The organism is Mesorhizobium sp. WSM4989, from assembly GCF_029625795.1.
Lineage (GTDB): Bacteria > Pseudomonadota > Alphaproteobacteria > Rhizobiales > Rhizobiaceae > Mesorhizobium.
Map to the genome: position 1 here is coordinate 1,536,854 of NZ_JARTVN010000001.1, position 113,682 is coordinate 1,650,535.

The following is a 113,682-nucleotide window of genomic DNA, read 5'->3' on the forward strand; positions in this document are numbered from 1 at the left end:
CGCTCCTCGCAGATCGACATGGCGCCGGTCTGGGTGTCCATGCGGACATAGCCGTTGGCGGACTTTTCGAGCCGATAGCGGTCCGTCTCCTCGGAATAGGCCGATGCGGCGACCAGCGAGCAAAGCGCCGCCGGGATTAGAATGTGCTGCAGACGCATGTTATCCTCCATGAGCCGTTGTGCGAACAATATCACAGGTTTGCGCCTGAAATGGGGAAGAGTTCGCAAGCACCCTTTCCCCCATGGATCGTTCGGACTATAGCGCGCCAATGTCTCAGTTTATCTACAAGATCGCGCCTGAAGCCATGTGGCGCGAAGCGGAACGGAACGGCCGCTTCACCGGGGCGCCGATCGACATCGCCGACGGCTTCATCCACTTTTCCACCGCAACTCAAGTGCGCGAGACGGCGGCCAAGCATTTCGCCGGCCAGGCGGACCTGCTTCTCATCGCTGTCGACGCGGCAAAGCTGGGCGACGCGCTGAAATACGAGGTGTCGCGCGGCGGCGCCCTGTTCCCGCATCTCTACGCCGCGCTCGCCCTCGACGCCGTTCTCTGGGTGAAGCCGTTGCCGCTCGGCGCCGACGGCCACGAATTCCCTCCGCTGGAGGACGAATGAGCGTGCTCGACCGGATCGGCCAAAAGCTGCTTTTCTCGTTCGACCCGGAAACGGCGCATGGCCTGTCGATCGCGGCCTTGCGCTGCGGCCTGCCGGCCGCCTCGCCTCCCCCGCGCGACGCGCGGCTCGAGGTCAGCGTCTGCGGGCTCGATTTTCCGAACCCTCTCGGCATGGCGGCCGGCTATGACAAGAACGCCGAAGTGCCGGACGCGCTGCTCAAACTCGGCTTCGGCTTCGCCGAGGTCGGCACCATCACGCCGCTGCCGCAACCCGGCAATCCGAGGCCGCGCATCTTCCGGCTGACCGCCGACGAAGCGGTGATCAATAGGCTGGGCTTCAACAATGAAGGGCATGCGGCCGCCGAAAGACGGGTTGCCGCGCGCAAAGGGCGGCCGGGTATTGTCGGCGTCAACATCGGCGCCAACAAGGACAGCGCCGACCGCATTGCCGACTATGAGCGCGGCGTCGCCCGCTTCGCGGCCCATGCCAGTTATCTGACGGTCAACATCTCCTCGCCCAACACGCCGGGCCTGCGCAACATGCAGGCGCGCGAGCAACTGGGCGAACTCCTGTCGCGCGTGGTGGCGGCGCGCGCGGCTGCGTCGGTTCAGCCGCCCATCTTCCTCAAGATCGCGCCGGACCTCGTTGAAGCGGAACTGGAAGACATCGCCGCCGAAGTCATTGAGAAAAAGATCGACGGGGTTGTCGTCTCCAACACGACGCTTGCCCGGGTCGGGCTGCGCAGCGCAAGTCTGGCCGGCGAAGTCGGCGGGCTGTCAGGCAAGCCGCTTTTCGAGCGCTCGACGGCGGTACTCGCCCGGATGCGCAAGCTGCTCGGCCCACAAGTGACGATCGTCGGGGTCGGCGGCGTCGACTCGGCGGAAACCGCGCTGGAGAAGATCCGCGCCGGCGCCGATCTCGTCCAGCTCTATACCGGCATGATCTATGCCGGCCCGGCGCTGCCCGGCCGCATCGTTGCCGGCATGGCGCGGTTTGTGGAGCGCGAGCGGCTTGGCTCGATCCAGGATTTGCGCGACTCGGCTTGCGAGCGCTGGGCTTCAAAGCCGATCAGCTGAACGCCGTGCGCATCCTGAGCCTCAGCACCGCAAGCAGGCTGAAACCCCGCACCAGCAAAAAGACGTGCAGCGCGGCCCATAGGCCGTTGTTGCCGAAGGCGGGCGCCAGCGTGATCAGCGCCGCGGCGAAGGCCAGGAAGGACAGGAGCATCATGTTGCGCATGTCGCGCGACCAGGTGGCGCCGATGAAGACGCCGTCCATCTGGAAGGCGAGCACGCCGCTCAGCGCGGTGAAGGCGGCCCAGGGCAGATAAATGTCGGCGACCGCGCGGACCTCCGGAGCGGTTGTCACCATCGCCACCAGCTGTGCGCCGGCCGTCAGCAGGATAAGACTGGCGACCGCCGCCAGGCCAACGCCCCAGATCAGCGTCAGCCGGACGGCTTGCCGGAAAGGAGCGGCCGCATGCGCGCCGATGGCGCGGCCTGCCAATTGCTCGGCTGCGGTGGCAAAGCCGTCCAGGAAATAGCCGGCGACGAGGAAGAAGTTCATCAGCACGGCATTGGCGGCGAGCGTCACGGTGCCAAACTGCGCGCCCTGCCTGGTGAACAGCGCGAAGGCGGCAAGCAGCGAGAAGGAACGGATCATGATATCGCGGTTGAGCGACAGCATGCGCCGATAAGCCGGCAGGTCGAGGATGCGCCGGCGCGACGGCCGCTCCAGCTTGCGGAACCGCCTCAGCACGATGGCAAGGCCGAGCAGCATGGCCAGGAACTCGCCGGTGACGGTCGCCCAGGCAACCGCCCGCCACGCCCCAGCCGAGCTCGAGGCCGAGCAGGAAGCAGAGCAGGATGTTGATGCCGTTGAGCACGGCCTGCAACATCAGCCCTATCCCGCCCTCGCCACGCCCCAGAACGTAGCCCAAAATGGCGTAGTTGATGAGCGAGAAGGGCGCGGCAATGAGCCTGATGCGGATATAGACCGACATCGCCGCGCTGACACGCGGCTCGGCGCCCATGAACCACTGGCCGCCTATCGCAAACAGCGGCGCAAGTGCTGCAAGCACCACGCCGGCGACGACCGCGATCAGCACGGCCCGCCAGAGCACCGCCTGCTCCTCCAGCGGATCGCCGCGTCCGAAAGCCTGAGCGACGAGGCCGGTGGTGCCGGAGCGCAGGAAGTTGAAGGTGGTGAAGACGACGTCGAAGACCAGCGCGCCTGCCGCCAGTCCGCCGAGAAGAGCCGCATCGCCGAACTGCCCGATCACCGCGGTGTCGACGATGCCGAGCAGCGGCGTCGTCAGATAGGCAAGGGTCATCGGCACAGCGATCGCCAGCACCGACCGGTTGGTGACGATGAAGGTCCCGGCGTTGATGTGGGTCGCACCCTTGTCCAAGGATTGCTGCCTTGCTCATTGCGGCTTGCTAGAACGGCCGATGTGCCCCAGTTTGCCGCTGCCGCGCAATCGCCATCGGGTGACGGCCAACCGAATTCCAGCTCTGGCGCAGGCCGCCCCATCATGCCTTTGCAGATCGTCCACCATCCCGACTACGACGCCGGCTTTGCCGTCAATCACCGCTTTCCGATGAGCAAATATCCGTTGCTGATGGAGGCTTTGCACAGCCGCGGGCTGGCAGCAGCGGGAGCGCTTTCGATGCCGGAACGGGCGCCGGCGGCGTGGCTCAAGCTCGCGCACGAGGCCGGCTATGTCGACGAGGTGCTCGCTTGCGAGGTGCCTGAAAAGATCGAGCGCGAGATCGGCTTCCCGGTCAGCCAGCGCGTGTCATTGAGAGCGCAGCTAGCAACGGCAGGCACGGTGCTGGCGGCGCGGCTGGCGCTGAAACACGGCATAGCCTGCAACGCCGCCGGCGGTAGCCACCATGCCAGGCGTGCCCAAGGCGCGGGCTTCTGCACCTTCAACGACGTGGCCGTGGCTTCCCTGGTCCTGCTTGCGGAGGGCGCCGTCGAAAACATCCTGGTCGTCGATCTCGACGTGCATCAGGGCGACGGCACGGCGGACATTTTGAAGGATGAGCCGCGCGCCTTCACCTTTTCCATGCATGGCGAACGCAATTATCCGGCGCGCAAGATCGCCTCCGATGTCGATATCGCGCTGCCGGACGGCACCGGCGACGCTGCCTATCTCGACCGGCTCGGCGCCATTCTTCCAGAGCTTTGCGCAAGGCGGCGCTGGGACATCGTGTTCTACAATGCCGGCGTGGATGTCCATGCCAAGGACCGGCTTGGCCGGCTGACATTGACCGACAACGGCCTGCGCAGCCGCGAGGAGCTGGTCATCAGCTATTTCCGCAAGGCCGGCATCCCGCTATGCGGCGTCATCGGCGGCGGCTATTCGAGCGACGTGCCGGCGCTTGCCGCGCGCCACGCCATTCTGTTCGAGGTCGCGGCCGCGTATGCTGACGCTCGCCAGGCTACTTCCTGTAGCTCGCAATCCTGAGCAGGATAAAGGCGGGCACGACGATCGCGGCGCCGAGCAGGATATAGCCCAGGAAGCGGTCGAGAGTATGGAAGCCGAGGTTCCACAGGTCGATGAAGAACTGGCGGATGCCGTAGAGCACGTCCATCGGCGACCAGCCGAAAGCGTGCATGACGAGGCCGACGAGAAAGGAAACCACCAGCAGCTTCACAAGCACCCTGAGTGGCGTATCGCCGAGAAAGCGTGTCAGTGTGGACAAGGCCGTTCTCCGGTTCGAGCTGCCCGATTCGGGGGGCGACCTCAGAAATACGCACTCGGATACCCGGCATCAAGCCGAAGGCCGCGCGCGAAGCCATCGTGCTGGCAGCCCTGATAGCCCGATCCGGCCGGCACACGCGGCTCGCACGGTCAGATCCGCCATCGGAAGATGCGGGCCCAAAGCGGCCGGTCGCGGTAGACTTCCCTGGAGCGCCACAGCCTGTTGTAGCGGTTGCCGCCGCCGATACCGAGGTGCGATATCGGCTTGCCGCCCCGCTTGCGCTTGATCGCGACCGGCTCGCCATCATGGCTGAGGCAATGGCCGAAATCCGCGGACGCCTGAAGAGGCGCGGCAGACGGCACCGACCTGAGGGCTTCGCCGACGATGAGGTCTTCCGGTTCGCAGGTCAGCGCGACGGCCTTGCCGAACAAGGTCGGGCCTGTGGGGCAGAGCGCAGTCGGCCCGTAATATTCCCGTTTCACATTGGCGCAGACAAGCTCGATCGCCTTGGCGAGCGCCTTGTGGCGAGGCGGCGCGGCAACAACGCCGATGCTGGTGTCCCAAGGGGTCGAGCTGAGGAAATCGCGAAAGATCGACAATTTTCCATCGGCGCGCGGCACTCCGCGCAGGAAGAAATAGGAGAGATCGGCATAAAGGCCGCCTTGCTCATGGAGAAGGCAATATTTGGCGAGGTCCGCCTTGTATGAATAAGGTCGCAGCGTCCTGAAAGCCGAAAGCACCTCTGCTCCGAAATGCGTCGAAATGAACTCCGCCAACGCCGCTTCCCGGAACAGGCGGTGCTCTTCGCCCGGATGAGCAGCCGTGAGCGAGTGGATGTTTTCGGCAACGAGCCCGGAAAGGTGCTCGCTGCCGTCGTCGGTGATCAGAATGCTGAAGAGAGGCATCCGGCTTCCGTCTCGATCAAGGTGCCTTGGTGAGCCTTCAACTTGCCCCAGTCGCGCCACTGGTGGGGACTGGCCTTCAGATAGGCCAGGTGCCGATCGGCGAAGTCTTGCGCGGCGCTCTGGATCAGTTCGGCCTTGTCCTGGCTGCGATCAAGATCGATCGGATTTTCCACAGTCACCCGTATCTTGCCTGTGCTGTCGTCACGAACGACGAAGACCGGCAGCAGGGGAGCGCCGGCGATCCTGGCCAACCGGGGCGCGCCGCCCGCAAATTCAATGGCCGACTGGCCGATTCGCGCACGCACGAGCAACTCACCCTCCCAGGCGCCAGCGGTGATGGACGCAAACTTGCCCTGGCGAAGCAACCGCCTGGCCTCGTTCATGCTGGCGGCGGGATTCGCGCGGTCGATCACGATACGGCCCGCGGCATGTCTGAGCTCGACGCCGGTTCTAATCGGGTTGAGGAACCGGATGCCGAAGCGCGATTTCGAGAAACCGTGCTCGGGCCTGCTGACATGGAAGACATCGAAGCCGGCTTTGGCGAAAACCATCTTCGCCGCAAGCGCATTGAAGGCGAAATGCGCAATCCACAGGACGGCGCCACGGCCCTGTTCGCGCGCCGCATCGAGATGCTCGGCGCCGAGGAGTTCGATCTCGGGTCGCCAGCCGACGAGCCACTCGCGGACGATCTGGATGTTGTGTTCGCTGCGCATCGCGTCGACCCGGAGCCGGTCCTCGCGGCCGGCTATGCCAAAGGCGGCAAGATCCGGTTGGTCACCAACGTCGCGCCGAGACTCAGGCGCCCGTTTCAGCCGCTCCAGCCAAAGGCAGACACTGCGCCATCTCTTCTCAGGCACGAAAAGAGATACGAATACAAAAACAGGAAGCCTCAGCAGGAATCCGAGATCTTCCACAGCAAAGGCTTTTCCGGAGCGAGAGGCTCGCTTCCTCTTCCGAACATTGATTTCCAAGCTGGGTCCCCACCCTTAACCCCTGAGCCATTACCATGTTGTGGCGCGGCGTCAAAGCGCCGGTGGATGGCTCTCGGCTTTCAATGCATCGCCGATTGCTAGATGCGGGGCCATCATGGTAACGAGGCTGTTGCGCGGGTATGATGTAATGGTAGCCTGTCAGCTTCCCAAGCTGAACGCGCGGGTTCGATTCCCGCTACCCGCTCCATCCCTCGCTACAGTGCCGCGCGGTCGCAGCGATCCGGCAGAGCGTCCTCAGGCGGCCGATGGCGAATGCGATCGTTGCCGCTTGCCGGTCAGGCCAGCACGCCGCAGAGGGGAAGATGCTTTGCGGCCTCGGCGGCTTCCATCCGCACGATGGTGCGCGACAGGCCGCCGCGTTCCTCGATCCACAGGCGAACCCAGTCGGGATATTGCGAGATCAGGTACCCGGCGGCGATTGCGTTCTCATGGGCGCCGACGCCGTAAGGCAGATGGAAGCCGAAGGATGCACGCGGCGTGATGCAAAGCTGCTCGGCGGGCAAAGACAGATAGAGCGTGCAGGCGCTGTCGCAGGCACCGTCAAATTCCACAGGCTCGTTCGCGGCGCGCAGCTCGGCGACGTGCAAAGCGAAGATCACGATCTGACCGCCGGGATTTTCCTGCACCGTTTCGGCATCTGCGGGCAGCGTTGTCAGGGCGGCGGCGAGGAACGCTAGCGCCTTGGCTATCAGCCTCCGCTTAACCCGCGCGCGCGGCAGATCGGCGTGCATATTGGTGACCTCGCTCATCCGGCGAGACCAAGGCTAACATTGCGATGGTTAACAACAGGCAGCTTTGAAAACATCGAACATCCAGATCGCCCAACTGCCCGCATCCTCTCAACAGCAGGGGGACTGGAAAATCAACGTACTTTTTGACCGCACTCCGAAGGGAGCCACCTCGTTCGGCGAAAGCGCGCAAACGAAAGAGCCGCTCGAAAGGCGAGGGGCTTGGGCCCTAGAAGAGGATCGCCGCGCGATCTATGGCGAAAAAGAAGCCAGCCACGTTGCGGCGGCCGGCTCTGGACCGGTTGAGCAATCCGGGACCACGTCTCGGTCCGGAATTCCGTAAAAACAGTTCTTTACTGCGGGTGAGCGGCTCTTATCCAAAGCTGAACCGCTATGGACCCCTAAAGCCAAAAGCCAATCCAAACACGTTCGCGCCAGCAGCGGCGACGCCAGCGGCCACGACGCCAGTAGCGGCGGCAAACACGTCTCCAAACGCGGCGCCGTCTGCGGCGGCGACGGCCGTGATGCCAATGACGATGGTAAACCTGCTCCACTTCAGCACGTTCGTCTCCATCCTCGAAGACGGCGGTATCGGGCTTATCGAGTTCATCGAGAATTCCGTTGCCGCTTGGAATTCCGGCAACCGCCCTACTGGGGCCAGCCAGGGTTGCAATTGCCGCTGCCCCCGCAACGCCAAGCATTCCAGTTAGAAACAAGCGACGTTCCATCAAAGACCTCCCGATAGTTCAGCATCGGCAGGTGGTTCCCTCACCCAAACGGGCTCCAGCGAACTGCCGATCTGTTTGAACGCACAGGTAGCATTCTCGTTCCATTACCCCACTTCGCGCAGGATGAAGTCGTGCAGCATCTTGGCGGCGGGCGAGAGCGCCCGGTTCCTGACCGTGATCAGGCTGTAGGGCCGGACCTCGATGTCGAACTCGGTCTGAACGACATCGATCGCTCCGGACAGCCCGTCGCCGCTCTGGATGAACTTGGCCACCTGCACCGAAACGGGGGCGATGGCGTCAGATTGCGCCACCATTACCAGCGTCAAGAGCAGCGACGAGGTGTTGAGGATGCGGTCGGGAAGCGGGATGTTGCGGTTCAAGAAATTGCTTTCCATCGCCTGGCGCAGGGGCGAGCCGCCGGACTGGAAGACCCAATCATAGGCAGCCGTCTCCTCCAGGCCGACCATCCCGCCGCCGGCAAGCGGATGGCCGCGGCGCACGATCAGGCAGGCCTTCTCGATGCCGATGACGCGCGATTCGAACAGCCGCGGATTGAGGTCATCGGGGATGCGGGCGATGATGAAGTCGTGGCGGGAGGCGATCAGCTCGCGAGCGAGCACGTTCGAGGTCTCGACCTGCATGGTGATCTCGATGCGCGGATAGATGCGGCGGATCTCGCGAATCGCCGGCACCGCCAGTTCGATCGCCGGCGCAGTCACGGCGCCGAGAAACACCGAGCCGCCCTTGCCTGCCTTGAGTTCCGAAATCTCGCGGTCGGCTTCGCGCATTTCGAGCAGGATCGAGCGGGCGCGCCTGGCGAGCGCCTGACCGTAAGGGGTCAGCGTCACGCCGCGCGGCAGCCGCTCGCACAATTTCACGTCGAGCACCGCCTCCATCTCGGCGATCATGCGCGAGGCCGCCGGCTGGGAAATATTCATCACCTGGGCGGCGGCGCTCACCCGTCCGTGATCGTCGAGCGCGGCGATCATTCGCATATGGCGCAGGCTCAGGCCGCTGCGCAGGAGCGTTTCGCCGTCCCCCGGAAGCTTCTCGTAACTCCCTGAAATCGCATCAGGATCGCGCAGCGCCGCCATGATTTCCCAGCCTCTCCGGCAGTTCTCTGCTCTACGCTAAATCATACCAGTTTCGGTATAGCAACCAGCAAAGATCGCATTTGACAGTTATGTCAAAGGGACACACCCTTCGCGCGTTCCGAGACGCAGCGATCGGCAACGAGCAAAATCGTATCGATTGAAACTGCGTCGCGGGGCCGATTGGGAGGATACCGGAGATCGATAAAGCCGACAGAGGCGCGACTGCGCTCCTGTTCGACTGCGCGGCCCGCGAAGCCCCGAGGTGTCGCGTCCATCAACCAGGGAGAGTAAATGTGAAGATCATCAAGACGCTGGCCGCCGTCGCGGCCCTTGGCATTGCCGCCACGACCTATTCGGCGCACGCCGCCGACAAGGGTCTCGTCGGCGTGCTGATGCCGACCAAGACCTCGCAGCGCTGGATCAACGACGGCGACGCCGTCAAGTCCCAGCTCGAAGCGCTGGGCTACACGGTCGACCTGCAATACGCGCAGGACGACATCCCGAACCAGCTCAGCCAGCTGGAAAACGAGATCACGAAAGGCCCGAAAGCGCTGATCATCGCTTCGATCGACGGCACCACCATGGCCGATGCGCTGCAGAAGGCCAATGACGCAGGCGTCGTCACCATCGCCTATGACCGGCTGATCAAGAAGACCCCGAATGTCGACTACTACACCACCTTCGACAATTTCGGCGTCGGGGTGATCCAGGCGAATTCCCTGGTCAAGGGCCTCAAGGAGCGCTTCCCGAACACCAAGCCGTGGAACGTCGAGCTGTTCGGCGGCTCGCCCGACGACAACAACGCCTTCTTCTTCTACAACGGCGCGATGTCGGTCCTGCAGCCGCTGATCGACGACGGCTCGATCAAGATCAAGTCCGGCCAGATGGGCATGGACAAGGTCGGCACGCTGCGCTGGCTCGCCGCCACCGCCCAGGCCCGCATGGACAACCTGCTCTCGGCCAACTACTCGGACGGCAGCCGCGTCGATGGCGTTCTTTCGCCCTATGACGGCCTGTCGCGCGGCATCACCGCCTCGCTGCGCGCTGTCGGCTACGGCACGGATGCTCAGCCCTGGCCGATCGTGACCGGTCAGGACGCCGAGACCGCCTCGGTCAAGCTGATCATTTCGGGCGAGCAGTATTCGACCGTGTTCAAGGACACCCGCGAGCTGGCCAAGGCCACCGTGCAGCTGGTCGACAAGGTGCTCTCCGGCGGCAAGCCCGACGGCCTCGACACCAAGACCTACAACAACGACGTCAAGGTCGTTCCCTCGATCCTCTTGACGCCGCACGAGGTCGACAAGTCGAACTACAAGGCGCTGGTCGTCGACTCCGGCTACATCAAGGCCGAAGAGCTGAAGTAATCCAGCCTTTAAGGGAGGGGTCCTGCGTGACGCAGGGCCCCTTTTCGTTCAGAAGCGACCCCGATATTGTTTTTGCCGGCTTCTGCAGCGCCATGCGCCATCGCGGCGCGAGCCAGACTGCAGTATGTTGATTTCGCGCATAACGTTTTCCGGAAACGGAAGGCCTGCGCCAGGGAGCGGAATTCCTGATGAGCTCGACGATTTTGGAGATGCGCGACATCACCAAGACGTTCCCCGGCGTGAAGGCGCTGTCGAACGTGAACCTCAGCGTCGAGGAAGGAGAGATCCACGCCATCGTCGGCGAGAACGGCGCCGGCAAATCGACCCTGATGAAGGTGCTGTCGGGCGTCTACCCGACCGGTACCTATGAAGGCGAGATCGTCTTTCGCGGCCAGGAATGCCACTTCAAGGGTATTCATGATAGCGAGCATATCGGCATCGTCATCATCCACCAGGAACTTGCCCTGGTGCCGATGCTGTCGATCGCGGAAAACATCTTCCTCGGCAACGAGCACGCCAGCTACGGCGTCATCGACTGGAACGCCAACGAGAAGCGCACCAAGGCCCTGCTCGACAAAGTCGGCTTGAAGGAAGATCCCAAGACGCTGATCACCAATATCGGCGTCGGCAAGCAGCAACTGGTCGAGATCGCCAAGGCGCTCAGCAAGGAAGTGAAGCTGCTGATCCTTGACGAGCCGACCGCCTCGCTCAGCGAAAAGGACAGCCAGGCGCTGCTCGATCTTCTGCTCGAGTTCAAGCGCCAGGGCATGACCTCGATCCTGATCTCGCACAAGCTCAACGAGGTGAACCGCGTCGCCGACAAGGTTACGGTGATCCGCGACGGGCGCACCATCGAGACCCTGCCCAGGAAGGACATCAGCGAGGACCGGATCATCACTTCGATGGTCGGCCGCTCGCTCGACGACCGCTACCCGCCGCGCGAGCCGCAGATCGGCGAGGTTATTTTCGAAGTGAAGAACTGGTCGGTGTACCATCCGATCCACGCCGAGCGGCAGGTGATCAAGAACGTCAACCTCAATGTGCGCAAGGGCGAGGTGGTCGGCATTGCCGGGCTGATGGGCGCCGGCCGCACCGAATTCGCGATGAGCCTGTTCGGCCGTTCCTATGGCCGGCATATCAGCGGCGAGGTCCTGCTCAGGGGTAAGCCTCTCGATCTTTCGACGGTGAGCAAGGCGGTGGAGAACCGGATCGCCTATGTCACCGAGGACCGCAAGACCTTTGGCCTCAACCTTATCGACCACATCAAGCACAACGTGACGCTGGCCAATTTGGGAGGCGTCTCCAGCCGCGGCGTCATCGACGACATGCGCGAGATGAGCGTCGCCAACGACTATCGCAAGAAGACCAACATCCGCGCATCCAGCGTCTATCAGCTGACCGGCAATCTTTCGGGCGGCAACCAGCAGAAGGTGGTGTTGTCGAAATGGCTGTTCGCCGACCCGGAAGTGCTGATCCTCGACGAACCGACGCGCGGCATTGACGTCGGCGCCAAGTACGAAATCTACACGATCATCGCCCGCCTCGCCGCAGAGGGAAAGGCAATCGTCGTCATCTCGTCGGAAATGCCGGAATTGCTCGGCATCACCGACCGCATCTATGTCATGAACGAAGGGCGTATCGTCGGCGAAATGGCGGCAAGCGACGCCAGCCAGGAAAAGATCATGCGCGCCATCGTTCGGGGAGAAGGAAAAAAAGCCTCATGAGCACAGAAAGCGCTCCCGCGCCGCAGAGCGGCGTCGCCGAAGACGTCAAGCATGGTCCGCGTGTCGCCGTTTCGGCGCTGACGACGAACCTGCGCGAATACGGACTGATCATCGCGCTGATCGTCATCATGCTGTTCTTCCAGTACACGACGTCCGGCACGCTGTTCAAACCGGTCAACCTCAGCAACCTGGTGCAGCAGAACTCGTTCATCATCGTGATGGCGCTTGGCATGCTGCTGGTGATCGTCGCCGGCTATATCGACCTCAGCGTGGGATCGGTCGCCGGCTTCATCGGCGCGCTTGCCGCAATGATGATGGTCATCTGGCCGCTCGGTATATTCAGCAATCCACTGGTGGTCTCGATCGTTTGCCTGATCGTCGGTGCGCTTATCGGCGCGGCGCAAGGCTATTGGATCGCCTATCACCGAATACCGAGCTTCATCGTGACGCTGGCGGGCATGCTGATCTTCCGCGGCATCTGCCAGGCACTGCTTGGCGGCGGCTCCTCGGTCGGCCCGCTTCCCGACAGCTTCAAGGCGTTGAGCTCCGGCTTCATCCCCGACGTCATCGGCCCGCTGACGCTCATTCCGCCGACGGTGAATGCCGCCGGCAAGACCATCGTCGGCAGCGGCCTTACGCTGCACATGACGACGATCGTGCTCGGTCTGGTCGCGGTGCTCGCCTATGCCTATTTCGGCTTCAGAACACGGCGTAAGCGCGAACGGCATGGCTATGAGGCCGAGCCCTTCCCGCTGTTCGTCGTCAAGACGCTGGTCGGCAGCGCGCTGGCGCTGTTCCTGGTCTTCCAGTTCGCCAGCTACAGGGGCCTGCCGGTGGTGCTTCTGGTGATGGGCGTGCTGATCTCGCTGTTCGTCTTCGTCACCAAGCGCATGACCATCGGCCGCCGCATCTATGCGATGGGCGGTAACGCCAAGGCGGCGCAGCTGTCGGGCATCAACACCGAAAGGCTGACGCTGCTCGTCTTCATCAACATGGGCGTGCTGTCGGCGCTCGGCGGCCTGATCATCGCCGCTCGCCTCGGCCAGGCCGTCCCGGCCGCAGGTCTGGGCAGCGAACTCGACGTGATCGCCGCCGTCTTCATCGGCGGCGCCTCGGCGATGGGCGGCGTCGGACAGGTCATCGGCGCCGTGGTCGGCGGCTTCATCATGGGCGTGATGAACAACGGCATGTCGATCATGGGCGTCAATGTCGACTGGCAGCAGGTGGTCAAAGGCCTGGTGCTGCTCGGTGCCGTCATCTTCGACGTCTACAACAAGAACAAGGCGTAGAGGCCGGAGGCAAGGACTAAGGAGGCATACGGGTTCTAGATCGCGAAGCTGCCGGCAACCCGTCGGCGCGAAGAAGTCCTGGAAGGACCAGGCTCGCGAGTGCAATCCGGACGAAGAGTTTCAACCGTGGCGCGGATCGGTTCCGGGCCGCGCCGGTCAGGGCTTGCCAATCGGCAGCCGGGCCAAGGCAAAAGAGAGAGGGTTCATCATGCTGATTTCCCAGATCCTCGATGACGCCGAGACGATCCGCGTCGTTGCCCGCAGCGGCGGCAAGACCCGGATCATCAACGGCGCGCGCAGCGTCTATTCGCTGGCGATGGAGGCAGCCCGCACCGGGACCGGGCTCGAGGCGCTGATCGAGCGCAAGGGCTATGGCGAAACGGTAGACCTCGACGCTGTCTACAAGAAGGGACGCCTGGTATCGCCAATCAACCATCCCGACCCCGCGCATCTCCATCTTACCGGCACCGGGCTCACACATCTCGGCTCCGCCGCGACGCGCGATTCCATGCACAAGAAGCTCAGCGACGGCGAGGAGCAACTCACCGATTCCATGAAGATGTTCCGCATGGGGCTGGAGGGCGGCAAGCCGGCAAAGGGCCAGATCGGCGTGCAGCCGGAATGGTTCTACAAGGGCAACGGCACCATGGCGGTGGCGCCGGGTGCCGCGCTGATGTCGCCGGCCTTCGCGCAGGACGCCGGCGAGGAGCCGGAGATCGCCGGCATATACGTGATCGGCGACGACGGCGCGCCGTTCCGAGTCGGCTTCACGCTGTCCAACGAGTTTTCCGACCATGTGACAGAGCGCGTGAACTATCTGTTCCTCGCCCATTCCAAGCTGCGCAACGCCTCGTTCGGACCGGAAATCCTGATCGGCGAGCTGCCCGCCGACATCAGGGGCTCTTCACGAATCTGGCGCGACGGCAAAGTGCTTTGGGAAAAGCCGTTCCTGTCCGGCGAGGCGAACATGTCGCACACCATCGCCAATCTCGAGCATCACCACTTCAAATATTCGGCCTTCCGCCAGCCGGGCGACGTGCATGTGCACATGTTCGGCACCGCCACACTCTCGTTCGCAGACGGCGTCAGGACCGAAGAAGGCGACACGTTCGAGATCGAGGCCAAGGATTTCGGCCTGCCGCTGCGCAACCCGCTCGAGATCGAGAAGCCAGTGAAGGTGGCGGTGAAGGCGCTGTGAGGTTAGAGCGTGATCTCCCCCACGAGGGGAGAGATTGGCAGCTTCAACCTCAATAAATATCGAAATCGAAATACTTCGACTGGATCTTCCTGTAGGTGCCGTCGGCAACAATGGCGTCGATTGCCGCGTTGAGGCGGTCGCGCAGGGCGGTGTCCTCCAGGCGCACGGCGATGCCGGCCTCGGTCTCGGTGCCCCTGACGTCGCCCACCAGCTTGCAGCAGCCGTCGCTCGCCTTCTTCATCCAGTCGACCAGCACGAACTTGTCGGAGATGACGGCGTCGAGCCGGCCGTTGAGCAGATCGGTGACCGCCTCTTCCTGGGTCGGGTAGAGCTTCGCCTCGGCGCCGGCCTTGGCGTAGACGTCCTGGGCGTAGTTGGCCTGGGTGGTCGAGGCCTGGGCACCGACCGTCTTGCCGGCAAGCGAGGCCGGCTCGGTCGAGGCGATGTCGGCGTCCTTCAGGGCGACCAGCGCAAGCGGCGTGGTGTAGTATTTGTGGGTGAAGGCGACCTGCTTCTTGCGTTCCTCGGTGATGCTCATCGAGGCGATGATGGCGTCGAATTTCTTGGCCTGCAGGGCCGGAATGATGCCATCCCAATCCTGAGTGACGATCTCGCATTCGACCTTCATCTGCGCGCAGAGCGCATTGGCGATGTCGATGTCGAAGCCTTCGACCTTGCCGTCCGGCGTGATGGTGTTGAAGGGCGGATAGGCGCCCTCGGTGCCGATCTTGATCTTTTCGGCCGCGTCTACCGAACCGACGCCGAGCGCCAGCATGGCGGCGGCCGCGGCCGACAGGATCCATCTGGATGTCTGCATTTTCATCCCCTTGCGTTCAGTTGCTACATTGTCGGACGCAGCCAAGCACGGCACGCGAGGCCGGGCAAGCACAGCCTGGCGATCAGCGCGCGGCGCGAAAATGCTTGGAGAGCTTCAGTCCCTGCGCCTGATAGTTGGAGCCCAACTCGCTGCCATAGAGTGCCTGCGGGCGCTTCAGCATATGCTCGTAGACGAGGCGGCCGACGATCTGGCCGTGGTCGAGAATGAACGGCACCTCGTGGCTGCGCACTTCAAGCACCGCGCGGCTGCCGCTGCCGCCGGCGGCGGAGTGGCCGAAGCCCGGGTCGAAAAAGCCGGCATAGTGGACGCGGAACTCGCCGACCAGCGGATCGAATGGCGTCATCTCGGCGGCATAGAGCGGCGGCACGTGCACGGCTTCGCGAGAGACCAGGATGTAGAACTCGTCCGGGTCGAGCACGAGCTCGCCGGCCCCGCTCTTGTAGAGCGGTTCCCAGAAGTCGACCACATCCTGAGCGGCGCGCTTGTCTACGTCGACGAGGCCGGTGTGGTGCTTGCCGCGATAGCCGACCAGGCCATCCTTGTCGCCGTCGAGATCGATAGAGAGCGCAATGCCGCCGCCGGAGATGTTGGGCGGCTCGGTCGCAACCAGCATCTCGGCGTGATGGAGGTCACGCAACTCATTCTCCGACAGCACGGCGTTGCCGGTGCGGAAGCGGATCTGCGACAGGCGCGAGCCGGCGCGCACGACGATCGGGAAGGTGCGCGGGCTGACCTCGAGGTAGAGCGGGCCATGATAGCCGGCGACGATCTTATCGAATTCATGGCCGCGGTCGGTCATGACACGCGTGAAAATGTCGAGCCGTCCGGTCGAGCTCTTCGGGTTGGCCGAAGCCGAGACTTCCGCTGGCAGCGCCAGGCTTTCCTGCAGCGGCACGATGTAGACGCAGCCCGTCTCCAGCACCGCACCCTCGGCGAGGTTGATCTCATGCAGCTTCAGCCGGTCCAGCTTGTCGGCCACCAGATGATCGGGACCGGGCAGAAAGGAGGCGCGCACGCGAAAGGCCTTGTCGCCCAGTCTGAGATCGAGGCTGGCCGGCTGGATCTGGTTGGTGTCGAGCGCGCGCGGCGACTTCAGCGCGCCCGACTGGAAGAGCGCCGCGATGTCCTGATCCGGAAGAATGCCTGTCTGCCGCAATGTCTGGCTCCGGGCGAAGTCATTGTCGTCGCAGTTTCCTGTCGCAAAACCGCGGGACACTTTTGCGGAGGCTGCCTGGTACAACCCTCTTAATCAAGCCGGCAATTGACGCAAGCGCGGGCGAGGTCTAAAGGGTCGTTATCCCGTGGTGATTTGGCCGGTCGGCTTGCAGCCACGTTAAACAAGTCGCTAAAGGACCGTCGGGCCGCAAGGCCGTATGGACCGGTTGCGACGTCGCGGCCGGTTTTTTTGTGTTTGGAAGCAGGGCGATGACCAAGACGCGTAACTGGAAACCTCAGACGGCACTCGTGCATGGCGGGACGCTGCGTTCCGGCTTCGGCGAAACCGCCGAGGCGATGTATCTCACCCAGGGCTATGTCTACGAGACGGCCCAGGCAGCGGAGGCCCGCTTCAAGGGCGAGGAACCCGGCTTCATCTATTCGCGCTACGCCAACCCGACCGTCGATATGTTCGAGAAGCGCATGTGCGCGCTGGAAGGCGCGGAAGACGCACGTGCCACCGCTTCCGGCATGGCCGCCGTGTCCGCCGCCCTGCTCTGCAGCGTCAAGGCCGGCGATCACATCGTTGCGGCGCGAGCCCTGTTCGGTTCCTGCCGCTGGGTGGTCGAGACGCTGGCGCCGCGCTATGGCATCGAGGCGACGCTGATCGACGGCACCGACATTGCCAATTGGGAAAAAGCGGTCAGGCCGAACACCAAGCTGTTCTTCCTGGAAAGCCCGACCAACCCGACGCTGGAAGTGGTCGATATCGCCGCTGTCGCCGCTTTAGCCAATTCGATCGGCGCACGCGTGATCGTCGACAACGTCTTTGCCACGCCGCTGCAGCAGAAGCCGCTGCAGCTCGGCGCCCATATCGTGGTCTACTCGGCGACCAAGCATATCGACGGACAAGGCCGCTGCCTCGGCGGCGTCATCCTGTCGGACAAGAAGTGGATCGACGAGAACTTGCACGACTATTTCCGGCACACCGGCCCGAGCCTGTCGCCATTCAACGCATGGACGCTGCTGAAGGGCCTCGAGACGCTGCCGCTGCGCGTGCGCCAGCAGACCGAAAGCGCCGGCAAGATCGCGGACTTCCTGGCTGGCCGGCCGGAGATCGCCCGCGTCATCTATCCGGGCCGGGCCGACCATCCCCAGGCGGATATCGTCAGGAAGCAGATGTCGGGCGGCTCGACGCTGATCTGCCTTGACGTCAAGGGCGGCAAGCAGGCGGCCTTCGCCTTGCAGAACGCGCTCGACATCGTGCTGATCTCGAACAACCTCGGCGACGCAAAGAGCCTGATCACGCATCCGGCGACGACGACGCACAAAAACCTCAGCGACGAGGCGCGCGCCGAGCTCGGCATCGGACCAGGCACGCTCAGGCTCTCCGTCGGGCTGGAGGATACCGACGACCTGCTCGCCGACATCGAACAGGCGCTCAAGGCGGCGAAGGAATGAACCGCCACGGCTGCAAAGAGCGCGCTTGAGCCGCAGCCGGCTCAAGCAATCTCTTCGAGTTCAGTCATCCCGCTGTTGCGGATGGTCATTGCGTTGCCACGCCATTCGACGGCTCCGCCAAGCCAGCCGCGCGCCCAGATGGCGGGAAGCATCACGTCGCGCACAATCATCGCGGTGACGCTGCGCGGCGACAGATACCAGCCCTTGGACCAGGCGAGCATGCATTCGGGCACATAGGCGATCGCCAGCACGCAGAGCGCGGTCGCGGGCAGGCTGACACCGGCGCTTGCCGCCGCGATCAGCGCCAGAAGCAGCGGCGCGACCACACCGGTCAGGATTTCGGGCGCGAAGAACAATGGGAAGGTGACGCGGCGCAGCCGCGCCCAGCGCGCCTGGCGCGACCAGATTTCGGCGAGCGTGCGCTGGCCGAGCGGCTGCTCGAAGGGCGCGGCCACGAGATTGACCGAAGGCCAAGGCTGTTGACCAGCTTGGTCGCCGCCGCGTCCTCGGCGATTTCGGCGGCCAAAGCCTGGATGCCGCCATTTGCATCCAGCATCGGCTTGTTCCACAGCATGCTCTTGCCCTGGGCGAAGCCAAGGCCGAGCGCTTCGCCGGCATATTGCCAGCGCGCCTGCAGCGTGTTGAGGAAGACGCATTCGACTTCGGCCCAGAAACCGTCCGGCCGCGAGCCGATCGGCGTCGAGCAGACGAGGCCGGTGTCCGGTCCCCAGGCCGCCATCAGATGCTGGACATAGTCCTTGGGCATCAGCACGTTGGAATCGGCGAGGATCACCCAGTCGTGCCGCGCCGCCTGCCAGCCCTTGATGCAGTTGTTGAGCTTGGGATTGGCGCTGATCCTGTCATCGCCGACGAGGAGCCGCGCCGGAACATTCGGAAATCGCGCGATGGCGGCGTTGATCAGCTTGACCACGGGATCTTCGGCGTGCGCGACGCAGAAGATCATTTCGTAGCGCGGCCAATCGAGCGAGAAGGCGCGGTCGAGCGTCTCCTGCGTGAACGGCTCCACGCCGCGCGACGGCACGACGATCGAGACAGGCGGCTGTTTGCTGGAAGGCGGAGGAATGACCCGCCTGGGCTTCAGCCGCGACGACGCGAGCACGATGCTGGCAAGGTTGGAAAAAAGAAGGGCCGAGGAGGCAAAGGCGGCTGCGAGGGTCAGTTCCATCGAGATCTGGTCACTCCGGAAAGGCCGCCCGAGGCCGTTTCATCACTCGACAAAGCGCCCGAGTCGCCCGCACGGTTTGTGCACACCAACATTGTCATGTGTCACTTAAATGACATTGTTTGTCGGCACTTGCGGTGGAAAAGCCGGCAGGCTGGCGACGCCGCGGAGGTAGAACCGCGAAGCGCGGTAAAATGTTCCCTGCGGCACCGGAGTGGCTCATGTATCGCGCCGTGACGCGCAACATCGAAGTGCAGGTCAGGCCGTTTTATCTGGAGGACCGTTCCGATCCGTCCGAAAGCCGCTATGTCTGGGGCTACCAGGTGACGATCGACAACCGGTCGGACGAGTTCGTGCAGCTTCTGTCGCGCTACTGGCACATCACCGACGGGCGTGGCCGAGTCGAAGAGGTGCGCGGCGAGGGCGTGGTCGGCGACCAGCCGGAGCTCAACCCCGGCGACAGCTATCAGTACACGTCGGGATGCCCGCTCTCGACGCCATCCGGCATCATGGTCGGCCGCTACACGATGCGCAACGGCCGCGGCGAAACGTTCGACGTCGCCATTCCGGCTTTCTCGCTCGATATGCCGGGGACGAAGAGGACGGTGAACTAAAGAACTCGAGTTCCCCGCCTCCGCAAAGCGGGGGCGAGGAACCGGAGCTTTCTCACTCCGCCGCAAACTCCGCCGGATCGAAGTCGTACTGCGTCGAGCAGAACTCGCAGGCGACATGGATGCCGCCGTCCTCGGTCGAGTCCTTGATCTCCTCGGCCGAGAAGCCTTCGAGAATGCCTCGGATTTTGTCGCGCGAGCAGGAGCACTGGTCGGCAACCGGCACACCGCGGAAGACGCGCACGCCGTGCTCGTGGAACAGGCGGTAGAGCAGCCGCTCGGCGCCCACCGTCGGATCGATGAGCTCGGTCGGCTCGATGGTGCCGAGCAGCGCCAAGAGTTCCCGCCAGGAATTGTCGGCCGGTTCGTGCGCCACGTCTCGCGGATCGCCATCACCGCCCGAAATGTCGGGCACGCGCATGCGTTCGGGCGCCTGCGGCAGGAACTGCGCCAGGATGCCGCCGGCGCGCCATTGCTCGCGAGCCCCGCCCGGGCCCGGGGTCACCAGCTTCGCAACCGACATCCTCAGATCGGTCGGGATCTGCTCCGACTGGCGGAAATAGGTGCGCGCGGCTTCTTCCAGCGATGTGCCGTCGAGTTGGACGATGCCCTGATAGCGCTGCGTGTGCGCGCCCTGATCGATGGTCAGGGCCAGGACGCCGGTGCCGAGCAGCTTCTCCTGCGAGATCTCGCCCGAGGCAATCAGTGCCTGCAGCCGGTCGGCGTCGAAGCGCGCATAGGCGCGCAACGAATGCGGCGTGGTGAAGTCCGCCACCAGCATGTCGACCGGTCCGTCGGTGCGGGTCTGCAGGATGAACTTGCCCTCGAATTTCAGCGACGTGCCGAGCAGCACGGTGAGCACGCAGGCCTCCGCCAGCAGGCGCGCGACCGGCTCGGGATAATCGTGACGGCTGAGAATGGCGTCGAGCATCGGCCCGAGCTGCACGGTGCGGCCGCGCACATCCAGGGGCGCTACTTCGTAAGGCACGACATGGTCGTCGCCGGCGAAGCCGAATTCGCCGAGTTTGGGTTGATGCTCAGCCAAGGAAAGCGTTTCCAGCATGACAAAACTCCGGGGCGCATCCATCCCGCTTTCCAGGCGGCATGGGTCGAAGCGCGTTCGATTTCAGTGATGGCCCGCAAATAGGCATCACACATCCCGGGATCAAGTTGGCGCGGATCAAGTCGACCCCGGTCAAGCGCCCAGGCACCAGGCCAGCACCGCCTTCTGGGCGTGCAGCCGGTTCTCGGCCTCGTCGAAGACCACCGAATGCGGTCCGTCGATCACCTCGTCGGTGACCTCCTCGCCGCGATGCGCAGGCAGGCAGTGCATGAAAAGCGCGTCGGACTTCGCCCTCGCCATCAGCGCGGCGTTGACCTGGTAGGGCAGGAAGACGTTATGGCCGCGGGCGCGATGCTCCTGGCCCATCGACACCCAGCTGTCGGTGACGACGCAATCGGCCTGGTCGACGGCCTCTTCGGCCGAGCCGGCAAACCTCACCTTGCCGCCATTGGCCTTCGCCCAGTCGACATATTTCTCGAACGGCTCGCTGCCCTCCGGCACGGCGACATTGAGGTTGAAGCGGAACCGCGCCGAGGCTTCTAGAAGCGAGTGCAGCACATTGTTGCCGTCACCTGTCCAGGCGAAGGTCTTGCCGGCCACCGGACCGCGATGCTCCTCATAGGTCATGATGTCGGCCATCAGCTGGCAGGGATGGGTATCGTCGGTCAGCCCATTGATCACCGGCACGGTCGCGTTTTCGGTGAGTTCCAGCAACCGGTCATGCGAGGTGGTGCGGATCATGATGGCATCGACATAGCGCGACAGCACCTTGGCGGTGTCGGCGATGGTTTCAGAACGGCCGAGCTGCATCTCGGTGCCGGTCAGCATGATGGTCTCGCCGCCGAGTTGGCGCATGCCGACGTCGAAGGAAACGCGCGTGCGCGTCGAAGGCTTGTCGAAGATCATCGCCAGCACCTTGCCCTCGAGCGGCTTCGAACGCTCGCCGGCCTTGAGCCTGGTCTTTCGCGCCATCGCATCGTCCAGCATGACGCGCAGATCGCCTGCGGAAACGGCGGACAGGTCGGTGAAGTGACGAACGCTCATCGGCAGATTCCAGAACTACTTCGCGGCTTCGGCCGTAATCGCGTCGGTCAGGCCCTTGGCGCCCGACCGAATGCGTTTCAGCGCCTCGCCGATCTCCTCGTCGGTGACGGTGAGCGGCGGCAAAAGCCGGATGACGTTGTCGCCCGCCGGCACCGCAAGCAAGTGCTGGTCGCGCAGCGCCATGTTAACCTTGGCGTTGGGCATGGCGCATTTTAGCCCTAGCATCAGCCCGCTTCCCCGGATGCCTTCGATGACCTCGGGAAATTCGTCGGCGACCGCCGCCAGTCCTTGCTTCAGCAGCAATGCCTTGCGCTGAACGTCCTCGAGGAAGCCGTCGGCCAGCACGACGTCGAGCACGGCATTGCCCACCGCCATCGCCAGCGGATTGCCGCCAAAAGTGGTGCCGTGCACGCCGGCCGTCATGCCGGCCGCCGCTTCGTCGGTCGCGAGGCAGGCACCCATCGGAAACCCGCCGCCGATGCCCTTGGCGATCGCCATCAGGTCAGGCGTGACGCCCGCCCACTCATGCGCGAACAGCTTGCCGGTGCGCCCGATGCCGCACTGGACCTCGTCGAAGATCAGAAGCAGGCCGTGCCGGTCACAGAGCTGCCGAAGCCGCTTCAACGACTGCGTCGGCACCGGGCGGATGCCGCCCTCGCCCTGCACCGGTTCGATCAGGATAGCCGCGGTTTCCGGTGTGATCGCCTTCTCGGCGGCATCGATATCGTCGAACGCGACCTGGTCGAAGCCCTCGACCTTCGGACCGAAACCCTCGAGATATTTGTACTGACCGCCGGCGGCGATCGTCGCCAGCGTGCGGCCGTGGAAGGCGCCCTCGAAAGTGATGATGCGGAAACGCTCCGGATGGCCTTTGACGAACTGATAGCGCCTGGCCGACTTGATGGCGCATTCCAGAGCCTCGGCGCCCGAATTGGTGAAGAACACCTTGTCGGCGAAGGTTGCATCGACCAGCCTTTCGCCCAGCCGGCGCTGCTCCGGGATCTCGTAGAGATTGGAGACGTGCCACAGCTTGGCCGCCTGCCCGGTGAGCGCCGCGACCAGATGCGGATGGCTGTGGCCCAGCGAGTTCACGGCGATGCCGCCGGCGAAGTCGAGATATCGCTCGCCCTTGTCGGTGACCAGCCAGGTCCCCTCCCCGCGGTCGAAGGCCAGGGGTGCGCGAGCAAAAGTCTCGTAAAGCGCCGAACCGCTCATTATATGCGTCTCCGGAACCGGAAATCAAAAAAGCCGCCAATGCGGCGGCCTTCGCGGCTTATCATGTTTTTCGGCCATGAAGTCAACGAAAAGGTCGCGCAGAAGCGCGCGGCAAGGCTCCAGCGCCACGCCGGCCCATCAGCGGTTGGGCAAGTTGGGGAAAACCGTAAAAACCGAATCGGTGTTGCCCTGGGGACTCTTGTCACCGAGTCAGCGCATAAGGTAATTGTAGTCGAGAAATAACTAGATTTCGTGCGGCGGATCTAATCACCCGGTACATGTGGTGTCGTTTGCCCGGCGAGAGCCGGCTCGGGAAAGGATTCTGACCGCCGCACCCCTCAGCAGGAGCGCGGTCTCATGAACTGGACTGACGAGCGAGTCGAACTTCTCAGGAAATTGTGGTCGGAGGGTCTCAGCGCCAGCCAGATCGCCGCGCAGCTCGGCGGTGTGAGCCGCAATGCCGTTATCGGCAAGGTGCATCGCCTGAAACTGTCGGGCCGCGGCCGCGCGACCGCGGCGCCGGCACGGCAGAAGAAGGCCACGCAGGGCGCCTCGATGCAGAAGTCCGTGGCTCGTGCCGCCAGCGCAGCCCGTCATGTGACGGCCTCCATCGGCGCGACCGCTCTGCAGGTGCAGTTCGAGGCGGAGCCGGTGGCGCGCCACTATATCCGCCCGGTCGAGAACGTTGTCGTGCCAATCTCGCGCAACCTGCAGCTCGTCGAGCTGACCGAGCGCACCTGCAAATGGCCCAACGGCGATCCGCTGTCGGAAGACTTCAGCTTCTGCGGCAACGACGCTGGCGAAACCGGGCCGTACTGCAAATACCATGCAAGGGTGGCGTTCCAGCCGGCGGCGGAAAGGCGCAGAAGCCGCTAAGCGAATAGCGAATAGCGAATAGCGAATAGCGAACGAAATAGGAATAACATCGGTATTCGAGTCCGGCACAAGCTTCTTTATCGCTATTCGCTATTTCACAGCCATCCATTCTTCCTGAACCGCCAATACAGAAACGCGCAGATCAGCGCGATGGCGGCCAGGACTGTCGGGTAGCCGTATTCCATCTTCAGTTCAGGCATGTCGTCGAAATTCATGCCGTAAATGCCGGCGAAGGCCGTGGGCACCGCCAGGATGGCCGCCCATGAGGCCAGCTTCTTGGAGATCGCCGTTTCCTGGCTCTGTCCGACCAGAAGGCTTGCCTCGAAGGCGAAGGCGAGCACCTCGCGCAGGCTGTCGATCTTTTCCTGCACGGTGCGGATGTGGTCCGTCACGTCGCGGAACAGCGGATGCATGGCGGCATGGATCTGCGGCAGCTCGGCGCTGGTCAGCCGCCGGCAGACCTCGACCAGCGGCAGCGCCGCGTTGCGCAGCCTGAGCAGATCGCGGCGCAGCATGTAGAGCCGCTCGATGTCGCCACCGCTCATCGGCTTCAGCAGCACCTTGTCCTCGATCTGCTCGACCTCGTCCTCGATCTGCTCGAGCACAGGCATGTAGTTGTCGACGATGAAGTCGAGAATTGCATAGAGGACGAAATCCTCGCCCTTGGCGAGCGAGGACGGGCAGCTTTCCCAGTGCTGGCGCACCGCGGCGTAAGAGGTCGACGGGCCGTGCCTGACGCTGACGATATAGCCGGTGCCGACGAAGAGATGCGTCTCGCCGAAGGTGACGCGGCCATCGATCAGTTGCGCTGTGCGGGCGACGATGAACAAGGCATCGCCATACTGTTCGATTTTCGGCCGCTGATGCGGGTGTTCTGCGTCTTCGATCGCCAGATCATGCAGATGGAACTGCGCCTGCACCCTAAGCAGCAGGTTGCGGTCCGGCTCGAGCAGGCCGATCCAGACGACATGGCCGGGCTTTGCCGCCCATATGCCGGCCTCTTCGATCGTAATGTCGGCGACGCGCTTGCCGGCGGAATAGACGCTGGACGCAACAATGCCGGATGTCGGCTGCGGGGCCGCGGTCAGGTTTCGAACTTGCTCCATCGCAAAACCTCCGAGACGGCGACTGACAAAACTGCTGCACCTGGAATAGCTTAGCCTAAATTGGAAAGCCGTTCGAGTGGCCGCCCCTTCACTTGGCCGATCTTGGGTCGCCGATACCGCGTCACCCGGCCGATACTGGGCCAGGCAACACCACCTGGTCGGTCTTGTCGCCCTTCGGCCGCTCGGCCGGCATCTGGTCGCCGGTGACGATGTAATAGATGGTTTCGGCGATGTTGGTGGCGTGGTCGCCGATCCGCTCGATGTTCTTGGCGCAGAACAGCAAGTGGGTGCAGGGGGTGATGTTGCGCGGATCTTCCATCATATAGGTCAGAAGTTCACGGAACAGCGAAGTGTACATGGCGTCGATCTGGTCGTCGCGGTCGCGCACGAAGCCGATCTTCTCGACCGAGCGCGAGGCATAGACGTCGAGCACTTCCTTAAGCTGCGTCAACGCCAGATCGGCTAGCGCCTTGAGGCCGCGGAAGAGGCTGCTCGGCTGGCGGCCGTCAATGACCGCCGCGACGCGCTTGGCGACGTTCTTGCCGAGATCGCCGACGCGCTCGATGTCGGCCGAGATGCGGATGGCGCCGACGATCTCGCGCAGGTCCGTCGCCATCGGCTGGCGCCTGGCGATGATGACGATCGCCTTGTCGTCGATCTCGCGCTGTCCCTCGTCGAGAACGAGATCGTCCTGGATGACTTTCTGTGCCAAACCCGGATCGGCGTTCACGAGGGCCGCGATAGCCTGCTCGACCATGCGCTCGGCATGCCCGCCCATGGCGGCGATGCGCTTCGACAGGAATTTCAGTTCTTCGTCATAGGCACTGACAATGTGGACGGACTGCATCGATATGCCTTCTCGGTTCCTGCCGGCTGGTGCGTTCCCTCAATCTGCCGCTGATACGCGAGCCGGATGACAGAAAAAAGAAAATGCCGGTTGCCAACCAATATAGGATCATTGAGCCGGCAAATGAACCGTGAACGCCGCGCCCTTGCCGACTTCCGACTTGATCGACAGCCTTGCGTTATGACGTGTCAATATATGCTTGACGATCGAAAGGCCAAGGCCGGTGCCTTTCTGAGTCCGGCTGTTTTCCACGTCGACGCGGTAGAAGCGCTCCGTGATGCGGGGGATGTGTTCCTCGGCAATGCCTGGACCATAGTCCCTTATGGTCACGTCGATGCCTGGGTCGTGGCCGTCCTCGGCGTGTGCTATCGACACGGTGACGCGTCCGCCCGACTGGCCGTATTTGCAGGCATTCTCCAGCAGGTTCTCGAAAACCTGGAAGAGCTCGTCGCGGTCGCCCGGCACGGAAATCGGCCCATCGATGAAGTCCCGCTCGATGGCGATGCCGTTCTCGTTGGCCAGCGGCGCAAGCGAGTCGATGACGCTGTCGATGGTCTGTCGAAGGTCGACTTCGGTCCCCGGCCGCAGATAGGGCTTCATCTCCAGCCGCGACAGCGACAACAGGTCGTCGATCAGGCGCGCCATGCGGCCCGTCTGGTTCTGCATTATCTGCAGGAACTGGTCGCGCGCCGCCGCGTCGTTGCGGGCAGGCCCGCGCAACGTCTCGATGAAGCCGGCGATCGAGGCGAGCGGGGTGCGCAGCTCATGGCTGGCATTGGCGATGAAGTCGGCGCGCATGCGGTCGATGCGGCGCGCCTCGCTCTGATCCTTGAACACCAGCACGTAAAGATCGGTGCCATGGCCGACCGAGGACGCGCTCACCCGGTATGTGCGCTCGACCGGCAGCTTTTCCGTGTAGTCGACGACATCTGACGCCATAGTTCCCGAGACGATCCCGTCAAGCAAAGCCTGCATTTCCGGCGCGCGGAATTTGAGCGACAGCGACATGCCGGGGGCCAGCCCACCGAAGGCGGCAAAGGCGGCCGCGTTGGCGTGGACGATAGTGGCGGTCCGGTCGAAGATGATCAGCGGATCGGCAACGGCGGCGGCCAGATATTCGCCGGACAGCCGCTGCAACCCGCCGACTTCGATGGCGGCAGTCCCGCCGGCTGACTGGCGCTCGGCGGCGGTCGGCAGCATTGCGGCCGCGACCAGCAACGCCACGGCCAGCAGAGGCACAAAGATCGAAAGGCCGCCGAAACAATAGACGCCGAGGACCGCGACCAGGGCCGCGGCCAGCAACCAGCGGCTGCGCCGCAGCTGGGCTATGGCTGCCCGCGTTGCGCCTTTCTGGTCTGCGCCCTTATCGACCATGCGCTGCCTCGTATCTCACGTCGGTGAAAGGTCAGCCGACTCGACCTGCGCATGACCCCCAAAAATCGGAATCGATTTTCTGGAGTGTTCATGCGCAAAATCAAAGTGCTACCGCGCGTCCGGTCGGACGCAACGCCTCAGAGGCTCCCATAGCACGAGTCCGCAAGCTGAAAAGGTTCGTCCCGATGAAAAAAGCCGAGGGAAATGCCGACGCGGCGCCTGCCGCAGGACCGATCAAGATGAGGATAGGCGGTAAGGAACGCGAGTTCGACATCGACAACCCGGTGCTGCCGGACTGGATCGAGGACAACAAGCTGACCGCCGGCGGCTATCCCTACGACAAGAAGATGAAGGGTGAAGAGTACGACGAGGAACTCGAGCGGCTGCAGATCGAATTGGTCAAGGCGCAGGCCTGGCTGCAGGCGACCGGCAAACGGGTGTTGGCGCTGTTCGAGGGGCGCGACGCGGCCGGCAAGGGCGGCACGATCTTCGTCCTGCGGCAGTACATGAACCCGCGCACGGCGCGCAACGTGGCGCTGACCAAGCCGACGCCGACGGAGCATGGCCAATGGTACTATCAGCGCTATGTCGACCATTTCCCGACCTCCGGCGAGTTCGTCACCTTCGACCGCTCCTGGTATAACCGCGCCGGCGTCGAGCCGGTCATGGGATTCTGCACCCCGGAGCAGCACGCGACATTCCTCGACGAGACGCCGCATTTCGAGCGCATGATCTGCAACGAGGGCATACACTTGTTCAAATTCTGGCTGAACATCGGCCACGAGACCCAGCTCGAACGGTTCCATGACCGCCGCTGGTCGCCATTGAAGAACTGGAAATTCTCGCCGATCGACATCGCCGGCATCAGCAAATGGGACGACTACACCAAGGCGCGCGACCTGATGTTCGAGCGCACTCACAAGGAGTTCGCGCCCTGGATCATCGTGCGCGCCAACGACAAGCGCCGTGCGCGGCTTGCGGTGATCCAGCGTATCCTTCTGTCCTTGCCTTATGACGGCCGCGACCTCGACGCCGTCGGCAAGCCCGACAAGAAGATCATCGGGGAAGGCCCGTCGTTCCTGGAGAAATAGCTTGCACCGTGCCCGCGGCCGGCGGCCAACATTACAGCGCCGCGCACCTTCGCGGGTACGCGGCGCTGAGACTTTCCACCAAGGTGTCACGCCGCGAGGCGGGCGATCCGCTGCAAACGCTTCAGCGTGGCATCGTCCTGCAGCGCTTGCTGGAACAGCGATATCTCATGGTCGATGCGGTCGCACAGAACGTCCGTATCCCCCTTGAGCAGGCCGCGGGTCTGCAACAGCGCGGCAACCGGCTTCTTGGCGAGCTGCCTTGCCCGCGCCAAGGCTATTTCCTCGGCGCTGCCTTCCACGATCTCACCGACAAGGCCAAGCGCCTTGGCGTCGTCGACGCCCAGTGTGTCGCCCAGGCAAAAGAAGCGGAAGGCGCCGGCATAGCCGAGCTTCTGGGGTGCCAGGATGCTGGTCGCCGCGTCCGGTACCAGGCCGAAATCGACGAACGGCACCCTGAACGTGCTGCCCCTGGAGGCGATCACCATGTCGCAGTGGAACAAGATGGTGCAGCCGACGCCGACGGCGTCCCCGTCCACGCAGGCAAGGACCGGCTTGGGAAAGGTCGCAAGCCTGCGAAACATATCGGTGACGGCGGCAATCAGCTGCTGGTGCTTGGCGGCGTCGAGGAACTCCGAGAAATCGCCGCCGAGGCAAAAGCAGCCGGCGAGGCCGCGCAGCACGACCACGCGAATCTCGTCGTTGACGGCGGCCTCGTGGAAGGTCCTGGCGAGGCTCGCATAGGCGTGCCTGTCCAGCACCGGCCGGCCGTCATGCGAGGATACGGTGACGACCAGCGTGTGGCCACGCAGCTCAGGTTCGGGGTGGAAGCTCATGACAACCTCCTCACGAAGCCTGTCTGAGGCCGAGCTGGCCGGGATAGCCTCTCATCAGCACCGGCGGGAAGTGGTTGCGGCGCTGGCGCACCACCTCCAGCGTATGCTCGGAAAAGGTGAGCAGCGTCGCCACCACCTGCTGGTTGCCATAGGTGCGCTGGTAACCGAGCGGCGTCGCCAGGAAGTGCAACTGCAGCGCGCGCAGCACCCACATCGGTTCGAACTCGATGATAACCTGGTTGACGTTGCGCTTGAGGCCCCATTCGACGAAACCTGCGATCAGCTCGGTGCCGACCGTCGAGACGCCGCGCTTGCCATCACGGAAGCCCGGCGCCACCGCATAGCGGGTCAGCTCCCAGACTCGCGGCCCCGAGGGCGGCGTCCCCTCATAGAGGTCCGTCAGCACATCAGTCAGTAGATGCGGCCGCGTCGTCGGCAGCATGCGCTGATAGCCGGCTAGCTCGCCGTTGCGGATGACGAGGTGATGCTCGGCCTCGTCATGATCGAATTGGTCAATCTCGAGGCCGTCCGGGCGGTCGAGATCGGTCCAGCCCATCTCCTCGACGAAGATCTTGTAGCGCAGGCGGTGAACCGCTTCCCACAGATCGGGGCGCTCCATCAATTCCTGAGTTGTGAGGGAAAAAAGCATTAGCCGTCTCCTGGGCTTGAGAGGAAGATACGGCCGGGCTCTCCGGAAAATATTACGCGATCGCGTAGGCAAGAATTTTTAGGTCGGCACCGACCGACCCCGCCAATATAGCCGCGCCTAACTGCCTCCGCGACCGCCTGCACGCGGTTGGCGACGCCCAGTTTGCTTTGGCGTTAAGAAAGTATTAGCCCTCTCTTAAGACAAGGACACCGCTCGCCCTTGCTTAAAATATTACGCGAATGCGCATGGGACCGTTTCTGGGCCAGCACGGCCGATTTAGCTAATATAGCCACGCCTGATCGCCTCGGCGACTGCCTGCACACGGTTAGCGGCGCCCAGTTTGCTCTTCGCGTTGAGAAGGTGTTTCTCGGAGGTATGCTCCGAAATGCCGAGAATCTGCGAAATTTCCCACTCGGACTTTCCGACAGCTGCCCATTGCAGGCATTCGCGCTCACGCGGTGTGAGTTCGATGTGGTCGACGACCTTGCCGGCCATCGTGTGAAGCTGCATGGCGCGGCCGATGGCGTAGGTGGACACCAGCGAGACCATTCCGAATTCGACGTCCGACAGTTCAACGGACTCGCCACCCAGCGAGACCATGACGATCTGGCCGTCGAGCGTGACCAGCGGGAAGGCGAGGCCGTCGCGCAGCTTGAACTCGCGGGCGTCGCCCATGACCTCGTCGCTGCTCTTGTCGATGACGATGGCCTGGGAAGCCTCCCGCCACTGGAACGGGGCCTGCAATTGCTTCATGTGGCTGACGACCGGATCATGGTCGACATAGTTGCGCGCCACATAGCGCTCCAGCCACTCGCCCGGCCAGTCGCAGAGCAGCACATGGTCCTTCTGCTGGCCGCGCGGCGTGCCGGGTTGCGGGACCGTTCCGGCCATCAGCGCCGTCAGCCCGAAACTCGAGGTGACGCCGAGCAGCCGCTCGCACACTGCCGCAGCAGTGTTGGCGTGCTGTAATTGGTCGATGTATTCCAGAGTTCTATCGAACATGCTCATCGCAACATCTACCCCATGTTGCTTCTGCTTTTCGTACCGATAGTAGATGCCCGAACCACCCTTCGCCATCAACCCCGGACCACAAGTTTCTTCGCGACACCTGCCCCTGTTGCGGGCGCGCGCTGAAACTTGCAAACGCACTAAACCATACGCCGAATTCGCCCGTTTGAAATCAAAAACATTGTGCCTGCACTGTTTTCGTACGAAAAGCCAAGGACATGATTGGGCGGAGCGTTATCGTGCCATTCCGATGGATATTTCTGGCCCTCCTGTCGGCGCTGATCGGAGCGTTGCCATTTGCCGACGCGACTCGCGCGGCGGAGCCGCAGGTTCCGGTGCTGTGGGATGCCAAGGAGCGGCTGCCGAAGCCTGATCTTTCGGCGTTGCCGAGGCTGAGGTTCCTCACCACCACCGATTTTCCGCCTTTCAACTTCCTCGACGGCTCCGGCCGGCTGTCGGGTTTCCACATCGACCTGGCGCGGGCGATCTGCGCCGAACTCGGCATCGTCGAGAAATGTCAGATCCAGGCGCTGCCCTGGAACGATCTCGACGACGCGCTGCGGAAAGGCGAAGGCGAGGCGATCATCGCCGGCATCGCGGCGACGCCGGAAAGCCGCGAGAAATACGCCTTCTCGCGTTCCTATCTGCAGTTCCCGGCGCGCTTCATCATGCCGAAGGCCAAGGCGTTTACCGAGCCGATCCTCGACAAGCTGCGCAGCAAGCGCGTGGGCGTCATCGCCGGCTCGGCGCATGAGAAGATGCTGCGCGACTATTTCAGCACGGTGCAGGTCGTGCCCTTCGACAAGCCCGAGGACCTCTACGCGGACCTCAAGGCCGGCAGGATCGACGCCGCCTTCGGCGACGGCATGCGCTTCGCCTTCTGGCTCGGCGGCTCGGAAGCCGCCGGCTGCTGCCGCTTCGCCGGCGGCCCTTATCTGGCGCCCGAATATCTGGGCTCAGGCATGGCGATCGCCACCAGGGCGGGCGACCCGGCGCTGGCCGCCGCCTTCGACTACGCGCTGCAGGAAATCTCGATCAAGGGAACCTTCGCCGAGTTCTACCTGCGCTATTTTCCGGTGAGCTTTTTCTAAGTCAGTGTGCGCAGGCGGGCCTTCGCCGCACGGGCGATCGCCGCCACGGTGAGCGTGTCGAGATCGAGCTTCCGTCGGATGAGCTGCAGCACCCTCAACTCCTCCATGCGCATTTCGAGATCGACTGCCGCGACCTCGAAAGCGGCGGCATAGGCGGTGTCACGCAACCGCTCCGGCAGCGCATCGGCGACGCGCGCGAGGACGCCTTCCAGCCCGTCCTTGTCGTGCAGAGCCTGCTGGCACGCTTGAGCCACGCCGACCAGGCTGTCGCTGTTGAAATCGACAAACACGGGCCAAGAACGGACGACGTCCCCGATCCGCGCCAGTTCGACATCGGTCATGTCGCGGTCGGATGCCGAAGTGATGACCATGAGATAGATCAGGGCTTCGTGCGGCGTCAAAGGCATTCAAAACTCCTTGATGGTGAGGCTTCAACGTAGGATTGGCAGTGAGGCGCCGCAAGGAAAAGCGCCGCAAATCGTTGACGCTCCGGCCCGTCGCGCCTAGAGACCGGGTGAAAATCTTTGCGCGCCCAAGCCGACACATCTGGCCGGCAGATTACCCTGGAAAGTGACATGACGGGATCAAACATCATCGATCTCAATGCCGAGATGCTTGCGGCCGCCGCCGAAAGCAAGGCATGGCCGTTCGAAGAAGCCAAGAAGATCATTGCCCGCTACAAGAACAAGGACTTTCCCGATACCGTCCTGTTCGAGACCGGCTACGGCCCGTCCGGCCTGCCGCATATCGGCACCTTCGGCGAGGTGGCGCGCACCACGATGGTGCGGCACGCCTTCCGCGTGCTGACGCGGGACAAGGTCAAGACCAAGCTTTTGTGCTTCTCCGACGATATGGACGGCATGCGCAAGATTCCCGACAACGTGCCGGATCGCGCGGCGCTCGAGCCCTACCTGCACAAGCCGCTCACATCGGTGCCCAATCCGTTCGGCGGCGACTATGCGAGCTTCGCCGATCATAACAACGCAATGCTCTGCCGCTTCCTCGACACGTTCGGCTTCGACTATGAGTTCGCCAGCGCGACCCAATACTACAAGTCCGGGCGCTTCGACGAAGTGCTGCTGCGCGCCGCCGAGCGCTATGACGAGATCATGGCGGTGATGCTGCCGACGCTCGGCGAAGAGCGCCAGGCGACCTACAGCCCATTCCTGCCGATCTCGCCGAAAAGCGGCCGCGTGCTCTACGTGCCGATGAAGCATGTCGACGCCAAGGCCGGCACCATCACCTTCGACGATGAAGGCAGCGAGACCACGCTGCCGGTCACCGGCGGCCATGTGAAGCTGCAGTGGAAGCCGGATTTCGGCATGCGCTGGGCAGCGCTCGGCGTCGATTTCGAAATGTTCGGCAAGGACCACCAGACCAACGCGGCGATCTACGACCGCATCTGCAACATCCTCGGCGGCCGCGCGCCGGAACATTTCGTCTACGAGCTGTTCCTCGACGAGAACGGCCAGAAGATCTCGAAGTCGAAGGGCAATGGGCTCACCATCGACGAATGGCTGACCTATGCGCCCACCGAGAGCCTCGGCCTCTACATGTACCAGCGGCCGCGGCAGGCCAAGAAGCTCTATTTCGACGTTATCCCGAAGGCGGTCGACGAATATTACGCCTTCCTGTCCGCCTATCCGCGCCAGGAGTGGAAGGAGCGGCTCGGCAACCCGGTCTGGCACATGCATGACGGCAATCCGCCGGCCATCGACCTGCCGGTCCCCTTCGCGCTGCTGCTCAATCTGGTCAGCGCCTCAAACGCGCATGACAAGGCGGTGCTGTGGGGTTTCATCTCGCGCCATGCGTCCGGGGTGACGCCGCAGACGCACCCCGAGCTCGACCGGCTGACCGGGTATGCCATCCGCTATTTCGACGACTTCGTGAAGCCGACCAAGGTCTATCGCGCCGCCGATGAGGTGGAGCGCGAGGCGCTGGCGAAGCTTTCGGAAGCGCTCGGCGCGCTGCCGCACGGCGCGGACAGCGAGGCGATCCAGAACGCGGCGCTCAACGTCGCACGGCGGATCGAGCGGTATCAGGACCATTCCAAGCAGAGCCCGGAAGGCGGACCCGGCGTGTCGGTAGCCTTCTTCCAGATGATCTATCAGGTGCTGATCGGACAGGAACGGGGGCCGCGTTTCGGCTCTTTCGCGGCGCTCTACGGCATTACGGAGACGCGCGCGCTCATTGAGCGGGCCCTGGCTGGTCAGTTGGCTGCGTAACGTCGCCATCTGCCGCCGGCAGGATGGAACTCGGCGCGGCGGGCGCCGGGCCGGTGGCGGCCGGCAATGCCGGCAGGCCGCCGAGGTTCGGAGCGGCGCCGAAAATGCCTTTCCTCGCCGCGCGCGCCTTGTCGCCCGCCTCGACATAGGGGCCGCGTGGCGCCGCGCGGGCCCAGCCGTTTTCCACCAGCCACAGACCGACATCCTTGTTGCCGACCCAGCACTTGACCGCTATGGCCTTCTGCCCGTCTTGCGGCGGCACTGAGCAGACCAGGGTCCGGCCACGCAGGAAAGCGCGGAATGCCGTCCTGGCGCGAACCCCGCAGTCCCATGACTTGCCTTCGTCGCTGCAGGTCTCGTCCTCTTTGACGATGTCGATGCCCGACACGGCGATGGAATAATCCTTGGCCTTGATCAGGCCGGCGGCGGTGGCGACGGGCTGGAGCAACTTGGTGCCCTCCTCGCCATCCGGCAGTTTCGTTTTCCGCGGCCTGGGCGGACCGGCCAGCGCCAGATCGCTGAGCGGCGCGCGCGGCTCGACCCGTTCCAGTTCCTCGGCAGGCACTTCGGGTGGCGCCACCACGTCGGGATCGATCGCCCGCGAATGCGCCACCGGCTTCGGCGGCTGCGGCGCGGCAGGCGCCAGAATGGCGGACGTCGCCGGTTCCGCAGTTATCGGTTCCCGAGGCGCCACATCGGCGTCTTGCCCCGGAAGTGCACTGGCCGGATCGATCTGATCGACCGCGACGACGCTTTCGCTGCCCTTCAGCGAGTGGCCTCCGGCGACGACCAGCGCCGCCATTGCCGGAACCGCCACAAGCGCCAGGGCAAGATGGAGGACCCGCACCAGCCCGGACCTACTGGCTTGCCCAGACGATCCGCGCCACCCACTCGACCTCGCTCATCGGGATATCGCGGTCCGGGTGAGCGGGGTTGAGCGAGACCAGCACGACCGACTTCGCGGTCTGCCGGTCGAGCACCTTGGCCATCACTTCGCCGGCGGTGGTCTTGAGGACGACGCGGTCGCCCTTGCGCGTCGGCGCGCCCGGCTCGACGATCAGCACGTCGCCATTGCGGTAGAGCGGCAGCATGGAATCGCCCTGGACCTTCAGCGCATAGGAGGTTTCCGCCGCCCGCGCCGGAAGCTCGACCAGATCCCAGCCCTGCCCTGAGGGATAGCCGGCATCGTCGAAGAAACCGCCGGCACCGGCCTGGGCGAAGCCAAGCAGCGGCACGGCCATACGCGGCGGCGGCGCGGCGGAGGCACCGTGACCCTCAACCAGCACGGTGAATTCTTCCAGCGAGGCGCCGGTGGCCTCGATGATCTTGGCCAGCGATTCGGTCGAAGGCCAGCGCGGCCGGCCGTCGGAGGACAGGCGCTTGGATTTGTTGAAGGCGGTCGAATCGAGGCCCGCGCGGCGGGCGAGACCGGAAGCCGAGAGCGAATAGCGTTCGGCAAGAGCATCGATTGCGGCCCAGACGCGATCGTGTGAGAGCAAGTCCGCTCTCCTTCGAAAAACAGGAAAAAATGCCTCACTGCTGTCTAACGCGCGACCATTCAATTGTCCACCGGCGCGAACAGCGGATTGCAGAGAAAGTCGCCGCTTCCGCAAGATTGACGGGCTCGATCCTGAGCCGGGCGCCGGCACCGACCATGTCGCCGCGTGCGCGATGCAACGTTCGACCCCGGCCGAAACGTCTCGGTGCGCAAGCTTGGTAGGGTGCGGTCCTCGAATTACGAAGGACTGCTCATGTTGCCGAACCACCAATCCATCGCCCCATCCGTTCTGTATTTTGGGACGCCTGTCGTCCTGATGGTTACCCGAAACGATGACGGCCGCGTGGGCCTTGGGTTCATGCGTGGTCCTCGGCTTGAGTTCGGCGACCCAGGGCGCCATCAATCTTCTGCGGGATGGCGAATGCACCCTCAATTTTCCCGCGGCCAGCCTCTGGGCGAATGTCGAACGGATCGCGCGCACCACGGGTGCGAATCCGTTCCACCCCATAAGGCCGAATTGGGGTTCGTTCATGAGGCCGACAAGTTCGCTTTAGGCGGTTTTGCGATCCAGCCCAGCGAATTGATCCTGACGCCGCGCATCGCAGAATGTCCCCTGCAGTTCGAAACACGCCTGCTGACCTGCCATCGCAGCGCGAAGCAGCAAGGCGCATCCTCGACGCACCTCATCATGGAGGTAGACGTGCAGCGAGTACATGCGCACAGCAGCATCGTCTTGCCGGGAACGAACCACATCGACACTGCGCGATGGAATCCGCTGTTCTATGTGTTCCGGCACTATTTTGGCGACGCGGTCGATCTGGGCAAAACCTTCCGGGCCGAACATTGAACGCTTGCTCGATCAGGCCCGCTTGGCCTCTTCGCGCAGGTTCCGGTGCGAGATCATGAATGCCCGCTCGGGCTCGGTCGGCGGGCGCGGTTCCGCCGAATGGCCGAGCGCCGCGACGACCTCCTCAATTTCGAGAAAGCGGCCACCGCGCCGGTCATAGACGCCGCCGGTGGTCAGGATCAGCGCCGCCGTCTCCCCATTGTCGAGGACGAAGCGGTGCTTGCCGATCACCGAAGTGCCTTCCCAGGTCTCGATCGACGACACCACCTCGAAGCGGCTCCACAGCCTGATCTCGCGCACATAGGCCGATTGCAGCCCGCCGATCATCGGCGCCCAGCCGTTCCGCCGCGCGAGCGCGACAAGACCGACGCGAAGAAAAACATCGATACGGCCAAGATCGGCCAGCATCATGTAACGGGCATTGTTGAGATGGCTGTTGAAATCGATGTCGGTCGGCAGGCAGCGAAAGGCCAGCCGGCTCTGATCGCCGATTTGATAAGGGCCACGGCTACGCGCCGTGGCCATCATGCGCGCGAGGCGCCCCCAGACATACATCGGAGTTCGTCAGGCGGCCTTCTTGACCTCGCCCTTCTGGTAAGGGTCGAAGCGCTGGTAGAAAGTCTCGCCCTTCTCGGCCATGTCGAGCAAAAGCTTGGGCGCCTTGAACTCGGCCCCGTATTTCTTCTGCAGGCCCTTGGCGATCTTGACGAAACGCTTGGCGCTGATGCCGTCGATGTAGGAGAGCGCGCCGCCGGTGAACGGCGCGAAGCCGAAGGCGAGGATCGAGCCGACGTCCGCCTCGCGCGGATCGGTGACGATGCCCTCCTCCATGACGCGCACTGCCTCCAGGGCGATGGTGACCAGCAGGCGCTCTTTGAGCTCCTCGTAGTCGACCTTCTCGGGCTTCAGCTGCGGATAGAGATCCTTGAGACCCGGCCACAGCTTCTTCTTCGCCGGCTTGGCAGGATAGTCGTAGAAGCCCTTGCCGTTCTTGCGGCCGAAGCGGCCATGCGTGTCGACCATGGTGTTGATCAGCGCCATCTGCTTCGGGTCGACGGCTTTCTCGCCTAGATCCTTGATGGTCTGCTTCATGATCTTCTGGGCAAGGTCGATCGCCGTCTCGTCGGTCAGCGCCAGCGGGCCGACCGGCATGCCGGCGGCCTTGGCGGCGTTCTCGATCATCGCCGCAGGGACGCCTTCGATAAGCATCTTGTAGGCTTCCGACATATAGCGCAGCACGCAGCGATTGACGTAGAAGCCGCGCGTGTCGTTAACGACGATCGGCGTCTTCTTTATGGCGCGTACGAAGTCGATCGCGACCGCGAGCGCCTTGTCGCCGGTCTTCTTGCCGAGGATGATCTCGACCAGCATCATCTTGTCGACGGGCGAGAAGAAGTGGATGCCGATGAAGTTTTTCGGCCGCGCCGAGTTCTTCGCCAGCGAGGTGATCGGAATGGTGGAAGTGTTCGAGGCAAAGATCGCCGAGGACTTCAGCGCCGCTTCCGCTTTCTCGGTGGCGAGCTTCTTCACGCCTGAATCCTCGAACACCGCCTCGACGACAAGGTCGCAGCCGGCAAGATCGGCATAGTCGGCCGTCGGCGTGATCAGCGACAGCAACCTGTCTTTCTCTTCGGGCTTGGCGCGGCCCTTCTTCACCTGGTCCGAAATCAGGCTGTCGGAATGCGCCTTGCCCTTCTCGGCCGACTCCATGTCGCGGTCGAGCAGCACGACCGGAATGCCGGCCCTGGCCGTGACATAGGCAATGCCGGCGCCCATGAAGCCGGCGCCGAGTATGCCGATCTTCTTGAACTTGCTGTCCGGCACGCCGGTCGGGCGGCGCGCGCCCTTGTTCAGTTCCTGCAGCGACACGAAAAGCGAGCGGATCATCGCCGCCGCTTCCTTGGTCTGCATGATCTCGGTGAAGTAGCGCTGCTCGATCCGGAGCCCGGTGTCGAAGGGCACCAGCAGGCCCTCATAGACGCATTTGAGGATCGCGGCGGCCGCCGGATAGTTGCCATAGGTCTCGCGGCGCAGGATGGCGATGGCCGGCGGCCAGAGATTGGCGCCGGCTGCCGAATAGATCGGACCGCCGGGCAGCTTGAAACCCTTTTCGTCCCATGGCGCCACCGGCTTCAGGCCGTTTTTGATCATCGCCTTGGCGGTCTCGAGAAGCTTCTTCGGCTCGGCGATCTCGTGGATCAAGCCCATCGACTTCGCCTTTTGCGGCGTCAGATTCTGGCCGGTCGTCAGCATCTGCAGCGCCTGCTGCTGATCCGTCAGCCGCGGCACGCGCTGGGTGCCGCCGGCGCCCGGGAAGATGCCGATCTTCACCTCGGGGAGCGCCATCTTCACCTTGTCGGAATCGGCCGCGACGCGGCCATGGCAGGCGAGCGACATCTCGAAGGCGCCGCCCATGCAGGTGCCGTTGATCGCCGATACCCACGGCTTGCCGCAGGTCTCGATCTTGCGGAACAGGCCGGTCATATAGCCGGCATTGTCGAACAGCGCCTTGGTCGCCTTTTCGAGGTCCTTCTCCTTTTCGACGGCGAAGGTGGCGAGCATCTTCTGCAGCATGGTGATGTCGGCACCGCCGGAGAAGCTGTCCTTGCCGGAGGTGATGACCGCGCCTTTGATGGCGGCGTCGTCGGCCACACGATCGACGATGGCGTTGAGCTCGCGCATCGCCTCTTCGGTGAAGACGTTCATCGAGCGGCCCGGCATGTCCCAGGTGACCAGCGCGATCCCGTCGGCGTCCACGTCGAGGGTGAAATTGGTGTAGCTCATCTTTTCTCTCCCCGTCAGACGCGTTCGATGATGGTGGCGGTGCCCATGCCGGCGCCGATGCAGAGCGTGACCAGCGCGGTGTTCAGGTCCCGGCGCTCCAGCTCGTCCAGCACCGTGCCGAAGATCATCGCGCCGGTGGCGCCGAGCGGATGGCCCATGGCGATCGCGCCGCCATTGACGTTGATCTGGTCATGCGGGATGTCGAAGGCCTGCATATAGCGCAGCACAACGGAAGCGAAGGCCTCGTTGAGCTCGAACAGGTCGATGTCCGACAGCTTCATCTTGGCACGCTTCAAGAGCTTTTCGGTGACGTCGACCGGGCCGGTCAGCATCAGCACCGGCTCGGAACCGATATTGGCGAACGAGCGGATGCGCGCGCGGGGCTTCAAGCCCATGGCCTTGCCGGCCTTCTTGGAGCCGAGCAGTACAGCAGCGGCGCCGTCGACGATGCCGGATGAGTTGCCGGCATGGTGGACGTGGTTCACTTCCTCGACTTCCGGATGCTTCTGCACGGCCACCGCATCGAAGCCGCCCATCTCGCCCGGCATGACGAAGGACGGATTGAGCGAGGCGAGCGACTGCATGTCGGTCGAAGGCCGCATGTGCTCGTCACGGTCGAGGATGGTGAGGCCGTTCTGGTCCTTGATCGGGACCACCGAATTCTTGAAGCGGCCGTCCTCCCACGCCTTGGCGGCGCGCTTCTGGCTCTCGACGGCGTAAGCGTCGACGTCGTCGCGGCTGAACCCGTATTTTGTCGCGATCAGGTCGGCCGAGATGCCCTGCGGCACGAACCAGCCGGGAAGGCCGACGGAGGGGTCCATGAACCAGGCGCCGCCGGACATGCCCATGCCGACACGCGACATGGATTCTACGCCCCCGGCAATGACGATCTCGTCCGCGCCTTGCGCGATCTTGGCGGCGCCGAAATTGATGGCATCGAGTCCGGAAGCGCAGAAGCGCGATATCTGCATGCCGGGCGCCTTGGTGTCGTAGCCGGCCTCGAAGGCGGCGGCGCGCGGAATGACCGAGCCCGCTTCGCCGACCGGATCGACGCAGCCGAAGATGATGTCGTCGACAGTGCCGGTGTCGAGCGCGTTGCGGTCACGCAGCGCCTCAAGCGTCTTTGCTGCGAGCCGCACCGCCGGCACCTCGTGCAGCGAGCCATCCTTCTTGCCTCTGCCGCGCGGCGTGCGCACGGCGTCATAGACGTAAGCTTCGGCCATTTTCGTGCTCCTTGGATTTTCCGGTCGCTGCGCTCAGAGAGAGCGCCCGATCAGCAATTTCATGATCTCGTTGGTGCCGCCGTAGATGCGCTGGACGCGGGCGTCGCGGAACATGCGGGCGATCGGATATTCGTTCATGTAGCCATAGCCGCCATGCAGTTGAAGGCATTCGTCGACGACTTTGCCCTGCAGGTCGGACAGCCAGTATTTGGCCATAGAGGCGGTGACCGGGTCGAGGCCGCCGTCGATGTGGCGGGCGACGCAGTCGTTGTAGAAGACGCGGCCGATCGTGGCCTCGGTCTTCAGCTCGGCCAGCTTGAACTGGGTGTTCTGGAAATCGATGATCGCCTTGCCGAAGGCCTTGCGCTCCTTGACGTAGTCGATGGTCAGCGCCAGCGCCCGCTCGATCATGGCGATCGCGCCGGTGCCGATCTGCAGCCGCTCCTGCGGCAATTGCTGCATCAGCTGGACGAAGCCCTTGCCTTCCTCATGGCCGAGCAGGTTGGAGGTCGGCACGCGCACGTCGTTGAAGAACAGCTCGGAGGTGTCGTTGGCCTTGAGCCCTATTTTGTCGAGGTTGCGACCGCGTTCGAAGCCCTCGACCTCGTCGGTCTCGATGACGATCAGCGAGGTGCCCTTGGCGCCCTTGTCCGGATCGGTCTTGGTGACGACGATGATAAGGTTGGCAAGCTGGCCGTTGGTGATGAAGGTCTTGGAGCCGTTGAGCTTGTAGTGATTGCCGTCCTTCTCGGCACGGGTCTTGACACCCTGAAGGTCGGAGCCGGCGCCCGGCTCGGTCATGGCGATGGCGCCGATCAGCTCCCCGGTCGCCAGTTTCGGCAGCCATTTTTCTTTCTGCTCCTCGGAGCCGTAATGCAGGATGTATGGCGCGACGATCGAGTTGTGCAGGCCGATGCCGAAGCCGTCGACCCCGACATGGCCGATAGCCTCGATGATCGCGCTCTCATGCGCGAAGGTGCCGCCGGAGCCGCCGTATTTCTCCGGCATAGAGGCGCAGAGCAGGCCGCCGGCGCCCGCCTTCAGCCAGCTCTCGCGGTCGAAAATCTCGTTCTTCTCGAACTCTTCGTAGCGCGGCGCGATCTCCTCCGACATGAAGCGGCTCGCCATGTCGTAGAGCATGCCGACTTCGTCCGCCGCCCAGGCGGGCTTCGGCAGGCCAAGAACTTCGGCTGGATTTGTCATGCTGTTTCCTCCACTGCGCCGGCGTGCCCCTCCCCCTTGAAGGGAGGGTGGCCGCGAAGCGGCCGGGAGGGGTCGCCGATGAGGTGCTCGGCCTTGTCCTTAACAAACTGCGCCACATGCCATGCACTGTTAATGACATCAGGCTCATCAATCCTGACAACGACATACCCGAGTGACGGCAAATAGGCGTCGCGGTTCACATCATGACGTCTGCCAGCTTCGGTTTCGTGCAGGTCGCCGTCGACCTCGACGATCAGTTTGACCTTCGGGCAGACGAAATCGACAATGTACGGGCCGATCGGCGATTGCCGCCTGAACTTCAGGCCATCAGCCGTCAGCTCGCGCAATTCGTACCACAGCAGGGACTCGGCCTTCGCCGTGTGCAGACGAAGCGAGCACGCTTTCTGTCGCATCTCGAAACTGACCCGCGTGCGGGGCATTGTGTTAGTCCTTCTCCCAGGGTGCGTCGCCAGAATTGGCGTCGAGTTCGTCGCGGGCGACCCTCCCGGCCCTTCGGGCCACCCTCCCCTCAAGGGGAGGGGGACGCCGAGCATTTCTAGAACGCTTCCGCCGGCAGCGCCATTAGCGTATCCGCGCCACTGGAAATGCGGGCGAGGCGCGTCGCGCTCTCCGGCATGATCCGCTCCATGAAGAAGCGCGCCGTCACCAGCTTGTTGTCGTAGAACGACGCGGCCCCATTGGCACCTTCGGCGAGCTTCGTTTGGGCGGCCTTGGCCATCTGGCCCCACATGTAGCCCAATGCCACCAGGCCGAAGAGATGCATGTAGTCGGTCGAGGCGGCGCCCGCATTGTTGGGCTTGGCCATGGCATTCTGCACCAGCCACATGGTCGCCGCCTGCAGGTCGTTGAGGCCCTTCTTCAGCGCCTTGGTGAAGGGCGCCATCTTGTCGTCAGCGCGGTTTTCCTCGCAGAATTCGCCGACCTCCTTGAAGAAGGCCTGCACGGCGCGGCCGCCATTCTGCGCCAGCTTGCGGCCGACCAGATCAAGCGCCTGAATGCCGTTGGCGCCTTCATAGATCATGGCGATGCGGGCATCGCGGACGAACTGGCTCATGCCGTGTTCTTCGATGTAGCCGTGGCCGCCGAACACCTGCTGCGCCATCACGGCGTGATCGAAGCCCTTGTCAGTCAGCACGCCCTTGACCACCGGCGTCAGCAGACCGGTGTAGTCGTCGGCCGACTGGCGGTCCCTTTCGTCACCGGAGCGGTGCGCGACGTCCGACTTGATCGCCGTCCACAGCGCCAGCGCTCGGCCGCCCTCGTTGAACGCCTTCATGGTCATCAGCGAGCGGCGGATATCGGGATGGACGATGATCGGGTCGGCCTTCTTGTCCGGTGCCTTGATGCCCGACAGCGAGCGCCCCTGGAGGCGGTCCTTGGCGTAAGACACCGCGTTCTGATAGGCGATCTCCGAGACCGAGAGCCCTTGCAGACCAACGCCCAGGCGGGCCTCGTTCATCATCGTGAACATGGCCTTCAGGCCACCGTTCAACTCGCCGAGCAAAGTGCCTTCGGCCTCGTCATAGTTCATGACGCAGGTCGAGTTGCCGTGGATGCCCATCTTCTCCTCGATCGAGCCGCAGGAGAGCGCGTTGCGCGCGCTGACATTGCCCGAGTCGTCGAGCTTGAACTTCGGCACGATGAACAGCGAGATGCCTTTGACGCCTTCCGGCGCCCCTTCGACGCGGGCCAGCACCAGATGGACGATGTTGTCGGCCATGTCGTGCTCGCCGGCGGAGATGAATATCTTCTGGCCGGAAATCCTGTAGGTGCCGTCGCCATTGGGCACCGCCTTGGTGCGCAGCAGGCCGAGATCGGTGCCGCAATGCGGCTCGGTGAGATTCATGGTGCCGGTCCAGGCGCCCTCGATCAGCCTGGGCAACCAGGTGGCCTTCTGCTCGTCCGTGCCATGGGTGACAATGGCCGCGATCGCGCCCTGCGTGAGGCCGGGATACATCATCAGCGCCATATTGGCGGACACCATGTATTCGGAGACCGCGGTGTGGACTGTATAGGGCAGACCCTGGCCACCGAACTCGGCCGGTGCCGCTAGGCCCATCCAGCCGCCCTCGCGATACTGGCTGAAAGCGTCCTTGAATCCCTTGGGCGTGGTCACGCTACCGTCTTCATGGCGCACGCAGCCTTCCATATCGCCGACCCGGTTCAGCGGATGCATAACGTTTTCGGCTAGCTTGGCGCCTTCGGCAAGGATCGCCTCGACGACGTCCGGCGTAGCGTCCGAGAAGCCCGGAAGATTAGAATAGCGCTGGTAGCCGAGCACGTCGTTGAGCACGAACAGCGTGTCCTGGACGGGCGCCCTGTAGATCGTCATGCCTTCCTCCACCCTTGCGGTCCCGGCCGGCCAGCAAGTTTCCGATCCGGATGTGGATGGGAGGCCGAGCCAATGTCGATGCCCCCGATAGCAAATATTGACGTTTGCGTAAACGTCAACTTCGTCGCAGCCCGAAATTTTTGATTAGCGCTCGCTCCAAGGCAACAAAAAAGCCGCGCGGCTGCAGCCACGCGGCTTTCTCTATCCTAGGCTATGCCGTTAGCGTGAGATCAGCCGGCGGCGCTTGCCTGCGGCGCGGCCCGCTCGGCCAGCATCTGGCGAACGATCGCCATCGAATTGCTCAGGTCGCTGATAGCCTCATCGATCAGCGCGCGCTGCTTCTGCAAGCGGGCAAGCTGCTTCTCGGACTTGTCGAGCGCCAGCCGCAACTGCTTGGTGTTGGATCCGGTCGGATCGTAAAGATCCATCATCTGCTTGACGTCCCGCAGCGAGAAACCGACCTTGCGGCCGAGCAGGATCAGCTTCAGCCGGGCCTTGTCGCGGCGCGTGTAGAGACGGGTCGAGCCGTCGCGCTTCGGATTGAGCAGGCCCTTGTCCTCGTAGAATCGCAGCGTGCGCAAGGTCACGCCGTACTTCTTGGCCATCTCGCCGATACGGACGAATTCTTCGTCGGTCTCGACCGATATGTGATTGCTATTGGCCGCGGCTTCGCCGGGCGAAACAAGTTTCATGGTCACTGGCTTTCCCCTGATGGCGTCGCGGTCACGGACCAAAACGTCGCCTGAGTGGAAGCGGGGGCGTGCTTCCAATCGTGGTTTCGACAATTCAATCGCAAGAGGCACGGCTTCGCACCTTTTACGTTTACGTCAATTCTATACCGACAGCCGGCACCTGACGCAAGGGCGTTGTCGGAAACAGAGCTTTATGCCGCACTCGGATGCCACCGGGCGGGGCAGGATTATGCGCCACTTCTTAAGCTTGGTTAACGCCTTGTTTACCACGTTGGGCGAAATGTGCGCATGTCGGTCACCCGTGTTTATCCTGTAGCGAATTTTTCACGGTTTTCGAAGCGTGGGTGAGAAACCCGGGAAGCCCGTCTTCCTCCGCAGCAAAACCGCGCGGACGCCTTCGTTCCCGGCAGACTCTGGGAAACCGGTCTCAGCCGGTCATTCTGAACACGGGCGCATCGATGAACAGCAAGCGGTCCTATCTCGATACACTCAACGCCGGTAGGCAGCGCCGGTCGCAGACCTCGCTGGAGGATCTGAGCCGCTCGCTCGAAACGCTGGAGCAGCGGCTGGAGCGGACGCGCAGCGACACGCCCGAGCGCCCCGATCCGCGGCGGCCGGCTCCCGAGCCGCGCTATGCGGCCGCGCAGCCTTATGGTTCGCCCCGCTGGTACGAGGAACCCTACACCACGCAGAGGGACCAAAATCGCGGACCGCAAAACCGCGGGCCGCAGAACCCGGCGGCCGCAGCTTCCGACTTCGGCCCCAATTATCAGGCCATTGCCCGCGACATCGACCGGGTGCGCGGACAGGAAGACGGCGTCGCGATGGTTGGCAAGATCGCGGTCGAATTGCGCGGACTCCGCGAGGAGTTGCGCCATCAGATGACCGCCGGCCTGCAGCGCGAATTCGACGCGCTGCGTCAGGATATCGATCGCGCCATGCAGGCGGCGAGCCAGCATGGTGCCCCCGCCGACAAGAACAGCGCCGAGCTCGGCCTCGAGTTCGAACGGCTTTCCGGCGCCATCCACACGCTTGCCGAAAAAAGCGACGATCGCAGCGTCAACCTGCTGCGGCTGGAGTTGGAGCAGGTCAAGGCGGCGCTCGACACGCTGGCGCGCGAGGAAAGCGTGCGGGCCGTCGACCAAAGCGTGCAGGCCGTCGACCGCCGCTGGGACGATTTCGATCGCCGCTGGAGCGCCTTCGAGGATCGCGTCGACGCCGACCAGCGCCAGCGCGCCGAGGGTCCCAACCTTTCGGCGCTGACCGACCGCCTCGAACAGATCAGCAGCGCGGTCAACAACCTGCCGCAATCGCTGTCGCTCGCCTCGCTGGAGGAAAAGGTGCGCACCCTCGCCGGAGCGGTCGACCGTTTCGCCAGCCAGCAAACGATGCGCGGCGGCGAGACGCTTGCCATGATCGACGAGCGGCTGGACGAGATCTCGCGCGCCATCGTCGCCTCGACGGTGGCCGCGCAGGCCAATGCCTTCGATCCGGAAACCTTCGGGCGAATCGAGAAACGGATCGCCTCGCTGGCGGAGCAGATCGAGGAGGTCGCGCAGTCGCGTCCCGGCGCCGAGGTCATCGACCGCCTCAACCTTCTGTCCAGCCGTGTGGACGAGCTCGCCGGGCGCGCCCATCTGCCGGAGCAGGCGATGGAGCGTCTCGGCAAGCAGATTGCTTTGATCACCGACAAGATAGACCGCGCGCCGGCGATGCCCGACGCCGACCACATCTTCCAGGGCCTGGAGCAGCGCTTCGACGCGCTGTCCACGCTCCTCGAGCGCCGCCAGGGTGATGCCATCGAGCAGAGCAACCTGCTGTTCCGCGAACTCGAGCGGCGGCTGGACGAAGTCGCCGACAGGCTCGACCAGCGCATGCGGCAGGACGACGGCGCTGGCATCATGGAGGCGATCGACGCCCGCTTCACCGCGCTTGCCAAGCGCATCGAGACGCGCGCGCCCGATCCCGCCAACGAGATGGCGATCCGTGGCCTGGAAAGCCGGCTCGAGGACATCTCCAGCCGGCTGGAATCCTCCGCCGCGCAGGTCGCCGGCATTGATCCGGCACTGATCCGCAGCCTTGAGTCGCAGGTGACCGCCCTTTCGGCGCATCTTTCGAAGCCGAGCGCACCGCTTCCCGATTTCGAGGACATCAGCCCTCGCCTCGACGAGATCGAGAAGTCGCTGGCCGGCACGCGCGATTCCATCCTCACCGTCGCGCGCGAGGCTGCGGAGAACGCCGTGCGGTCGCTGGGCGAATCGAGTTCCGGCACGGCTGCTTCCAACGCAGCCGCCGTGAGCGGGCTCGCGCAGGACCTGAAGACGCTCGAAGCGCTCACCCGCCGTTCCGACGAGCGCAATTCGCGCACGTTCGAGGCGATCCACGACACGCTGCTCAAGATCGTCGACCGGCTCGGCTCGCTGGAGGCCGAAGGTCCCAGTGAAGCGGTCAGCGAACTGATCGACCCGCAGCCGGGCGGCAAGCGGGCCGCCCGCACCGGCAAGATCGCCGTCCAGGACGCGCCGTCGATGGATATCGACCAGCCGCTGCCACTGACCGGAGACATCGCCGATCTCGATGCGCGCGCCGCCTCCATCCTGCGCCACGATCCGGTTTCGCGAAACGAGCCGGCTGCACCGGGCGAACCTGTTACGCGTAGCGAACCTGTTACCCGTGGCGAATCTGTTACGCGTGGCGAACCTGTAATGCGCGGCGAAGCTGCCGCTCGCACGCCCGCCGAGGCCGCGGCCGCCGCCGCAATGGCTGCGCTCGGATCGGACGAAATTGGCGAGAAGGCTGAGACCACCGGCCGCAAGAAGTCGATGTTCAGCGGACTGGCGCGTGCCTTCAAGGGCAAGAAGAACGAGGACACGCCGCCGCTTGCCGGCTCGGCACCGGCCGGCGACGTTCCGACCGTCGACATCGACGAACCGCTCGATCCGAGAGCCGCCAACCGGCCGCTCGAACCTGGTTCCGGCGCGCCGGACCTCAACGCCATCATGAAGCGCGTGCGCGACGAGCGCGGCGGTCAGCCGGCCAAGCGCAGCGAGACAGATGCCGCCAAATCCGATTTCATCGCGGCCGCCCGCCGCGCGGCGCAGGCCGCCGCCGCGGAAGCCGACGCGCTGAAGCGGCAGTCGACGATGACCGGCCCGGTGAAGGCGCTCAGAATCGGCGATCTGCTCAAGGCGCGGCGGAAGCCCATCCTGATGGCGGCGGCCGCGATCATGATGGCACTGGCCGGCCTGCAGCTCGGCAAGGCCTTCTTCTCCGACCCCGCGCCGGTCGCCAGCAACGACGTCGCGCCGATGGTCTCCACCCAATCGGTCGAAACCGCCTCGCTCGATGTCAGCACACCCAAGCCCGACACGGGCACTGCGAAGCCCGAGAGCGCGCCGACGCGTGCCGTCAGGCAGGCCGAGCCGTCGAAGGACGATCCAACGCCACAGGCCGCCTTTCAGCCATCCGCACCCGAAATACCCGCGGCCGCGGCGCCAGCCGAACCGGCGCCTGCTCCGGCGACTCCGTCCGCGCCAGCCCGGCCCGCGCCGATGGCTTCGGCGACACCGTCGGAGCCAGTCTCTCCGGCTGCGAACGGGCCTGCCATGGACACGGACGGCGACGCGCAACCCACCATCGGCCCGCCGCCGGCGAGCACAGCAATGCCCGGTGCCGCCGCAGCCGGTGCTTCCTCGGCCGGCACGCCGTCAACCACGTCCGCCGATACCACGGGCACCGTCTCGCCGGGCGGCGGCCAGACGGCAAGTTCGGCCACCAAGATCGATGTCCCGGCCGATATCGGTCCGGTGGCGCTGCACGACGCGGCCGCCGGCGGTGACGCCAAGGCGCTGTTCGAGATCGGCTCGCGCTACGCGGAATCGCGCGGCGTCAAGGAAGACATGGCGGCGGCCGCCAAATGGTATGAGAAATCCGCCGAACTGGGCTTCGCACCGGCCGAATACCGCATCGGCAATTTTTACGAGAAGGGCATCGGCGTCGCGCGCGACATCAAGAAAGCCAAGACCTATTACCAACTCGCGGCGGAACAGGGCAACGCCAGCGCCATGCACAATCTGGCGGTTCTGTTCGCGATGGCGGCGGACGGCGTGACCGACAATGAGTCGGCGGCGCACTGGTTCCAGGAGGCGGCCGACCTCGGCGTCAAGGACAGCCAGTTCAATCTCGGCATCCTTTCGGCCAAGGGCGTCGGCATGAAGCAGAACCTGGAGGAATCCTACAAATGGTTCGCTCTCGTCGCCAAGACCGGCGACAAGGACGCTGCGGCCAAACGCGACGAGATCGCCAATGCGCTCAGGCCCGAGCAGCTCGAGCGGGCGCGCGCCGCCACGGACCTGTGGAAGGCCAAGCCGCTCAACGCGGCCAGCAACTCGGCCGACATTCCGGAATCCTGGCAGGACAGCACGCCGCAGACCACCGCCGGCATCGACATGAAGAAGGCGGTGAAGAACATCCAGCTGATCCTCAATAAGAACGGCTATGATGCCGGCGGCGCCGACGGCGTTATGGGCGACAAGACCAAGAACGCGATCATGGCCTTTCAGACCGACAACAAGATGAAGCCGACCGGCGAGATCGACGCGCCGCTCGTCAAGGCGCTGCTTGCGCACAAATAACGGCAGGCGCGTCGCTTCCGCGACGGCTTGCCACAGATTTGCCTGTTAACTGATTGAGACGGTTTTCGTTTCGGCGCGGCGCCGGGGTTTGACCCCGGCGCCGCGCCGCGCAAGAAAAAATTGGCTTTTCGGTGCGAAACTGCCGGGGACGGCGGCATTCGCCGACAGGCAAACTGATCGAGACAGACGGGTGGGCATCTATCTCCCGATCGCGGAAATTTCCGTCAACGTGTTCGTGCTGCTCGCGATGGGCGCGGCGGTGGGTTTCCTGTCGGGCATGTTCGGGGTCGGCGGCGGCTTCCTGATCACGCCGCTCCTGATCTTCTACAACATCCCGCCGGCGATCGCGGTGGCCACGGGGGCCAACCAGGTCATAGCCTCCTCCTTCTCCGGCGCGCTGTCGCACTTCAAGCGCGGCACGCTCGACTTCAAGCTCGGCGGAGTGCTTCTGGCCGGCGGCATTGTCGGCTCGACCGCCGGCATCTATGTCTTTGCGCTGCTGCGCCGGCTCGGCCAATTGGACCTCTTCATTTCGCTGCTCTACGTCGCGCTGCTCGGCACCGTTGGCGGGCTGATGCTGGTCGAGAGCGTCAACGCGCTGCGCGCCTCGCGCAGCGGCGCGGCGCCGGTGCTGAAGAAATCCGGCCAGCACAACTGGATCCACCGGCTGCCGTTCAAGATGCGCTTCCGCGCCTCGAAGCTGTTCGTCAGCATCGTCCCGGTGCTCGGCCTCGGCGCGGCAATCGGCTTCCTGTCGTCGATCATGGGCGTCGGCGGCGGCTTCATCATGGTGCCGGCGCTGATCTACCTGCTCAAGGTGCCGACCAACGTCGTTATCGGCACCTCGCTGTTCCAGATCATCTTCACCTCGGCCTACACCACGCTGGTGCATGCCACGACGAACCAGACGGTCGACGTGATCCTGGCCTTCCTGCTGATGGCGGGCGGCGTTGCCGGCGCGCAATATGGCGCCAAAGCGGGCCAGCGGCTGCGGGGCGAGCAGTTGCGGGCGCTTCTGGCGCTGTTGGTTCTGGCCGTCGCCATCCGTCTGGCCATCGACCTCTTCGTGACGCCTCCCAATCGCTATTCGCTCGCGGGCCTGACCTGATGGGGCCGTTGAGAGCGTTCGCAGCCGCCATCCTGTCGCTCGCTGCCGCAGCACTGCCGGCGGCGGCACAGACGCCGGCGACGGAAAGCATCCAGATCGGCCTGTCGACCGACGCCATTTCGATTACCGCCGGGTTTTCCGGCGCTGACCTCACCATTTTCGGCTCGCTCGAAAATCCCGATCCGCTGATCGCGCGCCAGGGACGCTACGATGTCATCGTCGTGCTGGAGGGTCCCGCCCGCCCTGTCGTCGTGCGCCGCAAGGACAGGGTGCTCGGCGTCTGGATCAATCTGGAATCGGAGACTTTCGAGAACGTGCCGGTATCCTACTCGGTGGCGACGACCCGCCCGCTGCAGGACATCACCGAGCCGAACAGCTACAAGCAGCTGTCGCTCGGCGCTTCGAACCTCTACATGCAACCGGCCGAGCCCAGCGACAGCCCGATCACGATCGAGGAATTCACCTCGGCACTTCGCGAGCGCAAGACGGCGACCGGCCTTTACAGCGAGAATGTCGGGGGCGTCCAGTTCCTGTCGCAGAACCTGTTCCGCGCCACCGTCCGGCTCGCGCCCAACATCCCGGTCGGCACCCATAAGGCACGCGCCTTCCTGTTCAAGAGCGGCATGTTCGTGAAGGAGAGCTCGGCCCAGCTCGAAATCCGCAAGTCCGGTTTCGAACAGTCGATCTTCCGCGTCGCGCACGACTATTCCTTCCTCTACGGCGTGTTCGCCGTGTCCCTTGCCATGCTCACCGGCTGGCTCGGACGCATCGTTTTCCGCAAGGATTGACGTTTTTCGCGCGAATGAGGGTTCCCCTGTTCCCGGATTTGGGATAAGTCGCCGCCTCCCAACTCGGGGACAAGCACACATTCAATTCGGCAGAGCGGTCCGGCGACCGGGTGACGGCGCGTTTTTCGACGCCGGCGATGCGCTGCGACGAAACCAATGACAGGAGGCTGCTATGCATCCAGCATTCGGCGGCATCGATTTCGGCACGTCCAATTCCACAGTGGGCGTGATCCGCAACGGCCGGGCGCAACTGGTGGCGCTGGAGGGCGAACAGCCCACTTTGCCGAGCGCCGTCTTCTTCAACTTCGAGGACGGCCACACCTATTTCGGCCGCCGCGCAATCGCCGACTACACCGACAGCGTGGAGGGCCGGCTGATGCGCTCGCTGAAAAGCGTTCTCGGCAGCTCGCTCGCCAACGAGAAGACGCGCATCAAGGCGCGCCTGATCGGCTTCACCGACATCATCGGTTTATTCATCAGCCATTTGAAGAAGCGGCTGGAAGAGGATGCCGGCGGCCCGGTCGAACGCGTCGTGCTCGGCCGCCCCGTGCAGTTCGTCGATGACGATGCCGACGCCGACGCTAAAGCGCAAAGCGAGCTTGAAAAGGCAGCGCGCGCGCAGGGCTTCAAGCACATCGCCTTCCAGTTCGAGCCGATCGCGGCCGCACTCGACTACGAACAGAATGTCGCCCGCGAAGAGCTGGCGCTGATCGTCGACATGGGCGGCGGCACCTCCGACTTCTCGATCGTGCGCGTCTCGCCGGAGCGCGCCCGCTCGGACGACCGCAAGGGCGACATATTGGCCAATCGCGGCATCCATATCGGCGGCACGGATTTCGACCGGCTGCTTAGCATCGCCCATATCATGCCCGAGCTCGGCTATCTGACCCCGACCAAGGACGGCAAGCGCAATCTGCCGGCAAGTTATTTCATCGACCTCGCCACCTGGCAGCGCATCAATCTCATTTACACCGCGAAGGCGATGTCGGATTTGAAGCAGATCCGCTTCGAAGCCGAGCGCGCCGATCTCGTCGACCGCTTCATCCACATTGTCGAGCATCGTTACGGCCATGCGATGGCCGGCCTGGTCGAACGGGCCAAGATCGCGCTGACAGAACATTCCTGGGCCGAGGTGAAGGTGTCGCTGCCCGGCGTACGCTTCGCGGCCGGGATCACGCGCGCCGGCCTGGAAGAGACGATCGGCGGCGATATCGAACGGGTGGCCGCGACGGTCAGGCAAACGATTGCCGACGCAGGCGTTCCCGCTTCGGCCATCACCGCTGTGTTCCTCACCGGCGGTTCGACGGCGATCCCGCTGGCAAAGCGGCGGATCCTTTCGCTGGTGCCGCAGGCCTCGGTTATCGAAGGCGATATGTTCGGCTCGGTCGGGCTTGGGCTCGCGCTTGATGCGCGGCGCAAATTCGCCTGACGCTTCCTTGCTCTAGCCCCTCCCCGTTGACGACGCGTTCTGCTTGCCGGTGAGATGCGCCTTGAGCGCCATTTGCGCGAGGCTCGCCTGCCGGTCGCGATGGGTAATCATGGCGAAATCGCGTTTCGGCAGAATGACCGGCACGGATCGCAAGCTGCCTTCCGCCAGCGAACGCGCAATGACGAGCTCGGAAATTATAGTCGCGCCGGCACCAGCCTCCACCGCCTGACGCACAGCCTCGTTGCTGGGCAGAACAAGAAAGATCTGCAACTCCGCCGGCGGAACCCCTTCACTGCGCGCAAAATCCTCCAGCGCCTCGCGCGTGCCCGACCCGCCCTCCCTGATGATCCAGCGCAACGACCTGATGTCGAGGTTTCCAGCCGGCGTCGTCGGAAGCTCGGGATGTGAGCCCGCCACGACCAGCATGGGGCGATCCTCATCGACCGTGGCGCGCCGCAATATGTCGGACTCGGTGCGGCCCTCGACCAGCCCGAAATCGGCCCGGCCGTCCAGCACATTGGTCTCGACCTGCCGCGTGTTGCCGATGGTGACGCTCAGGCGCACCGCCGGATAGGCTTCGTGGAAGGATGCCAGGCGCCTCGGCAGCCAGTAGCTGGCGATGGTCTGGCTGGCCGATATCGACAGGCTGCCGGTGATGGTCTGGGAAACATGCTCCAGCACGTCGTGGGCAGCCGCTGCCCGTTCCAGAACAGCCTTGGCTTCGGGCAGGAAGCGGTGGCCGGTCTGCGCGAGCTCGATGTTGCGGCCGACCCGGTTGAACAGCCGCACGCCATGATGGCTTTCGAGCGCGCGGATGGCGGCAGAGGCGGCCGATTGCGAGATGCCGAGCAGGTCGGCCGCCTTGGTCATGTGGCCATGCTCGGCGACGGCGACGAAGATGCGAAGCTGATCGAGGGTCATGGCCAACTAAGAAGGAAAATCGATCGGAATTACAAGAGCGGCTTGTTAGACAGATCAATCGCTTTGTTCTAACTTTTTACCCGAGCTTGGAAAAAATTGGCCGTTCTGCCGCCAAGGTTGGAAATGATCGGGCGCTTCAAATCCCTTTTCGCGCATTGGAGCCGCCAGCTGAAGCGGCAGCTCGCCGGCGACCGCTACCATCCTGAGCTGCATTATATGCGCGGGCCCGGTCCGAAGACGAAGGCCAAGATGGCAAGCGGCAAGAGCGTTCGCGGATCATGAGCCTAGCTGAACCACGCGGCGCAAACTCCGCGCCCTCGCAGCGGCCGCTGGCCGACAGCCAGGCGCCTGACGAAGGCGACGGCGTCGAGACCTCGCCGAGCGTGTCCGACCGCATCGCCAAAACCACCTGCTACATGTGCGCCTGCCGCTGCGGCATCGACGTCCACATCAAGGACGGCAAGGTGCGCTACATCAACGGCAACAAAGACCACCCGGTGAACCGGGGTGTGATCTGCGGCAAGGGCAGCGCCGGCATCATGCAGCATTACAGCCCGGCGCGGCTGAGGAAGCCGCTGCTGCGCACAGGGCCTCGTGGCTCCGGCGAGTTTCGCGAGATCGAATGGGACGAAGCGCTCACCATCGCCACCGAGCGGCTGTCGGCGGTCCGCCGCACCGATCCGAGAAAGCTTGCCTTTTTCACCGGGCGCGACCAGTCGCAGTCGCTGACCGGCTGGTGGGCGAGCCAGTTCGGTACGCCCAACTTCGCCGCCCATGGCGGCTTCTGCTCGGTCAACATGGCGGCCGGTGGGCTCTACACGATCGGCGGCTCGTTCTGGGAGTTCGGCGAGCCCGACTGGGACAACACAAAATACTTCATGCTGTTCGGCGTCGCCGAGGATCATGATTCCAATCCGATCAAGATCGGCCTCGGCAAGCTCAAGGCGCGCGGCGCCAAGGTGCTGTCGATCAACCCTTGCCGCACCGGCTACAACGCGATTGCCGATGACTGGATCGGCATACGACCCGGCACGGACGGACTGTTCGTGCTGGCGCTCGTCCATGAGTTGCTCAAGGCCGGCCGCATAGATCTCGACTATCTGCTGCGCTACACCAACGCGCCGATGCTTGTCGTACAGGAGCCCGGTTCCGCCGATGACGGATTGTTCATGCGCGATGATGACGGCAACCTGTTGGCTTGGGACAGGGTGGCGAAGGCGCCCGTCAATGCCGCCGATCCGGATGCCAAACCAGCACTGACCGGCAGCTACACGGTCAATGGCCGCCGCTGCGCGCCGGTATTTCAGCTGATCGCCGACCGATACCTGGACGAAAGCCATTCGCCGGAGGCGGTAGCGGAGCGCTGCGGGGTCGGCGCCGACACCATCCGACGGATCGCGGCGGAGCTGGCGCATATCGCCTTCGAGCAGGCGATCGAGCTGCCGGTCGCCTGGACCGATTGGGCCGGCCGCCGGCACGAGACGATGAAGGGCCGGCCGGTCTCAATGCATGCCATGCGCGGCATCTCGGCCCATTCCAACGGCTTTCATACTTGCCGCGCCATCCACCTGCTGCAGGTTCTGCTCGGCACGGTGGACGTGCCCGGGGGCTTCCGCTTCAAGCCGCCCTATCCGCGTTCCGCGCCGCCGGGGCCAAAGCCCGCAGGCAAGAACGTCCGCCCGATGACGCCGCTGGAGGGTATGCCGCTCGGCTTCGTCTCAGGGCCCGACGATCTGCTCGTCGACGAGGTCGGCACACCGATCCGCATCGACAAGGCCTATTCCTGGGAAGCGCCCTTGGCCGCCCACGGCCTGATGCACAGCGTCATCCGCAATGCCTGGGCCGGCGACCCTTATCCGATCGACACGCTGATGATGTACATGTCGAACATGGCCTGGAACTCCTCGATGAATACCGTCGAGACGGTTCGTATGCTCACCGACAGGGACGAGGCAGGCGACTACAAGATCCCCTTCATCATTTATTCCGACGCCTATTATTCCGAGACGGTGCCGTTCGCCGACCTGGTGCTGCCCGACACGACCTATCTCGAGCGGCACGACTGCATCAGCCTGCTCGACCGGCCGATCAGCCATGCCGACGGGCCGGGCGATGCCATCCGTCACCCGGTGGTGCAGCCGGACCGGGATGTCCGGCCGTTCCAGTCGGTGCTGATCGAGCTCGGTGCGCGGCTCGGCCTGCCTGGTTTCGCCAACGAAGACGGTTCGGCGAAATACCGCGACTATGCCGACTACATCGTCAACCACGAGCGCACGCCCGGCATCGGCCCGCTTGCCGGCTGGCGCGGTAAGAACGGCGACGCGATCGGCAAGGGCGAGGTGAACCCGGACCAGTTGCAGCGCTACATCGACAATGGCGGTTTCTGGCACCACGGGTTCGCCGACGACCAGCGCTATTACAAGATGGGCAACCGCGCCTATCTCGACTTTGCCGTGCAGATGGGATTCATCTCCAAGGCCGATCCGATCATCTTTCAGCTCTATTCGGAGCCGATGCAGCGCTTTCGCCTCGCCGCGCGCGGTCATGGCAAGGTGCAGCCGCCGGAGGCCGAGCGCGACCGGATCGAAGCCTATATGGACCCGCTGCCGTTCTGGTACGCGCCCTTCGAGGACGACGCCGTCGATCTCCAGAAATATCCGCTGCATGCGCTGACGCAGCGGCCGATGCACATGTACCATTCCTGGGGCTCGCAGAATGCGTGGCTGAGACAAATCACCAGCCAGAACCGGCTGTTCGTGCACCGGGAGACCGCAGCGAGGCTTGGGCTGGCCGACGACGACTGGGTGTGGATCGAAAGCATCAACGGCCGCGTGAAGGGGCAGATCAAGCTGATCGACGGCGTCAACCCGGACACGGTCTGGACCTGGAACGCAATCGGCAAGCGGCGCGGCAGCTGGGGCCTGAAGGACGACGCCGCAGAGAGCAATCGCGGCTTCCTGCTCAATCACATCATCGGCGACCAGACCGCAGCCACCGTCAAGGGCAAGCGCTATTCGAACTCCGACCCCGTCACCGGACAGGCGGCATGGTTCGACGTGCGCGTGCGTATCGCCAAATGCGCCGCGGAAGAGGCCGGCTTCACCGAGCCGCAATTCGAGCGCTTGCGGCAGCCGCCAAATTTCGAGCCGTCACCGGATGTGCTTCGCTTCGGCGATGGATTCCGCATAAAAAGGGAAGCCGCCGAATGACCTGCCTTCCCGCCCAAACCGAGAAGAAGCTCGGCCTCGTCATCGACCTCGACACCTGCGTCGGCTGCCAGGCCTGCGTTACCGCTTGCAAGGAATGGAACACCGGCGGACACATGGCGCCGCTGACCGACATCGAGCCGTATGGCGGGCGTGTCGACGGCGTCTGGTTCAACCGCGTGCACAGCTATGAGCACACGACCGAACATGGCGGCCGCACGGTGAACTTCCCGCGCTCCTGCCTGCATTGCGAGCAGCCAGCCTGCGTCACCGTCTGTCCGACCGGCGCCTCCTACAAGCGCGCCTCCGACGGCATCGTGCTGGTCGACGAGGACAAGTGCATCGGCTGCAAGCTGTGCAGCTGGGCCTGTCCCTATGGCGCGCGCGAATTCGATACGGATGTCGGCGTGATGAAGAAATGCACGCTGTGCGTCGACCGCATCTACAACGACAATCTGACGGCAGAGGACCGCGTGCCAGCCTGCGTCGCCGCCTGCCCGACCAGCGCCCGGCATTTCGGCGATCTGGGCGATCCCGCCTCGGCAATCTCGCACCTGGTAGACGAGCGTGGCGGCGTCGAGCTGATGCCCGAGCTTGGCTACAAGCCGACCAACAAATACCTGCCACCGCGTGCCCGCACCGAGCGCGCGGCGAAGGTCGACGCGCCGGCGCTGGAACCGATCCGGGCCGACGGAGGCTTCCTCGGCTGGATCGACCGCATGCTTTCGAACTGAATTCGCGCAGCCATGCATCCCGCCTATTCCGTCGTTTTCTTCACCACCGCCACCGGGGCCGGTTACGGCCTGCTGGCGCTGCTCGGCGTTCTTGGCGGGCTGGGATTCATCGCGCCCGATTTCTGGCTCGGGCTGGTCGGCATGGCGCTTTCGCTTGGCTTGATCGCGGCCGGCCTGCTCTCCTCGACCGGCCATCTCGGCCGTCCTGAACGCGCCTGGCGCGCCTTCTCGCAATGGCGAAGCTCCTGGCTGTCGCGCGAAGGGGTCGCCTCGGTCGCGACCTTCATCCCGGCCGGGCTGTTCGGCATTGGCTGGGTGCTGATGGGCAAAAGCGGCGGTTGGGTCGCCATCGTTGGTCTGCTGGCTGCCGCCGGCGCCGTCGTGACAGTCTGTACGACCGGAATGATCTATGCCTCGCTGAAACCGATCGCGCAGTGGCACAGCCGTTATACTTTGCCGGCTTATCTTATCTTCTCGGTAATGACGGGTGGCTTGCTGCTCAACGGCCTGCTGCGAAGCTTCGGCACCGGATCAACCGTGGTTCTGGTCGGCGCGCTGCTTGCCACGCTCGCAGGGTGGGGCTGGAAGCTTGCGACCTGGCACTACAACGACCGGCTGGAAATCCCGACCACGGCCAACACGGCGACCGGCCTGGCCGGCGGCACGGTGCGGTCCATCGAATGGCCGCACACCGAAGAAAACTACCTGCTCAAGGAGATGGGTTTTCGCATTGCGCGAAAACATAGGGCGAAGCTGAGGCGCATCACGCAGGTGCTGGCCTTCGCCGTGCCGGCCATCTTGCTCGTGATCGCCTTCGCCTTGCCACGGCCTTTCGCAGCAGCCGCATCACTGCTTGCAGCGTTCTTTCAGTTCGCGGGCATGCTGGTCGAACGCTGGCTGTTCTTCGCCGAGGCAAAGCACACCGTCACGCTCTATTACGGCAGATGAAGCCGCTTCAGCCCGGCCGCAGCATCGAGCCGGAAATGGCAAAGATGCGCTCCGCACCCAGCATGTAGGCAACAAGCGTTTCCAGGCGGAACAGTCCGGCATAGGCGCGGTCGAGCACGTTGAGCGAGCCGGTATAGGCGCCGAAGGCCGGCATGATCATGCGGCCGCCGTCACCGGCGAAACAGCGCCGCCTGACCGAGCGCCCGCGCTGGACGATGCGGGCGCAGGGATGCAGATGGCCGGCGATCTCGCCCTCCACCCGCAGCTTGGATGGCTCATGGCGGAAGACAAGCGAACCGATGGCGAGTTCCCTCACCGTCTCGCCAGGCAGGTCGGCGGGAGCATCCGGATCATGGTTGCCGGCAACCCAGAACCAGTCGCGGCCGGCCATCATCGCCTCCAGCCGCTCGCGGAAGCTTAGATGCATGCGCTCGGCGCCGCCGCCGTCGTGGAAGGAGTCGCCAAGGCTGACAACGATCCGCGGACCGTAGTCGGCGATCACGGCCTGCAGCCGCAGCAAGGTCGCACCTGTGTCATAAGGCGGGATCAGCGCGCCGCGCCTGGCGAAAGACGAGCCCTTTTCGAGATGCAGGTCGGAGACCGCAAGCAGCCGCAGATCGGGGAAATAGAGCACGCCGCGCCGGTCGCAAACCGCGCGTTCGCCGGCGATGCCGACGAAGTCGGCCTCGGCGACCAGCGTTGCACGCGACAGCGAAAAATTCATCCCCTCTTGCCTTCTCTCAGTCGGCCATCTTCGGCCCCATGGCCTCTTCAACGAGGGTGGCGGCATCCATCAACAGCGTTTCATCCGCCTCGCCATGCACCGGCATCTTGCCGATTTCGAGCATGATCGGCACGGCTAGCGGCGATATCTGTTCCAGGTCCTTATGCACGATTCGACCGAGGATGCGCGAGAGCATCTCGGCAAGTCTGCTGACATCGAGCAATCCGGTCGCTGCATCGGCACGCGTCGCCTGGAGCAGGATGTGGTCGGGCTCGTGGCTGCGCAGCACATCATAAATCAGGTCTGTCGAGACGGTGACCTGGCGGCCGCTTTTCTCCTTGCCGGGATGACGTTTCTCGATCAGTCCGGAAATCAGCGCGCAGTTGCGGAAGGTGCGCTTGAGCAGCCAGCTGTCGGCAAACCATGCCTCGAGATCGTCACCGAGCATGTCCTGATCGAAGAGCGCAGCCAGCGATGGTTTTTTGTTTTTGAACATCCAGCCCATGTCGGCCAGCGACCAAATAGCCAACGCATAGTCGGTGGCAACGAAGCCGACCGGTTTGGCGCCCGCTCGATCCAGGCGGCGCGTCAGCAGCATGCCCAGCGTCTGATGCGCGAGCCTGCCTTCGAACGGATAGGCTACGAGATAGTGCCGGTTTCCGCGTGGAAAGGTCTCGATCAGCAGATCGTCCCGTTTCGGCAGGACGGATTTATCCGCCTGAAACCGCAGCCAATCGGCCACCTGCTCGGGCAGCTTCTTCCAGCGCTGCGGATCGTCGAGCATGGCGCGCACCTGCTCGGCGAGATAGGTCGAAAGCGGGAATTTGCCGCCGCCATAGTAGGGCACCTTTGCTTCGCTTCCGGGAGCATTCGACACGAAGCACTCATTGTCGCGGATACCCTCGAAGCGCAGAACCCTTCCGGCGAACATGAAAGTGTCGCCATAGGTCAAGGTCTCGAGAAACGCTTCCTCGATCTTTCCCAAGACTCTGCCGCCGCGCGAGGCCGCGCCCTTGCTTCCAGCCTGGACGTAACGAACGTTGAGGGCCGGCACTTCGATGATGGTCCCGACATTGAGCCGGTACTGTTGCGCCACGCGGGGATTGGATACTCGCCACAAGCCTTCCTTGGTTTGGCGGATACGGGCGTAGCGCTCGTAGTTTCTCAGCGCGTATCCGCCGGTGGCGACGAAGTCGATGACCCGGTCGAATGTCGGGCGGTCTAGGCTGACATAGGGCGCAGCCGATCTCACCTCGTCAAACAGCGCGTCGGCGTGGAACGGGGCACCGCAGGCGCAGCCGAGCACATGCTGCGCCAGCACGTCGAGCCCGCCATTGACCAAAGGCGGCGTGTCCTGCGCGCCGAGATAGTTGGCGTCGAGCGCGGCACGGCATTCAAGCACCTCAAACCGGTTGGCCGGGATCAGGATCGCCTTCGATGGCTCATCCATGCGGTGGTTGGCGCGGCCGATGCGCTGCGCCAGGCGGCTGGCCCCCTTCGGCGCGCCGACATGCACGACCAGATCGACATCGCCCCAGTCGATGCCCAGGTCCAATGTCGAGGTGGCGACGATAGCGCGCAAGGCGTTTTCGCCCATCGCCTTCTCGACCCGCCGCCGCTGGGCGACGTCGAGCGAGCCGTGATGCAAGGCGATCGGCAACGTGTCGTCGTTGACGCGCCACAGCTCCTGAAACAGCAGCTCGGCCTGGCTGCGCGTGTTGACAAAGAGCAGCGTCGTCTTGTGCCGCTTGACCTCGCGATAGATCTCCGGAGTGGCGTAGCGGGCGGAATGGCCAGCCCATGGCACCCGCTCTTCGGAATCGAGAATGGAGATGTCGGGCTTGGCGCCGCCTGTCACGACGATTAACTCGGACATGGCCTCAGGGGAAGCCTGGCTGACCAGCCAGCGCCGCAATTCATCCGGCTCGGCGACCGTAGCCGACAGGCCGATGGTCTGCAGCTCAGGGACAAACGCGCGCAGCCGCGCCAGGCCTAGCGCCAAAAGATGCCCGCGCTTCGAGGTGACGAGCGAATGCAATTCGTCGAGGACGACATAACGCAAATCCTCGAAGAAGCGCCTGGCGTCGGCCGAGGCAATCAGAAGAGCGAGCTGTTCGGGGGTGGTGAGCAGAATGTCGGGCGGCGCAAGCTTCTGGCGCTGGCGCTTGTGCGAGGGCGTGTCGCCGGTGCGGGTTTCGATGGTGACCGGCAGTCCGATCTCCTCGACCGGCTTGCCGAGGTTGCGCTCGATGTCGACGGCCAGCGCCTTGAGCGGCGAGATGTAGAGCGTGTGGATGCCACGATGCGCAGCACCGGGCTTGCGGCGCGGACGTCTGGCGAGCTCGGTAAGCGAGGGCAGGAATCCGGCCAGCGTCTTGCCGGCGCCGGTCGGCGCGATCAGCAGCGCCGATTGGCCGGCTCGAGCCTTCGCCAGCAGTTCGAGCTGGTGGGCGCGCGGCGACCAGCCTTTTGCAGCGAACCATTTTACGAACGGCTCGGGGAGAAGGACGGCGACATTCTGTTCGGCGAGGCGCGGCTGCTCTGTCACGCGCAAAGAGGTAGCGCGCTGGCAAGCGATCGCCAAGGAAAATCGGAACAAAAGGGGATCATTCTTCCCCTCTCCCCGTGTGGGAGAAGGTGGCCCGGCGCGCAGCGCCGAGCCTAATGAGGGTGATCCAGCTTGGCCTACTTACCCCTCACCCGGATTGCCAACTGATTTGCGAAGAGCAAATCGGGGCAATCCAACCTCTCCCCCTGGAGGAGAGGTAAGGGCGCTAAGGCCTGCGGAACCCGGTCGGGCCGCCATAGAGATAGCCGATCCGCTCGACGGCATCCTTCAGCCCTTCGCGCGAGACCAGCATCGTGTGGCCATTGGCGTGGATCATGTCCTTCGCGTCGGTCATGATCGCGACGTGGCCCTTCCAGAAGACGAGGTCGCCGCGCTGCAGCCCGGAATACTCAGGGCCTGGCTCGAGCGGCGTCCCGATCGATGCCGCCTGCATGTCGGAGTCGCGCAGCACATCCTTGCCGGCCATGCGCATCGACAGTTGCACGAGGCCGGAGCAGTCGATGCCGAAGCCGGAGACGCCGCCCCAGAGGTATGGCGTGCCGAGGAAGCTTTCGGCGACCGTCACAAAGTCGTCTGCAACCTCGGCGAGCGGCCGCAGATGGCGGGCAATGACGGCCTGGCCGGATGGCAGCAGCGCGTAGTGCGTGCCGCGCGTTTCGGCGGAACCCGTCACCGTCACCGCGGAGCCCATCGACAGTTGCCCGCCGATCGGGAAGCGCAGGTCCGGTCCGGGATAGAGGAAGGTGCGCGGCACGGAGACGATGTGGGTGGGCGCATGCTCACGTGCGCCGAGTACATTGTCGGCGGCATAGCCGACATAGCCGTCGCGCTCGGCCTGCACCCAGGCCCAGCCTTCCGCAACCTCGAAGACCAGCACGTCGTCGCCGAACAGCGCCTGCGTGTTGATGCCGGCATCGGGGCGCGGCGCCTTGCGCAGGTCGGCGACGGCGGTGGTGATCCGCGCCGGGCGGCCGGCGACAAAGCGATCGGCGGCGACTTCCCCCTTCAGCCTGGCATCGGCGAGATCGGAACGAAAGGCGTGAAGGCGGGCATCCCTGGCGGTCAAATCGGTAGTCCAGTCAAATGAGTTTATCGGTCAGACAGACGAGTTGTCGGTCAGATGGGCAGCTCATGCGCCTTTGCGACGATACCATCGCCGAAGCGCTCGACAAAGAGCGCGCCCTCCACCGTGCGCCGGATCAGCACATTGCGCTTGTCGAGCTCGTCGCGGTGGCGCGAAACCAGCTTCAGCGCGCCCATCGTGTCGAGCGCGCGGGTAATGACCGGCTTGGTGACGTTGAGCCTCGCGGCCAGCCCGCGCACCGTATGCGGCGGCGGATCGAGGTAGATGGTGAGCAGGATGGCGGTCTGGCGCATGGTGAGGTCGGGCGCGTCGTCGCGCACCTGCGACAGCAATACCTGCTGCCACAGTCGCAAGGCCTGGCTCGGGCGCATCGAGATCGACATTTGCCAAGCATGACGGCAAATTGTTTCGCTTCCGTTTCAGTCCGCGGCGGCTTTTGCCAGTTTTCTCGTCACACTCACCCGAAGCGCTTCGAGATCACTTGCTCCAGCGCGCGAATGCCTTGCGCCTCGCCCCCGGTCAGGCCGTGCGGGCGGTCATTCGGGTTCCAGGCAAAAATGTCGAAATGCGCCCATCCGGGCGTCTTCTCGACAAAGCGCTTGAGGAAGAGCGCCGCCGTGATCGATCCGGCGAAGCCGTCCGTCGTGACATTGTTGACGTCGGCGATCTTCGAGGAAAGCTTCGCGTCATAGGGACGCCACAGCGGCATGCGCCACAGCGGATCCTCGACAGCAAGCGAAGCCGCAGCCAGGTCGGACGCCAGTGCCTCGTCGCCGGTATAGAAGGGCGGCAGATCGGGGCCGAGCGCAACACGGGCCGCTCCGGTCAAGGTCGCCATGTCGAACAGCAGGGCCGGCCTTTCCTCGTCGGCAAGCGCCAGAGCGTCGGCCAGCACCAGCCGGCCTTCAGCATCGGTGTTGCCGATCTCCACCGTTATCCCCTTGCGACTCCTCAGCACGTCGCCAGGCCGGAAGGCATTGCCGGCGATCGAATTCTCGACCGCAGGGATCAGCACGCGCAGCCGCACATTCCGTTTCGCCGCCATGATCATCGAGGCGAGACCCAGCACGTTGGCGGCGCCGCCCATGTCCTTCTTCATCAGCAGCATGCCCGACGACGGCTTGATGTCGAGGCCGCCGGTGTCGAAGCAGACGCCCTTGCCGACCAGCGTCACCTTCGGCGCGTCGCTCGGGCCCCAGGTCATGTCAATCAGCCGCGGCGCGCCGGCCGAGGCGCGGCCGACGGCATGGATCATCGGGAAATTCCGCGCCAGGAGATCGTCACCCTTGACGACGGAGACGTCGGCGCCGTGCCCGGCTGCCAATGCCCGGACAGCCTCCTCGAACTCATCCGGCCCCATGTCGCTCGTCGGCGTGTTGACGAGATCGCGCGTCAGGAAAATAGCCTCGGCGGTGCGGCGCACATGCGCGCCGTCGGCGCCCGACGGCAGCGCGAAGCGCAACGCCCTGCCGGGTTTCTTGCCGTAGCGGGTGAAGGCGTAGCCGCCGAGGACGACGGCCAGCGCCGCAAGATCGGGCGCTGGCAGATCCTGGGCGAAATGCCATTCACCCTCGGGCAGCGCCCGCGCCAGGGCGCCCACGGCAAGCTGGCTCTCGCCGTCGCCGGTGCCGAACAGCGCGCCGGCGAGACCGCCACCTTCGGCCGGCAGAACGAGCGTGCGGCCCGCCTCGCCAGAAAAGCCGTTGGCCCGTGCCCAAGCGATGACGGAAGGGGAAAGGCCAGTGCCGTCGAGGCCATCCTTTCCCACCAGGTAGACTGGCAAGGCTGCTTCCGGTTTCTGGTCAATAAGTTCGACAGGCATTCGATGGTCTCCGGCCGGCACGGCGAGTCGGCTTCTTAACGATCCGTTAGGGTTAACAGAATATTTCTGTGGGAGGGAAGACGGCCAGCTTAATGGCCGCGCAGGAATGGAGATAGGCGCCGATGCCGATCAAAGCGTTGACCTTCACAAGCAAGCGTCTGGTCACCACGGCATTGATGGCGGTGCTGGCGGCCAGCGTGGCCGGCTGCGGCAGTACCAGCAAGTTCACGACCGGCTCCATTTCCCGCTCCGACAACCGGCCCCTGGAAACGATGTCGGCCAGCGAACTGCACAGCGCCACGACCAGGCTCGGCGAATCCTACGCCAGGAACCCGAACGACAAACGCATCGCCACCAACTATGCCGCGGCGCTGCAGATGGATGGCGACGCCGACCAGTCGCTGGCGGTGATGCGCAAGCTCGCGATCGCCTACCCCAAGGACCGCGACGTCCTCGCCGCCTACGGCAAGGCGCTTGCCGCCAACGGGCAGTTCGAGCAGGCGCTCGATGCGGTGCGCCGCGCGCAGACGCCGGAATATCCGGACTGGCGCCTGGTTTCGGCGGAAGCCGCCATCCTCGACCAGATGGGGCAGCGGGACGAGGCACGTCAGGACTACCGGAAGGCGCTCGAGCTCAAGCCGAACGAACCCTCGATCCTTTCCAATCTCGGCATGTCCTATGTGCTGGAGGGGGATCTGCGCACCGCCGAGACCTATATGCGCTCGGCCGCGCAGCAGCCTAACGCAGACAGCCGGGTGCGGCAGAACCTGGCGCTGGTCGTCGGCCTGCAGGGCCGCTTCGACGAGGCCGAAAAGATCGCCTCGCAGGAGCTTTCGCCGGAGCAGGCGCAGGCCAACATCGCCTATCTGCGCCAGATGCTTGCGCAGCAGAACGCCTGGAGCCAGCTCAAGGATCAGGACAAGGGCAAGGCGAAGGTCGCGACCAACTGACCGCCGGCACCTAGAGCAGGTCACCGTTTTACGGAAACCGCGAATTGCTCTAGCTGTTTGTTTTTTCCGCAATTCCGGACGGAAACCGTTACACGCTTTTCCTGGAATTGCTTCAAGGCTAAGCCAGACAGCAAAGCCGCGCGGCGCCTGCCACGCGGCTTTTGTCATGAGTTCGATGGCTTCGTCTATTGGCTGCTGGAATTGTGCTGGTCGCCGAAGATGCCGCGCTGGCTGACCTGGATGCCGGCCGGCCCTAGAATGATGGCGAACAGAACCGGCAGGAAGAAGAGGATCATCGGCACGGTGAGCTTCGGCGGCAGCGCTGCGGCCTTCTTTTCGGCCGCATTCATACGCATGTCGCGGCTTTCCGAGGCGAGCACGCGCAGCGCATGCGCCACCGGCGTGCCGTAGCGCTCCGCCTGGACCAGAGCCTGGGTCACCGCCTTTACCGAATCCAGGCCGGTGCGGCTTGCCAGGTTCTCGTAAGCGACCCTGCGGTCCTGCAGATAGGAGAGCTCGGCATTGGTGAGCACGAATTCCTCGGCGAGCGCCACGGACTGAGTACCGATCTCGTCGGCGACCTTGCGAAGCGCCGCTTCCACCGACATGCCGGATTCGACGCAGATCAACATCAGGTCGAGCGCGTCCGGCCACGCCAGTTGGATCGACTGCTTGCGTTTGGTGGCGCGGTTGTTGACGTAGAGGATCGGCGCATAGAAGCCGCCATAGGCGACAAGAATGCAGACGAACAGCTTGATGAAGGCAGGCTGCTGCGCCAGACCGCCGAGAAGGAACAGATAGATCGCCGCGAGCGCGAATCCGACGAAGGGCAGGATCAGACGAAAGAACAGGAAGCGCGTCAGCGGATTCTGGCCGCGGAAGCCCGCGACTTTCAGCTTCTGCAGCGTGCCTTCGTCGGCAAGCGCGCGCTTGAGATCCAGCCGTTCGACGATGTTGCGCATGCCGATCGACTGTTCCTCGCGCAAACCCTTGCGGCGGCGGTCGGCTTCATTGGCGAGCCGCTGACGCTGCTTGGCGCGCAGTTCATCCCGCTCGAGCGCCACGGTTTTCATGCGCGCCTTGAGCTGATTGCCGCCAAGCGCAGGCATGAGTGTGAAGACGGTCGCAAAAACCGCGATGCCGACCAGGAGCGCGATAAGAAACGAAGGATCGGTTAGCGTCTTGACGACCTGGTCTGTCATTGGATCCGCGTCCCTACACTTCGAAGTTCATCATCTTGCGCATCACCAGGATGCCGATCGACATCCAGACGCCGGAGCAGCCGAGGATCAGATTGCCGACGCTGGTGGTGAATAGCGGCATGATGTAGTTCGGACTTGTCAGATAGACGAGAAAGGCGACGACGAACGGCAGGGCGCCGATGATGACGGCGGATGCCTTTGCTTCCATCGACAGCGCCTGTACCTTGGCCTTCATCTTCTTGCGGTCGCGCAGCACGCGCGAAAGGTTGCCCAGCGCTTCGGAGAGATTGCCGCCGGCCTGCGACTGGATCTGGATGACGATGCCGAAGAAGCCGGCCTCGGTGCATGGCATGGTCTCGGACATGCGCATCGTGGCATCGGGGATCGACATACCCATCTGCTGGGAATCGACGATACGGCGGAATTCGGAGCGGACCGGCTCCGGGGATTCATTGGCGATCAGGCGGATCGCGTCGTTGAGCGGCAGACCAGACTTCACCGCACGCACGATGATGTCGAGGGCATTCGGGAATTCCTCCAGGAAGGCCTTCACCCGGCGCGCGCGACGAAACGAGACGAACCAGCGCGGCAGGCCGAGGGCTCCGGCCAAGAGAGCGCCGGGCAGAACCAGCAACGGCGCGCCGGCAAGAAAGGCGAGGATCGTAAGCACGATGCCGCAGATCACCGAGTAGATGTAGAAGCGCTCGAGGGAGACGGTCATGCCGGCCTGGCGGATCTGGGCCCTCAGCGGCGGTTTCTTGACGTTGCGGTCATTGGTTTTCTGCTTTTCATCGAGCTGCTTGAGCGAATCCTGAAGCGTCTTGCGCCGTCTGACCGCTTCCGCGGCGCGGTCGCGCGTAGCCTTCACCACCGATCGGTCGGTCTCGGCCGTCTTGATCGTTTCAAGGCGCTTGCCGGCCTGCTTCTCGTTATCGATGCGCTTGAACAGGAAGGCATAGGCTATCGCGCCGGCGCTGAGGCCCGCGAGCACGACGAAAGCCAGAACCGTGGTGTCAATTCCGAACATCGACCGGGGCCCCTACACCTCCAGATGCACCAGAGCGGTTCAGCTTTTTACAAAAGCGCTGACCCGCTCTAAGTATTTGTTTTTACGCAATTCCGGACGGAAAACCGCTACGCACTTTTCCTGGAATTGCTCTAGTCAGCGCGTTTCTCCATGGCCTCGAGCGCGTTGGCGAGGCGCTGCTCCTCGCCATAGTAGCGGGCACGATCCCAGAAATGCGGCCGGCCGATGCCGGTGGAGACATGCTCGCCGATCAGACGGCCGCTCGCGTCCTCGCCCTTGATGTTGTAGAGGACGAGGTCCTGGGTGATGATGACGTCGCCTTCCATGCCGATCACCTCGGTGATGTGGGTGATGCGGCGCGAGCCGTCGCGCAGACGAGCCGCCTGGATGATCACGTCCACCGAGCCGACGACGATCTCGCGCACCGTCCTCTGCGGCAGTGAATAACCGCCCATGGCGATCATCGATTCAATACGGTTCAGGCATTCGCGCGGGCTGTTGGAGTGGATCGTTCCCATCGAGCCGTCATGGCCGGTGTTCATCGCCTGCAGAAGGTCGAACACTTCCGGTCCGCGCACCTCGCCGACGATGATCCGTTCGGGCCGCATGCGCAGGCAGTTCTTGACGAGATCGCGCATGGTCACCTCGCCCTCGCCTTCGAGATTGGGCGGCCTGGTTTCGAGACGCACCACGTGCGGCTGCTGCAGCTGCAGCTCGGCCGAGTCCTCGCAGGTGATGACCCGCTCCTCGCGATCGATGTAGTTGGTCAGGCAGTTGAGCAGCGTCGTTTTGCCCGAGCCGGTACCGCCCGAGATGACGACGTTGCAGCGGACGCGGCCGATGATCTTCAGGATCTCCGCGCCTTGCGGCGAGATGGCGCCGAACTTGACCAGCTGGTCGAGCGTCAGCTTGTCCTTCTTGAACTTGCGGATGGTGAGCGCGGTGCCATCAAGCGACAGCGGCGGCGCGATCACGTTGACGCGCGAGCCGTCGGGAAGGCGCGCGTCGCAGATCGGGCTCGATTCGTCGACGCGGCGGCCGACCTGGCTGACGATGCGCTGGCAGATGTTGAGCAGTTGCTGGTTGTCGCGGAAGCGAATGCTGGTCGGTTCGACCTTGCCGTTGACTTCGATGTAGACGTTCTTTGAACCGTTGACCATGATGTCGGCGATGTCGTCGCGCGCGAGCAGCGGCTCCAGCGGCCCATAGCCGAGCACGTCGTTGCAGATATCCTCGAGCAGCTCTTCCTGCTCGGAGATCGACATCGCGAAATTCTTGATCGCGATGATGTCGTTGACGATGTCGCGGATTTCCTCGCGCGCGCTTTCCGGATCGAGCTTGGCGAGCTGCGAAAGATCGATCGTGTCGATGAGCGCGGAAAACACCTGGCTCTTGGTGTCATAGTAGGTTTCGCTGCGCTCGCGCTGGACCCTTTTCGGCGGCTCGGGCGCCATCGGCGGCGCCTCCACCGGACGGCGAACGGGGGACGCGGCGGGCGTGCTCGGCGCGGGCGCGGCCGGCCGATCGACAGCGATCGTCCCAGCCGGAGCGGGAGCGGCCGGAGGAGGTGCTGGCGGACGGAATTCGGGAGCTGCCCGGCTGCCGTCGTCTGTGCCTCTTTTACCAAACATGATCGACTACCCGATGCCGCTCAGCGAGCGTCACTTCTTGCTGCGTGAAAGCTTGCCGAGGATGGCTCCAAGGCTTGCCTTCTTCTTCGCCTTGATCTCGCTGCGCCCTGTCAGCACATGCGCTATTTCGTTGATCGTGCCGACGATCGGACTCTTGGCGTCCATTTCGCCGAGCATGCGGCCGTTGTTGGCCGCGTTGCCGAACAGCAGCGGCTCGAAATTGATCACCGCCATGGGTGTGATGCCGAGCGGTTCGGAAAAATCCGATGCCGCGATCTCCGGGCGTTTCGGAACGCCCGCCTGGTTGATGATCAGCTTCGGCGGCGGGTCGTTCGGACGCAGCCGCTTCAGCATGTCGACCATATTCTTGGTGTTGCGCAGATTGGCGAGTTCTGGCGTGGCCGTGATGACGATCTCGTCGGCCTTGATCAGCGTGCTCTTGGTCCAACCGCTCCAGACGTGAGGGACGTCGAGCACGAGCAAGGGCGCGCTGCGCTGCGCCGTTTCGATGACCTGGGAGAAGGCGTCCGGATCGAAATCATAGACGCGCTCGAGCGTGGACGGTGCCGCCAGCAGCGACAAATGCTCGGCGCATTGCGCGAGCAGCCGGTCGAGATAGACCTCATCGACGCGCTCGGGCGAAAACACCGCCTCGGCGATGCCCTGCGCGGGGTCCCGGTCGAAGTTGATATTGGCGGTGCCGAAGGCGAGATCGAGATCGGCGACGACGACTTCGGACTTGAACAAGGACGACATCGCCCAGGCGACGTTGTGGGCGATCGTCGAGGAGCCGACGCCGCCCTTGGCGCCGATGAAGGCGATGGAGCGGCCGATCGGATCGGACTCGGGATCGACGAATATCGACGAGACGACGCTGACGATATCGGTCATCGAGACCGGCGCGATGACATATTCGGAAATGCCCGAACGGATAAGCTCCCGGTAGAGTCCGACATCATTGTAATGGCCGATGACCACGACCTTCGAGGTCGGATCGCAATATTCGGCGAGCTGAGCGAGCTGCTCCAGCAGCTGTTTCGGCTCGCTGCGCGATTCCAGCAGGATCAGGTTTGGCGTCGGCGCCGACTGGTAGAATTCGATCGCGGTGGCGATGCCGCCCATATGGACCTTGAGATGGGCCTTCGCCATGCGGCGATCCTCGCCGGCGCGCCCGATCGGATTTGCGACGCCTTCGGTCTCGCAGAAAGCCTGGATCGAGATGCGCGGCACCGGGCGCAGCGCCTGCATGGCGGCGATGTCCTGTTGCGAAAGATCGCCGGTATCCGCAGGCGTGTCGTAGGCAAGATTGCTCATCGTCATGTTCTTTCCGTGATCCGCCGCGGGCTCAGTAAGTCACTTCCGAATTGCCGAGGAACTCATCCGAAATGCCTCTCGCCCGATAGACGTCGATCACCGCGCCGCGATTTTCGGCATCGATGTCGGACTGCTTGCGCGGCCCGAGCAGATCGTTGGGATTGGCCATCTGGGCGGCGAGGTTGTTCTGATAGGAGCACCCGAAATCGGCGTAGTGCTTGTTCTCGGAAGTCTCGGTCAGATCCTCGGGCCAACGCCCGCATTTGTCGGTCTGTGCCCTCACCGCCACGAAGGCCACGCGGACCGGCGCCGAAGCCTCGGGCACGGCCGACCGATAGGAGGTCATGATGATATTGTTGCGCTTGACGCCTGCGGCCATCGCAAGTCTGGCGAAATCGCGGCTCGCGGCCTGGGCGGCGGCCTGGTTCGCGGAACCCACCGGGGCCGCGATCGTCAGCGCCGGCGCGGCGCTCCTGTCGTAGCCGTCGAGGAAGCCGAGCAGAGTGTCGCGCTGCGAAGCCGTCATGCCGCGATCACCGGCGCCGACCGGGAGGTCGATCTTCTGGTTCTTCTCGGCGATAACGATCGGATGATTGGTGCGGTAGTCGTCCGGAATGGAGCCCACTGTCACACTATCGCGATGGAAGTTGGCGCATCCGGCGAGCGACGCCGCAAGGGCGATCGCCAGGACCGGAGCCGACCCGCGGAACCGTCCGCGGCCCGATTGTGCCGCTGCGATCGTCATGGCCTTCGATGTTGAGTTGGACATGTCCGCTTTCCCGCTCACTTGTAGATGAAGCCGACAACGCCGTGGTAACGGCCAGGTGGCCTATCGGTCTGCATGGTGCCGTAGACGCGATTGACGCGACCGAGGAACATGCCAGCGCCGTCGCTCGGCGCATTGAAATTATCGTCGGGCTTGGCCAATTCGTTGCGCGCCACGGGCCGCGCCAGATAGGGCGTGATGATGATCACGAGCTCGCTCTCGTTGCGCACGAAGTCGCGGCTGCGGAAGAGCGCGCCGAGCACCGGAATCTTGGTCAGTCCGGGCAATCCAACGACGGCCTGCCTGACGTCGTCGCGCACGAGGCCTGCGATCATCATCGAGCCGCCGGAAGGCAGTTCCACCGTCGTATCGGCCAGGCGTTTGCGGAGCGACAAAGCGTTCATGCCGATGCTGCTGTTATCCGTGGATGCCGACACGGAGCCCTCGGTTGTCGGTTCGGAAACCGACGTTCTCACCTTCAGGCTGATGCGGCCGGGTGACAGCACCACCGGCTGAAACTCCAATCCGATGCCGTATTCGATCTTCTCGATCTGATAGGTCTTCAGGCCGGTCTGGTTGTCGTTGGAGACGTTGGCGGAAACATTGGTCACCATGTTGTATTCGCCGCCGACCTTGAAGGTCGCCTTCTCCCCCGACACGGCGGTCAAGGTCGGCTCGGCCAAGGTCTTCATGACCCCCGACTGCTCCATTGCGTTAATATAGGACTGCAGACCGGACGCACTGATCCCTAGGCCCGCGTTCGACAGCGGCTTACCGAGACCAGTGTAAGGGTCGCTGAGCGCGCCCCAGGAGATGCCGTTGCTGCCGCCGCTGGCCATCATGTTGACGCCGAGCTGCTTCATCACCGAGCGGCTGACTTCGGCCACCGTCACCTTCAGCGTCACCTGATCGTCGCCGATGATCTGCAGCAGATTGACGATCTTGGAGACCCGGCGCTCCTGGTCGGGATTGTTGATGTCGACGCCGCCATTGGCGGACCCGCCGGCGGCCGTCTGTGAATATTGGCCGGTCGTCGCTTCACCGCCCGAGACGAAGATGGTGGCCAGGTCGACGGCACGCTTGGCGTCGAGCGGTGTATCGACATTGCCGGTGAGAATCACGTTGTCGTTCAGCAGCTCGACCTTGATCTGCGACGTCGGGAGGAAGCGCTTGAGATAGTCATCCAGCCCGGCCACATCGCGTTCGACCGCCAGGTCAAGACTGGCGATCTGCTCGCCGTTGGGGCCGAAGACGAAGATGTTGGTTTCGCCGACCGCCTTGCCGAACAGATAGATGCGGCGCGCCGTGCGCGTCACTGCGTCGGCGACCGCGGGATTGGCGACGAGTATGTCGTAGGCGTCGCTCGGCAGGTCGATGACCACCGACTTATTGAGGCCGAGCTTGACGCGCTGCGAGGCAACCGAGGCTGTCACACCCGCTGCCCTGTTCGCGGCCTTTGCCTCGACGGGCCCAGGTGCATTGGTGCCGATCAGGAACAGGCCGATTGCGGCCGCCGCGATGACGGGCAGTTTGCCGATTAGCCTCATTTCCTTGCTCCCACTTCGGAAACCTGGCCCGACTTGATCAATCGCACCGTGCCGCGCCGGCCATTGCCGTTCACCAGATAGTCGGCCTCGCCCAGGTTCTTCTCATTCGTGTCGGTGATCGAACGCAGCGCCAGGGTCAGGCGGTCCGCCATCTGCTGCGCCACCGTGATGATCTCCGCCTGCTGCGGCGTGAGCTCCAGCGTCGCGGTCTGGCCGACCCTGGTCTTCTTGCCTTCCTCGTCCTCCTGGATGGTCTGGTCGATGGCCAGGACACGGATGTTCTTCAGGATGGTCTCGGTATTGAAGCCGCTGCCGCCATTGCTGGCGTCGGCCCGCCGGGTCATGATGACGTCGACGAAGTCATTGGGCAGGATGAAGCCGCCGGCGGACGTATCGGCCGATATGGCGGTCGCGACCGCGCGCATGCCGGACGGCAGGATCGAGGACATGAAGCTCTGCCCCTCGCCGACCAGCTTGGAGCGCCGCAACGGCTCACCGGCATACATGGCTACACGCGCCACCGAGCCCTTCAGCTTTTCGACTGCGTCCGGTTCGGCCGCACGGGTGATGAAATTGGCGTTGATGCCGCTCGCCGGCCACTGCTCCCACCTGATGTTGTCACCGAGCTGGCTGCCCATTGCGACATCGCCGGAAAGCGCCAGCACGTCCTGCAGCGCGATCGCCGGCTGCTTGGGAGCGTTGACGACGACTTGAGCCGGCGGCGCCACTACCATGTTCTTCGCGACATAACCCGCGCCACCCGCCGCGGCCACGGCCACGCTCAGAATAATCAGTCGGGATGCTGGCATTCGTCCGGACCCTTCGCCTCAAGGCAAACCACCTCGCCAAGCCGGACTTTGCAGCCGCAATCGTCAAAACAAGGTTAATGCAATGCTTACGATCGTGATTAATTTAACGTTTACTCAAATTGGACCGAACCGCCTTGCCGTTAACAAAAAAGGCGGCCAAGTGCCGCGAGAACCCTTGTCACAGAAACTGATTTTCCGAAGGCAACAAGCTGTTTGGTAGGCGTAAAGCCAGACTCCGAAGCGCACCGAGCGCATCTGAAGATGGCGATATGCTTTAGGTCGTGAGCCTATCCAGCGCCCAGACCATCAACGAAGAATCCGGAAAGGTGAGGAGCCCGCCAAGACCAAGCGCGATGCCATAAGGAATGCCTGCGGTCTCGTCGGCGAAATGGCGGAGAAAACGGTTGTGGCCGGTGTAAACCGCAAATGGCGATTTCCGGTAGGCCAGAATGGCAACCGTCAGCAGGCCGCCGATCAATGTCGAGGTCACCAAGTAGCCGATGAGATTGATGTTGAGCCCCATCCATACGGCGGTCGCGGCCAGCAGCTTGGCATCGCCGCCGCCCATGCCGCCGAGCGCGAACAGTCCGAACGTCGCGGCCAGCACCAGGGCACCTGCCGCGAAATGCCCGCCATAAATGGCCCAGTCCATCCCGGTCAAAGGAGCGACCAGAGCGAACGTCGCCACGAGCAGCACCGGCACGCGGTTGGCGATCGTCATCGAAAGCATGTCGGAGATCGCCGCAAACAGCATGCAGAATGGAAAGACGACGAAGATTACAGCTTCAAGCATGAGACAACACTATGCCGTGAGAAAAGTAACACGCCCAGTCTAGCCACACGCCATTAACGGTCGGTGAGTGCCGACGATCAAATTCGCGCGCAACCAGATGCTGCAACGAACAAGGGCCGCCTCGAGGCGGCCCTTCTCGTCGAGAGCGACTTCGTCGTCCTCGGGTTGTTGTTAGTTGGAGTTTTGGACCGCGCTGGCAATTGCCTTGAACTTGGTGTTCAGGGCAGTGCCGAGCTGGCCAGCGCCGACCATGATGGCGAGCGCGATGAGGGCGGCGATCAGACCGTATTCGATGGCGGTCGCGCCGGATTCGTCCTTCACGAAACGTGCGATAAGGTTAGACATTCGAGAGCTCCTACTCCACGTGTTACAGCACTTCCGTCAACTTCTCTTGCCGGTTGATCGGATGTGCCAAATCTAGGGGGAAGCCCTTTCGATCGGCTTAATAAATACCCTTACCGATTCCTTTCCGGAGGCGATCCCGTTGCTTGGTTAACCGTGGCCTAAACCTCCAGAGGCGGAGCGGCGGGCAGGAAAAGCGCGGAGATCCGGCCCATCCGCGATTTCGCTAAAACAGCGTATGCTCTCCGGCTTATGACCGCCGAGCCGGCCAATCCTTATCGCGGCCATGCGGCGCTTAACCGTCGGTTCACCAATTTCGTTCATGTTCCGTTGAACAGTCTGCCGCTCCGGAGCGCTTCAATGACCTCGTCGAGATCGCCATTTTCAGTCGTCGCGCTGCTGGCTGTCGCCGCATCCGTCATGCCGGCCAGCGCCGGGGCCGGCATCGAGGTCACCATGAATCAAGCAAAGATCGTCAAGTTGTCGCGCGCGGCCGATACGATCGTCGTCGGCAATCCGGCAATCGCCGATGCCGCCGTGCAGGATGCCTCGACGGTCGTTCTCACCGGCAAGGGTTTCGGCGTGACCAATCTGGTCGTGCTCGATTCCGATGGCAGCCCGATCATAGATGAGCAGGTGACGGTCGTCCGACAAGCCGCGTCCTCGGTGCGCATCTATCGACGCGCCGAAGTCCAGACCATGTCCTGCACGCCCTATTGCGAAAGCTCGTACAAGAGCGAGGCTGAGAAAACGTCCGAAACGGAAATGAACGCAGCCCGCTGAGCTTAAGAACGCAAGCGCCCGCAGGTTAACAGCGGGTTAAGGGCAGCCCACCGAGTTTAACGCTGATCCAAACCGGACCTCAATGGGTGGCCGATAGGTTGCAGCCGACATTGCAAGGGATCGGCAGGAACGGAACATGAGCAGGGCGCCCAAGGGTGGCATGAACGGCAAAGCCGAGGCAAAGCCACGCCCCGGTTTCTTCAGCGACAGGCGCGGCAGCACGGCATTGGAATTCGCAATGCTGGCCATGCCGTTCGCCTTGCTCGTTTTCGCCATCCTGGAGAGCTGCATCTCGTTCGCCGGCCAGGAAGTGATGGCCAACGCCACCGACGATATCGCGCGCCAGCTGCGAACCGGCCAGCTCAAGAAGGCCAACGTCACCGACGCCTCGATCAAGACGCTGATCTGCGACAGGCTGGAGATCATGGTCGCCACGAACTGCCCCGGTTCCGGGTCAAATGCTTCCCTGTTGGTGGACCTGCGCGAATATCCGACCTTCGCCGACGCCGCAGCGGCGGGCTTCAAGATCCAGAACGGCGAAATCGTGCTGACAGGCACGAGCTCGACGACTTTCACGGTGTCGCCGGGGCTGGCGGAATCGAAGAACATGCTGCGGGTTTTCTACAAATGGCCGGTGATCACCGATTTCCTGGCTAAACAGATGGCCAATCTGAATGGCGGCAAGACGCTGCACTTCGCATCGGTGACCTGGCAGAACGAACCATTCGACGACTGAAGCAGGTCGCGTGAGGCGACCTGCTTTGGCTTTTTGATTTTCGGCATGTCTCCCGAAACCGGGTCCACTTCGGGAGACATGCTTCAAGATTGCGGCCGGCCGAGACTTACGGCGGTGTGGGGGTAGGATATGTACCGTGCGGGGGCACAGCGGCGAATTTCGGCTTTCGTGACGAAGGCGGCACGGTTTTGCCTCGATCGCCGCGGCGTCGCGGCAATCGAGTTCGCGTTCATCGTGCCGGTGCTGCTCATCATGTACTTCATCACGATGGAAGCCTCGCAGGCCATCGAAACCAGCAAGAAGGTCAGCCGCATCGGCAGCATGGTGGCGGATCTCGTCACGCAGCAGACCAGCGTCACGAAAGCCGATCTCGACGCGATCATGAAGATCGGCACCTCGACGCTGCAGCCCTACAACCGCTCCACGCCGACGATCATCATCACCGGGATCCAGATCTCCGACGAGGCATCGCCCAAGGCGACGGTGGCCTGGTCGCGCAAGCTCGTGGGCACCACCTATAGCGCCGACGCGGCGAAGACCAGTCCCACCACCGTTCCGCCAACGCTGAATATCCGCAACACCTTCCTTGTCCGGGTGGAAAGCGACCTCGGCTATAAGCCGATCATCACCTGGTCAGCCGACAGTTCGTCGACGCTTGGATTGACCTCGGCCTTCAACAACATATCGATGGGCGAAACGTACTATCTGAGGCCGCGCCGCGGTCCTACGGTTCCTTGCACCGACTGCTGACGGACTAATCCCCGCGAGTTTCCCGCCGCACGATGGCCAGGGCCGTTGCGTAGTCCTTTGATACGGCCAGTTCGAAGCCGCCGGAGTGCGTCGGCTCCAGAAGATCGTAGACGTCCGGAGTCAGCGACTTGAGATTGGTCAGAAACACGGCCAGCCGTCGCTTGGCTTCGGCGTCGAGATCGCTGCGCACGGCATGAGGGCCATATCGCAGCGGAGCCGAGCTCCACAGCACCCGAAGCGACGTCTTCGGGACGCCGGCGGCCGTAAGCCGCAGGATGGTGCCGCCCGTGTCGGTAGGCTGGCCGTCGGCGCCGACAGGCTCCCAGCCGAACAGGCCGTCGGCTTCGCCGTCGCCGAGCATCGCCTCGGCCGCGGTGGCCGACGAGGCGCGCGCCAGGAAAGGTGAATCCTGCGCGATCGGCACGCCTTCGCCGGCCAGTCCGGTCAGCGGCAGGAGGGAACCGGCGACATTGTCGGCGGGCGCGATGGCGATCCGATGCGAGGCGATCGCTGTGAGGCCCGGCACTTTGCCGTCGCGCGTCACCAGCAGGGAACGGACGCCGGCGGCTCCATCGGCATCGACCGGCGCCACCAGCGGCTCGACACAGCCGCAGCGCACCGAAGCCGTAGCGTAGGCGAGCGCCGAATAGACCGCGTACTGTAAGCGGCCGCTCGCCTGAGCCTCGATCAATGCCGCATAGTCGCGAGCAACCACGAACTCGACCTTCATGCCGAGAGCGTTCGTATAGGCATCCGTCAAGCGGGCCAGACCAGGTACCGTGTTGCCTCCTCCAGGCTCGGCGACGATTCCTATGCGAAACGTGCCGATGTCGTCGCGCCAGTCGGCATGCGCCGGCGGGGCCGCGGAGAGCACCGCGAGAGCCGCCGCGCAGGTCCTCAATGCCTGGCTTGCCGCCGATCTTGCGCCCATGCCCATCCTTGCCGCATTCCCTCGATCCGCACCACTTTGCACCAAGCCGTTGCGGTCTGGCATCCGATTTGCCAACGCCGCTGCAGAACTCTATGTCTGGCTGGTTAGATTGGCACGATGGCACCCCTATGGCGCGGGCTTTCCTATTCGTTCTCGATTCTTTCGGCATCGGCGGAGCGGCCGATGCCGAACGCTACGGCGATGCCGGCGCCGACACATTCGGACACATCGCGCAGGCTTGCGCCGAGGGCCGTGCGGATCGTGAAGGCCTGCGCAGCGGACCGCTCGCCGTGCCCAATATGATCTCGCTCGGGCTTGCCAGCGCCGCGCAGACGGCAACCGGGCTGACGGTCGATATCGACGCGCCGCTGCTTGCCGCGTCGTTCCATGGCGCTGCCCAGGAGGTCTCGAGCGGCAAGGACACGCCGTCGGGCCATTGGGAAATTGCCGGCCTGCCCGTGCGTTTCGACTGGGGTTATTTTCCCGACACAGTGCCCGCCTTCCCGGCCGAGCTGACCGGCGCGATCATCCGCGAAGGCAAGGTGCCGGGCACCCTCGGCGATTGCCATGCGCCAGGAACCGAGATCATCGAGCGCTTCGGCGAGGAACACATCCGCACCGGCAAGCCCATCTGTTACACATCGGTCGACTCCGTATTGCAAATCGCCGCGCACGAGACGCATTTCGGCCTGGAGCGGCTCTACGAGCTTTGCCTGACGGTGCGCCGGCTGGTCGATCCGCTCAACATCGGGCGGGTGATCGCGCGGCCCTTCGTCGGCGAGACAAGCGCCACCTTCCAGCGCACCCACAACCGCCGCGACTATGCCGTGCCGCCGCCGGAGCCGACCTTGCTCGACCGGCTGACGGAGCGCGGCAGCAACGTCATCGCCGTCGGCAAGATCGGCGACATCTTCGCCCATCGCGGCATCGCGGAGGTGCGCAAGGCGGGCGGCAACATGGCGATGTTCGACAAGGCGCTCTCCGCCATGGACGACGCCGGCGAAGGCGATCTGGTCTTTGCCAATTTCGTCGATTTCGATACCGAGTTCGGCCATCGGCGCGATGTCGCCGGCTATGCCGGAGCGCTCGAGGCCTTCGATCGCCGGCTGCCGGAAGCGCTGTCGCGCATCAAACAGGGCGACCTTCTCATCCTCACCGCCGACCACGGCAACGATCCGACCTGGCGCGGCACCGATCATACCCGCGAACGCGTTCCGGTGATCGGGATAGGGCCGGGACTGAAGGGCGGCGACATCGGGCTCAGGCCGACCTTCGCCGATATCGGCGAAACCATCGCGGATCATCTCGGGCTTGCGCGTGGCCGCCACGGCACCTCTTTCCTCGCGACGATAGGCGGCCATGCCGGAACTGCCTGAAGTCGAAACGGTGCGGCGGGGGCTGCAGCCGGTTCTGGAAGGGGCGCGGCTCGTCAATGTCGAGGCGCGACGGCCAGACCTTCGCTTTCCCTTTCCGGAACGGTTCTCGGAGCGGCTTGCCGGCAAGACCGTGACGGCGCTTGGCAGGCGCGCCAAATATCTGACGATGCACATCGAAAACGGTCCGGTGCTGATCTGCCATCTCGGCATGTCGGGATCGTTCCGCGTCGAAACCGCTGGCAACGGCCGCATTCCCGGCAGCTTCCATCACGAGCGCTCGAAGAGCGAGGCGCATGACCACGTGGTATTCGATGTCGACTCCCCGAAGGGCGAGCGGTCCCGCGTCATCTTCAACGACCCGCGCCGTTTCGGCTTCATGCTGTTTGCCGAAGGCGCGCCGGACACCCATCCAATGCTGGCGGGGCTGGGCATCGAGCCGACCGGCAATGCGCTCGACGGTCCCCTGCTCGCCTCGTTGCTCGAAGGCCGCAGAACGCCGCTCAAGGCCGCGTTGCTCGACCAGCGGCTGATCGCCGGGCTCGGCAACATATATGTGTCGGAAGCTCTATGGCGCGCCGGGTTGTCGCCGCTGCGCGAAGCCGGCACCATCGCCGGCTCCCGCAGGAAGGCGAAAGAGCAATGCGAACGCCTGGCCGCGGCCATCCGCTCTGTCATCGCCGACGCGATCGCCGCCGGCGGATCCTCGCTGCGCGACTATGTCCAGGCAGACGGGTCGCTTGGCTATTTCCAGCATTCCTTCGCGGTCTATGACCGCGAAGGCGAGCCTTGTCCGAAGCCGGGCTGCAGCGGCCATATCGAACGCATCGTGCAGAGCGGCCGATCGACCTTCTATTGCCGGACCTGTCAGCGGTGAGCTAGACCGGTCTCCTCAATCGAAGCGAGGAGACGATGCCATGGCCTATGAAACCATTCTCGTGGAGACACGCGGCAAGGTCGGGCTGATCACGCTGAACCGGCCGAAGGCGCTCAATGCCCTGAATTCGCAGGTGCTGGCCGAGATCGTGGCGGCGGTGAATGCGTTCGGCGCCGATGCCGGCATCGGCGCAATGGTGCTCACGGGTTCGGAAAAAGCCTTCGCGGCCGGCGCCGACATCAAGGAAATGCAGGCGATCTCCTTTGTCGACGCCTATACTGGAGACTTCTTTGTCGGGTGGGAGGAGCTCACCCGGGCGCGCAAGCCGATCATCGCCGCGGTCGCCGGCTATGCGCTTGGCGGCGGCTGCGAGCTGGCCATGATGTGCGATTTCATCATCGCAGCCGACAACGCAAAGTTCGGCCAACCCGAGATCACGCTCGGCGTCATGCCGGGCATGGGAGGATCGCAGCGATTGACCCGCTTCGTCGGCAAGTCGAAGGCGATGGACATGTGCCTGACCGGGCGGATGATGGACGCTGCCGAGGCCGAGCGCTGCGGACTGGTGTCGCGAGTGGTGCCGGCGGCCGAGCTGGTCGAGGAGGCGCTGAAAGCGGCAGCGAAGATCGCCGAGTTTTCCCTGCCGTCGGTGATGATGACGAAGGAAGCCGTCAACCGCGCTTTCGAGACGACGCTTGCCGAGGGGCTGCGCTTCGAGCGCCGCCTTTTCCACTCGCTGTTTGCGCTCGATGACCAAAAGGAGGGTATGGCCGCCTTCGTCGAGAAGCGGAAGCCGGATTTCAGCAACAGCTAGGGCATGTCGGCCTAATGCGTGCCGCGATTTCGGCAGAAAGCCGGGCATGCACCAAGACAACGGCTTTAGGCGTGCGGACCCGTTTCAGCGCGGTACGGCTTCAAGCCCCAAAAAGACCGCGAAGCGGCGTTGACGCGCCGGAAAAGCTGAACTATAAGCCGCACCAACCGAGGCGGCCCGTGGCTGCCCGTTTGTTTTTTGCGCCCTGCGACCCGCTGGCGCCCACCAGATCAGAAGAGAGGCATCATGGCCAATACGTCCTCGGCCAAAAAGGCAACGCGCAAGATCGCCCGCCGCGCGGCGATCAACAAGAACCGTCGGTCGCGCGTCCGCACCTATGTTCGCCAGGTCGAAGAGGCGCTCGCCGCCGGCGACAAGGTTGCTGCGCTCGAAGCGTTCAAGGCCGCGGAGCCGGAATTGATGCGCGCCGCAACCAAGGGTGTCCTCCACAAGAACACGGCTTCCCGCAAGGTTTCGCGGCTGGCCCAGCGGGTCAAGGTGCTGTCGGCCTGACCGACTTCCCTTTAGAACCGTTATCCTTGAACCCGGCCGCACAGGCCGGGTTTTTTCGTTTGCCGGCAAGTACTTAAAAAGAACGGTCGGACAACTACGATTGGGCCGAATTTCAAAGTAGCCAATGTTTTGCCGGCATATACATAATCGCTCATGTCGACGACCGCTGGATGCGGGCACGGCCACAGATGAGCCTGCCACAAAATCGATATATTTTTCAAAAGCTTACAGACGGTCATCCACAGCTTGTTCAACTCGCGGAGGAGCGGCGGGGGACAAGTAGCTGTCAAGAGAATTATTTCAGAAAATTTCCGAAGGTGTGGCCTTTTTCACATTCCACGGAAAAGGGTTTGAATCACAATGGCTTTATGAAAATGGGCCGCAGTGGCACCTGCTTTGAACACGTCTCCGGTAACCAGATTCGTTAAAAATCCGTTAGACGTGGCCTTGCCCTATCCACAGCGATTTCGGTAATGTCCATCCATCGAAGGGACGGGCACCTGCCCTTAACCCAGCCTGAATCGGCCAGCAAAAAATGGCGGAATTCATGACGCGGAGCAATTCCGCGTGCGGCTTGGTTTGTCTCTTCGGTGCGGGTAGGGGACTGGCGTAATTGTACATGGCAGTCGACGTTGGGCCGGCATTTTCGCCGGGCGGTGTTGTATTGTCTTGGCATGATCAAGCCGGCTTGCGAGAGCCGGCAGAGGTCCCTTGCGCAACGTTGCAACGATATCGCCGGCGGCGGCGATAGAGGCGCAGCGAAAAACGTCGCCGGACCCAGGGTGCAGGAGGCGCACTCCCGGCGGAAAAGGGTACGAGAGACAAGGAACTTGATCATGCAGAGCGGCATCGAAGGGGAGATTGCGGGCGAACTCCCATTCCCAGCAACTATCGTCGGAGGGGACGACATGGCGGCATCCAGCGACGCTGAACAGAAGTTCGAGCGGGTCAAGGCCCAATTGAAGGCGCGTCTGGGAGCCGAGGTCTATTCGAGCTGGTTTGGCCGCATGAAGGTTGCCGAGGCGTCTCGCGGCATGGTCCGCATCTCGGTACCGACGGCCTTCCTGCGGTCGTGGATCAACGGCCATTACCTTGATCTTATCGCCGAACTGTGGAGGCACGAGGATCCCGACCTTCTCAAGATCGAGATCGTCGTGCGGACCGCCACGCGGCAGGGCCGCAACAATGTCGAGCCGGAGATCGCGCCGGCGCGCAAGATGACCAAGCAGGCCCAGACCGCGCTTGCCGCCGGCACCGCGAGCGCCGGTCGGGTGGAACGGACGCCGGCGCCCCGCCAGGGCGTGCCAGTGGAGACCGAGTTCCGCCACAATGTGCTGGGGTCGCCGCTCGACCCGCGCTACACTTTCACTTCGTTCATCGAAGGCCCTTCGAACCGTGTTGCTTTCGCGGCGGCCAAGGCGGTGGCGGAATCGCAGTCGAGCGCGGTGCGCTTCAACCCACTCTTTCTCCATGCGACCGTCGGCCTGGGCAAGACGCATCTGTTGCAGGCGATCGCGGCGGAATCGCTGCGGCACAATCCGAAATCGCGCGTGGTCTACCTGACGGCGGAATATTTCATGTGGCGCTTCGCCACCGCGATCCGTGACAACAATGCGCTGACGCTCAAGGAGCAGCTGCGCGACATCGATCTGCTGATAATCGACGACATGCAGTTCCTGCAGGGCAAGTCGATCCAGCACGAGTTCTGCCATCTCATCAACATGCTGCTCGACAGCGCCAAGCAGGTGGTGGTCGCCGCCGACCGGCCGCCGTCTGAACTGGAGTCGCTGGAGCCGCGGGTGCGCTCGCGCCTCAACGGCGGCGTGGCGCTCGAAATGTCGGCGCCGGATTTCGGCATGCGCCTCGGCATGCTGAAGCTGCGCCTTGCCACTGCCAAGATCGACGATACCTCGCTCGACATTTCGGATGAGATCCTCGATCACGTCGCCAGAACGGTGACGGGCAGCGGGCGCGAGCTCGAAGGCGCCTTCAACCAGCTTCTGTTTCGCCAGTCCTTCGAGCCGCAGATCACTATCGACCGCATCGACGAGATCCTCGGTCATATCTACCGCTCGGGCGAGCCGAAGCGGGTGCGTATCGAGGACATCCAGCGCATCGTGGCGCGCCACTATAACGTTTCGAAGACGGAACTGCTCTCAAACCGCCGCACGCGCACCATCGTCAAACCGCGGCAGGTAGCGATGTATCTGTCCAAGGTGATGACGCCGCGCTCGCTGCCGGAGATCGGACGCCGTTTCGGCGGCCGCGATCACACGACGGTCCTACACGCCGTGCGCAAGATCGAGGATCTTTCCGGCGCCGACAACACGCTGGCGCAGGAACTCGAACTGCTCAGAAGGCTGATCAACGAGCAGGCCTGAGCGCTTCGCCCGCTTTATCCCCAGAAAGCCCGCGCAACCGGCTGGAACCGGTGCCGCGGGCTTGCGTTTGCAGGGTTTTTACTGTCAGCTTACATAGATTCTGAGCTTTTCGGAGCTTTTGCGGGACGCCGCTGCCCGGTGACCCGCTCATCATTGAAGCGAGCCTGTTTCGTCATGCGTGTTATCCTGGAACGATCCAATCTCCTGAAGTCCCTCAACCACGTCCATCGCGTGGTGGAGCGGCGCAACACCATACCGATCCTGTCGAATGTGCTGCTCAGCGCCGAGGGCGCCAGCCTGGAAATGAAGGCCACCGACCTCGACCTTGAAGTGACCGAAGCCACGCCGGCCAAGGTCGAGCGCGGCGGCGCGACGACGGTTCCGGCGCATCTGCTCTACGACATCGTGCGCAAGCTGGCCGACGGCGCCGAGGTGATGCTGAAGACCGACGAGGACGGCAACGCTATGACCGTCACGTCCGGGCGCTCCAGCTTCCGCCTGCAGTGCTTGCCGCAGTCCGATTTCCCGGAGCTTTCGGCCGGCTCCTTCTCGCACATCTTCCGGCTCGATTCGGTAGCGCTCAAGGGCCTGATCGAGAAGACGCAGTTCGCGATCTCGACCGAAGAGACGCGCTACTATCTCAACGGCATCTTCCTGCACACGCATGAGGCGGGCGGCAAGCTGAAGCTGCGCTCGGTCGCGACCGACGGGCACCGACTGGCGCGCGCCGAGATCGACGCGCCGGCAGGCTCCGAAGGCATGCCCGGCATCATCATCCCGCGCAAGACGGTGAGCGAGCTGCAGAAGCTGGTCGACGACCCTGATATCGCGGTGACGACGGAACTGTCGGATACCAAGATCCGCTTCACCATCGGCAGCGTCATCCTGACCTCGAAGCTGATCGACGGCACCTTCCCCGATTATCAGCGCGTCATCCCGACCGGCAATGACAAGAAGCTGGTTATCGACCGCCAGAGCTTTGCCGCCGCCGTCGACCGCGTCTCGACCATTTCGTCCGAGCGCGGCCGAGCCGTGAAACTGTCGATCAATGACGGCCAGCTCACGCTCGCCGTCAACAATCCGGATTCCGGCAGCGCAACCGAGGAGCTGGCGGCCGACTACTCGTCCGACCCGATCGAGATCGGCTTCAACGCCAAATATCTGCTCGACGTCGCCGCCCAGCTCACCGGTTCGGAAGCCAAGTTCATGCTGGCGGATGCCGGGTCTCCGACGCTGATCCACGACATGGCCGACGAGACCGCGCTCTACGTGCTGATGCCGATGCGGGTCTAGGCTTTGTCTCTTTTGTTGACGCAATTCCGGACGGAAAACCGCTATGCACTTTTCCTGGAATTGCTCTAGCAGGCCTCACATGTCGCCGTGACCTCGGACGCCAAACAGCTTCGGCAGCAGAGCTATATAAGTAAGCTTACACTTACAAATTTTCGCAACTATGCGGGACTTTCGCTTGATCTCGGCCCCGGCGCTGTCGTGCTGTCCGGCGACAATGGCGCCGGCAAGACCAATCTGCTCGAAGCCGTTTCGCTGCTGACGCCGGGGCGCGGGCTGCGCCGCGCGCCTTACGCCGACGTCGCCCGCGAGGGCGGCGATGGCGGCTTTGCCTTGCATGCGCGCATCGAAGGACCGGAAGGTCAGGTCGAAATCGGCACCGGCATTGCCGGCGGCGATGGTGCCGCGGAAGGCGGCAGGCGCGTGCGCATCAACGGCGCGCCGGCAAAATCGGCCGAGGATATGCTCGAATGGCTGCGGGTCGTCTGGCTGACGCCGGCGATGGACGGGCTGTTTCCAGGGCCGGCCGCCGACCGCCGCCGCTTCCTCGACCGGCTGGTGCTGGCGATCGACCCGGGCCATGGGCAGCGCGCGCTCGATTACGAGAAGGCGATGCGTGGCCGTAACCGTTTGCTTACGGAAGGCTCGCGCGACAGCGGCTGGTTCGACGCGATCGAGATGCAGATGGCCGAAACCGGAGTGGCGATCGCGGCGGCCAGGGCCGAGCTGGTGCGACTGCTTGCGGCCATGATCGACAAGCTGCCGGGCAGCGGCCCGTTTCCGCAGGCCGACATCAGCCTCGCCGGCGAATTGGAAAGCGAAATCGCGGTCACACCGGCAGTCGACGTCGAGGAGCGATTCCGCGCCATACTCGCCAATGGCCGCGAGCGCGACCGCGCCGCCGGCCGCACGCTCGACGGTCCGCACCGCTCCGACCTCGCGGTCCGCCACCGGCCGAAGTCGATGCCGGCCGAATTGTGCTCGACCGGCGAGCAGAAGGCGCTGCTTGTCGGCATCGTGCTGTCGCATGCGCGGCTGACCGGCGAGATGTCGGGCCTGACGCCGATCCTGTTGCTCGACGAGATCGCCGCACATCTCGACAGCGGCCGGCGCACTGCGCTGTTTTCCATCCTCGAAGAGCTCAACTGCCAGGCCTTCATGACCGGCACCGACGCGGCGCTGTTTTCCAGCCTTGCCGGGCGGGCGCAATTCCTGACGGTCGATCACGGCAGCGTCGGCCCGACCGGCTGAACTGTCGAAGAGTTGAAAGCCCCTTGCACGACGATTTGTCCTGCGGGACAAGGCTTCGCCTTGCATGTGAGTGACAAAGCTTCGCTTTGCATATGCATGACAAGGCTTCGCCTTGCATGTCAGTGACAAGGCTTCGCCTTGCATGTGCATGACAAGGTTTCCTGCCCGCTATATGGTCCGGCCATGACGAATGCTGCACTCACCGACGAAGAGCTTGAGCGCTATGCCCGCCACATCGTGCTGCCCGAAATCGGCGGCCCCGGCCAGCAGAAGCTGAAGCGGGCGCGGGTGCTGGTGATCGGCGCCGGCGGGCTTGGGGCCCCTGTGCTCGAATATCTCGCGGCGGCCGGCGTCGGCACGCTCGGCATCGTCGACGACGATGATGTCTCCTTGTCCAACCTGCAGCGGCAGGTGATCCATGGCAGCGATACGATCGGCATGGCGAAGACCGACAGCGCTTCGGCGGCGATCATGCGCATCAACCCCAATGTCAGGGCGGAACTGCATCGCCTCAGACTGACCGAGCAAAATGCCCCTGCCCTCGTCGCCCAATACGATATCGTGGTCGACGGCTCCGACAATTTCGAGACACGCTATGCTCTGGCCGATGCCTGCGCGCAGGAAAAGAAGCCCCTGGTCACTGCCGCCGTTGGCCGCTTCGACGGCTCGGTGACGGTGCTGAAGCCATTTGAAACGGGGGCCAATGGCCAGCGCAATCCAGGCTACCGCGACCTTTTTCCGGAAGCGCCGCCCGAAGGGCTGATGCCATCCTGCGCCGTTGCCGGCATCGTCGGCGCGCTGACGGGCGTCATCGGCACGCTGGAGGCAATGGAAGCGATTAAGCTGATCGCCGGCATCGGCGAGCCGCTGGTCGGCCGGCTGCTGCTTTACGACGGGCTGACCGCCCGTTTCGACACCGTCCGCTACAAGGCAGTCTGAGCGCATGGATCAGACGGCCACTCTCCTCGTCAGCGAGCTTCCGCCGGACTTTGCGCAGTGGGACGAATTGCTGGCGCTGATCCGGCGCGCCTTCGCCTATATGGACGGCGTCATCGACCCGCCGTCCTCGGCGCATCATCTCACACCCGAAAACCTCAAGAGCAAGGCCGGGCAAGAAACGCCGTTCCTGGCCATGGAGAACGGCCGGATCGTCGGCTGCGTCTTTGCGATGGAGAGGGCAGACGATTTCTATGTCGGCAAGCTTGCCGTCGAGCCTGGCCTTCAGGGGCGAGGCATAGGCGGACGGCTGATGCAGGCCGTCGACGATCTTGCCCACCGGCGCGGCAAGCAGGCCCTCGAGCTGCAGACGCGTATCGAGCTTACGGCGAACCACGCGGCCTTCGCCCGGCTCGGCTTTCGCGAGACCGGGCGCACCGCGCATGCGGGCTACGACAGGCCGACCTCGATCACCATGCGCAAGGTGCTGTCTTGAGCCTCGCGCTCAGCCCGGAGGAACAGGCAACCGCCGCCGGTAAGGACGGCGCGGGAATGGCGATGCGCATCGTCGCCGAGAGCGCGCGCCTGCTCGGCGCGCCGGGGCTGATCCCTATCTGTTCGGCGCATATCGACGGCGCGCTCTATCATGGCGATTCCGGCACGCTGTTCGCCGAGCGGCTGGTCGAAGGCGGCGCCAGTGTTGCCGTGCGCTCGACGCTCAATGTCGGGGCGCTCGACCTGACGGGCTGCTCGCGCATCCGCCTGGAAGAGCCGCAGCGCGGCATGGCGCGGCGGATGATGGATGCCTATCGCAAGCTCGGCTGCGAACAAAGCTGGACCTGCGCGCCCTATCAGGCCGGGCACAGGCCGGCACAGGGCAGCGATGTCGCCTGGGGCGAGTCCAATGCGGTGGTGTTCTGCAATTCGGTGCTGGGCGCCCGCACCAACCGCTACGGCGATTTCCTCGACATCGCCTGCGCCATCACCGGCCGCGCACCGGATTATGGCCTGCACCGGGCCGAGAACCGCCGGGCGCGGCTGGTGTTCGACGTCTCGGGCCTATTGCCTTCCTTCCTCGCTTCCGAGATCGCCTGGCCGGTGCTGGGCAGCCTCTATGGCCGCGAGGTCGGGGATACGATCAGCGTCGTCGTCGGCATCGCCAATCATCCCGGCGACGACGCGCTAAAGGCCTTCGGCGCCGCTGCCGCTTCCTCCGGCGCGGTCGGGCTGTTCCACATTGCAGGTGTCACGCCAGAGGCGCCGAACGTCGAAACCATTCTGGCCGAGCCGAAACCGGAGGCGGTGATCCACGTCACGCCGCAGATGGCGGCGAAGGCTCGCGCCGGCCTGTCGACGGCGGCGGTGCCGAAAACCATCGATGCGGTCGCCATTGGCAGCCCGCATCTGTCCTTTGCCGAGTTCGAGATGCTGGAGCGGCTGATTGCCGGAAGACGGCTCGCCGTGCCGATCTATGCCTGCACCGGCCGTCATGTGCTTGCCTTCCTGGAGCAGGACGGCCGGCGGAAGAGGCTCGAAGCGAGCGGGGTCGTCATCGTTGCCGACACATGCGTGGTGGTGACGCCGATCATGCCGGAACTTGCCGGCGGCGTGCTTATGACCAATTCGGGCAAGTTCGCGCATTACGCTCCGGGCAACACCGGCTATGCGGTGCTCTATGCCTCGCTCGCCGATTGCGTCGAAAGCGCGGTCGCCGGCAAGCCGCGCTTCACGGACCTCGCCGCATGAGCGCCGCCACGGAGATATTGGTACGGGGCAAGGCCGGTAAAGGCGAAGCGCTGGTGCTGACGGCGCCGATCAGCTTCTGGGGCGGCGTCGACCCGAAGACAGGCCGCATCGCCGATGTCCGCCACCCGCAGCATGGCGAGGTGATTTCCGGCCGGGTGCTGTTCCTGCCGGGCACCATCGGCTCCTCGTCGGCTTCGGCAGTGCTGATGGAACTGGTCCACAACGGCCGCGGGCCGGCAGCCCTTGTGCTGCACGAGCCGGACGCCATTCTTCTGCTCGGCCTGATCGTCGCGCGCGAAATGGGCTGGGAAACACCTATGGCGGTGCGGCTCGGACGCGGTGTGTTCGACGCCTATCGCGGAAGCACCGTCAAAGTCGACGACGACGGCGCCGTGAGCGTCGCCGCCTGAACAACCCGTGGTTTTTCAGGTCCTGAGCGGCAACACACGGTCCGGCGGGCGATGGCCGTCGAAGAAGGCGCGAATGTTGATGATCACCTTCTCGCCCATGTCGATGCGGCCTTCGAGCGTCGCCGAGCCCATATGCGGCAACAGAACGACCTTGCCCTTGTGGGCGAGCTTCAACAGCTTGCTGTTCAGCGCCGGCTCGTGCTCGTAGACGTCGAGGCCGGCGCCGGCGATCTTGCCGTCCTGGATGAGTTTGATCATCGACTCTTCGTCGATGATGTCGCCCCGCGCTGTGTTGACGATGTAGGCCGCCGGCTGCATCAGCGCCAGCCGCCGGGCCGACAGCAGATGAAAGGTCGCCGGCGTCGACGGGCAGTTGACCGAGATGATATCCATCCGGGCGAGCATCTGGTCGAGGCTTTCCCAATAGGTCGCTTCCAATTCGTCCTCGACCGCCGGCAGCACGCGGTGGCGGTTGTGGTAGTGGATGGACAGGCCGAACGCCTTGGCGCGCCTGGCGACCGCCGTGCCGATACGGCCCATGCCGACAATGCCCAGGCGCTTGCCCCAGATGCGGCGGCCGAGCATCCAGGTCGGGGACCAGCCGGCCCATTTCTTCTCGCCGGTGAGCACGTTGGCGCCTTCGGCCAGCCTGCGCGGCACTGCGAGCATCAGCGCCATGGTCATGTCGGCGGTGTCTTCGGTGAGCACGTTCGGCGTGTTGGTGACGGTGATGCCTTTCTTGGCCGCCGCCGAGACGTCAATCTTGTCGACGCCGTTGCCGAAATTGGCGATCAGCTTGAGGTTCTCGCCGGCCTGGGCGATCAGCGCGGCATCGATGTGGTCGGTGATGGTCGGGACCAGCACGTCGGCTTCCTTGACCGCCGCAACCAGCTCAGGCTGGGTCATCGGCCGGTCCTCGACGTTGAGGCGCGCGTCGAACAGTTCGCGCATGCGGGTCTCCACCGGATCGGGCAGCTTGCGCGTGATGACGACGAGGGGCCGTTTTTTACCTGCCATTGTTTCCCCGAAGCTTCCTCGAAACCGATCTCGTTGAGACCTCTTTAACCAAGACAAGCGAAACTTGAAGCCAGTCGCGGTATCAGCCCACTCCTGTAACAAGCGGTGCCGCCGAAGACAAAGAAAAAGGGGCGCTCCTCCCACGGACCGGCGCCGAAAGGAATGAACGTGTCTGGTTTCGCCTCGCTCCGCCTGGCTTTCAGCGCAGCCGTTCTCGGCACTCTGCTTTGGGCGCCGCAGACATCCGCGCAAGGCGCGGCCACGTCGGCGCAGACCGTGACGCTGGGGCCGAGCGGCCTGCCGCTGCCGCGCTTCGTCAGCCTGAAATCCGGACGCGTCAACTCGCGCGTCGGTCCGGGCGCCAACTATTCCGTCGACTGGATGTACATGAAGGCCGGACTGCCGATGGAAATCATCCAGGAATTCGACACCTGGCGCCGCGTGCGTGACGCCGACGGCTCCGAAGGCTGGATCAACCAGTCGCTGCTTTCGGGCCGCCGCACCGCGATCGTCGCCCCCTGGCAGCGCGGCAAGGGCGGCCGAATCAATCTGCTCGACGATCCCGACAAGGACGCCGGCGTTGTCGCCATCCTTGAGCCAGGCGTGATGGGCTCGATCAAGAAGTGCGACGGTCAGTGGTGCGAGATGACCTTCGACGGCCATACCGGCTGGGTCGCCCAGTCGCAAGTCTGGGGCGCCTACCCGGGCGAAAAGGTCAAGAACTGATCTATTTTGTCTGGACCATGATCTGATCCAAACCGTAGGTCAGCGTAGCAAAACCGGTTCCGACTTTTCGCGATCATGGTCTTCGAGCCGTATCGCCAGATCGACGGGCCTCATCGCGGGCAGATCAGTCGCGGCGCTTGGGGCGCAGCCTCAGCACGATATCGACGTTGGCGATCTCCATGCCTTCCGGAGGCTCCGGCAGGTTGGAGACGCTCACCGGGCCGCTGGCGATATCGAAGATCCGGTTCTCGCCCTCGACATAGAAGTGGTGGTGATCGGAAGTGTTGGTGTCGAAATAAGTCTTCGACCCTTCGACGGCGAGGATGCGCAGCATGCCGGCCTGGGTGAATTGATGAAGGGCATTGTAGACGGTGGCCAGCGAAACCGGCACACCGGCGGCGATCGCCTCTTCATGCAATTCTTCGGCCGAAAGGTGACGGTCGCCCTTGGCGAAAAGCAGGTCGGCCAGCGCAATGCGCTGGCGCGTCGGCCTCAGGCCGGCTTCGCGAACCCGCTTGTCCACAGCGACATTTTCCTTCCGGCAGCCCGAATCCATCTATCCCGTCTAGCTTGCAAGCCCCATAGACCGGTCCAGAATGGCAAAAAGAGGTCAATGCCAAAAACTGGACACCACCCGACATATATTCTGTCGCCCAAATGCGATCAATAGCGCGCATTGACCCAGGCAGGCGCACGGGTTAAGCGCAAACGCCGGTTTCCGGCCACAAACAGAGTGTGTTAGGAAACCAACGACATGGGCGCCCTGCCGCCCGGAACGAGAACGGGGACGGAATTAATGGCGGGTCAAAAGTCCAGCTACGACTACGAGGAACTGCTTGCCTGCGCCCGCGGCGAGCTGTTCGGACCGGGAAACGCCCAGCTGCCCTACCCGCCGATGCTGATGTTCGACCGCATCACCGAGATCAGCGAGACCGGCGGCGCCTTCGACAGGGGCTTCATCCGTGCCGAGTTCGACATCAAGCCGGATCTTTGGTTCTTCGCCTGCCATTTCATCGGCAATCCGATCATGCCGGGCTGCCTTGGCCTTGACGCCATGTGGCAATTAACCGGCTTCTATCTCGGCTGGCTCGGTGAACCCGGTAAAGGCATGGCGCTGTCAACCGGCGAGGTGAAGTTCAAGGGCATGGTGACGCCATCGGTCAAGAAGGTCGAATATGGCGTCGACTTCAAGCGCGTGATGCGCGGCCGCCTCGTGCTCGGCATCGCCGATGGCTGGCTCAAGGCGGATGGCGAACCCATATACGCGGCAACGGATCTGAAGGTGGGCCTGTCCAAGCAGTCCGCCGCCTGATCGCCAGAGCCACGGGCCCTGGCGTGTCCGACGGATGCGCAAGGACGCTGCGGCAGTTTATTTTGCGTATGATCGAAGGCGGAAACCAATTAGGTTTTTCGCCAAACTACGCCGGAAGGAGTTGCGAATGAGACGCGTCGTAGTGACAGGCCTTGGCATTGTGTCGTCGATCGGCAACAACGCCAATGAGGTGCAGGCCTCACTTTACGATGCCAAGTCCGGCATCAGCTTTTCCAATTCCTTCGCCGAGCACGGTTTTCGCTGCCAGGTGTGGGGCGCGCCGACGCTCGACCCGTCGGCGATGATCGACCGCCGCGCAATGCGTTTCCTGAGCCAAGGCGCTGCCTGGAACCATGTCGCCATGGATCAGGCGATCGCGGACGCCGGGCTCGGCGAGAGCGACATCACCAATGAGCGGACCGGCATCGTGATGGGCTCCGGCGGACCGTCTACCAGGACCATCGTGGAAGCCGCCGAAACGACGCTCAAGAACGGCAGCCCGAAGCGGATCGGTCCGTTCGCGGTGCCGAAGGCGATGTCGTCGACCGCTTCGGCCACCTTGGCAACCTGGTTCAAGATCCACGGCGTGAATTACTCGATCTCGTCCGCCTGCTCGACCTCCGCGCACTGCATCGGCAATGCCTGTGAGCTGATCCAGTGGGGCAAGCAGGATATGATGTTCGCCGGCGGCCACGAGGATCTCGACTGGACGATGTCGGACCTGTTCGACGCCATGGGCGCCATGTCGTCGAAATTCAACGACAAGGCATCGGCCGCTTCGCGCGCCTATGATGTCAACCGCGACGGCTTCGTCATCGCCGGCGGCGCGGGCGTTCTGGTGCTGGAAGAGCTGGAGCACGCCAAGGCGCGCGGCGCCAAGATCTATGCCGAGATCGTCGGCTACGGCGCGACCTCCGACGGCTACGACATGGTGGCGCCGTCCGGCGAAGGCGCCGTGCGCTGCATGCGGCAGGCGCTTGCAACCGTCTCGACGCCGGTCGACTACATCAACACGCACGGCACATCGACGCCGGTCGGCGATTCCAAGGAAATGGGCGCCATCCGCGAGGTGTTCGGCGACCACATGCCGTATATCACCTCGACCAAGTCGCTGACCGGCCATTCGCTCGGCGCCGCAGGCGTCCAGGAATCGATCTACTCCATCCTGATGATGCAGGGCGGCTTCATCGGCGAGAGCGCCCATATCGAGGAGCTCGATCCCGAATTCGAGGGCATGCCGATCGTGCGCAAGCGCATCGACAATGCCAAGATCGACACCGTCCTGTCCAACTCCTTCGGTTTCGGTGGCACCAACGCAACGCTGATTTTCCAGCGCTATTCCGCATAAGGATTGCCTTTTATGGAAGGGTTGATGAAGGGCAAGCGCGGGCTTGTCATGGGGGTCGCCAACGATCATTCGATCGCCTGGGGCATCGCCAGGAAATTGTCCGAACACGGGGCGGAACTCGCCTTCACCTATCAGGGCGACGCCTTCGGGCGGCGGGTCAAGCCGCTGGCCGAGAAGCTCGGTGCCTCGCTGGTCGTGCCTTGCGACGTCGAGGACAGCGCCTCGGTCACCGCAACCTTCCAGACGCTTCGCGAAGCCTGGGGCGGCCTGGATTTCGTCGTTCACGCCATCGGGTTCTCCGACAAGAACGAGCTCAAGGGCCTCTACGCCGACACCAGCCGCGACAACTTCGTCCGCACCATGGTGATCTCCTGCTATTCCTTTACCGAGATCGCCCGCAATGCCGCCGCGCTGATGACGAACGGCGGCTCGATGATCACGCTGACCTATGCCGGGTCGGTGCGGGTCATGCCGAACTACAACGTCATGGGCGTCGCCAAGGCCGGACTGGAGGCGAGCGTGCGCTATCTCGCCAACGATTACGGCCCGCGCGGCATTCGGGTGAACGGCATCTCGGCAGGACCGGTGCGGACGCTCGCCGGCTCAGGCGTATCCGACGCACGCCACATGTTCTCTTATCAGCAGCGCAATTCGCCGCTACGGCGCACCGTCACCATCGACGAGGTTGGCGGCTCGGCGCTCTACCTGCTGTCCGATCTGTCTTCGGGAGTCACAGGCGAGATCCACTATGTCGATTCCGGCTATCACATCGTCTCCATGCCGACGCTAGAGGAACTGAAGCAGAACGACGGCCCCCGCGAATAATTCGCTAACGAAAAAAGCACCTTCCAGTAAAATTGGAGGCATTGGCGGAAACCCATTTTAAGGAGGTATCCGCTAAACGGCCCTGTAGTTCAGGGACCTTGCATGTCTGCAGTCAGCAACCCGAAGCGAACACCGCTGTTCCGGCTGATCACCATCGCCAGCTCGGCCATGGGCAGTTTTATCCTCGGACTCTGGGGGTTGCGCTTCGGCTTCGGCGACGGCCTGGCCGGCATGTCTGCCGGGACGATGGCGGGTATCATCGCCGCGCTCTGTGCCCTTTCCGCCGGCGGCGCCGCGATGTCATTCTTCGCAGGCATCGATGAATCGGCCGAATACGTCTTCAAGGAAACCCATTTCGACAAGATGACCGGCCTGCTGACGCGCCAGGCGATCGTCGGAAAGGTCGCAGCGGCGGCAGCGGAAACGCTAGAGACCGGCGAACCGATCTATCTGATCGATATCGACATCGACCGCTTCAAGCAGATCAACGACGCCATCGGCTACAGTCATGGCGACGAGCTGATCCGCGCCTTCACCAAAAGGCTGAAGGAGAGCATGCCGGAGGATGCCGTGATCGGGCGGCTCGGCGCCGGCGAATTCGCCGTGCTCTTGCCAGACCGTGAGATCCGGGGATATCTCGAACGGTTCCTCGAAACATTCATCAACCGCATGATGGAGCCCTACCAGCTCCAGACGCATCTGCAGTCGGTCAGCATGTCCGTCGGTATCGTGGCGATGCCGAAGGACGGCGTCGATCCAGTGCTCATCCTTCGCCGTTCAAACCTGGCGCTGCAGAATGCGCGCGCAAGCGGCATCGGCAACTGGTCGGTCTTCCACGCCGACATGGGCCGCGTTGCGGACCACCGGCAATGGATTGAATCGGAGCTGAAAACCGCCTTCGACCGCGGCGACTTCAGCCTCCACTACCAGCCGCAATTCGACCTGCAGGGCGGCCGTGTCGTCGGCTATGAAGCGCTGATCCGGTGGAAGCATCCGGAACGCGGCATGATCCCGCCGATGGAATTCATTCCGATCGCCGAGGAAACCGGCATGATCAACCCGATCGGCGAATGGGTGCTGCGCAAGGCTTGCAGCGACGCCCAGTACCTGCCGGAGGATTGCTTCGTCGCCGTCAACATCTCGCCGGTCCAGTTCATGACCAGGGACTTCGTCGGCATCGTGCGCCAGACCATGGCATCGACCGGCATCAAGCCGTCGCGGCTGGAACTCGAAGTCACCGAAACGGCGATGATGCAGGACCGCGACCGCGCGGCCGTCATCCTGCGGCAACTCGCCGAGATGGGCATCTCGGTCGCCGTCGACGATTTCGGCACCGGCTATTCCAACCTGAGCTATCTGATCGACTTCTCGTTCGGCAAGCTGAAGATCGACCGCTCCTTCGTCAGCCGCATCGATACCGATTCCAGCTCGGGCGCTGTCGTCTCGACCATCGTGGGGCTATCGCGGGCGCTCGGCGTCGGCATCATCGCCGAAGGCGTCGAGACCGAGAACCAGGCGACGCTGCTGAGAGCCGCCGGTTGCGAGGTCGTGCAGGGTTATCTGTTCGGCCGCCCCGCGCCGCTCGAGATCGAGCTCGGCGCGTTGCGCCCTGTTCATGCCAGGCGCGAGCCGGCACGCCTCGTCAGCCTGCAGTAGGGCGCTGCGTTCATTTCCTGGAGCAATCACGGGGACGGAAAACCGTCTCACGCTTTACCTGGAATTGCTTTTAACGCCGCGCCGAAAACACCTTGAACATGCCATCGCGCGCGACCTCGGCGTGACTGGAGAAGGCTCCCGCCAGCACCTGTTCGTAGGGCAACTGCCGGTTCGCCACCATGAACAGGCGTCCGCCTGGTTTCAGTGCCTTTGATGCCGCGCGGATCATGCCAGCGCCGATGCCCGGGTCGGCAGCCCTGCCGCTGTGGAAGGGCGGGTTCATGACGATCGCGTCGTAACCTCGCTCGACCGTTTCGGTCAGCAGATCGGTCCAGAAGAAGCGCGGCTCGACAGCGGTTGCGGGGATATTGACCCTTGCCGCCTCCAGGGCCTCGAAATCCGCTTCGTAGAGGTCGAGACCGGACAGCCCTGTCGAGCGTTCCATCACTTCGGCCGCCAGATAGCCCCAGCCGGCACAGAAATCGGCGACATTGCCCGCAAGCCCCTGCGGCAGGCTGTCCAGCAGAAGCTTCGATCCTGCGTCGACCCGATCGAAGGAGAACATGCCGGGCGCGGTGCGGAAGCGGCCTTCGACGACCAGATCGGGGTTGGCGGCGCGAAGCGCCCGGGCCGCATCCATGCCGGCCCGGCGGAACCAGAAGGCGACGCCGTGATGCTTCGGCAGGTGGGCTTCGAGCGGCGACAGCGCGCCCACGCGCTTGCGCAGGCTATCGATGCCGTCTTCCTTGCCGCCAGCGACGACGATCAACCCGCCGGGCGCGACGCGCTCGATGGCTTCGGCGATGCGCAGCTCGTTCTGGCCGCGATGCCGGCCGGCCAGCACAAGGGCAGCATCGAAGGCCGAGCCTTCCGCCCGCGGCGTGACCGAATAGCCGGCTGCCTGCAGAGCACGAAAATGCGGCCGAAAGCCTTGCACGAGATGCAGCGCCGCAGCGACGCCGCCGGGCAAACGGAAACCAGGCTCAGCGCCAAGAAAGAGGATCCGGGCATCGCTTCGCGGCCAAGGCAGCGCTTCGGCCTCGAACGGATAGAACAGCGTCTTCAGCGGCTCAGCGGCCATTCACCTACCCTTGAAGGGCGCTTGAAATAGAAACGGGCGCGACCTTGCAGCGCGCCCGTTTCAATCATGCGGTCAGGCCAATCAGGCGGCGTCTTCCTCGCCTTCCGGCTTCTTCTTTTCCTGAACGATTTCCTTGCCGGTCGCCTGGTCGACGACCTTCATCGACAGGCGCACCTTGCCGCGCTCGTCGAAGCCCATCAGCTTGACCCAAACCTTGTCGCCTTCCTTAACGACGTCGGAGGTCTTGGCGACGCGCTCATTGGCGAGCTGCGAGATGTGGACGAGGCCGTCGCGCGGGCCGAAGAAGTTGACGAAGGCGCCGAAGTCGGCCGTCTTAACGACGGTACCTTCGTAGATCTCGCCGACTTCCGGCTCGGCGACGATGGTGTGGATCCACTTCTTCGCCGCCTCGATCTCCTTGGCGTTGGCCGACGCGATCTTGACCGTGCCGTCATCCTCGATGTTGATCTTGGCGCCGGTCTTCTCGACGATCTCGCGGATCACCTTGCCGCCGGAGCCGATGACGTCGCGGATCTTGTCGGTCGGGATGTGCATGACCTCGATGCGCGGCGCAAATTCGCCGAGCTCGGCGCGCGAGGAAGATATGGCATGCGCCATCTCGCCCAGGATGTGCAGCCGGCCTTCCTTGGCTTGGCCGAGCGCGATGCCCATGATCTCCTCGGTGATGCCATCGATCTTGATGTCCATCTGCAGCGAGGTGACGCCGTTGGCGGTGCCGGCGACCTTGAAGTCCATGTCGCCGAGATGATCCTCGTCGCCAAGGATGTCGGAGAGCACCGCGAAGCGCTCGCCTTCCTTGATCAGGCCCATGGCGATGCCGGCCACGGGCTTGGCGATCGGCACGCCGGCATCCATCAGCGCCAGCGAGGTGCCGCAGACCGTCGCCATCGAGGACGAGCCGTTCGACTCGGTGATCTCCGAGACGACGCGCAGCGTGTACGGGAACTGGTCCGCCGAAGGCAGCATCGGGTGGATCGCGCGCCAGGCAAGCTTGCCGTGGCCGATCTCGCGGCGGCCCGGCGAGCCCATGCGGCCGGTTTCGCCAACCGAATAGGGCGGGAAGTTGTAGTGGAGGAGGAACTTCTCCTTGTACATGCCGGTCAGCGAATCGACGAACTGCTCATCCTCGCCGGTGCCGAGCGTGGCAATGACCAGCGCCTGAGTCTCGCCGCGGGTGAACAGCGCCGAACCATGGGTACGCGGCAGGACGCCGACTTCGGCGACGATCTTGCGCACGGTCTTCAGGTCGCGGCCGTCGATGCGCGAGCCGGTGTCCAGGATGTTCCAGCGTACGACCTTGGCCTGGAGCTCCTTGAAGACGCTTGCGATCTGCTCGGACGAATATTTCGGATCCTCGCCTTCGGCCGGCGTGAACGCGGCCTTGACCTTCGCCTTGACGGCGTCGACGGCCGCGTAGCGGGACTGCTTCTCGATGATCTTGTAGGCGTCGCGAAGCTCGTCGCCGACAACCTTCAGCATCTCGCCTTCGAGCTGCGAATGGTCCGGCGCGGTGAAGTCGCGCGGATCCTTGGCGGCGACCTCGGCCAGCTTGATGATGGCGTCGATCACCGGCTGGAAGCTTTTGTGACCGAACACGACGGCGCCGAGCATGAGCTCCTCGCTGAGCTCCTTGGCCTCGGATTCGACCATCAGCACGGCGTCGGCGGTGCCGGCGACGACGAGGTCGAGCTTCGATTCCTCCATCTCGTCGATATGCGGATTGAGCACATACTCGCCGTTGATGTAGCCGACGCGGGCGCCGCCGATCGGGCCCATGAAGGGCACGCCGGACAGCGTGAGCGCGGCCGAGGTAGCGACGATCGACAGGATGTCCGGATCGTTCTCGAGATCGTGCTGGACGACGGTGACGACGATCTGGGTGTCGTTCTTGTAGCCGTCAGCAAACAGCGGGCGGATCGGGCGGTCGATCAGGCGGGAAACCAGCGTTTCCTTCTCGCTCGGACGGCCCTCGCGCTTGAAGTAGCCGCCCGGAATTTTGCCGGCGGCATAGGTCTTTTCCTGGTAATTGACGGTGAGCGGGAAGAAATCGAGGCCGGGCTTCGGCTCCTTCATCGAAACGACGGTGGCGAGAACCACGGTCTCGCCGTAGGTGGCGAGCACCGCGCCGTCAGCCTGGCGAGCGATCTTGCCGGTTTCCAGGATGAGCGGACGGCCGCCCCATTCGATTTCCACTTTGTGTTGATTGAACATATCTTGTCCTTCATGTGCGGAAAGGGCCGCGCCGTCTCAACGGTCGCGGAGCATCCCTTCCCTGGCTTCCTTCGGGCAGCCACGGGCAAGACAACGGGAAGCTCGACAGGTGGCGATTGCCGAGCGAGCATCCTGCAATCCTGCCCCATGACCGTCCATGGGCGGTTCCGAACGGCCCTTTGCGCTTCCGGAACCGGGTCTGGCCGACCGGTCGGCCGGTCCTTTGCGCACGACGCCGGAAACCCCTGTTTCCGAGACGCGCCATGCGCGAATGCGAATTTCGAGAGCGCGGCGCGCTCCACTCCAGCATCGGGCACCGGAGCGACCGGTCCGCCAATGCGCGACCGGCGGGCTCTCCGCAGAGAGCCCGCCGGTCAATTCGTCAGCGACGGAGACCGAGCTTGTCGATCAGCGTCTGATAGCGCGTGTCATCCTTGCGCTTGAGGTAATCAAGCAGGCTGCGGCGCTGGGAAACGAGAGCAAGCAAACCACGGCGGGAATGGTTATCCTTCTTGTGGTCCTTGAAGTGCTCCGTAAGGTTCTTGATGCGCTCGGAAAGGATGGCAACCTGGACTTCCGGGGACCCGGTATCGCCCTTCGCGGTCGCGAATTCGGCCATCAGTTCTTTTTTGCGATCGGCAGTAATCGACATCGTGTTTTTCCTTATCTGTTCGAGGAAACGGGACGCCCTCAGCCGGGATGTCGTCCAGCAGGGGCCGGTGCAAGCAGCGCGTCAGGGCGCGAAGCTGCCGCGCATATAGTGCAATTTCCCGCAAAACACCAGACTAATTGTCAAGCCGGCTTGTCGCATGTCCTGCCGCAAAAACAGAGGGTTCTGCTGCTACAGCCACTTCTTCCATTTGAAGAAGGCGACGAGCCCGACAGCAACGACCAGCATGAACAAAAGTGCCGCCGGGTAGCCGTAGTAGGCCTTGAGCTCCGGCATGTTCCAGGGCGAGCTATCCGGGTCGAAGTTCATGCCCCAGACACCGACGAGGAAGGTGAGCGGCATGAAGATCACCGAGACGATGGTCAGATAGGAGATGACGTCGTTGGTGCGTGCCTGGGTCAGCGACAGATGCATTTCGATCAAGCCGGTCAGCATGTCGCGCTGGGTCTCGACCAGTTCGATCAGCCGCAGCGCATGGTCGAGCGTGTCGTTGAAGAATATCTTGGTCTCGGCCTGCACGAAGGGCACGTCGTTGCGGATCAGCGTCGCCAGCGCGTCGCGCATCGGCCACAGCACGCCCTTCAGCACATTGGCGTCGCGCCGCAATTCGTGCAACTGCCGCATCTGGTGCTTGTGGGGCGTGTTGAGCATCTGGTCTTCGATGCCGTCGACCAATTCGCTCACCGTCTCGATCGGCGGGAAATAGCTGTCGACGATGGCGTCGATCAGCGCATAGGCGAGATAGTCGGCGCCGCGCGAGCGCAGCCGGTTGGGCATGGGAGCCGCGATGCGCTTGCGCACTGGATCGAACGGGTCGCCCTCGCGCTCCTGAAAGGTGACGACGAAATTCTCGCCGAAGAACACCGCGATCTGCTCGTAGCGATGCGCGGCGACATCGTCGATCATGCGCATGACGACGAAGGCGTGGTCCTCGAAGAAATCCACCTTCGGCCGCTGGCCGGTGTTGACGACATCCTCGAGCGCCAGCGGATGAAGGTCGAAAATCCGGCCGATCTCTTCGATCAGCGGGATGTTCGCGAGCCCCGTGCAATCAAGCCAGACGACCGGCCAGCGGTCGCAATGGGTGTTGAGCTCGTCGATGCTGGCATTGTCGATGGTTTTGTATTTCTCCGGCGAGATCAACGTCAGCCGAAGCTCGCTGCGCCGCGCCGCCGGATCGGCGATCAAGGTGCCGGGCGAAGCGCCGACCGGCGGCCGGCGGATTTTCAGCGGCGCCCGCCTTCCGACGGTCTCAGCCATTGCCACAATCCTCTGGGCCATAATCCTCTGGGCCATGATTCCTCTGGGCCATGAGCTCCCCTGGGGCGCGACGTCATAGCAGATCGCTGCTCTAACCGTCGGTTTTCATGCAATTCCGACGGGAAACCGTTACACGTTTTCCTGGAACTGCGAGCCGAAACTAGCCGAGTGCCGTCAACCGGCAAAGACCCGCTTGGGCTTGAACATGCCCTGTTCTATGGCGCCGATGGCGACGAGCTTGCCGCGCGCCGTGGCACAGGCCTCCTCGGCCTCGACCGGCGCGTCGCGCCCTCGAATGATGACGGGATTGCCGAGGCGGATCTTGGTCGCGGCGTCATCGCTGACGGCGACCTGCGGCAGGCAGTCAAGCGCTGCGGCGGTCTCGACCAGCAGCGCATCAAGGGCGCCGAAATCGACCGGCACCTCGGCTTCTTCGTCCGAATTCTCATCCGTCTTGCCGCCGAAGCGCGCCGCTTCGAGCTCGGCGACGGTGACGAAATCGTCCGCCGTGAACGGCTCGACCTCGACGCGGCGCAACTCGGAGATGTGGCCGAAGCAGCCCAGATCGCGACCCATGTCGCGCGCCAGCGAGCGCACATAGGTGCCCTTGCCGCACTCGACCTCGAAGACGGTTCTATCGACACCATGCTCGACGATGTCCAAACGGCCGATTTCGATCTCGCGGGCGGGAATGTCGACCGTCCCGCCGTCGCGGGCAAGATCGTAGGCGCGCTCGCCGGCAATCTTGACGGCAGAAAATTGCGGCGGCGTCTGCATGATGACGCCGGTGTATTTCGGCAGCAGCGCCCGCACCTCGGCCTCGGCCGGGCGGCGGTCCGAGCTGTTCGTCACCGGCCCTTCGAGGTCGTCCGTCGACCGCTCCTCGCCCCAGGCGACGGTGAAGCGGTAGACCTTGGCGCCATCCTGCACGTAAGGCACGGTCTTGGTCGCCTCGCCGAGCGCGATCGGCAGCATGCCGGAAGCCAACGGGTCGAGCGTGCCGGCATGGCCGGCCTTCTCCGCTTGGAACAGCCATTTGATCTTGGAGACGGCTTCGGTCGAGCCCATGCCGACCGGCTTGTCCAGCACCACCCAGCCGGAGACCGGCCGGCCCTTCTTCTTGCCGCGGCGCGCCACCTATTCCTCGTCCTTGTCGTTGTTTTTATTCTGGTCGCCAAGATCGCGCGCGACCTCGGGCGATTTCAGCAATTCGTTGATCCTGGCGAAATTGTCGAAAGACGTATCGAGCCGGAAGCGAAACTCGGGCATGTACTTCATCTGCCTGAGCGCGCCCGAGACGCGGCCGCGAATGAATTTCGCATGTCTGTTGAGCGCCCCGACCACGGCGTCGGCGTCGCCGGCCCCAAGCGGCGAGATGAAAGCAGTGGCGATCTTGAGGTCGGGCGACATGCGTACTTCCGAGACCGAGACGACACTGTTCTCGATCACCGGGTCGATGATTTCGCCGCGCTGCAGGGTCTCGGATAGGGCGTGACGCACCTGCTCACCGACGCGCAGCATGCGCTGGGAGGGGCCTGATGTTGTCGAACGGGACATTTTTCTTCAGTCCTGAAATCGTGAAGCGCGGGATGGGACCGCGCCACATGTCTCAACTACGAAACAAGGATCTCGGGCGGCAGCCTTGCGGCCGCCGCCCGGTGAATTCCGGCAAGTATATCCGAAATTAGAGCGTCCGGCTCACCATCTCGACGCGGAAGCACTCGATGACGTCGCCGACGCGCATGTCCTCGTAGTTCTGGAAGGCCATGCCGCATTCCTGACCGCCCGGCACTTCCGAAACCTCGTCCTTGAAGCGCTTCAGCGTCTTCAGCGTGCCTTCGTGGACGACGACGTTGTCGCGGATCAGGCGCACGCCCGCGCCACGCTCGACCTTGCCTTCGGTGACGCGGCAGCCGGCGATCTTGCCGACCTTCGAGATGTCGAAGATCTCGAGGATCTCGGCATTGCCGATGAAGGTCTCGCGCCGCTCGGGCGAGAGCATGCCGGAAAGAGCTGCCTTCACGTCATCGACGAGGTTGTAGATGATCGAATAGTAGCGGATCTCGATGCCGGCAGCGGCAGCAGCCGTGCGCGCCTGCGCATTGGCGCGGACGTTGAAGCCGATGATCGCAGCGCCCGAGGTCTCGGCAAGCGAGACGTCGGTCTCGGTGATGCCGCCGGCGCCCGAATGGACGATCCGTACCCTGACCTCGTCGTTGCCGAGCTTTTCGAGCGCAGCGTTGATTGCCTCGATCGAGCCCTGCACGTCGCCCTTGATGACCAGCGGAAACTCCTTCAGCCCGCTCGCCTGCAACTGCGACATCATCTGCTCGAGCGAGCCGCGCTGGCCGGCATGCTTGGCCACCGCCTTCTCGCGCGCCAGGCGCTGGCGATACTCGGTGATCTCACGCGCACGCGCCTCGTTGTTGACGACCGCGAAGCGATCGCCTGCCTGCGGCGTGCCCTGGAGGCCGAGCACCTCGACCGGCATTGCCGGCGGCGCTTCCGGCACATGCTCGCCGCGATCGTTGACCAGCGCGCGGACACGGCCCCATTCGTTGCCGGCGACGATGATGTCGCCGGGCATCAGCGTGCCGGTCTGCACCAGCACGGTGGCGACCGGACCGCGGCCCTTGTCCAGCTGCGCCTCGATGACCGCGCCTTCGGCGGTGCGGTCGGGATTGGCCTTGAGGTCGAGGACTTCGGCTTGCAGCAGAATCGCTTCCAGCAGCTTGTCGAGATTGGTGCCCTTGGTCGCCGAAACCTCGACGTCCAGCACCTCACCGCCCATCGATTCCACGAACACTTCGTGGCGCAGCAGTTCAGTGCGCACCTTCTGCGGGTCGGCGTCGCGCTTGTCGATCTTGTTGATCGCCACGATGATCGGCACGCCGGCCGCCTTGGCGTGATTGATCGATTCGATCGTCTGGGGCATGACGCTGTCGTCGGCCGCCACCACCAGCACGGCGATGTCGGTCACCTGGGCGCCGCGAGCGCGCATCGCCGTGAAGGCGGCGTGGCCGGGCGTGTCGATGAAGGTGATCTTCTGACCGTTCTTCTCGATCTGGTAGGCGCCGATATGCTGGGTGATGCCGCCGGCCTCGCCTGAGACGACATTGGCGTTGCGGATGGCGTCGAGCAGCGAGGTCTTGCCGTGGTCGACATGGCCCATGATGGTCACCACGGGCGGACGCGACACCAGGTCTTCCGGGCGGTCGGCGATGTTGAACAGGCCTTCCTCGATGTCGGACTCGGCGACGCGGCGGACCGTATGGCCGAACTCGGAAGCGACCAGCTCGGCCGTATCGGCGTCGATGACGTCGCCCGGCTTCAAGATCTGGCCCTGCTTCATGAAGAACTTGACCACGTCCACGGCGCGCTCGGACATGCGCTGCGCCAGTTCCTGGATGGTGATGGTTTCGGGCAGGATCACTTCGCGCATGACTTTCTCGCGCGGCTCGTTGTGCATCGCGCGCTTGAATTTTTCCTGGCGGCGGCGCATCGACGACAGCGAGCGGCCGCGCGCATCTTCATCCGACAGCGCGGTGTTCAGCGTCAGCTTGCCGCGGCGACGGTCTTCCTCGCCCTTGGTCGGCTTGGCCGGCCGCGCGACTTCCGGCGTGACCAGACGGCGCACAGGCGCTCCGGCGCCGGCACCACCAGGGCGCCGCGGCTTGACCTCCTCTTCCTCGTCGGCCGTGGCCAGTTCGGCGGCTTGCGGGGCGCGGCGGCGCGCTTCTTCCTCGGCGCGGCGGCGGGACTCGGCCTCGGTTTGCAGACGTGCCTCTTCCTCGGCCTGACGGCGGGCGGACTCCTCACGCTCGCGCTTGCGGCGCTCTTCCTCCTCGGCGCGGCGCTTGGCCTCTTCCTGGGCGCGCTGACGATCCTCGATCTCACGCGCCTTGGAGCCTTCGAGCGCCCTGCGGCGCGCTTCCATCTCGCCGCGCGACAATTCGTTCAGCACCATGCCGGAGCGTTCCGGCTGCGGCGGCGCCTTCGGCGCTTCCTGCACGGCAGGCGCGGGTGCCGCGGCTGCGGGCTTCGGGGTGAAGACGGACGGCGCCACCGGCTCCGGCTTGTCGCCGGGCAGCGAGAACTTGCGCTTCTTGGTCTCGACCACGACCGACTTGGTGCGTCCGTGCGAGAAATTCTGGCGCACGGTGCCCTGCTCGAGGCCAGGGCGCTTCAGCGTCAAGGTCTTCTTCGGCGTAACGCTCAACGTCTTGTCGTCGCCCGATTTCGTATCGCTCATTCCATATCCTCTGCGGCATCATCATCGTCAGCAACGGCCGCAAGCATTGCCAAATCGTCCGGGGTTCCGCCCCGATAACGGTCGAGCGCAACCATGCGCTTCTCAACCGCCTTACCCGCATCCTGCGCGAGGACGGCAGCATGTATCACATTTGTACCCCCCAATGCCAAGCTCAACTCGGCTTCGGGGAAAAGTTTGTAGGCCGGTGTAGCGGGGCCGCCGAGATGAACGGTTGCCCGCCGCGCCTGACTGATCTTGCGCACGCCGTCGTCCGAGGCTTCCCTCGCGTGCAGCACGAAGAGCGCCTGCCCGTCGCGCACGGCAGCCTCTACCTTGGCGGCGCCCAGTACGACCGCTCCGGCCTTGCGAGCAAGACCCAACATGCCCAGGGCGGATCTGGAAAGCAGCCCGTCGACCATGTCGCCGAGTTCGGCTGGAACGGTGACCTGCGCCTTGAAAGCGCGGGCAAACAGGTTCTTCGCCGCTGCCTTGTCGATATGTAGGCGATCGGCGGTGACCCAGCAACCGCGGCCGGGCAGATTTCGCTTGATGTCCGGAACGACGGCCGAATCCGGGCCGACGACGAAGCGGATCAGTTCATCCGCTTCGGCCTGCCTGCGCGTGACGATGCAAGTGCGATCGTTCATGTCGTCCACGGGTTTTGCGATTGGTGGTCACCTCACGCACCGACGGTTTCACCGGCCGCTTCCTCAGCGGCCAGTTCTTCCTCGGAAATCCAGCCGGCCTTCTTGCGAGCGGTCAGCACCATCTGCTCCGCATCGGCGCGCGAGACGCCGTGATCGGCGAGCACACCGGGATAGACCTTGGTCTCGCCGTCCTTGCGTTCCTTCCAGCCGATCAGGTCGTCGGCGGCATAGCCGGCGAAGTCCTCGATCGTCTTCACGCCGTCCTCGCCGAGGGTCACCATCATGGCCGTGGTGATGCCGGGGATCTCGCGCAGCTCGTCCTCGACGCCGAGCGCCTTGCGCTTCTCGTCGTGCTCGGCCTCGATCTTCTCCAGATATTCGCGGGCGCGCGACTGGATTTCCGAAGCGGTGTCCTCGTCGAAGCCGTCGATCGAGGAGATTTCGCCAGAATCGACATAGGCGACTTCCTCGACGCTGGTGAAGCCTTCCGAGGCAAGCACCTGGCCGACCATCTCGTCGACATCGAGGGCTTCCATGAAGAGGGCCGAACGCTCGACGAATTCCTTCTGGCGGCGCTCGCTCTCTTCCTGCTCGGTCAGGATGTCGATGTCCCAGCCGGTGAGCTGCGAGGCAAGACGCACGTTCTGGCCGCGGCGGCCGATGGCCAGCGACAGCTGGTCGTCCGGCACGACCACCTCGATGCGCTCCGCATCCTCGTCGAGCACCACCTTGGCGACTTCGGCCGGCTGCAGCGCATTGACGATGAAGGAAGCGGCCGAAGGCGACCACGGAATGATATCGATCTTCTCGCCCTGCAATTCGCCGACCACCGCCTGGACGCGGCTGCCGCGCATGCCGACGCAGGCGCCGACCGGATCGATGGAGGAATCCCGCGAGATGACGGCGATCTTGGCGCGCGAGCCCGGATCGCGGGCGACCGACTTGATCTCGATGATGCCGTCGTAGATCTCCGGCACTTCCATGGTGAAGAGCTTGGCCATGAACTGCGGATGCGTGCGCGACAGGAAGATTTGCGGGCCGCGCTGCTCGCGGCGCACGTCGTAGACATAGGCGCGGACGCGGTCGCCATATTTGTAGTTCTCGCGCGGGATCAACTCGTCGCGCCGGATGATCGCCTCGCCGCGGCCGAGGTCGACGATGACGTTGCCATATTCGACGCGTTTGACGGTGCCGTTGACGATCTCGCCGATGCGGTCCTTGTACTCGTCATACTGACGATCGCGCTCGGCCTCGCGCACCTTCTGGACGATGACCTGCTTGGCCGACTGCGCGGCGATGCGGCCGAAATCCATCGGCGGCAGCTGTTCGGCGATGAAGTCGCCGAGCTGGGCGTCGGGATTGCGCTCGCGCGCCGTGGAAAGGGCGATCTGCGTCGCGTAATCCTCGACCTTCTCGACCACTTCCATCAGCCGCTGCAGCTTCATCTCGCCCGTATTGGGATTGATGTCGGCACGGATATTGGTTTCCTGCCCATAACGCGAACGCGCCGCCTTCTGGATCGCATCGGCCATCGCGGCGATGACGATCTGCTTATCGATCGACTTTTCACGCGCGACCGCATCGGCGATCTGCAGCAGTTCGAGCCTGTTGGCGCTTACAACCATTGTCTTTCTCCCGACTTCGCTCCGGGCATCGGCCCTGAAGCTCGATCAACTTTCCTGTTCGGTTTCGTTTTCTTCGCCGGCGATTGCATCTTCTTCCGCTTCGCCCCGGCGTTTTTTTGCTTCCTTGCGGGCCCTGTTGTCCTTCGACAGGGCCTCGCGAATAAGATCGTCGGTCAGCACCAGACGCGCCTCGGCAATCGCGTCATAGGGCACGCGTACCGTCGGCTCTTCGCCATAGGCCGCCTTGTCGCGCTCCAGCAAGATGCCGTCGGAGTCCGCCTCGGCGATCTTGCCTTTGAAGCGCTTGCGGTCGCCGATGAGGACCGACGTCTCCATCTTGACCAGATGGCCGGTCCAGGTGGTGAAATCCGATTTGCGCACCAGCGGCCGGTCGATGCCCGGCGACGAGACTTCGAGATGATACGCCTTTTCGATCGGATCTTCGACATCGAGCGCGGGCGAAACCGCGCGGCTGACCTCTTCGCAATCCTCGACGGTCATGGTGCCGTCGTCGCGCTCGGCCATGATTTGCAGCGTCAGCCCGTTCTGGCCGGTCAGTTGCACCCGCACGAGGCGGAAGCCGATGGCCTTCAGCACCGGCTGTATGATCAGCGCAATGCGCGCATCGATACCGCTTTCGCGGATGATACGGTCGTCGGCCTCGCTTGCCGCTGCGGTCATAAGTTTCCTGTCGCCTTGTCGCTCCGGCCGGCAGGTAACAAAAAAGAGCGGGACCGGGTGGACCCACTCTTCGTCATACCGACCAAGAATTTGAGGCTGATATAAACGATCCCGCCCGGCGTTTCAAGCCTGACGATGCATCGGAAGCCCCGAGGGTAGCAGCGTTGCGTGCCGAGCATGGCAGCCATGCGCCGGCGCCTCTGTAACCTTCGCCTGCCGACAACCATCTATGTTGCGGTGCAGAAAGAAAGGTCGGGCGCACTGGCGCGCGAAGGTATTTGTCATGGACCGTGGATTGTTTTTTGTGATTGGCGATTTTCTTGGCACGTTCGGCAGCGCGGCTGCCGCATCGCGGGCCGTCGAGGCGAACCGCAAGCCGCGCCGCAGCGACCTGAAGAAACTCGGCATTGACCCGGCCGCTTTCGACAAGCTCGGCCGCTTTTAGGCCGCCCGTCGCGGCTCCGCCGGAGAAACTTTAGGCCGGCCGCAAGCCGGGTTCTCTGCGACCGGGAAGACCACTTTGCAAGCGATCGCCCGCTGCTGAGCGGCTGGTTACCGGTTCCTGGGAAGTTAGTGCTCGGTCGGCCTACTTCCGAATAAAGGTCAGATAGGCGGGCCGCCTTCCCGCGCGAAGGGCCTTGGCCTCGTAGCGGGTGCCGGGCCAGCCCTCATAGGGCGTGTGCCAGTCGGCAGCCTCGTTTGCCTGCCAGGCGAAACCGCCAATTGCGCGGCAGGCGAGCAGCGTCCAGTTCACATAGCTGTCGATATCGGAGGCGAAGCGGAATCTCCCGCCCGGCTTCAGAACCCGGGCGAACCGGTCGAGATTGGCGGGGCTGACAAAGCGCCGCTTCCAGTGCTTCTTCTTCGGCCACGGATCGGGATAGAGCAGGTCGATGCCGTCGAGCGAGGCTCGCGGCAGCCAGTCGAGCAGACGCGTGGCGTCGTCGTCATAGACTTTCAGATTGGCGAGCGGGCGCTTGTCGAGCGCCGTCATCATCTTGGCCATGCCGTTGACGAAGGGCTCGACGCCGATGAAACCGGTCGCCGGAGCCTCCGTCGCGCGATGCAGAAGATGTTCGCCGCCGCCGAAGCCGATCTCGAGCCGACAGGCTGAAACGTCCGCCTTGAACAGCGTTCCAAGGTCCGCGGGTGCCTCCGCCGTCAGGTCGAGGCGATAGGCGCGCAAGCCACGTTCAAGCGCCTTGGCCTGCTGCGGACGAATGGTCTTGCCGTGCCGGCGGCCGAAAAATGCTTCGGTCGCGCGGCTTGGCCTGTCGGTTGGCTCCATGAACAGGTCTGGCGAAGCCGTCAGGCGGCAATCGCATCGGCAACCGCGTCCTTGAGCGCCTTGGCAAGGTCCGTCTTCTCCCAGGAGAAGGAACCGTCCCGGCCGGCCTTGCGGCCGAAATGGCCATAGGACGAGGTTTTCGCGTAGATCGGCTTGTTGAGGTCGAGATGACGGCGGATGCCGGAAGGCGAGAGGTCCATCACCTTGCGCAGCGCCTCCTCGAGCCTGGCCTCGTCGACCCTGCCGGTGCCGTGCAGGTCAACATACACCGACAGCGGCTGGGCGACGCCGATGGCGTAGGAAAGCTGGATGGTGCAGCGGTCGGCGAGCTTGGCCGCTACCACGTTCTTGGCGAGATAGCGCGCCGCATAAGCAGCCGAACGGTCGACCTTGGTGGTGTCCTTGCCGGAGAAGGCGCCGCCGCCATGGGGCGCAGCACCGCCATAGGTATCGACGATGATCTTGCGGCCGGTCAGGCCGGCATCGCCGTCTGGCCCGCCGATCACGAACTTGCCGGTCGGGTTGATGTACCAGTTGCAGTCGTCGGCAACCTTGAGTTCGCCAAGCGCCTCGCGGACGTATGGCTCGACGACATTGCGGACCTTCTTGGAATCCCAGCTCGAGTCGAGGTGCTGGGTGGAAAGCACGATCTGCGTCACTTCCGCCGCCTTGCCGTTGGCATAGCGCACGGTGACCTGGCTCTTGGCGTCCGGGCCGAGCTTGGCGGCCTCGCCGTTGCCTTCGTGGCGCGCGGCGGCAAGCAATTCGAGGATCTTGTGGCTGTAGTAGATTGGTGCCGGCATCAGGTCCGGCGTCTCGCGGCAGGCATAGCCGAACATGATGCCCTGGTCGCCCGCGCCTTCCTCGCCCTGGCGGTCGGCGGCATTGTCGACGCCCTGGCCAATGTCCGGCGACTGGCCGTGCAGCAGCACCTCGATCTTGGCCGTCCTCCAATGGAAGCCGGCTTGCTCGTAGCCGATCTCACGGATGGCCCTGCGGGCGACCGATTTGAACTTGGTCGGATTGACGACCGGGTGGCCCGCCGCATCCTTGAGGATGTTGCCTGCCTTGTCCTTCTTCAGCAGCGTCTCGGGAACCCTGACCTCGCCGGCGATGACGACGCGGTTGGTGGTGGCCAGCGTCTCGCAGGCAACGCGCACCTTCCACGGGTCCATGCCCGTCTTCCTGGCCTCGCGATAGACGAGATCGACGATCTCGTCGGAGATACGGTCACAGACTTTGTCGGGATGGCCTTCGGAGACGGATTCCGAGGTGAAGAGATAGTTCTGCCGCGTCACGGGTGTCCCCTCTTGAAAAGGATCGGCAAGGCTGCCGATTTTGGCGCGCCACGTGTTAGCGGTGCCGGGCGCCGCTCGTCAAGCGGCGCGACAGATCTGGCATGACTATCGGCACAATCAACTTGTGCCACCGGCGGCAGGCACCGCCGGCGACATGAGCCTGGATTCACTCGGCGTCGTCCGGCGAAAGGGACTTCACAAGATCGATAATCCGGCGCCGCACCTTGACGTCGGGAATCTTGACGAAGGCACGATTGAGCTGAAGCCCTTCCGGGCTGCCGCAGAATTCGATCGCGAAAGTCATCGAGGCATCCTCGGCAAATCCCCGATTGCCGGTGACCGCCTCCTGACCGGGGGCGTCCTCGAAGAAGAAGGCGACAGGGACGCTCAGGATGGAGGCGATTGCCTGCAGGCGGCTGGCGCCGACCCTGTTGGTCCCCTTTTCGTACTTCTGTATCTGCTGAAACGTGATGCCGAGATTTTCACCCAGCTTTTCCTGGCTCATTCCAAGCATATTGCGACGCAGCCGAATACGACTGCCGACATGAATGTCGATCGGATTCGGCTTCTTCTTGTTCTCTTCTGTCATTTTTTCCTCGCCGAATTTTTCCGGCTTTTTCTATTTTTGCCGCCCAAACGAAACCGGAGCCACCTGCCCCAACAGACCCCTCCAACCGACTTCGAGAAAATTTTAGGCGTTACAGTATGAGTTTCTAATGTGCCGACTGTCAATTCACCCGTAGCCGCTGCCTTACATTCAATGTGAGGGCCGCGAGGGCAAACAGCAACATGATCAGCAATCCGTTAATTCGCCGCTGATCGGCGGTTACCAGGGCGCGCCCGGAAACCGGCACATGGGCGTCGATGGCGCCGCGCGCATCGACTGCCAGGGCATCGACGATGCGCCCACGCGAATCGACAACGGCGGAGATGCCGTTGTTGGCCGCACGCAACAAAGGCACTCCATTCTCCACCGCACGAATCTGCGCCTGCCTGAAGTGCTGGTAAGGGCCTGGCGTGTCGCCAAACCAGGCGTCGTTGGTGACGTTCACAATAAGCTCGGATGACGCTGCATCGATTGCAACGAGGTCAGGAAAGATGACCTCGTAACAGATGAACGGAACCGCGCGCAGGCCGTTCGGCACCGCGATCGGATGGCGTTCGTTGCCGGCGGCGAAATTCATCGGTCCGGCAACGAGCTGACCTATGCCGAAACGCTCGAACAGGCCGGCAAAAGGCAGATATTCGCCGAACGGCACCAGATGCACCTTGTCGACAGCATCGACGATCTCGCCCTTGTCGTTGATCGCCACCACGGAGTTGTAATAACGGCTGCCGGCATTGCCTGCGCCACCCTCCTCGCGCACCACGCCGGCAATCAGCATCTGGCCGTCGCCCAGCATATCCCCCAAGGCCGTCAGCGCGTCCGGACGCTCCGTGAACAGGAACGGCACGGACGTTTCCGGCCACAGGATCAGTTGCGGCTTGGCATGGCCTTGCTCCGGTGCCTTCGCCGAAATCCCCATCAGCGTGGCGAAGATGCGGTCGCGCACCGAGGCATCCCATTTCTCGGTGAGGTCGACGGCGGGCTGAACGATGCGCACGTCGATCGAGCGGGTGGCCGGCGGGGCTGGGACGGCAAGCCTGAAATAGCCGAAGCCGACGTGAGCGGCAACGAGAGCGACGAACAAGGCCAAGCCCAGCCTGAGATGCCGGCGCGCCGCGACAAGCGCCGGCAGGGAAAAGACAAAAACGGCGAGCGCGTTCATGCCGATCATGCCCGTCACCGACACGCTTTGCATCAGGAGGGGCACCGGCATTGCGGCATAGCCGACGGCATTCCAGGGAAAGCCGGTGAACAGGAAATCGCGCAGCCATTCCGCAAGGCCGAAGCCGAAGGCAAGTGCGGCGATGCGGCCGATATCACTGCTCCAGCAAAGCCGCGCCACGAGCGTCGCAAAACCATAGAAGAAGGCGAGCCCAAAGGGGATGCCGACGACGGCGAAG

The 113,682-nt window shown here is 63.8% G+C and carries 103 protein-coding genes, 1 tRNA gene, 2 pseudogenes and 1 riboswitch (2 of these 107 only partly in view); of the genes and pseudogenes, 44 read left to right on the forward strand and 62 right to left on the reverse strand.

Translation table 11 applies throughout. The annotated features are described in order from the left end of the window. Positions 1-158: the start of a hypothetical protein gene (locus P9217_RS07460; protein WP_066996874.1), read on the reverse strand. Its footprint begins 280 nt before the window's first position; only the first 158 of its 438 coding nucleotides appear in the window; it begins with the start codon at positions 156-158; its stop codon lies beyond the left edge, outside the window. A 110-nt stretch (positions 159-268) separates the two neighbouring features. Here P9217_RS07460 and P9217_RS07465 point away from each other — a divergent pair, with 110 nt between their 5' ends. Beyond that, positions 269-616, forward strand: coding sequence for a DUF952 domain-containing protein (locus tag P9217_RS07465; protein ID WP_095799389.1), 348 nt, complete (start codon positions 269-271; stop codon positions 614-616). After that, complete coding sequence (locus tag P9217_RS07470; protein ID WP_278086300.1) at positions 613-1,692, forward strand: quinone-dependent dihydroorotate dehydrogenase; 1,080 nt, start codon at positions 613-615, stop codon at positions 1,690-1,692. Before P9217_RS07465 ends, P9217_RS07470 begins: the two co-directional genes overlap by 4 nt. On the opposite strand, the pseudogene P9217_RS07475 reads toward P9217_RS07470, so the two are convergent. After that, positions 1,685-3,045 (reverse strand): annotated as a pseudogene (locus tag P9217_RS07475) (MATE family efflux transporter). The gene P9217_RS07470 and the pseudogene P9217_RS07475 sit on opposite strands and share 8 nt — an antisense overlap. A gap of 104 nt (positions 3,046-3,149) precedes the next feature. Here P9217_RS07475 and P9217_RS07480 point away from each other — a divergent pair. After that, positions 3,150-4,088 (forward strand): histone deacetylase, encoded by a 939-nt coding sequence (locus P9217_RS07480; RefSeq protein WP_278086299.1) that lies wholly within the window; start codon positions 3,150-3,152, stop codon positions 4,086-4,088. Here P9217_RS07480 and P9217_RS07485 read toward each other — a convergent pair. From P9217_RS07485 to P9217_RS07495, 3 genes are all read right to left on the reverse strand, one after another. Then, positions 4,063-4,326 (reverse strand): DUF6460 domain-containing protein, encoded by a 264-nt coding sequence (locus P9217_RS07485; RefSeq protein ID WP_127324734.1) that lies wholly within the window; start codon positions 4,324-4,326, stop codon positions 4,063-4,065. The two genes, P9217_RS07480 and P9217_RS07485, sit on opposite strands and share 26 nt — an antisense overlap. 149 nt (positions 4,327-4,475) lie before the next feature. Next, entirely contained in the window at positions 4,476-5,231 is a 756-nt protein-coding gene (locus P9217_RS07490) for a glycosyltransferase (protein WP_278086298.1), read from the reverse strand. Further along, entirely contained in the window at positions 5,210-6,202 is a 993-nt protein-coding gene (locus P9217_RS07495) for a hypothetical protein (RefSeq protein WP_127324735.1), read from the reverse strand. The genes P9217_RS07490 and P9217_RS07495 overlap by 22 nt, the downstream gene beginning before the upstream one ends. A gap of 134 nt (positions 6,203-6,336) precedes the next feature. Here P9217_RS07495 and P9217_RS07500 point away from each other — a divergent pair. Continuing rightward, positions 6,337-6,410: transfer RNA gene (locus P9217_RS07500), tRNA-Gly, on the forward strand. Positions 6,411-6,498: 88 nt separating this feature from the next. On the opposite strand, the gene P9217_RS07505 is transcribed toward P9217_RS07500, so the two are convergent. After that, on the reverse strand, positions 6,499-6,972 hold the full coding sequence (locus tag P9217_RS07505) for a hypothetical protein (protein WP_095799372.1): 474 nt from the start codon (positions 6,970-6,972) through the stop codon (positions 6,499-6,501). Between the two features lie 233 nt (positions 6,973-7,205). On the opposite strand from P9217_RS07505, the gene P9217_RS07510 reads away from it, so the two are divergent. After that, positions 7,206-7,661, forward strand: coding sequence for a hypothetical protein (locus tag P9217_RS07510; RefSeq protein WP_164750379.1), 456 nt, complete (start codon positions 7,206-7,208; stop codon positions 7,659-7,661). 122 nt (positions 7,662-7,783) lie between these two features. Here the strand turns inward: P9217_RS07510 and P9217_RS07515 are convergent, their stop codons facing one another. Continuing rightward, the gene (locus P9217_RS07515) at positions 7,784-8,773 is read right to left on the reverse strand and encodes a LysR substrate-binding domain-containing protein (RefSeq protein ID WP_067322751.1); all 990 of its coding nucleotides are present in this window, start codon (positions 8,771-8,773) and stop codon (positions 7,784-7,786) included. A 293-nt stretch (positions 8,774-9,066) separates the two neighbouring features. On the opposite strand from P9217_RS07515, the gene chvE reads away from it, so the two are divergent. The 4 genes from chvE to araD1 all read left to right on the forward strand — a co-directional run bounded on the left by chvE (position 9,067) and on the right by araD1 (position 14,348). Beyond that, on the forward strand, positions 9,067-10,137 hold the full coding sequence (chvE, locus tag P9217_RS07520) for a multiple monosaccharide ABC transporter substrate-binding protein (protein WP_066996783.1): 1,071 nt from the start codon (positions 9,067-9,069) through the stop codon (positions 10,135-10,137). 188 nt (positions 10,138-10,325) lie between these two features. After that, positions 10,326-11,861 carry a multiple monosaccharide ABC transporter ATP-binding protein gene (gene mmsA, locus P9217_RS07525; RefSeq protein WP_067322747.1) on the forward strand — a complete coding sequence of 512 codons (1,536 nt, stop codon included), beginning with the start codon at positions 10,326-10,328 and terminating at the stop codon, positions 11,859-11,861. Then, positions 11,858-13,150 carry a multiple monosaccharide ABC transporter permease gene (mmsB, locus tag P9217_RS07530; protein WP_066996778.1) on the forward strand — a complete coding sequence of 431 codons (1,293 nt, stop codon included), beginning with the start codon at positions 11,858-11,860 and terminating at the stop codon, positions 13,148-13,150. The genes mmsA and mmsB overlap by 4 nt, the downstream gene beginning before the upstream one ends. 208 nt (positions 13,151-13,358) lie before the next feature. Beyond that, a complete protein-coding gene (araD1, locus tag P9217_RS07535; RefSeq protein ID WP_127247685.1) occupies positions 13,359-14,348 on the forward strand; it encodes an AraD1 family protein in 990 nt (329 codons plus the stop codon). A 49-nt stretch (positions 14,349-14,397) separates the two neighbouring features. Here araD1 and P9217_RS07540 read toward each other — a convergent pair whose 3' ends face one another. Together P9217_RS07540 and P9217_RS07545 are read right to left on the reverse strand one after the other, a co-directional pair. Continuing rightward, positions 14,398-15,165, reverse strand: coding sequence for an ABC transporter substrate-binding protein (locus tag P9217_RS07540; protein ID WP_278086296.1), 768 nt, complete (start codon positions 15,163-15,165; stop codon positions 14,398-14,400). An 82-nt stretch (positions 15,166-15,247) separates the two neighbouring features. Beyond that, positions 15,248-16,342, reverse strand: a complete 1,095-nt coding sequence (locus tag P9217_RS07545; protein WP_278086295.1) for a 2'-deoxycytidine 5'-triphosphate deaminase — start codon at positions 16,340-16,342, stop codon at positions 15,248-15,250. A 135-nt stretch (positions 16,343-16,477) separates the two neighbouring features. Beyond that, positions 16,478-16,555: riboswitch (SAM riboswitch) on the forward strand. A gap of 56 nt (positions 16,556-16,611) precedes the next feature. Between P9217_RS07545 and P9217_RS07550 the strand changes: the two genes are divergently transcribed. Then, positions 16,612-17,802 (forward strand): O-succinylhomoserine sulfhydrylase, encoded by a 1,191-nt coding sequence (locus P9217_RS07550; RefSeq protein WP_095832208.1) that lies wholly within the window; start codon positions 16,612-16,614, stop codon positions 17,800-17,802. 41 nt (positions 17,803-17,843) lie between these two features. Here the strand turns inward: P9217_RS07550 and P9217_RS07555 are convergent. Further along, positions 17,844-18,988 (reverse strand): annotated as a pseudogene (locus tag P9217_RS07555) (ceramide glucosyltransferase). Between the two features lie 218 nt (positions 18,989-19,206). Here P9217_RS07555 and apaG point away from each other — a divergent pair. Then, complete coding sequence (gene apaG, locus P9217_RS07560; RefSeq protein WP_278086294.1) at positions 19,207-19,599, forward strand: Co2+/Mg2+ efflux protein ApaG; 393 nt, start codon at positions 19,207-19,209, stop codon at positions 19,597-19,599. Positions 19,600-19,651: 52 nt separating this feature from the next. Here apaG and P9217_RS07565 read toward each other — a convergent pair whose 3' ends face one another. The 3 genes from P9217_RS07565 to P9217_RS07575 all read right to left on the reverse strand — a co-directional run bounded on the left by P9217_RS07565 (position 19,652) and on the right by P9217_RS07575 (position 22,918). Beyond that, positions 19,652-20,683, reverse strand: coding sequence for an Hsp33 family molecular chaperone (locus P9217_RS07565; protein ID WP_127247677.1), 1,032 nt, complete (start codon positions 20,681-20,683; stop codon positions 19,652-19,654). 108 nt (positions 20,684-20,791) lie between these two features. Beyond that, positions 20,792-21,703 carry an ornithine carbamoyltransferase gene (gene argF / locus P9217_RS07570; protein ID WP_095799366.1) on the reverse strand — a complete coding sequence of 304 codons (912 nt, stop codon included), beginning with the start codon at positions 21,701-21,703 and terminating at the stop codon, positions 20,792-20,794. 15 nt (positions 21,704-21,718) lie between these two features. Next, positions 21,719-22,918, reverse strand: a complete 1,200-nt coding sequence (locus P9217_RS07575; RefSeq protein ID WP_278086293.1) for an aspartate aminotransferase family protein — start codon at positions 22,916-22,918, stop codon at positions 21,719-21,721. A 357-nt stretch (positions 22,919-23,275) separates the two neighbouring features. On the opposite strand from P9217_RS07575, the gene P9217_RS07580 reads away from it, so the two are divergent. After that, on the forward strand, positions 23,276-23,794 hold the full coding sequence (locus P9217_RS07580) for a GcrA family cell cycle regulator (RefSeq protein WP_066996757.1): 519 nt from the start codon (positions 23,276-23,278) through the stop codon (positions 23,792-23,794). A 95-nt stretch (positions 23,795-23,889) separates the two neighbouring features. Here P9217_RS07580 and P9217_RS07585 read toward each other — a convergent pair whose 3' ends face one another. From P9217_RS07585 to P9217_RS07595, 3 genes are all read right to left on the reverse strand, one after another. Then, on the reverse strand, positions 23,890-24,900 hold the full coding sequence (locus P9217_RS07585) for a magnesium and cobalt transport protein CorA (RefSeq protein WP_127215491.1): 1,011 nt from the start codon (positions 24,898-24,900) through the stop codon (positions 23,890-23,892). Between the two features lie 121 nt (positions 24,901-25,021). Next, positions 25,022-25,747, reverse strand: a complete 726-nt coding sequence (phoU, locus tag P9217_RS07590; RefSeq protein ID WP_067322722.1) for a phosphate signaling complex protein PhoU — start codon at positions 25,745-25,747, stop codon at positions 25,022-25,024. A 108-nt stretch (positions 25,748-25,855) separates the two neighbouring features. Continuing rightward, the gene (locus P9217_RS07595) at positions 25,856-27,121 is read right to left on the reverse strand and encodes an ATP-binding protein (protein ID WP_127847041.1); all 1,266 of its coding nucleotides are present in this window, start codon (positions 27,119-27,121) and stop codon (positions 25,856-25,858) included. Between the two features lie 185 nt (positions 27,122-27,306). On the opposite strand from P9217_RS07595, the gene ppk2 reads away from it, so the two are divergent. Further along, a complete protein-coding gene (gene ppk2, locus P9217_RS07600; RefSeq protein ID WP_127215488.1) occupies positions 27,307-28,212 on the forward strand; it encodes a polyphosphate kinase 2 in 906 nt (301 codons plus the stop codon). 86 nt (positions 28,213-28,298) lie between these two features. On the opposite strand, the gene P9217_RS07605 is transcribed toward ppk2, so the two are convergent. The 3 genes from P9217_RS07605 to P9217_RS07615 all read right to left on the reverse strand — a co-directional run bounded on the left by P9217_RS07605 (position 28,299) and on the right by P9217_RS07615 (position 30,702). Next, the gene (locus P9217_RS07605) at positions 28,299-29,045 is read right to left on the reverse strand and encodes an enoyl-CoA hydratase-related protein (protein WP_127325605.1); all 747 of its coding nucleotides are present in this window, start codon (positions 29,043-29,045) and stop codon (positions 28,299-28,301) included. Positions 29,046-29,055: 10 nt separating this feature from the next. After that, positions 29,056-29,694, reverse strand: a complete 639-nt coding sequence (locus tag P9217_RS07610; RefSeq protein WP_066996739.1) for an acyl-homoserine-lactone synthase — start codon at positions 29,692-29,694, stop codon at positions 29,056-29,058. Positions 29,695-29,970: 276 nt separating this feature from the next. Beyond that, positions 29,971-30,702: a LuxR family transcriptional regulator gene (locus P9217_RS07615; protein WP_066996863.1), complete on the reverse strand. Its 732-nt coding sequence runs from the start codon at positions 30,700-30,702 to the stop codon at positions 29,971-29,973. A gap of 218 nt (positions 30,703-30,920) precedes the next feature. On the opposite strand from P9217_RS07615, the gene P9217_RS07620 reads away from it, so the two are divergent. Then, positions 30,921-31,793, forward strand: a complete 873-nt coding sequence (locus P9217_RS07620; RefSeq protein ID WP_095799364.1) for a transporter substrate-binding domain-containing protein — start codon at positions 30,921-30,923, stop codon at positions 31,791-31,793. Here the strand turns inward: P9217_RS07620 and P9217_RS07625 are convergent. Then, complete coding sequence (locus P9217_RS07625) at positions 31,790-32,200, reverse strand: tellurite resistance TerB family protein (RefSeq protein ID WP_095826065.1); 411 nt, start codon at positions 32,198-32,200, stop codon at positions 31,790-31,792. The genes P9217_RS07620 and P9217_RS07625 overlap by 4 nt on opposite strands. Before the next feature lie 168 nt (positions 32,201-32,368). On the opposite strand from P9217_RS07625, the gene P9217_RS07630 reads away from it, so the two are divergent. After that, entirely contained in the window at positions 32,369-34,018 is a 1,650-nt protein-coding gene (locus P9217_RS07630) for a lysine--tRNA ligase (RefSeq protein ID WP_278086292.1), read from the forward strand. Here the strand turns inward: P9217_RS07630 and P9217_RS07635 are convergent. Next, the gene (locus P9217_RS07635; protein ID WP_278086291.1) at positions 33,981-34,865 is read right to left on the reverse strand and encodes a thermonuclease family protein; all 885 of its coding nucleotides are present in this window, start codon (positions 34,863-34,865) and stop codon (positions 33,981-33,983) included. The genes P9217_RS07630 and P9217_RS07635 overlap by 38 nt on opposite strands. Before the next feature lie 10 nt (positions 34,866-34,875). Continuing rightward, complete coding sequence (locus tag P9217_RS07640; RefSeq protein WP_278086290.1) at positions 34,876-35,517, reverse strand: helix-turn-helix transcriptional regulator; 642 nt, start codon at positions 35,515-35,517, stop codon at positions 34,876-34,878. 252 nt (positions 35,518-35,769) lie between these two features. Here P9217_RS07640 and P9217_RS07645 point away from each other — a divergent pair, with 252 nt between their 5' ends. Then, positions 35,770-36,363 carry a flavin reductase family protein gene (locus P9217_RS07645; RefSeq protein ID WP_245435183.1) on the forward strand — a complete coding sequence of 198 codons (594 nt, stop codon included), beginning with the start codon at positions 35,770-35,772 and terminating at the stop codon, positions 36,361-36,363. A gap of 12 nt (positions 36,364-36,375) precedes the next feature. On the opposite strand, the gene P9217_RS07650 is transcribed toward P9217_RS07645, so the two are convergent. The 7 genes from P9217_RS07650 to P9217_RS07680 form a co-directional block, all read right to left on the reverse strand. Beyond that, positions 36,376-36,918 carry a thioesterase family protein gene (locus P9217_RS07650; protein ID WP_095829200.1) on the reverse strand — a complete coding sequence of 181 codons (543 nt, stop codon included), beginning with the start codon at positions 36,916-36,918 and terminating at the stop codon, positions 36,376-36,378. A 9-nt stretch (positions 36,919-36,927) separates the two neighbouring features. After that, a complete protein-coding gene (locus tag P9217_RS07655) occupies positions 36,928-39,147 on the reverse strand; it encodes a 3-hydroxyacyl-CoA dehydrogenase NAD-binding domain-containing protein (protein ID WP_127403830.1) in 2,220 nt (739 codons plus the stop codon). Between the two features lie 14 nt (positions 39,148-39,161). After that, positions 39,162-40,370 (reverse strand): acetyl-CoA C-acetyltransferase, encoded by a 1,209-nt coding sequence (locus tag P9217_RS07660; protein WP_095829202.1) that lies wholly within the window; start codon positions 40,368-40,370, stop codon positions 39,162-39,164. Between the two features lie 33 nt (positions 40,371-40,403). Then, positions 40,404-41,573 (reverse strand): acyl-CoA dehydrogenase family protein, encoded by a 1,170-nt coding sequence (locus P9217_RS07665; RefSeq protein WP_278086289.1) that lies wholly within the window; start codon positions 41,571-41,573, stop codon positions 40,404-40,406. Then, positions 41,570-42,013 carry an endonuclease domain-containing protein gene (locus P9217_RS07670; protein ID WP_278086288.1) on the reverse strand — a complete coding sequence of 148 codons (444 nt, stop codon included), beginning with the start codon at positions 42,011-42,013 and terminating at the stop codon, positions 41,570-41,572. Before P9217_RS07670 ends, P9217_RS07665 begins: the two co-directional genes overlap by 4 nt. Positions 42,014-42,129: 116 nt before the next feature. Next, a complete protein-coding gene (locus P9217_RS07675; protein ID WP_278086287.1) occupies positions 42,130-43,926 on the reverse strand; it encodes an acyl-CoA dehydrogenase in 1,797 nt (598 codons plus the stop codon). Positions 43,927-44,156: 230 nt separating this feature from the next. Next, the gene (locus P9217_RS07680) at positions 44,157-44,618 is read right to left on the reverse strand and encodes a MerR family DNA-binding transcriptional regulator (RefSeq protein WP_082980529.1); all 462 of its coding nucleotides are present in this window, start codon (positions 44,616-44,618) and stop codon (positions 44,157-44,159) included. Between the two features lie 458 nt (positions 44,619-45,076). Between P9217_RS07680 and P9217_RS07685 the strand changes: the two genes are divergently transcribed. From P9217_RS07685 to P9217_RS07700, 4 genes are all read left to right on the forward strand, one after another. After that, a complete protein-coding gene (locus P9217_RS07685) occupies positions 45,077-49,252 on the forward strand; it encodes a peptidoglycan-binding protein (RefSeq protein ID WP_278086286.1) in 4,176 nt (1,391 codons plus the stop codon). 190 nt (positions 49,253-49,442) lie between these two features. Beyond that, positions 49,443-50,360 (forward strand): sulfite exporter TauE/SafE family protein, encoded by a 918-nt coding sequence (locus P9217_RS07690; protein ID WP_278086285.1) that lies wholly within the window; start codon positions 49,443-49,445, stop codon positions 50,358-50,360. Continuing rightward, a complete protein-coding gene (locus P9217_RS07695) occupies positions 50,360-51,148 on the forward strand; it encodes a TIGR02186 family protein (protein WP_067322676.1) in 789 nt (262 codons plus the stop codon). The genes P9217_RS07690 and P9217_RS07695 overlap by 1 nt, the downstream gene beginning before the upstream one ends. A gap of 172 nt (positions 51,149-51,320) precedes the next feature. After that, on the forward strand, positions 51,321-52,577 hold the full coding sequence (locus P9217_RS07700) for an Hsp70 family protein (protein ID WP_095799355.1): 1,257 nt from the start codon (positions 51,321-51,323) through the stop codon (positions 52,575-52,577). 12 nt (positions 52,578-52,589) lie between these two features. On the opposite strand, the gene P9217_RS07705 is transcribed toward P9217_RS07700, so the two are convergent. Beyond that, positions 52,590-53,498 (reverse strand): LysR substrate-binding domain-containing protein, encoded by a 909-nt coding sequence (locus tag P9217_RS07705; protein WP_095799354.1) that lies wholly within the window; start codon positions 53,496-53,498, stop codon positions 52,590-52,592. 54 nt (positions 53,499-53,552) lie between these two features. Beyond that, entirely contained in the window at positions 53,553-53,699 is a 147-nt protein-coding gene (locus P9217_RS07710) for a hypothetical protein (RefSeq protein WP_156751064.1), read from the reverse strand. A gap of 77 nt (positions 53,700-53,776) precedes the next feature. Here P9217_RS07710 and P9217_RS07715 point away from each other — a divergent pair, with 77 nt between their 5' ends. From P9217_RS07715 to P9217_RS07725, 3 genes are read left to right on the forward strand one after another with little or no spacing between them, the layout of a single operon-like run. Continuing rightward, positions 53,777-56,707, forward strand: coding sequence for a molybdopterin oxidoreductase family protein (locus tag P9217_RS07715; protein ID WP_278086284.1), 2,931 nt, complete (start codon positions 53,777-53,779; stop codon positions 56,705-56,707). Further along, positions 56,704-57,438: a 4Fe-4S dicluster domain-containing protein gene (locus P9217_RS07720; RefSeq protein WP_278052562.1), complete on the forward strand. Its 735-nt coding sequence runs from the start codon at positions 56,704-56,706 to the stop codon at positions 57,436-57,438. The genes P9217_RS07715 and P9217_RS07720 overlap by 4 nt, the downstream gene beginning before the upstream one ends. Before the next feature lie 12 nt (positions 57,439-57,450). Next, positions 57,451-58,386: a DmsC/YnfH family molybdoenzyme membrane anchor subunit gene (locus tag P9217_RS07725; RefSeq protein ID WP_278052561.1), complete on the forward strand. Its 936-nt coding sequence runs from the start codon at positions 57,451-57,453 to the stop codon at positions 58,384-58,386. 7 nt (positions 58,387-58,393) lie between these two features. On the opposite strand, the gene pdeM is transcribed toward P9217_RS07725, so the two are convergent. The 5 genes from pdeM to P9217_RS07750 all read right to left on the reverse strand — a co-directional run bounded on the left by pdeM (position 58,394) and on the right by P9217_RS07750 (position 64,585). Further along, entirely contained in the window at positions 58,394-59,110 is a 717-nt protein-coding gene (gene pdeM / locus P9217_RS07730) for a ligase-associated DNA damage response endonuclease PdeM (RefSeq protein ID WP_095782905.1), read from the reverse strand. Positions 59,111-59,126: 16 nt separating this feature from the next. Further along, the gene (locus P9217_RS07735) at positions 59,127-61,658 is read right to left on the reverse strand and encodes a ligase-associated DNA damage response DEXH box helicase (protein ID WP_278086935.1); all 2,532 of its coding nucleotides are present in this window, start codon (positions 61,656-61,658) and stop codon (positions 59,127-59,129) included. Between the two features lie 226 nt (positions 61,659-61,884). Next, entirely contained in the window at positions 61,885-62,745 is an 861-nt protein-coding gene (locus P9217_RS07740) for an NlpC/P60 family protein (protein ID WP_208721518.1), read from the reverse strand. A gap of 50 nt (positions 62,746-62,795) precedes the next feature. Continuing rightward, positions 62,796-63,146 (reverse strand): MarR family winged helix-turn-helix transcriptional regulator, encoded by a 351-nt coding sequence (locus tag P9217_RS07745; RefSeq protein ID WP_066996450.1) that lies wholly within the window; start codon positions 63,144-63,146, stop codon positions 62,796-62,798. A gap of 74 nt (positions 63,147-63,220) precedes the next feature. Then, positions 63,221-64,585 (reverse strand): leucyl aminopeptidase family protein, encoded by a 1,365-nt coding sequence (locus P9217_RS07750; RefSeq protein WP_278086283.1) that lies wholly within the window; start codon positions 64,583-64,585, stop codon positions 63,221-63,223. A 122-nt stretch (positions 64,586-64,707) separates the two neighbouring features. Between P9217_RS07750 and P9217_RS07755 the strand changes: the two genes are divergently transcribed. Further along, a complete protein-coding gene (locus P9217_RS07755; protein WP_095799347.1) occupies positions 64,708-65,535 on the forward strand; it encodes a tetratricopeptide repeat protein in 828 nt (275 codons plus the stop codon). A gap of 185 nt (positions 65,536-65,720) precedes the next feature. Here the strand turns inward: P9217_RS07755 and P9217_RS07760 are convergent, their stop codons facing one another. From P9217_RS07760 to P9217_RS07800, 9 genes are all read right to left on the reverse strand, one after another. Continuing rightward, positions 65,721-66,737 (reverse strand): type II secretion system F family protein, encoded by a 1,017-nt coding sequence (locus P9217_RS07760; RefSeq protein ID WP_066996444.1) that lies wholly within the window; start codon positions 66,735-66,737, stop codon positions 65,721-65,723. A 13-nt stretch (positions 66,738-66,750) separates the two neighbouring features. Further along, positions 66,751-67,764, reverse strand: a complete 1,014-nt coding sequence (locus P9217_RS07765; RefSeq protein ID WP_066996441.1) for a type II secretion system F family protein — start codon at positions 67,762-67,764, stop codon at positions 66,751-66,753. Positions 67,765-67,895: 131 nt separating this feature from the next. Continuing rightward, entirely contained in the window at positions 67,896-69,395 is a 1,500-nt protein-coding gene (locus tag P9217_RS07770; RefSeq protein WP_067324583.1) for a CpaF family protein, read from the reverse strand. 30 nt (positions 69,396-69,425) lie between these two features. Then, positions 69,426-70,709 (reverse strand): CpaE family protein, encoded by a 1,284-nt coding sequence (locus P9217_RS07775; protein ID WP_278086934.1) that lies wholly within the window; start codon positions 70,707-70,709, stop codon positions 69,426-69,428. Positions 70,710-70,740: 31 nt separating this feature from the next. Further along, positions 70,741-71,478 carry a CpaD family pilus assembly protein gene (locus P9217_RS07780; RefSeq protein ID WP_278086282.1) on the reverse strand — a complete coding sequence of 246 codons (738 nt, stop codon included), beginning with the start codon at positions 71,476-71,478 and terminating at the stop codon, positions 70,741-70,743. A gap of 14 nt (positions 71,479-71,492) precedes the next feature. Continuing rightward, positions 71,493-73,022 (reverse strand): type II and III secretion system protein family protein, encoded by a 1,530-nt coding sequence (locus P9217_RS07785; RefSeq protein WP_067324577.1) that lies wholly within the window; start codon positions 73,020-73,022, stop codon positions 71,493-71,495. Continuing rightward, the gene (gene cpaB / locus P9217_RS07790) at positions 73,019-73,831 is read right to left on the reverse strand and encodes a Flp pilus assembly protein CpaB (RefSeq protein ID WP_067324575.1); all 813 of its coding nucleotides are present in this window, start codon (positions 73,829-73,831) and stop codon (positions 73,019-73,021) included. The genes P9217_RS07785 and cpaB overlap by 4 nt, the downstream gene beginning before the upstream one ends. Positions 73,832-74,105: 274 nt before the next feature. Further along, the gene (locus P9217_RS07795) at positions 74,106-74,624 is read right to left on the reverse strand and encodes a prepilin peptidase (protein ID WP_067324573.1); all 519 of its coding nucleotides are present in this window, start codon (positions 74,622-74,624) and stop codon (positions 74,106-74,108) included. Positions 74,625-74,795: 171 nt separating this feature from the next. Continuing rightward, positions 74,796-74,969 (reverse strand): Flp family type IVb pilin, encoded by a 174-nt coding sequence (locus P9217_RS07800; protein ID WP_067324571.1) that lies wholly within the window; start codon positions 74,967-74,969, stop codon positions 74,796-74,798. A 357-nt stretch (positions 74,970-75,326) separates the two neighbouring features. On the opposite strand from P9217_RS07800, the gene P9217_RS07805 reads away from it, so the two are divergent. From P9217_RS07805 to P9217_RS07815, 3 genes are all read left to right on the forward strand, one after another. Then, positions 75,327-75,749, forward strand: a complete 423-nt coding sequence (locus P9217_RS07805) for a pilus assembly protein N-terminal domain-containing protein (protein WP_066996418.1) — start codon at positions 75,327-75,329, stop codon at positions 75,747-75,749. 136 nt (positions 75,750-75,885) lie between these two features. Beyond that, positions 75,886-76,485, forward strand: coding sequence for a TadE/TadG family type IV pilus assembly protein (locus tag P9217_RS07810; protein ID WP_067324568.1), 600 nt, complete (start codon positions 75,886-75,888; stop codon positions 76,483-76,485). 129 nt (positions 76,486-76,614) lie between these two features. Beyond that, positions 76,615-77,235 carry a TadE/TadG family type IV pilus assembly protein gene (locus P9217_RS07815; RefSeq protein WP_095799340.1) on the forward strand — a complete coding sequence of 207 codons (621 nt, stop codon included), beginning with the start codon at positions 76,615-76,617 and terminating at the stop codon, positions 77,233-77,235. A gap of 4 nt (positions 77,236-77,239) precedes the next feature. Here the strand turns inward: P9217_RS07815 and P9217_RS07820 are convergent, their stop codons facing one another. Then, on the reverse strand, positions 77,240-78,166 hold the full coding sequence (locus P9217_RS07820; RefSeq protein WP_278086281.1) for a PhnD/SsuA/transferrin family substrate-binding protein: 927 nt from the start codon (positions 78,164-78,166) through the stop codon (positions 77,240-77,242). Positions 78,167-78,294: 128 nt separating this feature from the next. Here P9217_RS07820 and P9217_RS07825 point away from each other — a divergent pair, with 128 nt between their 5' ends. The 11 genes from P9217_RS07825 to P9217_RS07875 all read left to right on the forward strand — a co-directional run bounded on the left by P9217_RS07825 (position 78,295) and on the right by P9217_RS07875 (position 89,757). Continuing rightward, a complete protein-coding gene (locus tag P9217_RS07825) occupies positions 78,295-79,542 on the forward strand; it encodes a phosphopentomutase (RefSeq protein WP_278086280.1) in 1,248 nt (415 codons plus the stop codon). After that, positions 79,526-80,416: a bifunctional DNA-formamidopyrimidine glycosylase/DNA-(apurinic or apyrimidinic site) lyase gene (gene mutM, locus P9217_RS07830; protein WP_278086279.1), complete on the forward strand. Its 891-nt coding sequence runs from the start codon at positions 79,526-79,528 to the stop codon at positions 80,414-80,416. The genes P9217_RS07825 and mutM overlap by 17 nt, the downstream gene beginning before the upstream one ends. A 40-nt stretch (positions 80,417-80,456) precedes the next feature. Beyond that, positions 80,457-81,230, forward strand: a complete 774-nt coding sequence (locus P9217_RS07835; RefSeq protein WP_095799336.1) for an enoyl-CoA hydratase — start codon at positions 80,457-80,459, stop codon at positions 81,228-81,230. Between the two features lie 246 nt (positions 81,231-81,476). Then, positions 81,477-81,743: a 30S ribosomal protein S20 gene (gene rpsT, locus P9217_RS07840; protein WP_067324554.1), complete on the forward strand. Its 267-nt coding sequence runs from the start codon at positions 81,477-81,479 to the stop codon at positions 81,741-81,743. A gap of 908 nt (positions 81,744-82,651) precedes the next feature. Then, a complete protein-coding gene (gene dnaA / locus P9217_RS07845) occupies positions 82,652-84,124 on the forward strand; it encodes a chromosomal replication initiator protein DnaA (protein ID WP_245322332.1) in 1,473 nt (490 codons plus the stop codon). A 174-nt stretch (positions 84,125-84,298) separates the two neighbouring features. Further along, positions 84,299-85,417 (forward strand): DNA polymerase III subunit beta, encoded by a 1,119-nt coding sequence (dnaN, locus tag P9217_RS07850; RefSeq protein WP_067324552.1) that lies wholly within the window; start codon positions 84,299-84,301, stop codon positions 85,415-85,417. Positions 85,418-85,504: 87 nt separating this feature from the next. After that, the gene (gene recF / locus P9217_RS07855) at positions 85,505-86,665 is read left to right on the forward strand and encodes a DNA replication/repair protein RecF (protein ID WP_278086278.1); all 1,161 of its coding nucleotides are present in this window, start codon (positions 85,505-85,507) and stop codon (positions 86,663-86,665) included. Positions 86,666-86,848: 183 nt separating this feature from the next. After that, positions 86,849-87,604: a molybdopterin-synthase adenylyltransferase MoeB gene (locus tag P9217_RS07860; RefSeq protein ID WP_278086277.1), complete on the forward strand. Its 756-nt coding sequence runs from the start codon at positions 86,849-86,851 to the stop codon at positions 87,602-87,604. A gap of 4 nt (positions 87,605-87,608) precedes the next feature. Next, positions 87,609-88,097 carry a GNAT family N-acetyltransferase gene (locus P9217_RS07865; protein ID WP_095824219.1) on the forward strand — a complete coding sequence of 163 codons (489 nt, stop codon included), beginning with the start codon at positions 87,609-87,611 and terminating at the stop codon, positions 88,095-88,097. Further along, positions 88,094-89,347, forward strand: coding sequence for an aconitase X catalytic domain-containing protein (locus P9217_RS07870; protein ID WP_278086276.1), 1,254 nt, complete (start codon positions 88,094-88,096; stop codon positions 89,345-89,347). The genes P9217_RS07865 and P9217_RS07870 overlap by 4 nt, the downstream gene beginning before the upstream one ends. Further along, positions 89,344-89,757, forward strand: coding sequence for a DUF126 domain-containing protein (locus tag P9217_RS07875; protein ID WP_278086275.1), 414 nt, complete (start codon positions 89,344-89,346; stop codon positions 89,755-89,757). The genes P9217_RS07870 and P9217_RS07875 overlap by 4 nt, the downstream gene beginning before the upstream one ends. A gap of 15 nt (positions 89,758-89,772) precedes the next feature. On the opposite strand, the gene P9217_RS07880 is transcribed toward P9217_RS07875, so the two are convergent. Beyond that, complete coding sequence (locus P9217_RS07880; protein ID WP_066996380.1) at positions 89,773-90,774, reverse strand: D-glycerate dehydrogenase; 1,002 nt, start codon at positions 90,772-90,774, stop codon at positions 89,773-89,775. 168 nt (positions 90,775-90,942) lie between these two features. Between P9217_RS07880 and P9217_RS07885 the strand changes: the two genes are divergently transcribed. Then, positions 90,943-91,500, forward strand: a complete 558-nt coding sequence (locus P9217_RS07885; RefSeq protein WP_067324770.1) for an SH3 domain-containing protein — start codon at positions 90,943-90,945, stop codon at positions 91,498-91,500. Between the two features lie 124 nt (positions 91,501-91,624). Here P9217_RS07885 and irrA read toward each other — a convergent pair whose 3' ends face one another. Continuing rightward, on the reverse strand, positions 91,625-92,056 hold the full coding sequence (gene irrA / locus P9217_RS07890) for an iron response transcriptional regulator IrrA (protein ID WP_278086274.1): 432 nt from the start codon (positions 92,054-92,056) through the stop codon (positions 91,625-91,627). A gap of 240 nt (positions 92,057-92,296) precedes the next feature. Between irrA and fabA the strand changes: the two genes are divergently transcribed. The 4 genes from fabA to P9217_RS07910 all read left to right on the forward strand — a co-directional run bounded on the left by fabA (position 92,297) and on the right by P9217_RS07910 (position 96,641). Beyond that, complete coding sequence (fabA, locus tag P9217_RS07895) at positions 92,297-92,812, forward strand: 3-hydroxyacyl-[acyl-carrier-protein] dehydratase FabA (protein WP_278086273.1); 516 nt, start codon at positions 92,297-92,299, stop codon at positions 92,810-92,812. Between the two features lie 127 nt (positions 92,813-92,939). Beyond that, positions 92,940-94,160 (forward strand): beta-ketoacyl-ACP synthase I, encoded by a 1,221-nt coding sequence (gene fabB / locus P9217_RS07900; RefSeq protein WP_127215722.1) that lies wholly within the window; start codon positions 92,940-92,942, stop codon positions 94,158-94,160. Positions 94,161-94,172: 12 nt separating this feature from the next. Next, positions 94,173-94,985 carry an enoyl-ACP reductase FabI gene (gene fabI / locus P9217_RS07905; protein WP_095799331.1) on the forward strand — a complete coding sequence of 271 codons (813 nt, stop codon included), beginning with the start codon at positions 94,173-94,175 and terminating at the stop codon, positions 94,983-94,985. A gap of 102 nt (positions 94,986-95,087) precedes the next feature. Continuing rightward, positions 95,088-96,641, forward strand: a complete 1,554-nt coding sequence (locus P9217_RS07910; protein ID WP_095777497.1) for a bifunctional diguanylate cyclase/phosphodiesterase — start codon at positions 95,088-95,090, stop codon at positions 96,639-96,641. Positions 96,642-96,711: 70 nt separating this feature from the next. Here P9217_RS07910 and P9217_RS07915 read toward each other — a convergent pair whose 3' ends face one another. The 10 genes from P9217_RS07915 to rimP form a co-directional block, all read right to left on the reverse strand. Further along, the gene (locus tag P9217_RS07915) at positions 96,712-97,722 is read right to left on the reverse strand and encodes a class I SAM-dependent methyltransferase (protein ID WP_278086272.1); all 1,011 of its coding nucleotides are present in this window, start codon (positions 97,720-97,722) and stop codon (positions 96,712-96,714) included. An 81-nt stretch (positions 97,723-97,803) separates the two neighbouring features. Continuing rightward, entirely contained in the window at positions 97,804-99,954 is a 2,151-nt protein-coding gene (gene pnp / locus P9217_RS07920; RefSeq protein WP_095824224.1) for a polyribonucleotide nucleotidyltransferase, read from the reverse strand. A 382-nt stretch (positions 99,955-100,336) separates the two neighbouring features. Then, positions 100,337-100,648: a 30S ribosomal protein S15 gene (gene rpsO / locus P9217_RS07925; protein WP_275955123.1), complete on the reverse strand. Its 312-nt coding sequence runs from the start codon at positions 100,646-100,648 to the stop codon at positions 100,337-100,339. Between the two features lie 147 nt (positions 100,649-100,795). Further along, entirely contained in the window at positions 100,796-101,890 is a 1,095-nt protein-coding gene (corA, locus tag P9217_RS07930; RefSeq protein WP_127241625.1) for a magnesium/cobalt transporter CorA, read from the reverse strand. Between the two features lie 168 nt (positions 101,891-102,058). Further along, complete coding sequence (truB, locus tag P9217_RS07935) at positions 102,059-103,021, reverse strand: tRNA pseudouridine(55) synthase TruB (RefSeq protein ID WP_095824225.1); 963 nt, start codon at positions 103,019-103,021, stop codon at positions 102,059-102,061. Then, complete coding sequence (gene rbfA / locus P9217_RS07940) at positions 103,022-103,441, reverse strand: 30S ribosome-binding factor RbfA (RefSeq protein ID WP_278086271.1); 420 nt, start codon at positions 103,439-103,441, stop codon at positions 103,022-103,024. A 127-nt stretch (positions 103,442-103,568) separates the two neighbouring features. Beyond that, positions 103,569-106,136 (reverse strand): translation initiation factor IF-2, encoded by a 2,568-nt coding sequence (gene infB, locus P9217_RS07945; RefSeq protein ID WP_095824227.1) that lies wholly within the window; start codon positions 106,134-106,136, stop codon positions 103,569-103,571. Further along, positions 106,133-106,783: an RNA-binding protein gene (locus P9217_RS07950; protein WP_095777502.1), complete on the reverse strand. Its 651-nt coding sequence runs from the start codon at positions 106,781-106,783 to the stop codon at positions 106,133-106,135. The genes infB and P9217_RS07950 overlap by 4 nt, the downstream gene beginning before the upstream one ends. A 32-nt stretch (positions 106,784-106,815) precedes the next feature. After that, complete coding sequence (gene nusA, locus P9217_RS07955) at positions 106,816-108,408, reverse strand: transcription termination factor NusA (RefSeq protein WP_066996346.1); 1,593 nt, start codon at positions 108,406-108,408, stop codon at positions 106,816-106,818. Positions 108,409-108,453: 45 nt separating this feature from the next. Continuing rightward, entirely contained in the window at positions 108,454-109,089 is a 636-nt protein-coding gene (rimP, locus tag P9217_RS07960; RefSeq protein ID WP_095777503.1) for a ribosome maturation factor RimP, read from the reverse strand. Between the two features lie 283 nt (positions 109,090-109,372). Here rimP and P9217_RS07965 point away from each other — a divergent pair, with 283 nt between their 5' ends. Continuing rightward, positions 109,373-109,534, forward strand: coding sequence for a hypothetical protein (locus P9217_RS07965; protein WP_095777504.1), 162 nt, complete (start codon positions 109,373-109,375; stop codon positions 109,532-109,534). Between the two features lie 141 nt (positions 109,535-109,675). On the opposite strand, the gene P9217_RS07970 is transcribed toward P9217_RS07965, so the two are convergent. The 4 genes from P9217_RS07970 to lnt all read right to left on the reverse strand — a co-directional run. Continuing rightward, positions 109,676-110,377, reverse strand: a complete 702-nt coding sequence (locus tag P9217_RS07970; protein ID WP_278086270.1) for a tRNA (guanosine(46)-N(7))-methyltransferase TrmB — start codon at positions 110,375-110,377, stop codon at positions 109,676-109,678. 20 nt (positions 110,378-110,397) lie between these two features. Next, positions 110,398-111,675 carry a methionine adenosyltransferase gene (gene metK / locus P9217_RS07975; RefSeq protein ID WP_095799322.1) on the reverse strand — a complete coding sequence of 426 codons (1,278 nt, stop codon included), beginning with the start codon at positions 111,673-111,675 and terminating at the stop codon, positions 110,398-110,400. Positions 111,676-111,841: 166 nt separating this feature from the next. Then, positions 111,842-112,264 carry a helix-turn-helix transcriptional regulator gene (locus P9217_RS07980; protein ID WP_095777507.1) on the reverse strand — a complete coding sequence of 141 codons (423 nt, stop codon included), beginning with the start codon at positions 112,262-112,264 and terminating at the stop codon, positions 111,842-111,844. 139 nt (positions 112,265-112,403) lie between these two features. Next, positions 112,404-113,682 carry the 3' portion of an apolipoprotein N-acyltransferase gene (gene lnt, locus P9217_RS07985; RefSeq protein WP_278086269.1) on the reverse strand. 311 nt of this gene lie beyond the right edge of the window, so the window shows 1,279 of its 1,590 coding nt (coding positions 312-1,590); the start codon falls outside the window, past its right edge; its stop codon occupies positions 112,404-112,406.

What these genes read in the sequence shown, in the direction of transcription:
- fabI (WP_095799331.1), top strand. Translation starts at nt 94,173, where the DNA reads ATGGAAGGGTTGATGAAGGGCAAGCGCGGGCTTGTCATGGGGGTCGCC.
- P9217_RS07805 (WP_066996418.1), top strand. Translation starts at nt 75,327, where the DNA reads ATGACCTCGTCGAGATCGCCATTTTCAGTCGTCGCGCTGCTGGCTGTC.
- P9217_RS07565 (WP_127247677.1), bottom strand. Translation starts at nt 20,683, where the DNA reads ATGGATGCGCCCCGGAGTTTTGTCATGCTGGAAACGCTTTCCTTGGCT.
- phoU (WP_067322722.1), bottom strand. Translation starts at nt 25,747, where the DNA reads ATGCAGTCCGTCCACATTGTCAGTGCCTATGACGAAGAACTGAAATTC.
- P9217_RS07795 (WP_067324573.1), bottom strand. Translation starts at nt 74,624, where the DNA reads ATGCTTGAAGCTGTAATCTTCGTCGTCTTTCCATTCTGCATGCTGTTT.
- P9217_RS07980 (WP_095777507.1), bottom strand. Translation starts at nt 112,264, where the DNA reads ATGACAGAAGAGAACAAGAAGAAGCCGAATCCGATCGACATTCATGTC.
- P9217_RS07720 (WP_278052562.1), top strand. Translation starts at nt 56,704, where the DNA reads ATGACCTGCCTTCCCGCCCAAACCGAGAAGAAGCTCGGCCTCGTCATC.
- P9217_RS07760 (WP_066996444.1), bottom strand. Translation starts at nt 66,737, where the DNA reads ATGACAGACCAGGTCGTCAAGACGCTAACCGATCCTTCGTTTCTTATC.
- apaG (WP_278086294.1), top strand. Translation starts at nt 19,207, where the DNA reads ATGTATCGCGCCGTGACGCGCAACATCGAAGTGCAGGTCAGGCCGTTT.
- P9217_RS07950 (WP_095777502.1), bottom strand. Translation starts at nt 106,783, where the DNA reads ATGAACGATCGCACTTGCATCGTCACGCGCAGGCAGGCCGAAGCGGAT.
- nusA (WP_066996346.1), bottom strand. Translation starts at nt 108,408, where the DNA reads ATGGTTGTAAGCGCCAACAGGCTCGAACTGCTGCAGATCGCCGATGCG.
- P9217_RS07595 (WP_127847041.1), bottom strand. Translation starts at nt 27,121, where the DNA reads ATGGTCGATAAGGGCGCAGACCAGAAAGGCGCAACGCGGGCAGCCATA.
- pnp (WP_095824224.1), bottom strand. Translation starts at nt 99,954, where the DNA reads ATGTTCAATCAACACAAAGTGGAAATCGAATGGGGCGGCCGTCCGCTC.
- P9217_RS07680 (WP_082980529.1), bottom strand. Translation starts at nt 44,618, where the DNA reads ATGAAACTTGTTTCGCCCGGCGAAGCCGCGGCCAATAGCAATCACATA.
- P9217_RS07835 (WP_095799336.1), top strand. Translation starts at nt 80,457, where the DNA reads ATGGCCTATGAAACCATTCTCGTGGAGACACGCGGCAAGGTCGGGCTG.
- P9217_RS07725 (WP_278052561.1), top strand. Translation starts at nt 57,451, where the DNA reads ATGCATCCCGCCTATTCCGTCGTTTTCTTCACCACCGCCACCGGGGCC.
- P9217_RS07585 (WP_127215491.1), bottom strand. Translation starts at nt 24,900, where the DNA reads ATGGAGCAAGTTCGAAACCTGACCGCGGCCCCGCAGCCGACATCCGGC.
- P9217_RS07825 (WP_278086280.1), top strand. Translation starts at nt 78,295, where the DNA reads ATGGCGCGGGCTTTCCTATTCGTTCTCGATTCTTTCGGCATCGGCGGA.
- P9217_RS07665 (WP_278086289.1), bottom strand. Translation starts at nt 41,573, where the DNA reads ATGACAAATCCAGCCGAAGTTCTTGGCCTGCCGAAGCCCGCCTGGGCG.
- araD1 (WP_127247685.1), top strand. Translation starts at nt 13,359, where the DNA reads ATGCTGATTTCCCAGATCCTCGATGACGCCGAGACGATCCGCGTCGTT.
- P9217_RS07860 (WP_278086277.1), top strand. Translation starts at nt 86,849, where the DNA reads ATGACGAATGCTGCACTCACCGACGAAGAGCTTGAGCGCTATGCCCGC.
- P9217_RS07470 (WP_278086300.1), top strand. Translation starts at nt 613, where the DNA reads ATGAGCGTGCTCGACCGGATCGGCCAAAAGCTGCTTTTCTCGTTCGAC.
- P9217_RS07580 (WP_066996757.1), top strand. Translation starts at nt 23,276, where the DNA reads ATGAACTGGACTGACGAGCGAGTCGAACTTCTCAGGAAATTGTGGTCG.
- P9217_RS07965 (WP_095777504.1), top strand. Translation starts at nt 109,373, where the DNA reads ATGGACCGTGGATTGTTTTTTGTGATTGGCGATTTTCTTGGCACGTTC.
- irrA (WP_278086274.1), bottom strand. Translation starts at nt 92,056, where the DNA reads ATGGATTCGGGCTGCCGGAAGGAAAATGTCGCTGTGGACAAGCGGGTT.
- P9217_RS07630 (WP_278086292.1), top strand. Translation starts at nt 32,369, where the DNA reads ATGACGGGATCAAACATCATCGATCTCAATGCCGAGATGCTTGCGGCC.
- P9217_RS07970 (WP_278086270.1), bottom strand. Translation starts at nt 110,377, where the DNA reads ATGGAGCCAACCGACAGGCCAAGCCGCGCGACCGAAGCATTTTTCGGC.
- P9217_RS07785 (WP_067324577.1), bottom strand. Translation starts at nt 73,022, where the DNA reads ATGAGGCTAATCGGCAAACTGCCCGTCATCGCGGCGGCCGCAATCGGC.
- P9217_RS07820 (WP_278086281.1), bottom strand. Translation starts at nt 78,166, where the DNA reads ATGGGCGCAAGATCGGCGGCAAGCCAGGCATTGAGGACCTGCGCGGCG.
- dnaA (WP_245322332.1), top strand. Translation starts at nt 82,652, where the DNA reads ATGGCGGCATCCAGCGACGCTGAACAGAAGTTCGAGCGGGTCAAGGCC.
- P9217_RS07540 (WP_278086296.1), bottom strand. Translation starts at nt 15,165, where the DNA reads ATGCAGACATCCAGATGGATCCTGTCGGCCGCGGCCGCCGCCATGCTG.
- P9217_RS07490 (WP_278086298.1), bottom strand. Translation starts at nt 5,231, where the DNA reads ATGCCTCTCTTCAGCATTCTGATCACCGACGACGGCAGCGAGCACCTT.
- P9217_RS07800 (WP_067324571.1), bottom strand. Translation starts at nt 74,969, where the DNA reads ATGTCTAACCTTATCGCACGTTTCGTGAAGGACGAATCCGGCGCGACC.
- P9217_RS07615 (WP_066996863.1), bottom strand. Translation starts at nt 30,702, where the DNA reads ATGAGCATGTTCGATAGAACTCTGGAATACATCGACCAATTACAGCAC.
- P9217_RS07915 (WP_278086272.1), bottom strand. Translation starts at nt 97,722, where the DNA reads ATGGCCGCTGAGCCGCTGAAGACGCTGTTCTATCCGTTCGAGGCCGAA.
- P9217_RS07655 (WP_127403830.1), bottom strand. Translation starts at nt 39,147, where the DNA reads ATGAGCTACACCAATTTCACCCTCGACGTGGACGCCGACGGGATCGCG.
- dnaN (WP_067324552.1), top strand. Translation starts at nt 84,299, where the DNA reads ATGCGTGTTATCCTGGAACGATCCAATCTCCTGAAGTCCCTCAACCAC.
- rpsT (WP_067324554.1), top strand. Translation starts at nt 81,477, where the DNA reads ATGGCCAATACGTCCTCGGCCAAAAAGGCAACGCGCAAGATCGCCCGC.
- rbfA (WP_278086271.1), bottom strand. Translation starts at nt 103,441, where the DNA reads ATGTCCCGTTCGACAACATCAGGCCCCTCCCAGCGCATGCTGCGCGTC.
- P9217_RS07625 (WP_095826065.1), bottom strand. Translation starts at nt 32,200, where the DNA reads ATGCCTTTGACGCCGCACGAAGCCCTGATCTATCTCATGGTCATCACT.
- ppk2 (WP_127215488.1), top strand. Translation starts at nt 27,307, where the DNA reads ATGAAAAAAGCCGAGGGAAATGCCGACGCGGCGCCTGCCGCAGGACCG.
- fabA (WP_278086273.1), top strand. Translation starts at nt 92,297, where the DNA reads ATGGCGGGTCAAAAGTCCAGCTACGACTACGAGGAACTGCTTGCCTGC.
- fabB (WP_127215722.1), top strand. Translation starts at nt 92,940, where the DNA reads ATGAGACGCGTCGTAGTGACAGGCCTTGGCATTGTGTCGTCGATCGGC.
- P9217_RS07685 (WP_278086286.1), top strand. Translation starts at nt 45,077, where the DNA reads ATGAACAGCAAGCGGTCCTATCTCGATACACTCAACGCCGGTAGGCAG.
- P9217_RS07775 (WP_278086934.1), bottom strand. Translation starts at nt 70,709, where the DNA reads ATGAGCAATCTTGCCTACGACACGCCTGCGGATACCGGCGATCTTTCG.
- P9217_RS07715 (WP_278086284.1), top strand. Translation starts at nt 53,777, where the DNA reads ATGAGCCTAGCTGAACCACGCGGCGCAAACTCCGCGCCCTCGCAGCGG.
- P9217_RS07515 (WP_067322751.1), bottom strand. Translation starts at nt 8,773, where the DNA reads ATGGCGGCGCTGCGCGATCCTGATGCGATTTCAGGGAGTTACGAGAAG.
- P9217_RS07575 (WP_278086293.1), bottom strand. Translation starts at nt 22,918, where the DNA reads ATGAGCGGTTCGGCGCTTTACGAGACTTTTGCTCGCGCACCCCTGGCC.
- P9217_RS07875 (WP_278086275.1), top strand. Translation starts at nt 89,344, where the DNA reads ATGAGCGCCGCCACGGAGATATTGGTACGGGGCAAGGCCGGTAAAGGC.
- P9217_RS07755 (WP_095799347.1), top strand. Translation starts at nt 64,708, where the DNA reads ATGCCGATCAAAGCGTTGACCTTCACAAGCAAGCGTCTGGTCACCACG.
- P9217_RS07770 (WP_067324583.1), bottom strand. Translation starts at nt 69,395, where the DNA reads ATGTTTGGTAAAAGAGGCACAGACGACGGCAGCCGGGCAGCTCCCGAA.
- P9217_RS07660 (WP_095829202.1), bottom strand. Translation starts at nt 40,370, where the DNA reads ATGGCCGAAGCTTACGTCTATGACGCCGTGCGCACGCCGCGCGGCAGA.
- P9217_RS07465 (WP_095799389.1), top strand. Translation starts at nt 269, where the DNA reads ATGTCTCAGTTTATCTACAAGATCGCGCCTGAAGCCATGTGGCGCGAA.
- P9217_RS07700 (WP_095799355.1), top strand. Translation starts at nt 51,321, where the DNA reads ATGCATCCAGCATTCGGCGGCATCGATTTCGGCACGTCCAATTCCACA.
- P9217_RS07605 (WP_127325605.1), bottom strand. Translation starts at nt 29,045, where the DNA reads ATGAGCTTCCACCCCGAACCTGAGCTGCGTGGCCACACGCTGGTCGTC.
- P9217_RS07810 (WP_067324568.1), top strand. Translation starts at nt 75,886, where the DNA reads ATGAGCAGGGCGCCCAAGGGTGGCATGAACGGCAAAGCCGAGGCAAAG.
- P9217_RS07675 (WP_278086287.1), bottom strand. Translation starts at nt 43,926, where the DNA reads ATGACGATCTACAGGGCGCCCGTCCAGGACACGCTGTTCGTGCTCAAC.
- P9217_RS07610 (WP_066996739.1), bottom strand. Translation starts at nt 29,694, where the DNA reads ATGCTTTTTTCCCTCACAACTCAGGAATTGATGGAGCGCCCCGATCTG.
- P9217_RS07510 (WP_164750379.1), top strand. Translation starts at nt 7,206, where the DNA reads ATGGCGAAAAAGAAGCCAGCCACGTTGCGGCGGCCGGCTCTGGACCGG.
- mutM (WP_278086279.1), top strand. Translation starts at nt 79,526, where the DNA reads ATGCCGGAACTGCCTGAAGTCGAAACGGTGCGGCGGGGGCTGCAGCCG.
- P9217_RS07670 (WP_278086288.1), bottom strand. Translation starts at nt 42,013, where the DNA reads ATGCCCCGCACGCGGGTCAGTTTCGAGATGCGACAGAAAGCGTGCTCG.
- pdeM (WP_095782905.1), bottom strand. Translation starts at nt 59,110, where the DNA reads ATGAATTTTTCGCTGTCGCGTGCAACGCTGGTCGCCGAGGCCGACTTC.
- P9217_RS07780 (WP_278086282.1), bottom strand. Translation starts at nt 71,478, where the DNA reads ATGTCCAACTCAACATCGAAGGCCATGACGATCGCAGCGGCACAATCG.
- cpaB (WP_067324575.1), bottom strand. Translation starts at nt 73,831, where the DNA reads ATGCCAGCATCCCGACTGATTATTCTGAGCGTGGCCGTGGCCGCGGCG.
- P9217_RS07550 (WP_095832208.1), top strand. Translation starts at nt 16,612, where the DNA reads ATGACCAAGACGCGTAACTGGAAACCTCAGACGGCACTCGTGCATGGC.
- mmsA (WP_067322747.1), top strand. Translation starts at nt 10,326, where the DNA reads ATGAGCTCGACGATTTTGGAGATGCGCGACATCACCAAGACGTTCCCC.
- P9217_RS07620 (WP_095799364.1), top strand. Translation starts at nt 30,921, where the DNA reads ATGATTGGGCGGAGCGTTATCGTGCCATTCCGATGGATATTTCTGGCC.
- P9217_RS07705 (WP_095799354.1), bottom strand. Translation starts at nt 53,498, where the DNA reads ATGACCCTCGATCAGCTTCGCATCTTCGTCGCCGTCGCCGAGCATGGC.
- argF (WP_095799366.1), bottom strand. Translation starts at nt 21,703, where the DNA reads ATGAGCGTTCGTCACTTCACCGACCTGTCCGCCGTTTCCGCAGGCGAT.
- P9217_RS07695 (WP_067322676.1), top strand. Translation starts at nt 50,360, where the DNA reads ATGGGGCCGTTGAGAGCGTTCGCAGCCGCCATCCTGTCGCTCGCTGCC.
- P9217_RS07765 (WP_066996441.1), bottom strand. Translation starts at nt 67,764, where the DNA reads ATGTTCGGAATTGACACCACGGTTCTGGCTTTCGTCGTGCTCGCGGGC.
- P9217_RS07910 (WP_095777497.1), top strand. Translation starts at nt 95,088, where the DNA reads ATGTCTGCAGTCAGCAACCCGAAGCGAACACCGCTGTTCCGGCTGATC.
- P9217_RS07710 (WP_156751064.1), bottom strand. Translation starts at nt 53,699, where the DNA reads ATGGTAGCGGTCGCCGGCGAGCTGCCGCTTCAGCTGGCGGCTCCAATG.
- P9217_RS07750 (WP_278086283.1), bottom strand. Translation starts at nt 64,585, where the DNA reads ATGCCTGTCGAACTTATTGACCAGAAACCGGAAGCAGCCTTGCCAGTC.
- P9217_RS07645 (WP_245435183.1), top strand. Translation starts at nt 35,770, where the DNA reads ATGTTGCCGAACCACCAATCCATCGCCCCATCCGTTCTGTATTTTGGG.
- P9217_RS07480 (WP_278086299.1), top strand. Translation starts at nt 3,150, where the DNA reads ATGCCTTTGCAGATCGTCCACCATCCCGACTACGACGCCGGCTTTGCC.
- P9217_RS07815 (WP_095799340.1), top strand. Translation starts at nt 76,615, where the DNA reads ATGTACCGTGCGGGGGCACAGCGGCGAATTTCGGCTTTCGTGACGAAG.
- P9217_RS07505 (WP_095799372.1), bottom strand. Translation starts at nt 6,972, where the DNA reads ATGAGCGAGGTCACCAATATGCACGCCGATCTGCCGCGCGCGCGGGTT.
- rimP (WP_095777503.1), bottom strand. Translation starts at nt 109,089, where the DNA reads ATGACCGCAGCGGCAAGCGAGGCCGACGACCGTATCATCCGCGAAAGC.
- infB (WP_095824227.1), bottom strand. Translation starts at nt 106,136, where the DNA reads ATGAGCGATACGAAATCGGGCGACGACAAGACGTTGAGCGTTACGCCG.
- mmsB (WP_066996778.1), top strand. Translation starts at nt 11,858, where the DNA reads ATGAGCACAGAAAGCGCTCCCGCGCCGCAGAGCGGCGTCGCCGAAGAC.
- P9217_RS07865 (WP_095824219.1), top strand. Translation starts at nt 87,609, where the DNA reads ATGGATCAGACGGCCACTCTCCTCGTCAGCGAGCTTCCGCCGGACTTT.
- P9217_RS07880 (WP_066996380.1), bottom strand. Translation starts at nt 90,774, where the DNA reads ATGGCAGGTAAAAAACGGCCCCTCGTCGTCATCACGCGCAAGCTGCCC.
- P9217_RS07745 (WP_066996450.1), bottom strand. Translation starts at nt 63,146, where the DNA reads ATGTCGATCTCGATGCGCCCGAGCCAGGCCTTGCGACTGTGGCAGCAG.
- P9217_RS07650 (WP_095829200.1), bottom strand. Translation starts at nt 36,918, where the DNA reads ATGTATGTCTGGGGGCGCCTCGCGCGCATGATGGCCACGGCGCGTAGC.